The organism is Hoeflea sp. CAU 1731, assembly GCF_039888615.1.
Classification (GTDB): Bacteria; Pseudomonadota; Alphaproteobacteria; order Rhizobiales; family Rhizobiaceae; genus Flavimaribacter.
In genome coordinates, this window is record NZ_JBDQQS010000002.1 from 1 (window position 1) to 114423 (window position 114423).

Sequence of the window (114423 nt, forward strand, 5' to 3'; positions counted from 1 at the left end):
TGCCTCCGTGGCGTGTACGAAGAGCGCCGGCGTGCCTGTGGAGGCGAGCGACGCCGCAGCCTTTGCGCCGATATGGCCGCTCTTGCCGACGCCGGTCACGATCACTCGGCCTCTTTTGGAGGTGACTAGTTCCATAGCCTGCAGGATGGCGTCCCCGAGCGGCCCCTCCAGCATGTCAACGGTGGCCGCGACGCCGTTAAGGGACGTGTGGGCGGCTTTAAGGATTTCAGCCTTGAGATCGGTGCCCGGCGGCATCATGCCCCTTCCTTGGCGAGATCGTCGAACGCCTTAAGGCGCGACAGCATCGCCGGCATTTCTTCAAGTGGAATCATGTTTGGCCCGTCCGAGGGCGCAGTGTCCGGATTATCGTGAGTTTCCATGAAAACCGCCGCGCAGCCGACGGCGAGCGCCGCGCGCGCCAGAACCGGCGCGAACTCGCGCTGGCCGCCTGACGATGAGCCTTTGCCGCCCGGCTGCTGAACCGAGTGGGTGGCGTCGAATACCACCGGATATCCGGTGTCGGCCATTTGAGGCAGTGAACGAAAATCCGTCACCAGCGTGTTGTAGCCGAAGCTTGTTCCGCGTTCGCACAAAAGAATGCGTTCGTTGCCGGTCGAGGCGATCTTCGTCGCGACATTCGCCATGTCCCATGGCGCCAGAAATTGGCCTTTCTTGACGTTGATCGCTTTTCCGGTGGCGCCCGCCGCCAGCAGCAGGTCGGTCTGGCGGCAGAGATAGGCCGGTATCTGCAGGATGTCGACAACCTCGCCGGCGATCGCCGCCTGCGGGCTTTCGTGGATGTCGGTGATGACGGGGCACCCGAAACTGTCGCGAATTTCGGCGAGAATCTTCAGGCCTTCATCGATGCCGACGCCGCGCTCGCCCGACACGGAAGAGCGGTTGGCCTTGTCATATGATGATTTGAAAACCAGCGGTATGTGGAGATCGCTGGCGATCCGGACGACGGCTTCCGCCATCTTCATCGAATGGTCGCGACTTTCGATCTGACACGGCCCGGCAATCAGTACGAAAGGCATGTCATTCGAAAATATGACCTTGCCCACTTCGACGGATTTCGTTTGTGACACCGAAGGACTCTCCAGCAGCAATAAATCCGAGAACACGCAAAATAAGCCCGAGTAGAACACCCGGACTCATATCCTCTCAATTGGGTACCTGTTTACCGACTGGCGGGAGGCGGTCCGTTGTCATCCTGACACCAGCCAATGCAGGTGATTGCGACGATGCCAGCTGCAGCGCCCAAGGCGACCAGTGCGCTTTGGTCGACACCGCCACCATTCGGATTAGCTTGCGAGTGAGTCGATGATTCAGTGCCCAGCGTAGCCGTTTCGAAATTGGCTTCCGTAACTTTAACACAAATCGATCCATCCTTGCCTTCCGGCTGAAGGATGCTGATTTCCGTATTCTGAGCCGCCGCAAGATTGCAGGTCGAGCCGATATGCACGCTGGCCTTGCCATTCGGACCAACGTTGATCTGGGAACCGGACGTGATTTCTGTGCCAGCTTTGCCTTCAATGAAACCGGTGGTACCGGAATACATCACGCTGCCGGACGAATCGGCGATCTTGCCGACGACCGGGTAGGCCTGATTGGAGGCCTGTTTCGTCGTGCAGGTGCAATCCAACTCCTCGGCATTCACGAGGGAAATCCCGCCCAACAAACTACATACTATAGTCGTCGCCAATAAAACTTTCATCGCCAAACTCCATTCTTACGGGAACTTTTATCCCATACTACTTTATCCTGTTGTATTTGCAAGGCGCCATTGCACTGCAATACAAAACCTTCATACTACGTTTCTGATCGCGCGTGAAGGGTCACGCTGGTGTATACCATACCGTTTGTTTGTTTAAAATTTGTCTCCAATCAACATAGTTTGCGATAATGTAATTATTGACGGAAAAGCGTCGTCGTTGAAGACAAAACGGGTATGATGGTGCTACCAAAAGCCTAAATCTGTTGTAAGTTGAGCAAATCGATTATTTGGATTGCAGGATGTTTTTTCAACTCGGGACCGTGAGCGGTTGCAATGCAATCATCAAGCGGTCGGAGGCTATGTCTGCGTCACATTCAGGCTTTCATGATTTTTTTTGTCATGTAGTTCCAGTAGACGTGTGAAAGCCCCTTTTTCAGGAATGCAGCGCACTGAAACACCTGTGGGCGAAGATTGCTAAAACGTCCGCCCACAATGAAAACTGCGTGGAGAGGTTTGGGCCATCTTGCAGCGAGAGCGGAGGGAAGCCTTCTCGGCTCATTCGCCAAAGTGTAGCGTATTGGAGATTTTGGCATGTGCGCTCTGTGCGGCATGCTCCACTGGCGCAACACTTCAGACGCCAGCCAATCCGGCAGGGTTGTCGCTTGATACCTCACGGGTATTTCGAATTCGGCGCCGAGAATTCTGCGAGAGAGCTCGAGCACCGTGCTGACATAGTGTGCGGTCCGCTCATCCTTCATGCAGCGGTCCCAATCAAAATCGCTCGGGAGCGATTCCGCCATCGCCGCAACGTCGCAGAGCCAGATGGGGCGCCAACCGCCGTGTTTGAGAAAATGAAGGCAAATGAGCCGAAGATGTTCTTCTTCTGAAAGTGTGGGTAATTCCAACCCGGATATCCACACTTTCTTGGCCATTTTCAAAGCGCTATCATCCAGTTCATATGCGCTCAAAGTCTTATGAACATCAACGCTTATAAAGGATGACAACCTGTCTCCTCGCATGTGAAGCGTCGTTGTTTTATCGCCAATCCGTAGAATCTTGTTTCCGGTGAGGCGCGCCACCTCGTTGACCGCGTCTTCATATCGCACCTCGCCGCAACAAAGATCAATGTCACCGACCGGCCGCGATTGGGGTGAAGCATAGTAGCTTCCGAGCGCAAGTCCTTTGATGAAAACGTGTGGTATATTGCTCTGCTTAAAGGACCGATTTAGCGTCTGGATAAAAGTTAGCTGTGCGTTGAAACGGATCGCGTTTCTTGCTGCTGCGGCAAAAAAAAGTTGGCCCTGCTTGGTGCGAGAAAATCTTGGGTTTTCATGGAAGTGGTTCCAAATAAGCGAGCCGGCGCCGATGGAAATTAGATCATCAGCGCGATCAAGGAGGGCGATCTTGAAACAGCCCCCCTTGTTTTTCCAGATCTGATACAATGGCGCTTTATCGGTTTGAAGCGACAAAATTTCGTGGCTCTGCGAACTAGAGATCTACACAAATGCACAACCCTGCAACACAGTCGACTATTAGGTTTAGATTTATGTCACAATCATCGCAGCATTGACTAGGATTGGTGCAGAAATTCAACAAATCACCGGGTGGAATACATGACGCCGCCTGTGCGGCGGTTGGCGCTGTTATCGAGGCAATGAGTGGTGCGCCAAAGGCCGATGCGGTGGCCAGTTTCCTTAGAACGTCACGTCTGCTTGTGGTCTGGAAGGTTTCAGATGGAGCTCGGTAAGCAGCCTCCAATAGCTTTGATCGTGACAAACGCTCAAGCGTCAGTTGCACATCCTCGACGCCGATATCATCTAAAGCTGTGGCGATTTCATGAGCGCTTGTTTCGCCATCGCAACGCTCCCAAACTGATGTAGCAGTTTTATTCAAGCAAATCGCCTCATCTCTTGCAGTGTCATAGACGATAGTCTCATCACCCATTTTTTGCAGAATAAGGTTCTTGTCTTTTGCTTTCGGGTTTTCATGCTTGCTCATAGTCGCCTCTTTCGGTTCTGTACTCTAATTTAGACTGCCATTTCGTCTACTAGTTGAAGAATACTGGTAGCTGTAGTTTTTGCGTCACCGCGATTACTGCTGATGGAAGATGCCTGACCTGCAACATTACGCAGCGAACTCAGCACCCGTAGTGGATTGATACGGCCTGCTGGCGTATTGGACAGCATAAGCAGAAGACCTTGACCTGGCGTCAGTTTCTTTGGCTTCCATTTCGCGGTTTCGCGATACCGTGTGCCGACGACCAGACCCACTGGATAGGGTTGTTTGGCGACCTTTTCGCGCATGCTCGACAGAGGCACATCTGTTTGATGGCGCGAACCATTTTCTCGCAATGAAATTGGTTTTTCGAGTGGCTCTACGCGCCCGTCCTGGTCAATAATCGCATATTCATCAGAGAGATACTTTGCGCCGGCATCGACCAGTTCCTTGATCAGGGAACTTTTGCCGCTCATTGAAGGGCCAGGCACAACAATCGCTCTGCCACGCCAAGCAACGGCGCCGGCGTGAACGAACACTCGACTTGGCGACATGGCTGCGATGATAATGTTTAGCTGGAAATCGAACAGGTTGAGTATTTCTTCGATTCGATGCGACCGACCGATTAAAGAATGATTGGAGTAGACCAGATGGAATTTCCGGGTTCTTGATCCAGGTTCGCGTCCACCGCGAATCATGGAAATGACAGTGTCACACTTGTCGCGGTCAACGAGCCTTACATAAGGCGGTAGCCGGTCGATCATGCTTCGCAGAAGATCGTTATCGGAAGCTCGAAGCCCAATATTTGCTCCAAAGGAAGACACACAGCAGGCAGCGGGCCAATCCAACTTGCTCAGTTTATCAAAACATGGGGTTGCCCATCGCTCAGTCAGTTCTACCGGCGCGTTCAATATTTCTACAGGCATCAACTTAAGTTTTTCTCCCGGCATTTCGAATCAGATTGTGTTTTACTTCCATCGTGAAAAATAGTGTTCATGAAGCTGTTGCATATTGTCAAATTAACAGAAAATATACATGTAATTAACATTTTGTATGCCTTCTCTATACTTCGGTAGTTAGCGTTATAGTTGCATTTTATCTGAACTCGTGAATATCCATGAATCGGACGTCATGGATGACAGGTGCATCGGTTGAGGCGAGGCTTGAACCTTGGGCGTCTTCGTTGCGGGAGGTAAAGGCGCGGACGCGACCGCTGTTCACATAGGAGCGTGTTGCGGTTTCAGCCGGACTGATATTGGAACGGCGCTGAATTTGGCGTTGAAGTCTTCTTTGATTTCCTTAATGATACTGTCAGGTACAGGCGATGCGACATATTGAGATGCCTGCAATGCTTCACGACCATTCGGGCGATAAATGACGCTCAAGGCCCTCCTTCTTCATGCCTTCCCCTATCGATACCAACTAATGGTCGTGGCGGCGCTTCTGTTGCTCGTTTCAACAACCACGCTATCTATTCCCTTTCTTGCAGGGAAACTCAGCGGAATGCTCCTGTTGGGCGATGGCGTGGGCGTTACCTGGATCGTTCTTCTCACTATAGCTGTGTTGGCAACGCAATTTGTTCTTCAATTTTTCAGCCGCTATCTGTCGAGCCGGGTGTCCCTTGCGTTGCTCGCTGACTTACGCGTTCGGATTCATGATCATCTGCAAATATTACCCCTATTGTTTCATCAGAGGCATAAGCGGGGAGATCTGCTTGCCCTGCAATCATACGAAGTCAACCAACTGAGTAATTTTCTGACCGGCACCCTAACCGGCATTATCCCCGCGCTGTTGACGGCGTCGGGAGCCGTAGTTTTGATGTACCAGATAGATCAGGTGTTGGCTCTTCTCGTCCCACTGCTTCTTCCAATTTACTACATCGTGATGAAGCTGGTGGGCCGACATATTCGAGGGATTGCAAGACGCGCACAGCAAGCGGAAGCCGACCTTCTGGCAACTGGCGAAGAAAACCTGGAGATGTTGCCCGCAATCAAGTCTTTCACACGCGAAAAGGTGGAATCCGTTCGCTTTCGCGACAAGGCCGACTATGCCATGCGCCTCAATCTGACCATGGATCGAATTAACGCCGCAATTGATCCCGCGGTAAAATTTGTTACCGGTACGGCGGCCATCCTCTTGTTGTGGTTTGCCGGCCAAAAACTCAGTACCGGTTCGCTGACCCCGGCTGAACTTGTCAGCTTCATGTTATATGCTGCGCTCCTGACGAGGCCAGTCGGAACTCTGGCCAATACCTATGGTCAGTTTCAGTATGCACGGGGTACACTGGCGAGGCTGCAATCTGTGATGGAAGAGCAGTCAGAGCCCGGCTATGTTCTGACGAAAGTAATACCGCGCTCACGCGGTGAGATCCGGTTTTGCAACGTCTGGTTTGCCTATCCCGATCGGGGTCAAACGCTCCGCGGCGCGAGTTTGACGATCCGACCGGGCGAGACAATTGCGCTTGTTGGAGCCAATGGCTCAGGCAAGAGTACTCTGGTCGCTTTGCTGATGCGCTTGTTCGAGCCCGACGCCGGGACCGTGTATCTCGATGGTCACGACATCTCGACCTTGAACCTGAAAAATCTGCGACATCAGATTGCCATAGTCCCCCAACGTCCGTTTCTTTTTGACGGCAGTATTCGCGACAATATCGGTTATGGTCGTGCTTCGGCGACGAAACAGGAAATAGAGGATGCCGCCCGCCTGGCGCAGGCGCATGACTTCGTTGTCGAATTCCCGCAGGGCTACGACACCATGATCGGTGACCATGGCGTACGATTGTCGGGTGGGCAATCACAGCGCCTGGCTTTGGCGCGAGCACTGGTAAAGGATCCGCCGATTTTGATCCTCGATGAAGCAACCTCCATGTTCGATCTTGAAGGCGAGGCTTTGTTCGTTGAGCAATCCTGCAGATGGCTCAAGAATCGAACTGTCATCCTGATCACGCATCGACCCGCCAGTCTGGCGCTGGCCGATCGGATCTTGCAGGTCACCTGCGGCAAGGTTCGAGAGGTCGCTTCAAGCGAGGAACTGCTCGGAGCCGATAGATGAGCGGTGTTTGCGGCATACTGGAACGTTTCGGTCGGAACGCCGGTCCGAAGCAGGTGAAGCGAATGACTACCGTGCTGGAACGCCGCGGTCCGGACCGAACAGGCCACTGGTCGGGTGAAAGGGTTTGCCTGGGCCACACTCTGCTTGCGACCACGCCCGAAGCGATTGAGGAGCGTCTGCCGTTCCAGCACCGGGCATCCGGTTGCGTCATCACAGCCGACGTTCGCCTCGACAACCGCGACGATCTGATCGGAGCCCTGGGGCTAGTCGCAGGCATTGCCATCGTTGGCGACGGCGAACTGATACTGCTAGCCTATTTGAAATGGGGCAAGAATTGCCTCGATCATCTGGTCGGCGATTTTGCCTTCGCCATTTGGGATCCCGCCAAGGAACAGATATTTTGTGCACGCGACCACTTCGGAATGCGTCCGCTTGTCTATCTGGAAGATCACCGTGATAGTTTTGCCTTCGCGTCTGAACCGGCATCGATTCTTGCCTTAGATGGCGTGAACCGATCATTAAACGAATCCAAGATCGGTGACTATCTGCTTGATTTGGAAGCATACGACCCGTCCAGTACCTTTTTTTGCGGAATTCGCCGTCTGCCGCCTGCCCATTTTCTGGTCGCTGACGGGTCAACTATCAAAGTGCAATCTTATTGGCGTTTGCAACCAAGACCGATCTTGGCCCTGTCATCCGACCAGGCGTATGCGGAAGCCTTTTATGATGCCCTGGAACGTAGCGTTCGGTGCCGTTTGCGAAGCCCTGATCCGGTGGGTGCGATGCTGAGCGGCGGTATGGATTCAGGCTCCGTTGTGGCGGTCGCAAGCGATATCCTAAGACGAAGCGACCATGCGCCGCTAAAAACCTTCTCGGCCATCAATTCTGCTGCAACGGACTGTATGGAGACGCAATCCATCTTTGCGTCACTGACGATGAAGGGTCTGGATCCATATCTGGTCGATTGCGCGCATCTGGAACCGAATTTGGATGACTTGAAGGAGACACTCCTGAGAATTGAGGAGCCTTGGGATGGAGAGATGACTTTGCCAAGGGCTGTCTATATCGCGGCGCGCAAAGCAGGCGCAAAAACCGTATTGGACGGTGCTGCCGGTGATGTGGTTCTCAATCATGGCAGGCATATCGCGCGTTTGTTCAGGGAAGGGCGGTGGCGCCAGGCCTGGCGCGACGCCATTGGCGAACAACGATTCTGGGGACCTGCCTTTCCGGCATGGAAGACGTTTATCGGCAGTGCGCGAAAGGCGTTTTTGCCCGAATTCCTTCTGAACACGGAGCAGCAATTGCGATGGTATTTCACATCCGGCGCCAGGAAAGAACTGTCCAGCTTGAATCCCGAGTTTGTCAGGCGAAATCGTTTGGACGAACGATTGAGGAACAGCCGGTTGCCCTCTCGCAGAGATTGGAAGTCGCCGAGCGCGGAACTCGCCGACATGATTGTACACCCTAACCTGACGGTTGGCAGGGAGCGCTACGATCGCGTCGCATCCTCACTGGGTATCGAGCCTCGGGATCCGCTCCTCGATCTTCGGCTCGTGGAACTTTGCGTCAGCCTTCCCGGTGACCAGCGCGAGCGCGATGGCTGGCCGAAATATGTGATGCGCAACGCAATGATTGACCACTTGCCGTCATCGGTGGTCTGGCGTCGGGGCAAGGAACACTTGGGCGGAAAATTCACCGAAGCGCTTTGGGCTGAAATGGATGATCTCGATAAATGCGGTGTTGAAAACGCAGGAGCATATCCGTATGCTCATTTTCATTCTTCTACTGCGGCTACAAACCATGGAAATCGGAAATTGGATTTCTTCGCATTGTGGCTAATGAGGATCAAGCAGACAAAGGAGAGTTCAAATGGAAAAACCGAAACAGAAGTATTCGACGCCTAAACTTGTTGTGTATGGAAGCGTGAATTCCCTGACTGCTGCCGGAACGGGTACGCAGAACGAGAATTCGGGCGGCGGCGCGGATCAAACCGATAAGCAGAAGGTATGATGCGGTGTATCGAGGCGGCGCATGGGACGCAAGGTACCCGGCGCGGATGACCTGCGCTAGAGGTAGACTGGTTGCAACATATCTTAAGGGTGCGCGTCTGACGCGTGTCGGAGAGGTTTAGCCGTTCAGTGAAAGGGTCCGTCGCTGCGCGACAATGGACTTTGCGCAACAATGAGCCATTCGGGCTGCTGCGAACAGCCTGTATGGGATTTCTAGCACATACATCAAATAGAATTGGCGCAGAATTTGGTAACCGGTTACAGCCTTTTGAGCTATGGCGGGATGGTAACGAATGCACCGCGCATGGAACCATATGCGAAAGCGCTTGAAAGCCTTGTCACAAGTGAATCGATTGTCCTGGATATCGGCGCCGGGAGCGGCATCTTTTCGCTGCTCGCCTGTCGGTTCGGGGCCAAAGCTGTCGTTGCAATCGAACCACAATCGGCCATTGAAATAGCCAAGACCACGGCGCAAGCAAACGGGTATCTGGATCGCTTCACATTTTACAAGGGGCTTTCAACCGACTTCAAGCCCGAAGCACAAGCCGACATAATCGTCTCAGACATTCGTGGCGTCTTGCCGTTCTTTCAGTCGCACATTTCTTCAATCGTCGATGCAAGAGAAAGACTGTTAAAACCGTCCGGCTGCCTGATCCCGCGCGCAGACACCGTCATGGCTGCGATCGTTGATGCACCTGATACCTTCAAGAAATTCGAGTCACCCTGGATTTCGAACGAGTACGGTCTGGATCTGTCTCCGGGATACAAGTACGTGATCAACAGTTGGATCAGGGTCAATCTAAAGGAGCAAGACCTGCTCTCCCTGCCACAAAGGTTTGCTCGTCTCGATTACCATAAAATTCTCGATCCAAATGTCATGAACCAGCTTTGCCTGAAAGCGGAGCGGGACGGAACAGCACATGGGTTTTGCCTTTGGTTCGACTCGGAGTTGACGGACTCCATTGGCTTTTCCAGCGCTCCGGGCCAGCCGGAACTGATATACGGCCAGGCGTTCTTTCCTTTCGAAGATGCAATTTCGATGCAGAAGGGCGATGAGATCGAGATTTCCATGAAAGCGAACCTGATCGACAATGATTACGTCTATTCATGGAACTGGCAGGTAAGATCCCGCGATGATAAAGCAGCGGCGAGAAGCGGACGGCAATCGACTTTCCTGTCGAATTTGCTGACAAGATCCGCTCTGGAACGGACGTCGGCGGATCACGTTCCGCAACTGGGTGCGAAAGCTGAAATCGATTTGGCCTGCCTCGAACTGGTTGATGGAGTAAACTCAATGGGCGAAATTTCGAAAGCGGTGGCTGCCCGATTTCCCGATCACTTCGGTTCTTGGCAGGAAGTTCTGAAACACCTTTCGACCCTGACAGAACGTTATCGGCAAACGGAATGAAGTTGTTTGGTTGGATCCGATGAAGGATGGACACTGATTTTTGGTCTGGTTGAGGGCTTCTCAATGAGAAACTGTCTTGATTGATGCATGGTTGAACATTCTTCCAGATCCGGCTCTGTTCAGGATGGTATTCTTCTAACCAGAGCTGCGAGTTTGCTGGCTGCTCCCGAGACTTGCAGTCCTGATCGATTTGGTAATTTTCCCGTACTGAGCGAAAAGTTTTCTAATGCCCTGCTTACCTTCGCTATCGAACAGGATATCCTTTGGACATTTCTGGATGCTGATGACCGTTATTTGAAAGCTCATGGTCGAGCAGACACACTGGAAACAAACCAATCTGTGGTTTCGGTTCTGAAGACGCAATCGAAAGACAATGCAGACAAGCTTGCAGAACAACTGAGAAACTGCCTGCGCATTCTTACGACGAGATGCGAACCCTTATTGCTGAAGGGCGCCTGCTTTATCGCGGAAGAAGATTTCAAGCCTCAATATTGGCGCTTCATGTGCGATTTCGACTTTCTTGTAGACGAATGTTTGCTTCGTGGTTGTGTCGATGCCCTTGAGGCGGGCGGGTATCGTAGTCTTCAGTCGGATTACAGCATCTCGATTGACAAGCACTATCCCCTAATGATGAAGGAAGGCTGGCCGACCGGCGTTGAACTTCATACTCGATGTCTGCGCTGGCCTGTCCAGGGATTGCTGGATGCGACAGAGCTGAGAAAAAACGCCACAATCATGGAATCCGAGGTTGGCAGATTTTTGATTCCTTCCTGCAACGACCGGATTATCCATCTCGTTTTGCATGCCCAGCTAGGCTCAAATTTCTATCGGCGGCGTGTCTTCCGCTTGCGCGATGCTGTAGATTTTACAAAGTTATGTACGTCCGGTGAACCGGATTTGGATGTGGTGCATGACCGGTTCATCCGAGCGGAACTTGAGGATCATTTTCTCGCCTTTGTACGTGCGTGCGAGCAGGTGACAGGTTTCTCATGGTATCCGGCCGTCAAATATTCAAAACGGCATTCCCTGTGGGCTGAGACAGCTTTGAAAGGTCTGGAAAAACCAGAGACGCTGAAAGTCTATCACATCGCCGATTGGATGCGTCTGGGACTGTCTGTTTTCGCAAATCCAGGACGCTGGCGTGGTGCAGTGTTTTCAGTGACAAACCGGCAGCGGGTCAAGAGACATCTCGAGAGAATTGTCCGGCAATGGCGGAACCTAAACAGTGGTTAGCCGGTCTCGGTCAAACCGTCGACAATCGAGAGAGAGATGTGTCGAACGGTCGGTAAAACCGGGCTATGTCGGGTCGGTCATTAACCGGTAACTGCTCATACTCCACCCAGGCGTGGGCATCAAGTTGGCCGCTGTCTCGTCTAATGCCGATTTTCAATTCGGTCGGTATTCCCTTGCGGCTCAAAATTCTGCGCAATATCAAAGACCGAACGAGACAACTATCTTCGCCAACCAGAGCGTTGGTGCAAAGGCCGACATATCTTCCCGTATCTACGGCGATCGTTCGCGCGTTATGGATTTTTCGGGTTGTACCCGAACTGCTGAATTTGACCATGCTTTCGAAACCGAGCATTCGCAGCCCGAGTGTGAAGAAGGGGAGATAAATTGCCGTAATCAAAACGACAGACTTTCCGGCTGGAGGCAATCGAAAGAAATTTATAAACTTCATACCAAATCAAGCCGTCTCTCGGACAATCGATGGTTCTACTTAATATAGACCAAGTAATTGCGATGCGATGCCCACGACATGGATGCGACCCAATCATATTCCAGATAGACTAGCCGTTTTTTACACATCGGTGACGATGCTCTTGTCGCACATGTCGCGGATTAGTGAAGCAACATCGGTTCGGACTGTCTCCCCGGTCACGTCGTAGGCTGCTTGGATTTCGTTACAAATTTCGGAGAAAGTCTTACCCTTTTCAACAAGAGACCATATTCTGACGCCGATTTCATCCAGCCCATAGTAAAATCCCTTTTCAGTATCGAGAAGAACGGCCCCGTCCTCCACTTCCTGAATAAGTATTGAACCGGCTGGTTGATAACTCGCGTTATCGTTGTGTGCCATAATGGCTCGCTCTCTTTCCTAGACAGTCCTTCACGGCCTCCCGTACCTGGCTCAGCCGATCGAACTCGTGGGGGTAGTTCAAGAGGTAAACCGGGACAAGTTCCGACAATTTGATGGCAGAATTAAGTGTATGCTCCATCGTAGTCCGGTTTGTCGGATCAAGTTGAAACATGCTTTTCACGAACGTCATGCAAGCCTGTTTCTGACCGATTGATTCGATTGATACATTTGAGCCAGCCGGATTTCGGTTGATCAGAAAACAGCACGCGAGTTCGAACGTTCCATGGACAGTCGGGACATGGCTTTTGCTCGTTAATCGCCTTTTGGTGGAATATTGAGCCATTTGCATTGTTGACGGAGGATTTTCAAAAAGGCCCTGAATGGATGCGGTGCAAAGGCGCAGTGTTGGGTAGGTGGGAATCACCTCTGCACTTGTGCCCGAGCACATTGTAACAAGCGCATCGTCGGTAAGCAGCGTCGCTTCACCTGCAAAGCTTGCGCTCAAAGTAGATTTTCCGGCGCCGGATTCACCCAGAAACGCAACAGACAGGCCGTTCTGCGCTATTGCGCTTGCATGAAGAACAATCTCTCCTGTCTTCGAGAGGAAACGCGGCAATACCTGGTCGAGCAGCAAATGCTCTATCGTTTCGTCCATTGTTTCGTGGGGGCGGTGAATCCTGATAGTCGATTGTTCGAGCAAAAGTTCGAAGCCTGCAAGTTCGTCAAATTGAATGAAGTATGCGCCATCCGACAACCACACTGAAAAGGAAGCGTTGCTGTCAATCCATACAAGCTGACCGCGTGATATTGTGGTAACCGCGTCATGTGAAATTTCGGTGATGAAAATGGTTGAGTAAGAATCCGGCTCGATGGATTCACTTATACTGACGAGCGGACGTTCGGTTTGCAGAATGTGATTTCCAAACCGGTAACGGAATTTTTGTCTTCTCGAAGATTGCAATTTGGACGTCAACTCCTGTCGACGAAGTTCTTCTTCATCTCGCCGACGTACAGATTACGTATTACTTCAGGTTCTAAAACTTGAAAGTACGATATCCCTAGCTTCAAGGATTCGGTCCCTGCATCGACAACCGTTCAGCCTCCGCTCTCTGCGTTTGAGACCGCATATGCCGATTTGCCGTCGCTTTCCCATTCGATGCGCTTGGAATTCGAAGGAACAGGACAACACAAACTTGACGACTATGCAACCGAACACAGCGCAACCAGGTGGGGTCAATGTCGTGGGGACAGCACGATCGACAGGAAATGGCGCAAGATGACGAAGTAAGTCATGGCGCAAATCAGGCACTCGAGATAGTTGGGTTCTTCGGTTTGTCCGCATGACCGACCTGCGGTCAGCTGGAAATTCGAAAGCGCGTCAGAATGGCCTGTTGCCGACAGGGGCCCGAGTTGCCTGCCGCTTCCGCACGCATCCCATCCTGTCTTGCGTGTTTCTTCCCCCAGCAAAGACGCCCAAAGTTCAAGCGTCGCCTCGACCGACGCACCTGTCATCCATGACCTCCGCATGATGGAAGTTCATGGGTTCAGACAACACCAGAAAATGCAACTGTAATGCAAAATTGATGGGATCAGGAGCAGAAATCGCTTTTTGGACCTCTCGCAGGACACGAGACCCTGTTGTTTCGCGGTTTCATGTGAAACATATGGGTGTTTCACGAACTGGCGAAATCCTTGAGAGTATCGTTGCTCTCTCGAATGCGATCACGAACCCATTTGCGGACAAGTTTTACTTCCCTTGTATATCCACCGTGTTTGATCGCGTTCTTGTTGCCTGGTGGCGCTCCGGAACCAACTGATCCTCCATGCATCCGGCAGTGCGTCTTACCAAGTACTGCCGGTGAGCGGCAGGGCGCGCCATTGCGAGTTTTCGCTCCGCAGCGAGGACTTTGTTGCATCGCGGATGTGTTCCGCTTGTGGCTGGTCGTCATCTGAATTGCCTTAGACGCTTTTCAGCGTCAGGTTGAAGAGAATTTTCATTCTCGAGTTGGCTTTTCATATGGTCTTAAAGGGCGGCGTTTCAGGTCATGCTGGAGATGTCGACTATTGCCTATTTCGTTGTTTTTTCGCGCGTGCATATTCGAGCTTCAAAAATTGATCCGAAAGCTTCAATGCTGATAGTAACAAGGTCGTCGTCGTCCCCAAAGGCATTTCAGGACGCATGGCTTTTCGCATCAAATGCTGCGCGACTTCGTCAAAGACAATCTGCTGAACGGCTATCTTGTGTTCTATTGGTGACTGTATCGGAATCTCAGCGAGGTCGTCCACCGCAGCCCAAACCTTATGCTCAACGTTGTCGGGATCTAGGGAGTTGAATAGTTGGCGCAGCTCAGCCAGTTTCATATTCTGGATGTCGGCGTCGTTGCTCCTGGTCGCCTTCCACATCGTGAGAGCGTTTTCAAATTCAACGTCTACGGGCGCAATTGGAGCTTCCGTTGCTTCAGTCCCTTGTTGGGTTTCCTCACCATCAAGATCCAGAACGAAACCTTCGTCGGAACCATGTTTCATTTTTTCCTCCATTTCATGATTGAACTGGAAGGAATATGGGCCTGGCGCTCCCGAGCCGCAAACACCAAAGATAGTATTAACAGCCGCTTTATGGGTGATTATTCGCCTAAAGTTGTATCTTTTTTCTCTCTTGGATTGCGCTTCTTCCATAACTCTTTGGCCAGTGGGACGGGGTCGATTGCCTTGTCAAGCCACCAGCCCTTTTCGTCGCCGTACTGATGGAGTTCCTGATGATGGGTTGAGCACAACGGCACGACAAACTCATCAGAGACCTTGCGTCCCAGAGCGTTGGGCTGTGCAAATGTGAGATGATGCGCCTGTGTGCGGTTTCGCCCGCAGACGATGCATCGATGCGTGGCGACGAATTTCAGGTGATCGGGATCACGAATGCGTTTCGGCTCGCCAAAGGTCAGCGCAGATTTGTCGATCGGACTTTTGGCGCGTGTCAGCGACTTTTGGATGAACCCGTTGTTTTGGGGCCTCTTATAAGACAGCGAAACGTTGGCGCCATTTGTAGGAGTAATAGTCTCGTTGCTTTCTATCGACGTCGAGCCCTGAAGGGCAGGGGCTCCGTTGATTTCAGATTGTTTCCTGTCGGTCTCAACGCCATTTGCCTTTGCCGCGTTGTACAGCGATAAACCAAAAGCGTTCCCAAAGGTCATCAGGGCGCGTTTGGTGGCGTCCGTTTCAGCTGCCTTCAACGCGAATTCATGGGCCTGACCTGGTGTCTGGGCGCTTGCTTCGCCGGTTCCTGATCCCTCCCTGACAATCCTGGCGCCATCGGCATCGACGACAACGCGGACGCGCGTGGTGTAGACCGCGTCGTATCGCGCGCCATTGTGTTTGGTGTAGACACACTGCGCATCAACTGTTTCACGGCTCCATCCATCAAAGCCGAAAATACGGTTTGCCTCGGAAATGACATGCCAACCTTCGACATAATGAAGCGCAACGCCGTTTTCCATACGCGTCTTGATGTTCGCTGGCTTGAGTTTTGCTCTCAACTGGCGAACCTGCTTTGGACCGAATACCATTACTTCTTCCTCACGCCGAGTGAACGGCGGGTATTGGCAAGTTCAGCGCCTGTGATGGCGGTTCCAGCCTTCAGCGTGTCGAGCAGGGCGCGTTTGTCGAGCTTTGCAGGTTGCGGGACCCAGAACCATTCGGGGATAATTGTTTCATCCGTAACCAGAACACTCGGCGGCGCCGTGCGCAGCGACAGCGTGAAATCCGGCTCGAGGATCTTTTCGATGCCGGCTTCTTCCATTGTTGAAAGAGCCAGCTGGCGTTTCTTTTCGATCCGGATCTGGATCCGATCGAGCCTCTCCTTCAGTTCGCTGAGGCGTGCCTTTATCCCCGTTACCAAACACTCGTCGTCCAATGCTGATCGCACAACGGCTGCAATCGCCTCGTTCAAATCGGTTGCGCCTTCCAGCGTATCGAGAAGCGTCGTCTCATCAATTTCTGGATCAGATTCAATTATTTGGCGACGCAGCGCCGTGAATCTGGTAAGTTCAGATTTGATAGGGCTCTTTGGGTCATATGCTCAACCTATTGTGCAAAATAAACGTAATATAGTGCAAAAAGCACTAGAAATATGGCAAAATTGTGATTACGGGAAGTCAGATTCGCGCTGCACGAGGTCTACTCAACTGGAGCGCAGTCGAACTCGCAACTCGAGTCGGCATGTCCAGAAACACAATAAATCGATTAGAAATGAGTGATGGAATCCCACCTAGCCGTTCACAATCTCTGCAAGAGATCAAAACGTTGTTCGAAAAGGCAGGAGTGATTTTCATCTTTGAAGATCAGGCAGGTGGACCCGGAGTAAGGCTGAACTCGAACGACTAATCGGTACTGCTCCTATCTGCCACTGGCAGCGAAAGAAAACATTGGTCAATCTCCCGATGACCGGTCCACCCGAGTCCAAATTACCATTCATGGATTGTCATTTGCCTCTGCCTGAAACGCGGTCGGACGCCGCTGCATGATCTCGCACATCAGAAACAGACAGGACACGACCGAACCCAATTCGGACGCTGAAGGACTACGATCAATGCGGCCGATCAGTCTGCGATTGCCCCAAATTCTCTACTGTGCATGGGGTTGTTTTCAAAAAAGTATCAAACGGCGTAGTGCGCCCGCTTTCCATGTTGCGCAATATGCAGATGATTTGTCCAATTGTTGTGCATAATTTCCCAATGTTGTTTGACTAATACTTAATATAAATGTAGCGAATTAATTAGGGCGTCGTATTGGGAGCGAGGAACTACATGTCTTACGATGTCTCATGGATTTGGGTTGTTATACCCGTCCTCTCCATGTTGGCCGTGCTCTATTTCATTGCATCGCTCTTCTTCTTTTAGTCTTCACCGGAACCAAGACACCTTCCGGTAATATGCGTCAACGCAGGCGATCAGGACCGTCTGTGCGACTCAGCCGGTGTCGGTTGCCAAGGTCATCGATCAGGCTCCACAAGCCGTCGAAACTGTTGTGCGTCGCCCAGTGAATTTATCCTTCCGGCGCCTTTTGAGGCCGCTTTTCCATCGCTTCCACAAGCCGGTCGATATCGCGCAGATGGATATCGCGTTGCGGGAAGGGGATCTCTATGCCGGCTCCGCCCAGCGCCTTGTAGATATCGATCAGAAGCTGTGACTGGGCGTGGGGGATCGTGAAGATCTCGCGCAGGAAAAGGCGTATCTCGAAGTCGAGCGAGCTGTCGCCAAGACCGACGAAGATGACCTGTGGTTCGGGTACGCTGAGCGCATACTGATTCGCCTTGGCCTGTTCCATCAGAATGTCGCGAACCTTCTCAACGTCGCTGCCATAGGCGACCCCCACAGGGACCACCAGCCGGCCGATGCGGCTTGAGTGCGTCATGTTCTTGACCGTGCCGGCGATAAGATCCTGGTTCGGAATGATGACATCGTGCCGGTCGAAGGTCTCGATGCGGGTGGAGCGAACCGAGACCTTTTTGACCAGCCCCATATTGCCGCCGACCTCGATCCAGTCGCCCTCCTTGATCGGCCGTTCGGCCAACAGGATGATGCCGGAGACGAAATTGCCGACGATGGTCTGCAGACCGAAGCCGATGCCAAGCGAAAGCGCGCCGGCGATGAAGGCGAGGCTTGTCAGATTGATGCCGGCCATCGAAACCGCGATCAGCGCCGCGACCGTCAGACCGGCATAGCCGACGACGGTGACGAGCGCCGAGCGCGCGCCCTGATCCATATGCGCCCGCGGCAGCACCGAGACGCGAAGGACGCGCTGGAGCCAGCGCGTGATGAGCACCCCGATGCTGAAGACGACGAGCAGCGTCAGGATCACGTTGATCGAGATGCGCGTATCGCCGATCTGGGCGCCGACGGTCAGATAGCGCCAGGCCTCGGCGATATCGGTTGGCCGCGCGCCCCAGACGAGCGCCAGCAGCGGCAGCAGGCCCGCAGAAATCAGGATGATCAGGCCGATCGGGAACAAAGACAACCGATCCTCGGTCTGTTGATCCCTTCCGATCAGGTCCTCGATCAAGTTGATCAGAAGCGTGTAGACGATAAGTCCGAAGCCCAGCAGAGCGAGCGTCTGGATTACCGGCTCCATGGCGTAGCGGGCAAGATCCACATAGCCGATCAGCACGCAGAGAACCGAAAGCACCGCGGACACCTGCACCACGCGCGCCACGAAGCCCAGGAAGCCGGAGCTCAGTCGTGTCTCGGTCTCCTCGTCATGGTCGGCGTCGGGTCCGGTGTCGCCGCCAATCCGCAACAGGCTTGCAAAGCGCCACAGAAGCAGGCTTCCGGCAATGACGATCGGCGCGGAAAGGACGGCCTTTGTGGCGGGCGTGAAGCCGTATTCGCTCTCCAGGTGCAGGAGCACCAGATCGAAGCACAAGACGACGCCCAGGCCCTGGGCGAGCCGCAGCCCCTGCCAGGCATGGGCGTCGTCCAGGCCGAGTATCCGGAATTCCGGATTGCGCGGAGCAAACAGCGTATGCCCGATCCAGTGCGCGACGATCAGAAAGACGCCGATGACGAAGACGAGCGAGGGAATGTTACTCGCCGAATCCATCTCGATGCCGAGAATGCGCAAAATGACCACGAAGAGCAGGAAGCCGGCCAGCGGCAGCGCGAGCCGCGACAGGTTGGCGATCACGATCAGCGAACTGCGCCGGCGACCTCTGGTCTTTTCGGCGAGACGCTCCATCCGCTGTGCGAAGAAACGCTCCGAAAGCGTCAGCAGCAGGAGCGCGAGAAGGCCGAGGAACAGAATGAGCGGCAGGCTGTTCTGGATGCCTAGCGCATAGTCCGGATCGTCCATGACGTCGCGAAACTGCGCGCGAATTTCAAAGAAGTCGTCGCCAAGCTCCTCGAATGCGGGCGCCCAGTTCTGAACGAGAAGCGGCGAGGGGTAGAGCGTCAGAAGCTGTCGCGTCTGCTGGGCGCGGATCTGCGAGTCGATTTCGCGAATGAGCAATTCCGCCCGGGTGAAGGATTGCTGGGCGGCGAGAATCGGCCGGTTCGCCGCCGCGATCGCCTCACGCAGTCTGGAACGTTCCGTCGCTATCCCTGCGGGCTCCTCCGCGCCCTCGGCCGGGGCGGGGCCGAGCGCATCGAGTTGCGCCTGCAAGGCGCGCACATTGACGCTGCCCGCCTGGGTTCGCTTGAAGGCTTCGTCACGCTGACCGGCGATGGTCGCGCGCAACTGTTCCAGCGTCTGGATGTCTGCGACGCCGTCCTCAAGTATTTCTTCGGCCTCTTTTGCGGTCTCGTCCCATGTTTCGTAGACCGGATCGAGCGCCGCAGCCTGCGGAGTCGCCTCTCTCTCGTCTCCGGCCGGGGGATTTGTCTGCGCCTGAAGATGCGTTGGCGCAAAGCAGATCGCCAGAACGAGGAGGGCGGCGCGCAGCCATTGCGCGTTCAGCCATCGAGATCGGTTGCCGAAAAGGCAGCGCTGAAACATGAAAAACTCCCGGTCCTGGCCAGACCAATACCTAACGCATGCGAAACTGCAAGCAAGGGCAACGATGCGGCCGAATTGGGCCGGGAGCCTGAATCTGCCGGAATCCGGTCAGCCGAGGCAATCAGCCATGGAGTCGGCCAGGTTTCCAATCAGTGAGAAATAGAGGTCCGGACCGTTGGCGAGTTCTGCGCCGAGCGGATCGAGAACCGCCGTTTTTGCATCGGTTCCCTCGATGATCGTGCTGACGATCGAGGATTCGAACTGAGGCTCGGAAAACACGCAAACCGCCTTGAGATCTTCGACCTTCTCACGGATTTCGGAAATGCGGGCGGCGCCCGGAGAGACTTCAGGGCTGATGGTGATGCTGCCTGCGGCGGCAAGTCCGAAGCGATTCTCGAAATAGTGATAGGCGTCGTGAAAGACGATAAAGGGTTTATCTTTCACGGGCTCCACAACCGGCGCGACCCCCTCGGTCAAGGCCGTCAGTCGGGTTTTCACATTGGCCAGATTTTCCGCGTAGAGAACAGCGTTGTCCGGATCGGCCTTCTGCAGGGTCGCGGCGATTGCGTCCGCCATGGCTGCGGCATTTGCGGGATCAAGCCAGATATGCGGATTGAATCCGTGGTCATGATCGCCGTCATGGTCGTCGTGCCCATCATGAGCTTCGTGATCATGATCATCGTGGTCAGCGTGATCATCATGACCTTCATGGTCGTGCTCTTCGAACGTCCCTCCCTCGCGGATATCGAGAAGCGTCAGTCCGGGCGCGTCGTCGAGCGCAACCGACGTCGATCCTCCAGCGATGGTTTCGAGCGGCTTTTCAAGGAACGGTTCGAGCGACGGGCCAACCCAGAAGACAATTTCGGCGTCGGCCAGGCTGCGCGCCTGGGAGGGTTTCAGGCTGTATGTGTGCGGGGAGGCGGCGCCGTCGACCAGAATTTCCGGCGTTCTCGCGCCTTCCATGATCGAAGCGACCAGCGAATGAACCGGCTTTATCGACGCGACGACTTTCACGTCGGCCAGAGCCGTGGTGGACAATAATCCGGCTGCGGCGAGAACAGGAAAGGCAAATCGAGCGCTCATGGTGATCTCCAATATGTTATGTTATTACGTGCGTTGCGTAACGCTATAACGTCTGGCATAGATCAGTGCAAGCGGTGACCAGAATCCAATACTTCATGGTCCATCGTAACGGGTGTGAAGTAGAAAAGAAGCGACAAGAGCACTGGATAATTGCGTGTTGAGTCCATCCGAATCATTGGTTGATCTCAAGAATGCCGGGGTTTATCGGTCCGGCCGGTGGCTCGTTCGAGGCGTTGATCTGAGCGTCTCGCGTGGTGAAATTGTCACGCTTATCGGACCGAACGGATCCGGCAAATCGACAACGGCCAGGATGGCGCTGGGACTTCTCAAACCGGACGAGGGGACATCGACCCAGACCAAATCTTTGAAGATCGCCTATGTGCCGCAAAAGATCGCCGTCGACTGGACCTTGCCTCTGACTGTCGGGCGCTTCATGCGGTTGACCGAGACCCTGGATGATTCCGACATGCGCGCCGCCCTGCAATCCACCGGGGTTCAGCATCTTGAGAAAGCGGAAGTCGGCGATCTGTCCGGCGGCGAGTTTCAACGCGTCATGATGGCGCGCGCGATTGCCCGCAAACCGGATTTTCTCGTTCTCGACGAGCCTGTTCAGGGCGTCGACTATTCCGGTGAAATCGAACTGTACGAACTCATCGGCAAGATACGCGATACCCTCCGATGCGGCATTCTGCTGATTTCCCATGATCTTCACGTGGTCATGGCCGCGACCGATCAGGTCGTCTGCCTCAACGGACATGTTTGCTGCAAGGGAACGCCGCAAATCGTCGCCAAAAGCGACGAGTACCGCAGGCTGTTCGGCGAAAGGGCGTCCGCTCTGGCTCTCTATCAACACGATCACGACCATGAGCACCTGCCGGATGGAACCGTGCGCCATTCGGACGGGAGCGTAACCGACCATTGCCACGCTGACGACGGGCATCACCACGGAAATGAAAGGGAACAGGCGGAGGCGCACAATGCTGGATGATTTCTTCGTTCGCGCGATTGTCGCTGGTGTCGGCGTCGCCATCGTGGCTGCTCCGTTGGGTTGTTTCGTTGTCTGGCGCCGACTCGCCTATTTCGGGGACACCTTGTCCCACGCCGCCCTTCTGGGCGTGGCCCTGGCCCTGTTTTTCCAGATCGACGTGGTGTTCGCAGTTTTCATTGTCTGTGCTCTGGTGGCGCTTGCGCTGGTCGCCTTGCAACAGCGTGCGTCCCTGTCGTCTGATTCATTACTCGGTTTGCTCGCCCATTCATCGCTGGCGCTTGGTCTGGTGGTACTGGCTTTCATGACCTGGGTTCGCGTCGATCTCATGGGCCTGCTGTTCGGCGATATCCTCGCCGTCTCGAAAACTGACATCGCTTTAATCTATGGCGGGGGAGCAGTCGTCCTTGCGATCCTGGCGTGGATTTGGCGGCCTCTGTTTGCATCGACCGTCAACCGGGAACTGGCGGCGGCCGAAGGCATGGCGCCAGAGAAAACCAATATTGTCTTCATGCTCCTCATGGCGATCGTCATCGCGATTGCAATGAAAATCGTCGGCGTCCTGCTCATCACTGCGCTGTTGATCATTCCGGCTGCAACCGCCCGGCGCCTGGCAAACGGCCCGGAAGTCATGGCGGTTTTGGCGGCGCTGTCCGGAATCGCAGCTGTTATCCTCGGACTTTTCGGCTCCCTGCAATGGGACACGCCGTCCGGACCGTCCATCGTGGTCGCCGCCATGCTGCTGTTCATCGTCAGCCTCACGCCGCTGTTTTCCGTTTTCGCCCGCAGGAAGGACATAGTCAAATGACCGCACCCGCCGAAGCACTGAAGCTTACCAAGAACCAGACCCTGGTTTACAGGACGCTGAAATCCGCTGAAGAACCCTTGAGCGCCTACTCGATCCTCGATCAATTGCGGGACGAGGGATTCCGGGCGCCATTGCAGGTCTATCGCGCGCTCGAAAAGCTTATCGAATTCGGATTGATCCATCGTCTGGAAAGCATCAATTCCTTTGTCGCCTGCCGCCATCCGGATTGCGGGACGCACGAAATGGCCGCCTTTGCGATTTGCGAGAGCTGCAACCGCGTCATCGAGATCAACGACGCAGCGATGGCCGGTCATCTCGCCAGTCTTGCAAGAAACAACGGCTTTTCGGTAAGCCATTCGACCATCGAGCTCCGCGGTCTGTGCGATACGTGCAGGGTGCATTGAGGCATGTCCTTGTTCGCCTGATCTGCCGGAAAACCCGACCATTGAACCAAATCTGGATTGTCACGGAACCGATGACCTTGTTCCGGCGTTGATGTTCTCAATCAGTCATTTGGGGGCCCGCAACGTGCAGGAATTCTATTCCAAGATATCGCTTGTCTATTTTGTCGTGGCCACGACGGTGCTCATGGCGCTGGCGTTTTTCCTCCTCGGCACGGCGCTGTGGGAAATGTGGCAGATCACGCAAGGCGCGGACGCCGCCAGCACGGCGCTGTCCAGCATAAGCCTTTTGATCATCGGCTTCGCAGTCATTGAAACCGCCAAATTCATCGCCGAGGAAGAGGTGCTTCGCAGCCGGGAGCTGCGATCGACCCGCGAATCGCGTCGCTCGATCACGAAATTCATTACAATCATCGTGATCGCGGCCAGCCTGGAGGCGCTCGTCATGGTGTTCCAGGCGACGCGCGAAGGTATCCAGTTCGCGATTTACCCGGCCGCGCTGTTTCTCGCCGCGACCATCTCTCTGGTCAGTCTCGGCGTCTATCAATGGCTTTCCAGCCGGATCGTTGACGATCATGATGGGGACTAATCCTTTTTCCCCAGCCGTCAGAACGGCCAGACGATCATGATCATCGGAACGGCGACGGCTATGACGATGATCTCCAGCGGCAGGCCCATGCGCCAGTAATCGCCGAAGGCGTAGCCGCCCGGGCCCAGGATCAGCGTGTTGTTCTTGTGGCCGATCGGGGTGAGGAAGGCGCAAGAGGCGGCCACGGCCACTGCCATCAGGAACGGGTCCGGGCTTGCGCCGAGACTGCCGGCGATGTCGACGGCGACGGGCGCGGCGATGACGGCCGTTGCGGTGTTGTTGAGCACGTCGGACAGGGTCATGGTCACCACCATCAACAGGGTGAGCACCACCCAGGCCGGCGCGCCGGCGGCGACGGCGACCAGTGCGTCGGCGATCAGCACCGTGCCGCCGGAATTTTCCAGCGCCACGCCGAGCGGAATCATTGAGCCCAGAAGCACGACGACCGGCCATTCGATATCGTCATAGACCTCGCGCAGGGGAATGATGTCGGTCAACACATAGATCACGACGACGGCGGCCAGCGCGACCGGCAGATAGACGACGCCGAAGCTCGCGAGCGCCACGGCTGCGGCGAACACGCCTGCCGCCAGGCCTGCGCGCCCGTGCTGGGTGACCTGCAGGCCGCGCTCGGCCAGCGGCAGGGCGCCGATGCGGTTTGCGGCATCCTCGACGCGGCCCGCCGGCCCGATCAACAGTAGAATGTCACCGGCGGCGATCGGCTGTCGGCGCACCCGCTCGCGGAACCTCTTGCCGCGCCGGGATATGCCGAGCAGCGTCACGTTGTAGCGCCGGAGCAGGCGGACATCGTCGGCGGAGCGGCCCTGGATGCGGGAATCGCGCGGCACGACGACCTCGATGACCTTCAGGTCGGAGCCGGCCTCCTCACGGTGCTTCTCCTCGCCGATGAACCCCAGTTTCAGCTGACCGACAAAGGAGTCGATCGCGTCCGGGGTGGCGTCGACGACGATCAGGTCGCCCTGCCTGATTTCCTCGCGCCTTGCAGCGCCTGGCAGCCGCCGGCCGTTGCGGACGAGGCCGAGGACGGCGACCTCCAAGCCGGCGGCGTCCTCGTCGAGATCGGCGACCTTCTTCCCGATCGCCGGCGACTCCTCCTTGACCACCAGTTCCGCCACATAGCCATGCATGTCTTTCAGCTCGGAGGCGGCGTTTCGGTTTTTCACCGATGCCGGCAGCAGGCGCCAGCCGATAGTGGCGACGAAGGCGACCCCGACGACGGCGCAGACAACGCCGACCGGAGCGAAGTCGAACATCTGGAAACTCTCGCCGAATTCGCGTTGCCGGAAGGAGGCGATGATGATGTTGGGCGGGGTGCCGATCAAGGTGATGAGGCCGCCGAGAATGGTCGCGAAGGACAGCGGCATCAGGGTGATCGCCGGGCTGCGATTGGCGCGCGCCGCCGCCTGGATGTCGACGGGCATCAGCAGGGCCAGCGCCGCGACATTGTTCATGAAGGCCGACATGACGGCGCCGATGCCGGCGAGCTTGAGGATGTGGCGACCGACGGACTGGCCGCCATGGGCGAGAAGCCGCATGACGAGATCGATCGCGCCTGAATTGATGAGCCCGCGCGAGACGACGAGGACCAGCGCGACGATGATCGTCGCCGGATGCCCGAAGCCGGAAAAGGCGTCGTCCTTCGTCACAACGCCAAAGACCACGGCGATCAAAAGGGCTGAGAACGCAACAACGTCGTAGCGAAACCGGCCCCAGAGCATCAGGCCGAAGACGGCGACAAAAAGTGAGAACAGGAAGATTTGATCGGCTGTCATTTGGGTGTCGTTTCTATTTGCAAACAAAAGGCATGACAACAGACCGCGCAATACTAGCCGGGCGATGGCCCGGAAAAGCGTTTCTCCTGTGGTAACGCGCTGACTAAGTGCGGGTTCCCGTGTGGGATTGAATCGAGACTTTGGTTCAAGCTATTGTAGCCATTATATAATGTACGAAATTCTGCAGATCTGGCTTCGTTTCGGGAATCTGCTTTTTTCGGCGCTTTGGCAATCTGGCCTTGTTTCGGGAAACCGGGATTCTCCGGTTCGTCGGGCGTGTCCGGCGGCGGGGTTTCGGCTTCAGCAGGACATTTGATCCAGGCGGCGAAGGCTTTCTTGCGCCGGGCGCGGGCCTCGTTGCGGTAGCGTCGAAGCAGGCGGTCGGGATCTTCCATCCGGCGCGCGGCGCGGGGGTCGAGGAGCGCGGTGAACAGGCGCATCACCCTGCGGTCTTCAGACGGCGTGAGGGTTTCGCCGGCAAGCGCGCGCGTCATCAATTCCGCATCGTTGCAGTGGTCCGGATAGGGCGCGGCCATGTTTGCGCCGGCCTCGAAATCGCGCAGCGCGCGTTCGCAGGTCTCGAGCCGGGCCTCGGCTTCGGCGAGCGCCAGCGCGCGGAAGCTGCGCTCGTCGCAGGGGATGAAATCGGCAAGCGTCAGGTTGGGGCGGCCGAGGATGATGCGAAGCCACAGGCCGACGCGCGACCGCTCGGGCCGGGCGGTCGCGCCGTGCCTGCGGGCGTTTCCCGCAGCGGCCGCCTTGCCGGCCGGCGTTCTCGGGCCGGTGCTTTTGCCGGCGTTTGCGCGGTTGCGGCGGACGATGTGATCCGCCGTCACAGCGCGCCGGGATCAGCGTTAAATGCCCAGAGTGAAATGGTCTGATGGCTGGAATTCACGGCGACGCCTTATCGAGATTTTGGGCAGGGAGTATAGCACGGATAGCCTGAAATTGCAAGGAATTGTTCTTATTTTGTTCTGTATTGGCGGAAATAAAGGTCTTCGCCGCAATTGTCGGGTGGAAAGCAACCGGATTGCGGCGATGCGCGCGATGTCGCCATCTGCTCTTCATGAAAGAATGACGGCATTGCCACAGGTTACTGCAGCTAGTGTGGTGGAATTGAATTTCCTTACATTGTAGCAACTGTCTCATACCGGAACTTCAAATCCATAAACCACACTAGAATCATTATCTTGCTAGTGCCCATATCGAATCTGAAGTTCGAGAAATGCGCGCTGCAGGATGTAACGAACTTCAGATTCGGGGCACTAGCGCTGGCTGCGTCGCGTGCTGTGGCTTTCATCCCGATCCGCTCGCCACTTGTGCATCGCGTGAAGCGCCGGCTGCAACGCCATGGCGTCCGGCGTCGCAGAATACTCCACACGGGGCGGCGCCTCCGGATAGACCTTCATTGAGAACAGCCCGTGCTTTTCAGGCACACTAAGCAGACTGGTCAGCGTTGTCTGGGCGACGCCGTCAATCTCTCGACGCAACTCTCCGAATCGTCTTGTTCCCCGAAAGATCAGGATCTGAAGAATCGATAGTTTCCATTTCCCGCCGATCATGTTGAACACAAGCGGTGCGGGAAAGGGGAGGGCAGCGGCTTCGCGACGGTTTCACGCGGCGCTAGTGCGCACCTGGCCGACGAGGTTGGCCCAGTCCATATCCAGCGCGGCATAGACCTCGCCTGCGACATTGCGGGCATTATCGCCCAAAATCTCGACCATCAGGCTGGCGCCGTCGGCGACCACCACGCCTGCCCGGGAAAGCCGCAACAGGCCGGTTTCGCGTTTCGTTGCGTTGAAGGTTCCGGATGCGTCCATCGCCACATATGCATTGTAGCCCCTGCGTTGCGCGGTCATTGCCGGAAAGGCGGCGCAGACTTCAAGCGAGACGCCGGCGAAGACAAGGTTTTTGCGGCCCGTCTCCTCGATTGCGCGAGCGACGCGTGGGTCGTCCCAGGCGTTGACCGAGGTGCGGTCGATTACCGTCTGACCCGGCAGCGCTTCGACCAGTTCCGGAAATGCGGGTCCCCAGAGCGTGCTGGCCGAGGTGGTGGTCGCCACGATGGGCAGGCCGAGCGCCTTCGCAGCCTTGGCCAGCCCCACGACATTGTGCTTGAGCTCCGCTACAGAGTAATCGCGGACGCCGGTCATCAGGCCAACCTGGTGGTCGATCAGAACTAGCGCGGCGTCGTCCTGCGTCATGGGTTCGGGATTGATGATGGTCATTGGACTTTCCTTTCTCGTTTCGTGTGGATTTGAACCTAGAGACAGCGCGATTTCGGGAAAATCCGTTGAAAACGGAACTTTTCGTTCCATAAATGGAACGGCAACTGCAGCAAACGCGGGACGTCATGGATCTCAACCACGCCTTCTACTTTGTGAATGTCGTAGAAAAGAACGGTTTCTCGGCCGCCGCGCGGGCGCTCGGCATTCCCAAATCGCGGATCAGCCGTCATGTCAGGCAACTGGAGGATGCGCTGGAAGCAAAACTGTTGCATCGGGATCCGCGACGCCTGACGCTGACTGAGGCGGGAAGGGCCTACTTTCAGCACGCCAGAGAGGCGCTGGATTGCATAGGCGCGGCCGACGCGGCGGTGCGGCGAAAACAGGATTTTCTTGAGGGATCGGTCACGCTGTCCTGTTCGGTCGGCGTGGCGCAATTCGCCGTAAGCGGCCTTCTGCCCGTGTTCCTCGCCGAAAACCCGCGGGTCGTGGTGCGCCTGCAGGTAACCAATGCGTTCGCTGATCTGATCGAGGAGGGGGTCGATGTTGCGATACGTGGACACGCCAGGCAGTTACCGGATTCACGGCTGGTACAGCGGCGGCTGGCGGTGGCGCCCTGGAGCCTCTTTGCGTCACCGGGCTATCTGGAGACCCGTGCTCCCGAAGCGCCCGCCGACCTCAAGGGGTGTGAAGCCCTGGCGCTGGGATGGCGGCCCGGCGGCGATTGCTGGTTGCTGCAGGACGCCGGGGGGGCGACCGCGACCATTCCCTGCGACGTGCGTCTGCGCAGCGACGATATGGTGACGCTCAAGCGGGCGGCCGCCGAAGGGCTGGGCGTTGTCGCTCTGCCGGACTATGTCTGTCGCGAGGAAGTCGTCGCCGGTCAGTTGCGCCGGGTGTTGCCAGACTGGACCGCAGGCCTGCCGGAACTGAGCCTGCTTACGCCCTCCCGCAAAGGCGCGCCGCCGCAGGTGGAGGCGCTGATCCGGTTTCTGCGCAAGGAATTGCCAAGGGTTGTGCAGGGCGCCTCTGCGGCATAGTGCGGCGCGATTTCTCAAGTTAAAGAATAAGCGCTTGTGCAACGTTTGTTATACATGGTTGCGGAACCGGAACTTGCGCTAAAACGCAGAAAAACCAGTTAAACTTCGTAAAACGACAAAGCCGATCGATAATCGTAATAAATTTGCAAGGTCGCGGTGATTATATGACACATCCGATGCTTTCGGAACTCTTCAACTCGAAGAGATTCTGCTTGCAAACCGTGATGGCGACAACAAACAGACCTGCATATGTCGAGACATCCTGAAGAGCCGGGCGCATCGTCCTCTACCCGTGAGCCATTGTCGCGCCGTCCAAAGGCGCAACCAGCCAAACGGGATCACCGTTCGTAATGATTTTACCGATGAAGGATTTTTCCATGCAAACTACGAAACACCTGAAACGTCGCGCGGGAACGGCGCTCACGGCCGCCGTTACCGCCGCAATGGTGGCGGTGCAGCCCGCAGCCGCCTGCACGAGCTTCCTGCTGCCGACCTCCGACGGTGAAAGCGTCTACGGACGGACGATGGAATTTGGTTTCGAACTGGATTCCGAGATGATGGTCGTGCCGCGCGGATATTCCTTCACCAGCGTCGTGACGGACGGCAAAGGCATTGACTGGACCGGCAAATATGGCGTTGTCGGGCTGAACGCCTTCGACCTTCCGGAGGTGGTTGACGGGGTCAATGAAAAGGGTCTCGCCGGAGGCATCCTCTATTTTCCGGGATACGCCGGTTACGCCGACGCAAAGGATATTGACGCAAAGAGCGGCCTTGCGCCGTGGGAAGTGCTGACCTGGGCTTTGACCCAGTACACGACCGTCGCCGAGGTGAAAGCGGCGATCGCCGACATTTCCGTGGTCGGCGTCGTCGAATCCTCGCTCGGCGCGGTGCCGCCGTTCCACTATGTTTTTCACGACGAGAGCGGCGCGTCGCTGGTGGTCGAGCCGGTCGACGGCAAGCTGAAGATCTACGACAACCCTGTCGGCGTCATGACCAACTCGCCCGGGTTCGACTGGCATCTGACCAACCTCAGCAACTATGTGAAGATATCGCCGGTCAATGTCGACTCGATGGAAATCTTCGGCGACAAGGTCGACAGCTTCGGCCAAGGATCCGGCCTTCTTGGCATTCCTGGCGATCCGACCCCGCCGTCGCGGTTCATCCGCGCACTGGGCTACACGGCGTCGGCCGAGCGCGTGCCTTCCGGCATAGAGAGCGTGCGGCTGGCCGAACACATCATCAACAATTTCGATATCCCGATCGGCTTTGTGAAGCCAAATGACTCCAAGGAGTCGCCCGACTACACGCAGTGGTCGGCCATCGCAGATCTCAAGAACCGGCGCTACTACGTGAAGAGCTACAAGGACCAGGTTCTGCGCAGCGTCGACCTGATGAGTTTCGATCTGGACGCCAAGGACGCGGTCAAGGCGCCGCTGACGCCGATGATGGAACCGCCGGCTTTGGTGTTTCCGAAGTAAGCACAAGAACGGGGAAGGGCGCCTGGGCGGGCGTCCTTTTCCGGTTTTGACGGAATACGGAAAGCCGCTTTACCGGATTGCATGCCGGTCGCATCAAACCACTTCCGCAACTCCTGGCGAAAAGCTATAATTCAACCCTGTCATGTCGCGCATGGTCGCCGCTGTCGCTTTCTGAAGCCGGTGGCGTTAAGCATGGGTTGACCCCATCCTGACCATTACAGCGTGATAGCGGACAGGCCTGCAACGGGAGGTCGGGTCATGGCGAACGGTTGGCGCGTTTTTCTGCATATCGTATCGGCGGCCCTCATGTCCGCGATGGCCGGCGCGCCGGCTTCGGCGGGAGAGTTTCCTGACGGGGAGGCGCTTGAATTCGTGGAAGGCGTGTGCACGGGTTGTCATGGCGCAAGCACGATAACCAGCAGTTCCGGCTACGACGCGCAAGGTTGGCTGGATCTTACGAGCACGATGATCGATCTGTCCGGCGTTCCCGAAGAAAGAGCGCAGGCCATGGAGTACCTGGCCCTGCATTTCCCGCCCAACCGGGATCGGGCTCCGGAATTAAGGCCGGGCGACGCCCTGATCAGGTTCACGGAGTGGGTCACGCCCACACTTGGACAGCGCTCCCGCGACCCGATCGAGGCGGAGGACGGATCCATCTGGTGGGCCGGGCAGTGGGGAAACCTGATCGGGCGCATCAATCCCGAAACCGGCGAGATGACAGAGTATTTTCTGCCTCCTGGCTCCATGCCGCATTCGGTGACGCTCGATGCATCGGGCAATGTCTGGTACACAGGCAACAAGAACGGGACCATCGGCAAATTCGATCCGGCCACGGAAGAGATCACGGTTTTCGAAATGCCGGATCCCGAGGCGCGCGATCCGCACACGGCAATCTTCGACGGGAACGGAATTCTCTGGTTTACGCTTCAGCAGAGCAACATGGTCGGGCGTCTCGATCCGCGATCGGGCGACATCAGGCTCGTCAGGATGAAGACGCCGGGGGCGCGGCCATATGGCGTAAAGATCGACGCCGGGGGGTCTCCCTGGATCGCCTGCAACGGCAGCAATTGCCTGGTCAGGGTCGACCCGGAAACGATGGCGCTGACGGAGGTCAAACTGCCCGACCCGAAGACCAAGGTCCGGCGCCTGGATATCGACGCATACGGCAATATCTGGTTCGTCAATTCGTCTCTTGGACGAATCGGGCGGCTGGAGCCGGAAACCGGCGAGATCACGGAATGGCCTTCGCCGAGCGGGCCGGATTCGCATCCTTACGCGCTGGCGGTGGTCGACGGGATTGTCTGGTACAATGAATCGCGGCGAAGGCCGGACGCGCTCGTCCGGTTCGATCCGGCGACGGAGCAGTTCCAGAGCTGGGCCATTCCATCCGGTGAGGTTTACGCCGGAATCGTGCGACACATGCGGCCGGCCCGGGACGGGGGACTCCTGATCCATCAAAGCAGCACCAATCGCATCATCAAGGTGGATATAGGCCCGGCGGTCGATTGACTGTCGTTTATCGGCTGCGAAGGTTGCCACTCCAGTCGGCGGATGACATTCTGTCTCCGTCCTCCAACCGATGAGTCCCTGAAATGGCAACACTTTTTACCGGTGACTGGGTCGTCGCCAATGACGGCGATCGTCATGTCCTGATTCCCAATGGCGTCGTGGTCGTGGAGGGCGACAGCATCGTCCATGTCGGAACGTCATACGACGGAGCGCCGGAACGGATCATCGGTGGTTCTGGCGCGGCGGTGATCCCCGGTTTCATCGACGTCCACGTTCACGCCGGTTCGCGGGCGCTGCATCGACTCTTTTCCGATAGCGGGCGTCCGGAACTGTTCGGACAGCCCTTTCTGGAAGTGGCGATCGGCAGGCCAGGGGCCGTGTGGTCGGGAGGCAAGACGGTCGACGAGATCAGCGGCATGACGGCTGCCGAACGAACGCAACTGGAGGCGGACTTCACCACGTGTGAACTGATCACCGCAGGCATCACGACTTTCCTTGAGTTCGGCGCGAAGCAGCCGATGCAGGAGGCGCTGGCGCGATCCGTCGCCCGAATGGGTAACCGGGCATACCTTGCGGCGGGCTTCGAGTCGGGAACCTGGAGCTGTAACGACAAGGGCATGCCGAAGTTCCTCTGGGACGAAGCTGCGGGCGACGAGGAACTGGCCAAGGGTCTGAAATTCATCGAGTCCGTGCAGGGGAGCGCCGATGACCGCATTCGCGGCGCCTTGACGCCGCGTTTCAGCGACACCTGCACGCCCGGCGCGTTGCAGCGGGGCCTGGAGATCGCACGCGAAAGAAAGATGCCGGTCGCCATCCACGCTGCTTACAACATTCACGAATTCTACGACATCGCCGTGCGCGAAGGCAAAACGCCGATTGAGTTCCTGGCGGAAATCGGGCTGACCGAGCTGGGGCCGTTGCTCAACTTCGGTCATTGCAATTTTGTCGGGGACCTGGCCCCGCTGCATTATTCGGGCAGCAATGACCTGCATCTGATCGGCAGCCATAGCTGCACCGTCTCGCATTGTCCCGTCAATCTTGCGCGCAGGGCGCGTTACCTCGATAGCTGGAAACGCTACAGCGAATCAGGCGCCAACCTGGCCCTTGGAACCGACACCTATCCGCGCGACATGTTCATGCAAATGCGCATGGCGTCCTACTTCGGAAAAGTAATTTCCCGGGATCTCTATTCGGCGAGTGCCGCAGACGTTTTCGACGCGGCGACAATCGGGCCTGCCCGGTCGCTCGGGCGCGATGACATCGGCCGGCTGGCCGTCGGAGCGAAGGCCGATATCGCCGTTGTGGACATGACCGGAAATCAGGGCCTGCGCGTAGGGCCGGTGCGCGACCCGATACGGGCCATGGTCGAATGCGGAATAGCGGATGACATTTCGACGGTGATGATCAACGGCTCTGTCAGAATGGAAAACCGCGTCGTGGAGGGCGTCGATCTGGCACAGTTGCGCGCTTCGGCCGACAAGATGGCGCAGGGCCTCTGGGCCGGATTGCAGGACTGGGACCCCTTAGGCAGAACGGCTGACGAGATGAACCCCTACAGCTATCCCGTGATGAACGCGTAATCACGTCATTTGGTGAACAAGGCGCCCGTCGACCATGGTGAAGAGGCATTCAAGTTCGGTCAGTTTTTCAGGCGCGAGCGTCACAGGATCCTGAGCCAGAACCGCAAGATCGGCGAGATTGCCCGGCGTCAGGGGGCCTTTTTCCTTTTCATCGCCTGTCAGCATGGCGCCCGCCACAGTCATGAGTCGCAGCGCTTCTTCCGAGGTCACAGCCTGGCCCGGACCGAGAGCCTTTCCGGTGGTGCGCTCTTGGCGCGTGACCATGTTCCACAAGGTGAACGCCGGATCATAGGGAATGTTGTCCGTTCCTGCGGCGACGTACATACCGCTGTCGAGCATCGAGCGTATAGGGACGACCGATTCTCCTCGATCGGCGTCGGCGAAATAGCGGGCGCCGCCCTTCCAGACGAAATAGACCGGAATGGTCGTCACCAGAATATCCATCTGTCTGAGCTTGTCGAGATCTTCCTGACGGCTTCGCGCAATGTGTTCGACCACCCAACGCCTGCCTCTTATGTCAAAGCGTTCGGCGACTTTCTCGAGGATTGGAACAATTCGGTGAAGATTGTCCAATGCGATCGTATGCATGCGGATGTCATTGTCTGCGCAAAGCATACAGTACTCCAGGAAGTCGGATTCGTCATTCGCCTGTTCGACAAAACCGGCCCATCCGGTGTCCGGCAATGACTTTCTCGACAACGCCGCAGACACGGAATTTCCGCCAAAGGCGACATGAAGTCCGCAGGTTCTAAACCAGGAATCGTCATTCGTCTCGCCTCTGGCCTCCGACGCCCAATCGTTCAGCGCGGCGCGCGCTTCCCGGAAACTCTCCCAGGCGGGGCTCAGCACGAATCCAAGCCGTGTCGTGAGCAAATCCTGCCGCCACAGTTCGCGATAGGCGTCGATCGTTCTCTCGGAAAGGCCGTGGCCCTCATAAACGCTGGTCGTTCCAGCCGCGTTGTACAATTGCATGGAGCGAACGAGTGCATCTCTGCGTTGCGAAAAGGTAAAGCGCGGGACAGCCGGCAACAGGTCATTGTCAACCGTCGGCCGTGGATTACCCTCCACGATAACTCCGGTCGGATCGCCGAACCGGTCTCGCATGATCTCGACGCCATCACATGAGGGTTTGGTTTCTCGGTCTATTCCGTTAAGGCGAAGTGCGCGCGAATTGAGGGCCGTGTAGCCGGGAGGCTGTCCCCAATTGGCGAAAACAGCGGAGATGCACACTGGATGGTCGGGAGCCGCAAGATCCAGCTCGTTCCGATCCGGCATGCGTTTTTCGGCGAGTGTGTCAGGTCCGCCGAAGTAGTATGGAGGCTCGCCCACCGGCATGGTGACAATCCATTCTCCCGCAGGCGTGTTTGCGGCCGCTGTCCTGATCCTGTTCAGGACATCGGCGATGGATTTCGCGCCTTTGAGGGTGGGTCTGATCGATTTCAGACCCTCGCGGTCCATGTGGGCGTGCGTGTCGTTGAATCCCGGAATGACGGTGGCGCCATCCAGTTCGATGACCTTCGTGGACGGCCCGACGAGCGCGCGAATATCATCATTGGATCCGACGGCTGCGATACGGTTTCCGGCGACGGCGATCGCTTCAGTGCAGGTTCCCCGCGCATCCAGCGTTCTTACGCGCCCGCCGAGAAAAATAGTGTTCGCGGCGGGCGTATCAGAAGGAGGCATTGAGGTCGTGTCTCGCTATTTGGAGGAATACCAGGGGAATATCCGGCTCTGCAAAAAGGTGAACAGGCGATCCACCATATACCCCAGGAAACCAAGCGTCGCGATGCCGATGAACATGATGTCGACCCTGAACAACTGATGGGACGTCGCCACCATGTAACCGACGCCAGAACTTGCTCCCGCCAATTCGGCGGCCACGAGAACGATCAAGGCGATGCCGATCCCCTGCCGCAAACCGACGAGAATGAAAGGCAGAGAAGCGGGTAGGATCACGTTGAACATCGTCTGGTAAGGCGTCGCGCCAAGGCTCTTGGCGGACCGGACCAGTACTGGAGGCACATCCCGCACGCCGGTAAACGTGTTAAGCCAGATGGGAAAGAACGCCCCCCAGGAGATCAGGGCGACCTTGGAAGCCTCGCCGATGCCGAACCAGAGCAGCGAAAGCGGTACGAGCGCAATGGCGGGTATCGACCGCATTCCGTGCAGGACCGGATCACTCAGGTGCTGCACGAGGGCGATGCGACCGGTAAACAGGCCGGCGACGATGCCGAGTACAGCGGCTAAGGCGAAGCCGAGCAGCACGCGCTGCATGCTTATCGCAATATTCTCGAGAAGCTCGCCCGATTCGACCAGTTCGACCAGGGTGCCGACAACGTCCGACGGGGGCGGGAACAGCAGAATATTCATCCAGGGAATCACGTGCGGCGTCGCTTCCCAGAGCAGAAGAAACAGCACGACCCCAAGAAGATTGAGCGTCAGCTGCGATATGGTCTTCTTGCGTTTCTCCGCATTGAGCTTACGCAGGAACGCCTGCTCCTGTTCCTGCCAATGGAATGGGCTTACCGCCGCTTCCGGGCCGTCACTGTCTTGCTTCGACGTCGTCTGAACGCTCATGTGTGGAATGCCTCGTTTACTTTCGCATAGAGCGCGCCGAACTCCGGAGACGCGCGATCACGCGGGTAGGGAAGGTCGACCGGCACGATCTCCTTGATCCGCCCTGGATGGGGAGACATGATGATGATCTTGCTCGAAAGGAAAACGGCTTCCTCGATATTGTGCGTGATGAACAGGACGCTGAATTTCAGCTTCTCCCAGAGCCGCAGCACCTCTTCCTGAAGACTTGCGCGGGTCATCGCGTCGACGGCGGCGAAGGGCTCGTCCATCAGGAGGAGTTGGGGCTCGTTGACCAGCGCTCTCGCGACGGCGACGCGCTGGCGCATCCCGCCAGACAATTCACCTGGATAGCGGTCCGCGGCGTGGGTCAGGTTGATCATCTCCAGGTATTTGTCTGACATCGCGCGTCGATCCGCTTTAGATACGCCCTTTAGTCGCATGGGAAACTCGATGTTTTCGCGGGAGGTAAGCCATGAAAAGAGAGCGTATTCCTGGAAAACGACGCCTCGGTCGGGGCCGGGTCCCTGGATTGCATTTCCGTTGAGCAGGGCGTCGCCCTCCGTCGGAGAAATGAAGCCGCCGATGATATTGAGAAGCGTCGTCTTGCCACAACCCGAGGGGCCGATCGCGCAGATGAATTCGCCTTGTTCGATGTTCACCGACACGCCTTGCAAGGCCCATGTCGCGCTGTCGTCGGACGTCGCGTAGATTTTCGATACGTTCTTGATTTCTATTAATGCAGTCATGCGTAGCCGCTATTGCTCGTTCCACCATGTAAGACGCCGCCTCGGGAGGCTTCCCGAGACGGCTGCGACAGTATCGGTTTTTCCTACGCGCTCAGTGTTACGCGATCCGGCGCCAGTTCTTCGAGAGCTTCGGTGTAGAAGGTTTCGAGGAAGATATCCTTGAGAGGTTTGTCCGGCGCCTTGATAAGATTTTCGGCGATTGCCCATTCAGCGGCCTTGACCAGATCCTCGAGGAACTTGTCGTCGAAGCGCAGGGCGAACTCGAAATCGACGGTTTCCGAAATGACCGCATCCGGCGTCGTCTTCGTGCGTTCGGCGACGATTTCCGACCATTTCAGGTCTTCTGCTATGAATTTCTCCGCCTCGAGCATGGCCGCGACGCCAGGTTTGAGGATTTCGGGTCTTTCACTGACTATCGACGTGTTCGTGCACATGAGCTGATGGCTCGAGAAATACTCCTCCAGACCATCCTGCGTCATGATGAAGGCGTCGTCCTTGATCGCATCCTGCACCACAAAAGCTGCCCGGCTGGTCCAGGAAATTCCGTCCACGTCGCCCCGCACAACTGCGTTGATTGCATCGCCGGGCGTCATGTTGACGACAGTTACATCGTCCTTGGTGAGCCCCGCCATCTCCAGATAGCGGTGAAGCATGTAATGGCCGCTGGTGCCGATCCGGGTCGCAATGGATTTGCCCTTAAGGGAGGAGGGGTCGTCCTGTACTGCGCCGCGTTCGGTGCGCATGACGATTTTCATGTCCTTGGAATATCGCTGGTAGTTTGCGAATACGATCGGTTTCAGTCCGCGAAGCGCGGCGAACAGGTAGGGCGAATCGGTGGAGGTGCCGAAATCGGAATCCTCGGTGAGAGCAGATTCCAGAGACTCGCGACCGGAGGCGAAGGTCGCTGCGGTCACGTTCAGTCCATGGTTCGCCCAAGCGCCAATTCCGTCAGCGACATAAGGGACAGACCAAGTGTAGCCATCGCTGCCATAGGCGATGGAGACATCATAGGTTTGCGCTGATGCAAAGCGATTTGACATCGCCAATGCGGCCGTGCCGCCAAGCGCCGTTCCGATGAACCGACGGCGGTCTAACTTGAGAACCATTACGAAACACTCCTGCGTTTGAGATTTTTGTTCGCAGGCGTTTCCTACCCATGATGTCAGTCGGCGCTTTTGCCTGTTTTACTTGTTGTCCAACGCCGCTTTCACAACTGTTGGTAACATGCCGGATGTTACCGGTCTTCTGGTTCCTCAAAGCTGGATGAATTTACGCATAAAAACAACATCCAGAACCGGGTGCGATTCGTAGCTTTACTTGACCAATTGGTCAAGTGCAGTTGAGTGTTGTTGGGCTATGTCTGATTTACTTTGTGATCGCCATGAATACCGCATCCGCGTAGCACCATGCGCGTGATCAGCTCCGCAGCGGCGTCATAATCATCGGTTTCGAGATTCTGGCGCCCGAGAACGGATTTAATCTGGACTTCGAAATCCGCATAGGTCTGGGTCGCGGCCCAAATGATTATGAAAAGATGCGCCGCCGAGACGTCGTCCATTTTTCCTTTTTCGGACCATTGCTTGACGATCTGGGTCTTTTCCTCGACCCACTTGCGCAATTCGTTGCGCAGGAAATCCGACAGGACCGGCGCGCCCCTGATCATCTCGTTCGCGAATATTCTCGAAGCCAGGGGGCGCTCACGAGACAACATGACCTTGCGTTTGACATACCCGGTCAGAGCGTCGCCGGGATCATCGTCCACGCTGATGGCCTGAAACGATTCCAGCCATGGCGCCATGATCGATTGCATGAGGGCCAGGTAGATATCGCGCTTGGTCTTGAAATAGTAGTGCACGTTCGACTTCGGGAGCTTTGCAATATCGGCGATCTGTTGAGTCGTCGCGCCGTCGAACCCCTTTTCCGCAAAGACCTTCTCGGCGGCGGAGAGGATCTTCAACGTATTTCGCATTCGGACGCTGCGATTGCCTATCCGATGCGCCGACTTTCTGATCTGCTTCTTCTCAACCATATGGCTCCCATCAAATGCTGCGGATCAAAAAAGCTTTAAAAATAAGTTACCCGGATCGCCATGAAGCATGGCGCGAAGCGTCTGCAGCAATATTCACCGCATGTTTGCGCAGCATTGGAATCGGGACAACCTCGAAAAACACGCCGCGCGTCCAGGCGCCAAGAATATAAAGCCCCTTCACAGGCGATCCGTCTGCAGTTTCGCTTTGTCCCGAAAGATCGACCTTCAATCCCAGGCCAAAAGGGTCAGGTGTAACCAGGCCGTCATCCAGCGCCGAGGACAGGAGCGGTTCATCGCGCGGATCGACGCTCGGGCCGGTCGCGTTGATCACGAGATCGGCCGTCATCTCCCGGTCACCGACACGCAACGCCAGTCCCGACGGCGCTTTGCGAATATTGGAAATGCGTCCTCGACAAAGCATCAACCTGCCGTTGGCGATCAATTGGGCAATCATTCTGTGGGATGGCGGCGGCGTTCGATGGCGGTGATGGAGCCAATGGCGCAAGCCATGGCGCGCAAAAGTGGCGCGGTCGCGGGGAGACCAGCTCTGCCAGAATTCGGCGGTTCGTGTTTTCAACGCCTCGACAACAGCAATCCAGTCGCGTTCCGGATTGCTCCGGATCCCGGCGATGACTGAGCGCCAAAGTCTTGACGGTCGGTCGCATGTCAGATCCGCGACGCCTGGCCAGCTGACGTTGTTGGCGTCGCTCGGCGGCATGAAAGGCCGGTTTGCAGCCAGGGTGAATCTTGCGTTCGGAGAGACATTTGCGACGGAAAGGACCGCGTCGATGGCTGTCAGGCCCGTGCCGGCGATCACCACTTCGTCGGCTCCAACCATGGCGGCTTGCGGAATGTTCCAGGGGTCTTCTGCAAGTCCGGGCATTTCAATGGGCGCAAGGCGGCGAGGCTTCAGGTTTCCCAGCGCCAGCACGACCTGTTCTGCGCGCAATTCGTTACCATTATCGAGCACCACGCGAAAGCCGCCGGGTACAGGCGTGAGCGATCTGGCGCGCGCGACATGGTGCGAAAGGCGGGCGCGGTCGCGGATCGCCGAGACGACTTCGTCCATGTAGTCGCCATAAACCTTGCGCGGAAAATAGGTCTCCCCCGCTGTCATGCCGTGGCGCTCAAGCCAGGGAATGAAGCGTTCAAATCCCTCCAGCGGATGCGCGTCGAGCTTGTCGGCGGTGACATTGAGCAAATGGCCGGGATTTGAGGTTGAGTAGGCAAGCCCCCGACCGAGTGCTTCGCTGGGTTCCACGATCGTGAGATCAAGCGCGCCAATCATGGAGAGCGCAGCGGCCTGCCACACACCTGCGGCCCCTCCGCCGATGATCGCGATCGGCACTTCAGTCTTGTCTGGTTTGGCCATGAGAATCCGTTGATTCACGACGATGCGGGACGCGCGCAGCTTCTGTCGTAGCCGTAACAGCGCAATACGGATGAAATCAAATTCTGACCAACTGGTCAACATGTTGTGCTTCGTTTGCGGATCCTACAATGTTCGGTTTGATTGCCAGCCTGTCGAAGTTCTTTGTTGCCAAAATAGAAAAGTGGGCGCGTTGGATCTGAATTCGCCGGACCGGAATTCCGGTCCGTCAACAAATGGACAACATATTCGCGGCGTCACATGCGAACGTCAGGGCGAGGTCTGGCGGGCTGAGCGGGAACGGTGAGGCTGGCGTACATTCTATGCCCGTGTGTGTCTGATCTTCCAGCTAGACCTTACACTAAAGTTGGTGTTTGATTGGAAACGGGCGCTCTGGACTTTGGAAGATAAAGTCCATATGGAGCCTCAACGACCGAGAAGGGAACTTTGGTCGTGTCATCACCCTATGGGAGGATCTTAATGGAACGACGTACATTTCTTAAAAGCGCAGCGCTTGCGGGCGCCGCTACAACGCTTGCCGCTCCGGCGGTCGCCCAGTCCACCACCGAGATGGTTATCGTCTCGACCTGGCCGCGCGACTTTCCGGGTCTCGGGCTTCCCGCCCAGCGCCTGGCGGCTCGTATCGGCGAACTGACGGACGGCCGTCTCGACGTGCAATATTACGCAGCCGGCGAGCGCGTCGGCGCGTTCGACGCTTTCGACGAAGTCGCGTCAGGCAATGCGCAGGCCTATATCGGCGCCGACTATTACTGGAAGGGCAAGCACCCCGGCTGGGTGCCGTTCACGGCCATTCCATTCGGCATGACCAGCACCGAAATCGACGCCTGGACGAAATTCGGCGGTGGACAGGAACTGTGGGACGAACTCGCGGACCAGTTCGGACTGCAAAACTTCGCAGCCGGCAACACCGGCGTCCAGATGGGCGGCTGGTTCAACAAGGAAATCAATTCGCCTGACGACCTGAAAGGTCTGAAGATGCGCATTCCGGGCCTCGGCGGCGACGTCATGGCCAAGCTCGGCGCGTCTCCGGTGTCTCTGCCCGGCGGCCAGATCTATGAAAACCTGGTGTCCGGCGCGATCGACGCAACGGAGTGGGTTGGCCCGTACAACGACTACTTCATGAAGTTTTATGAAGCGGCCAAGTACTACTACTGGCCGGGCATGCACGAGCCGGGTTCGATGCTGGCCATGGGTCTGAACAAGAGCTGGTACAACAGCCTTCCGAAGACCGAACAGGCAATCATCAAGGCCGCGTGTACGGAAGAAAACAACCTGACGCTTTCCGAAACCAACGCCAATAACGGCGCCTATCTGAACCGTCTGATCAACGATCACGGCGTTGAGCTGCGCGAGTTCAACGACGACGTCTACGACGCGTTCGGTTCGGCGTCGGCGGAAGTCATCGAGGAAGCGCGCGACTACGACGACCTTTCGAAGCGGATCTACGACTCGGTTCTCGAAAAGCGTGACGAGATCGGCGCATGGACGGCTCTGTCGGACATGGCCTACGTGCAGAAGCGTAACCGGGTTATCGGTCGCTGATCGCCATCGATCCACGAAATCGCGGCAAGGCGGTCATTCGCCTTGCCGCAACAGAGCGGTTGTGGAAAGCGGCGGCGACAAGCCTGCGACAAAAGCAGGCGGCGCGAAAAAGCCCCAAACAGCCATAAGCGGGAAGCTCTTCGGGGGAAGACATGTCCAATTGGCAATCGGGCCAACCGACGGCAGCGATGTCGTTTCCGAATGTCGTGCGCTGGTTTGGATGGTCGGTCTTGGCCGTCATGCTGGCGTACCTCGTCAACAATTTCCTGACTTTCGCTGGCGGGTGGCCGGGCGCGAACGCTGTTTTCCATGGCGACGCCGGCGCCACGGGCCTGCTGCAGACGCTACTTTATCCGCTCGGAGTGATCCTTGCGATCTTCTACGTCGCGCGGAGTTCGGCCACCAGCCTGCGACAGGACGCGGCCCGGGTCACGGCCATCAACACCTTTTTCATTCGAGCGGCTTTCTGGAGCGTGCTGATTGTCGGCGTCGCCGACATGACGCTGTCGTTCCTCAGGGTCGAGGGATTGCTTGAGGCCTTCGTGAGCGCGGATGTCGCCCAGGATCTCGGCCGCTCGAAATTCCGCGGGGTGTACGTCCATCTGCCTTTGCTCGGCGTCGGCGTCATCCTGGCGATGTTCACGAGAACCCTCGGCTTTCAGTGGCTGGCGCTGCTGATCGTGGCGGCGGAACTGGCGATCGTGTTACTGCGCTTCATTTTCTCATACGAACAAGCCTTCATGTCCGATCTCGTGCGCTTTTGGTACGGCGCGCTGTTTCTCTTCGCCAGCGCCTATACGCTGCTGGAGGAGGGGCATGTCCGCGTCGACGTGTTCTACGCCGCATTTACCGACAAGACGAAGGCGGTGGTCAACGCCGTCTGCACATTGCTGATGGGGCTGACATTCTGCTGGACCATCCTGATCGTCGGCATGGGGCAGAAGAGCTCCATCATCAACAGTCCGATGCTGAACTTCGAAGTGACCCAGTCCGGTTTCGGCATGTACGTGAAATACATGATGGCTGGTTTCCTCGGCGTCTTCGCCATATCCATGATGATCCAGTTCGTCGCCTATCTGATGGACGCCATCGCCGACTATCGCGGCGAGCCGGGCAAATATCAGCCCGGTGAAAACATGGGGCAGTAGGGGCTGATCATGGAACTCTATTTCCTCTTTCTCCTCGTCGTCCTGATGGCGCTTGCGCTCGGCTCCGGCTATCCGGTCGCCTTCGCGCTTCCCGGGTCCTCGATCATCACGATCCTGATCGCAGCCGGCTGCGGTCTTCTGTTCTTCGGCAATATCGACGCGTTTTTCGGGCAGGGCGGGCCATCGGAATGGCTGAGCGCGGGCGTGACCAACTTGCGCGGGGTCTACTGGGAACCTGAACGCGACACGCTGATAGCGATTCCGCTGTTCATATTCATGGGCATCATGCTGCAGCGCTCGAAGATCGCGGAAGACCTGCTGATCACGATGGCTCAGCTGTTCGGACCGATACCGGGCGGCCTTGGCATTTCCGTGATCTTCGTGGGCGCGCTGCTGGCCGCAACGACCGGCATCGTCGGCGCGACCGTGGTGGCGATGGGGCTGATTTCGCTGCCCGCCATGATGCGCAACAATTATTCCACGCCGCTCGCCACCGGCACGATCGCCGCGTCCGGCACGCTGGGACAGATCATTCCGCCCTCAATCGTGCTGATTATCCTTGCAGACCAGCTGTCGAGCGCCGCCGACCAGGCCGGAACCGCGCGCAAGGCGCTCTACAAGGATTCGACCGGCGAATTGACCATGCCGTCGATCTTCGACGTCGGATCGACCAGCGCCGGAGAAATGTTCCTCGGCGCCGTGCTGCCGGGCCTGGTGCTTGTCGGCCTGTACATGGCGTTCATCCTGATCGTCGCCATGATCCGGCCGAAGCTTGCGCCGCCGGTGCATTACGAGGGCAAGTATGATCTCCGCTTCGCGCTGAAGGTTTTGATGACCCTGACGCCGCCGCTGGCGCTGATCTTCCTGGTGCTCGGATCGATCATCGCCGGCATCGCCACCGTGAACCAGGCCGGCGCGATCGGCGCCGGCGGAGCGCTGATCATGGCCGGCTACCGATTGCGCGACGGCTCACGCGACGCCTACTACCCTGCGATCCTTGCGCTGATCTGTCTCGCGGTTATCGGCTTTGTGCTTGCAAACTTCGACACCAATATCAAAAGCAGCTCGGCGAGCGTTTGGGGCGTTCGCTTCGCCATCGTCGCCGTGGCAGGCCTCATCGTCGCTCTGATATGGAGCGGATGGCGCGCGCTGAAGATCGAAAACACGCTGCAAAGCGTGATGATCGAAACCGCAAAGACGACGTCTCTCGTCTTCATCATTCTGCTGGGCGCCGCGATCCTCACGGCGGCGTTCCGCGCGTTTGGCGGCGAGCACCTCGTCCGTGACTTCCTGGAGGGGCTGCCCGGCGGCTTCTGGACCAAGTTCGTTATCGTCATGGCGGTGATCTTCGTTCTCGGCTTCTTCCTCGACTTCATCGAGATCGCCGTCGTCGTCGTGCCGATCGTAGCGCCGATCCTGCTCGCCGACCCGTCTGCGAACGTCACGGCGGTGTGGCTGGGCGTGATGATCGGCCTCAATATCCAGACCTCCTTCCTGACGCCGCCCTTCGGCTTCGCGCTGTTCTACCTGCGCGGCGTGGCGCCGGCCGCGGTCAAGACGCTGCAGATTTACAAGGGGGTCATTCCGTTCATCTGCATCCAGCTGGTCGCCCTCGTCGTCGTCGGCATGACGCCGCAACTGGTGAACTATCTGCCCGGACGCGTTTCGCTGCTTTCGGAAACCGCGCCGCCGCCGCGCAACCCGCGTCTGACCTATTGCGTGGACAATTACGTCACGGAAGAACTGGCGGGTCGACGCGGCGAAATTCTCGACAGTGTCGAGACGGCGCGCCAACTCGACTGGAGCATTCTGCCGCAGCGCATGGCGAAATCCATCGAGGACAGTTTCGACAAGGTGGAAGTGGCGATCGCTTCGCTGGACGAGGCGAACGAGGCCGCCGCGACTGTCGAGCGGGAAAGCGGCGGCTACAAGCCGCTGCATATCGAGGTGAGGGGCGTCGAGCGCGATATTCGCGGCATTGAAGGCCGCATCGATGACCTGGAAACACAGATCAGGCGGTTGCGCGATCCGAGCCAGGCGGAGCGGAAGGCAAAACTGGAGCGGCGGGTCGAGGTGCTGACGGCAGATCGCGACGCGCTCGAAGGCAAGATTCCGGAGACCTGGGAACCGGCCTTTGACGAGTTCCGGGCTCTGGTGAACGGTGAAACCAAGCTGCGGCGTCAATACCAGCAAGCCTCGCGCCAGGCCTTCGAGCCGGTGGCGATGGCGCTGGCGAGCCTGGACGCCTATGACGCCTTCGTGGCGCTGGAAGACGAGTTGAAGGCCATGCCTCAGCGTATCGCCGACAGCGCGCCGGAAGCGATGGAAGATCCGCTTGGCGAACTGGCGAGCAAGTTCGGCGAGATTGGCGGCGCGGACGACATCCGCTCCGCGGTTTCGGACGCGCGTCGGGCCTTGCGCGGAAACTCGATCGACAAGGCGAAGGCGGCGGAGGAAATCGACGCTGCAGTCGCCGAGTACGATACGCAACTTGCGTGGCGCACGGAGGCGAATACCGCGCTGCGGCCGGGTCTGCAGACCTATGTCGATTCAATCAAGACAACGATCGGCATTCGTCAGCAGGAGGACATGACGCGCGCGCAGGCCCTGTTCGTTGCAGCCTGCCAGGCCGATCACCGCGACATCTCGCTGAATTTCTGAGCTGTGACTATCCCCGTCCGATAAAGGGCATGTTGGTCGCCATGATGGTCATGAACTGAATGTTGGCTTCCAGCGGGAGGCTGGCCATATGGACGACGGCGTCGGCGACCTGCTGCACATCCATCACCGGCTCGACGCGGGTCGAGCCGTCGGCCTGGATGATACCCTTGCGCATGGCGTCGACCATGTCCGTCGAGGCGTTGCCGATGTCGATCTGGCCGCAGGCGATGTTGAAGGGGCGGCCATCCAGGGACAGGGTGCGCGTCAGTCCGGTGATCCCGTGCTTGGTGACGCTGTAGGGAACGGAGCCTGGACGCGGCACATAGGCCGAGATCGATCCGTTATTGATGATCCGCCCGCCCTGCGGCGACTGTCCGCGCATGATTGCGAAGGCCGCGCGGGCGCAGATGACCGACCCGGTGAGATTGACGGCCAGCACTTCATACCAGTCTTCGAGCGGCATGTCGTCGATCAGCCGAGGGGGCTTGCTCATGCCGGCGTTGTTGAACAGGACGTCAAGCCGACCCCATTCCCGTTTGACGCTGGAAAAGGCCGCATCGACCGCCGCCGGATCCGTGACGTCGCATGAGAGCGGCAGCGCGTCCGGGTTTCCCGCCGCGGTCTCTTCAAGCGCTGCAAGGCGCCGGCCGATCAGACCGACGCGATAACCGTTGTCGAGCAAGGCGGTCGCCGCGGCGCGGCCAATCCCCGAGCCGGCTCCTGTAACGATCGCAATCTTGGATTGATTGTTGTGCATTGCATCCCTCCACACCGTTGACTCAGCTGTCCGGATTCATATCTAGAACGCCTGAGCAATTCCAACTCGCCATTTTGAAAAAAATGGCGCATGTTGGTTATTGATGCAGGCGACGGCATTGAAAGTCCAGAGAATGATCTTGCGGCGGCGACACTCGAAACAACTCTATTTAACAGATAAATCTTCTTCTCTTCGGCAGCATCCTGTCGCAAATGTTCCGACCATCGGACTTGTGGCCTTTGAGGCGTGATATGGCTGAAACCGAAGAGCCTCTAGTCCTCTACGCAATCGGCGACATTCACGGCCAGCTTGAAATGCTGCGGGAGCTTCATCAAAAAATCCTGAGATACCACAGGCAATACTACGGCGGATGGCGCGGCGGGCTCGTCTATATCGGCGATTACATCGACCGGGGACCGTCCAGCCGCGGCGTGATCGATTGCGTGCGCGAGGGGTTGCCCGGCTTCAGTTCGGTGTTCCTGAGAGGCAATCACGAGGTGATGATGATGCGTTGCCTTGAGGTGGACGCACGGGAGGCCTGGTTGCAATGGGTCACCAATGGCGGCGAGGAGACGCTCAATTCGTTCGACTATCCGATCGGGCCGAAGGGGATTGACCGTGATTTCCTGCGGCAGTGCGTCGGGGAAGAAAGGATCGACTGGTTGTCGTCGTTGCGCCAGACCTACGTCCACGCCGATTTCCTTTTCGTGCACGCCGGGGTGCGGCCTGGCGTCAAACTGGAAAAACAGCGCGAGCAGGACCTGCTCTGGATCAGGGAGCCCTTTCTCAAGTCCAAGAAGGATTTTGGCCATCTGGTGGTGCACGGACACACGCCGGTCGAGGAGCCTGAAGTGCTTCCCAACCGGATTGCCATCGACACTGGCGCGGGCTTCGGAAGGAAGCTGACGGCGCTGGTGATCGACAGGCCGGCCGACGAATTGCTCGAACATCCGGTCTTCATCTCGGCGAAAGGTTGAGGAGGGCTCTGCGGCTGAAAACCATCGGCTCGATCGACAAGGCCGAAATCATCTCGGGTCACCGGCGCGTTGACATTCCGGAACCGGGCGAAATCCATGTCTGGGTGGCGGCGCTTGACGATGCGGGGTGGACCGATGACCTCGCATTCATCGACATGGAGGAGAAGGCCCGCGCAGAGCGTTTCTATTTTCCGGTCCACGCGCGGCGCTTCAGGCGCGGGCGGATCATGCGCAGGATCATTCTCGGCAATTACCTCGGTATGGATCCCGATAAAATCCGGTTTGAGACGGCCATACACGGGCGCCCCTCGCTTGCGGCGAACGAGATTGGCGGCCAGGCCATCGATTTCAACATGTCGAACAGCGAAGAAATCGTAGTCCTGGCGGTTGCGACCGATCGGCGGATCGGGGTCGACGTCGAACTGGAAAAGCCGATGCGGGACGCCGATTCCATCGCCAGGGGCAGTTTCCACGCCAAGGAGGCCGCCAGCGTCGCCGCAACCGAACCGCCCGGCGACAAGCTGGAAGCCTTCTTCCGCTGCTGGACCCGCAAAGAGGCTGTGGTCAAGGCCGTTGGAAGCGGATTGCAGATGGATCTGAACGGTTTCTTCGTGGGAACGGGGCGCCGCGTCGATCCTTTCCAGCCATTGTACGAACCCCATTTTGAGGGCGCGCGCAGCTGGTGGGTCGCCGATTTCTCGCAAGGGCCGGTCTACGCGGCCCTGGCGATGGACGGTCCGCCCAGGGCGCTGACGATCAGACGCTGGAAGCCCTGATTTACCCTCTCAGTCGGACCCAGCCTGTCTTTTGGCCTGGATCAACTGAACGCTTTTCCGGCAGTCCGGCGACAGCGCATCGAGATTGGTTTCCATGCAGGCGAGAATTCGGCCGCCGCCGGCCTCCACATTGCTGCACAATCGTGTGTAGTCCGGTCGACAGGTCTTCATCATGGCGCGCGCCATTTTGCGTTGTTCCGGGTTCAGGTTTTGCGCTGTCGTCTGTCCTGCGCAAAGCAGTGCAAACGAGAGGACGAGGAGCGATGTTCTGACAAGGCGCATTGAATTCTCCGGCAGATCGTCTTGAGTGGCGGCGTTATTCTCGACATGACAATCTCCTTGATTGCCGATCAGCGCCGGGTTGCGATGATCTGACTTGCAATATCCACCATCATTGTGTTGGGAGTTTCTTTGAACGGAAACGATTATTCTATTAATGTCAGTGGCTTGTAACCATTTGTAACAGCATGGCGGTTGCGCTTGCGGCGTTTCCCGCTTTGTTGCTAACTGGCGTAATGAACGCCGACAGCGCCACGATCCTGCTGGTCGAGGACGATCCGGAAATTCGCCGGCTTGTCAGCACGATGATGCAGCATGAAGGGTATCGCGTTGAGGTCGCCTCCGACGGCCCCAAGATGGACGTCGTCATGCAGGGCGTGCAGCCGGACCTTATAATTCTGGATCTTATGCTGCCGGGGGAGGACGGGCTGTCCATCTGCCGTCGACTGAGGATGACGAACACGGTTCCGATCCTGATGCTAACCGCGAAAAGCGAAGAGGTGGACCGGGTGATCGGGCTGGAGATGGGCGCGGACGACTATCTCAGCAAACCATTCGGCCCGCGTGAGTTGCTGGCGCGCGTCAGGGCGCTGTTGCGCAGGGCGCAGGGCGTGTTGCCGATGGCCGACAACCGCCGCTACGCCTTCGACCGGTTTGTTGTGGATCTGGACGCGCGCCTGCTTCTGCTCTCCAACGACAGGCGCGAGATCGACCTGACCAGCGCCGAGTTCGACATGCTCGCCTGTTTTGTCCTGCGGCCGCGACGGGTGTTGTCGCGCGACCATATTCTCGATCGCCTGCACGGCCGCCAGATCGAACCCTTCGACCGGTCCGTCGACATGCTTGTGTCTCGCCTGCGCAAGAAATTGCGGGCGGCGGCTCCGGGAACCGACCTGATCAGGACGATCCGCAATGGCGGATATCTGCTGACGTCGCCGGTCGCGCGGATTCCGTAATGCGGTGGCCGCGACGCATGGCGAGGCTGACCATCTTCGCCGGGATAAGCCTGATGGCGCTGGCGGTGACCATGGCGGCGGCGATCTATATCCACCAGGGCGACCGGCTGAAGACGGATCTTCCGCCGCCGGAACGCGTTGCGGCGCTCGTCAGGCTCGCCGACGCGGCGCCGCCGGATCAGCGCGAATTGCTGCTGGAGGCTGCTTCCGACGTGATTTTCCGACCGAGCATTGTGAAGGACGGGGATGCGCCGGACGCACAAATCGAACGTCTTGCGGACATTGAAACGCTGGCGCTCTATCAGGCGGCGCTTGGTCCGCGTCCGCTCGAGATCAGGGTTCTGTCCTATTATCCGGTTCGCTCGCTGCTGTTCGGCGACCATCCGTCAACGCGCAGCATGATGGAGTTCAGGATTGGTCTGAGCAACGGCGACACGCTTGTGATCAGGACGCGCAACGTGCTGGCGTTGACGCGGACCGGCCTGCCGGTGGGGCTTGGAGCCGGGCTGCTTGGCACGCTCGCCGCCGTGATCGCGATATTTCTGATGTTTCGGGAGACCAAACCGCTGGCGAAACTCGCCGAGGCGGTCGATCAAATCGATTTTGATTCCGATTATGTGGAATTGCCGGATGTGCGTCGCAACTCTCCGGAAATTCGCGCCGTCGCCGATGCGTTCAATCGTCTCCAGAAACGGCTGTGGAGCATGTTGCGCGCGCGCATGGCCTATGTCGGCGGCATCTCCCATGACGTGCGCACATTTGCCACGCGCCTGAGACTGCGCGTCGAGCTTATTCCGGAAGAGAGCGAGCGAAGCCGCGCCATCGCCGATATCGAGGACATGATCACCATGCTCGACGACGCGTTGCTGTCCGTGCGCGCGGGCGCTGGAGAATTGTCGCAGGAGCTGATCGACATTCACGAGCTGGTTGGCGATGAAATCGCCGATTTGCGCGCAAAGGACATTCCGGTTGTATGGCGACCGCAATCGGATCACGAGGTGCTGGTGCTGGTGGACCGGCTGGCGCTGCGGCGCATTCTCTCCAATCTGGTCGACAATGGCGTGAAATACGGAACTGCGTCCCGGGTCGGCATGACGGTGGACGCGGACACTGTCCATCTTGTCTTCGAGGACGAAGGCGAGGGCATTCCGGAAGAACAGCGCGACGTCATGCTGGAGCCTTTCAGCCGGCTTGAGCAGTCCCGCAGCCGCGACACCGGCGGCGCCGGTCTGGGCCTGTCCGTCGTTCGCACCCTTTGTGAAGCGCAGGGCGGCGGCGTCGCGCTTGATTCCGGCGCGAACGGGTGCGCGCGCGTCACCGTATCACTGCCGGTTTTTTCCGGCGACTGAACAGGTCTGACCGAACGGGCCGTCACGTCATGCAGTTGCGGCACCGCGTGGTGTAGGGAACGGCGTCGAGGCGCTCCTTCGAAATTTCCTCGCCGCACTCCATGCAGACGCCGAACACGCCGTTCTCGATCCGCTGGAGAGCGGCGTCGATCGCCCGAACCTCTTTTTGGTCTTCGTTGCCCTGGGCTTCGAAAACCTCGTCCTGCTCGCGTTCGGTCGCGCGCTCCTCCGTGTCCGGGCTTGGCGTATCGTCGAGCCAATCTTCCAGTCGGTTCATGCGGGCGACCAACTCGGCGCGCCGGGCAGTCAGGCGTTTGCTATAGTGTTCGGTATCGATCATGTCTTCCTCCGTCGCGGCGGGTTGGCCGTTCTTTCAGTATAGTCCTGTTCGACGCTGAAAGCTTGATTTTGATCAACAAATCAGTCTGCGCGTTGGGATACCCTGATTAAGGAAGTTTGGTCTTTGTCGCGTGTGTGAACCAGAGAAAGGACATCATGAAGCCGAAGATAACCTGGATACTGATCGCCAACAGTCGAGAAGGATACATTCTGGAAAACGTCGGGCCCGGTCACGGCTTGCACCGGGTGATGAGCAGGACCTGGTCGTGGGAGCCAGGCCCGGTCTCCTCCCACGAGCCCGGGCGCTCCTTCGACAGTCATGGCGCCGGACGCCACAAGATGGAGCCCCATCATGGCGGTGGCGACGAGGCCGATTTTTCCAGGAAACTGGTCCAGGATCTTTTGGAAGATAGCCGGAAGAAAAAGTTCGACCGGCTCATTCTGTGCGCTCCGCCGTCGATGCTCGGGGCGTTGCGCAGGGAAATTCCGGGCGAACTGACAGCCCTCGTTTCTTCCGAACTGGACAAGGACCTTGTGCCTATTCCGGTCAAGGATCTGCCGGCGCATTTCGAGGATGTGCTGGCGGTCTGACGGCGCCGTTCAGCTGCGGCGCGGGTTTACGCCGCTTTCCAGGCCGCCAAGCTCCTGCCTGATCGCCAGCCAGGACATCAGGTCCGAGAGCGAAATGACGCCGACCAGGCGATTGTCTTCGACGACAAGCATCTTGCGCCGGCCGGTTTGCGTCATGTGCTGGAATAGGTCTTCCATCGCAGCGTCCGGAGACACGGTGTTCTCGTCCGAAACGGGCGCGACGATCGAGATAAGCCTGGTTGTCGCCCATTTCTCGCGGTCGACGCCGTGCACGAGGGCCGTGTCGATGTAGCCGGCAAGCCTGTCGCCCTCGAGAACGGGCACGAAGCTGACCTTTTTGCGCATCATCGTCTCTTCGACCGCGTGCTGGATCGTGTCTTCAAGTTGCGCTGCGATCGCAGGGCTGCTCATCAGGGACCGCACCGTCTTGTCTTTCATGGCCGCCTTGACGACAAGTTGGCGATAACTTCCGCGCGAGGCGCTGATGATAAAGAAGCCGATCAGGATCTGCCACAGGCCGGCCGCCGAACTGGCTGAAAACACGGCCAGAACTCCGGTTGCGATGAGGAAGACGCCGAACCCCGTGCCGAATGCGCTGGCGATGCGCGTCGCCGAAAGCAGATTCTTGCGGTAATGCCAAAGCACGGCGCGCAGCACGCGGCCGCCGTCCAGCGGAAAGGCCGGGGCAAGATTGAAAACAGCCAGTATCAGGTTGATCAGGGCAAGATAGGCGAAAAGCGCGTGAAGCCAGGATGTTGTTTCGCCGCCCGAAACCAAGAGTGACAGGAGAAAGAACAGGCCGGCGAGCGCAAAACTCATGATCGGACCGGCGATTGCGATCCAGAATTCGGATTGCGGGCTCGCCGGCTCCTGTTCCAGTTCTGCAACGCCGCCGAAGACGAAAAGCGTTATGCCGCCGACACTGAGGCCAAAACGCCGGGCGACGACGGAATGCGACAATTCATGGAGGATCAGCGAGGCGAACAGACCGAGCATCGCGATCACCGACAGGACGACATAAGCCGAGCGGGAGTATCCGGGCAGGGCGTCGGGAAAATAGGCCGCCGACAGGCTCCAGACGATCAGCGCCGCGATCAACAGCCAACTGGGATCCACCCTGACTTTGAAACCGAGCACCTCGAACAGATTGACTGCATTCCTGAACATCAATGACCTCACAGGCGTTGCCTTTCGAACATCATTGCATGCGGGAGCCTTTTCTCCCTTGATATTCATCAATCGGAGCGCGTTTTGTATTGGTCGGTTCTTTCATCGATTGATCTAACGCAACGTCAAGGCGCGGGTCTTGGTATAATCTGCGTTCGAGTTCAATCTGTTAGCGAAAGGCTGAACGATGAACGTGACAACCCTGCTTACCATTCACTCGATCGACGAAGCGGCGGACGCCATCCAGCCGTTTGTTGCGCTGGCGGGCGATATCGGCGCACATCTCGATGTTATCGTTCTCGGCGTCGTCAAGTCGATCCCTACGGCGAGCTATCCCGGCCTGCCGGACTATTCGATGGCGGATGAATACAGCCGCATCATAAAGAGCGCCGACGAAAGGGCAAAGGCTCTCGACGCCATGATCGCGCAAAGCGGCGTCTCCGCCTCGGTGACGATCGAGTGCTGCAGCCGCGGCATGGTGGGGCATGCGGTGTCGCGTTACGCGATGACAGCCGACGTCACCGTGCTTGCCAATGGCGGCGTTCCGGAAGACGCGCTGGCGACCGAAGCGTTCAACGGGGTCATCTTCGAGTCCGGCCAGCCGGTGGTGGTGCTGGGCCGCTCGTCGACGCCGTTCACTCATGCCCGTCGCGTGCTCATGGCGTGGAACGGTGAGCCGGAAGCGGCCAGCGCGATCCATCTTGCCTTGCCGATGCTGGAGACGATGGAGGAGGTCCATCTGGTTCTGGTGGATCCGGACGGCGGCGGGACAACGGTCAATCCCGGCGACGCCATGGCGCTTTTTCTTGCAAGGCGCGGGCTCAAGGTGACCGTGGATGTGATCGCCAGCGCGGGAAGGGATGTGTCCGACGTTCTCCTTCAGCACGCGATGGACAAGGAAGCCGACCTGATCGTGATGGGCGCCTATGGCCGCTCGCGTCTGCGCGAATGGCTGCTGGGAGGCACGACGCGGACCATGCTGGAGAAGGCTAAAATCCCGCTTCTCATGGCGCACTGATCCGAATGAAGCTGTTGCTCACAAGCAGTCTGTTTCTATTCAGACCAGGTTGATCCAGGGTGGTCTCCAGGATGAAGTTTTCATCCACCGGTAGTTTTTCGGTAAAGAGATAACCGGCCGGAACCATTTCATGCGGCAAGACTGCTGTCTTGTCCGCAGGCGGTCGAACAGCGGGAGAGGGTCCGGTGACTGTCGGCGAGATCGCAGGCTACGTAGCATCCGTTCTGGTGTTTGCGACCTTCTACATGAAGACCATGATGCCGCTTCGCATTGCGGGCATCCTGAGCAATATCGCGTTCATCACCTATGCCTCGATAGAAGGTCTTCTGCCGATCCTGGTTCTGCACAGCGCGCTCCTGCCGCTCAACCTGGTGCGTCTCAGTCAACTGAGGGCGCGATTGCGCGAAATCGGGGCGGCGGTCGTCGGCGACTTTTCCATCAAGCCAATCCTGCCGCTGATGAAACCGCGCAAGATCACGGCCGGAGAGGTGCTGTTTCGCGCCGGCGATCCGGCGGACAAACTGTATTTCCTGGTGACTGGCGCCGCCCGGTTCGACCGTTTGGGTAAGAGTCGCCAATCAGGGGGAGGTGGTCAATGTCGGTTCGCCCATAATCGAATGGGTGGATTGTGGATCGTTGCTGGTGGACGTGCCGGCTTCCAACGTTTTGGCCGGGCTTCTGGGCGAGGGCATGCCGGCGCAAATTCTCATCGAGGGGGAGAGCAAGATCCACGAAGGCGCCGTCCTGTTCACCCGTGGGCCGGTGCAAAACTGACCGACAGGGAACTGGCCGCCGGGGCGTCGGGGCATGACGAGAAAACGGCCCAGGTCATCGTCAAGTTTTTGCATGACGACGAACGAAAGATATGCCCGGTCGGTCGCGCAGCGTCGGTGACCTTTCCGGAGGTGGACTTGTTTACTCTGGTGAAGGCCCTGTTTCGAATGAACTGATGAGAGCCTTTCCGATCAGAGGCATGGAAGTCAGCAAATCTCTGTGCCGCAGGCCGTGATGGTGAACGCCTCCGCCGGTTCCGTCTTGCTCGCGTCGAACATTCTTCCGTCGGTGCACTGAACGCGCGCCTCGAACGTGGCGTGCGCGCCCAACTGCCCTTCGCGCATGTTTATGAAATAATTGACTTCGCACTGCTGTTCTGCCTGCAGTTGCCAGCGGAGATCGTCGACCCAGGCCGGGTCGGACGACTGCGACAGGGCAGGCGAAATGACCATAACTCCGGCGAAAAGGGCTGCAGACGGAAAAACCGGTTTTGCGGAAACTTTCATGAATACCTCCATATAAAAGTTTGTTCGATATTATGTGGATGCTATCGATTGTGCATTGCGGCAGATCAATTCGGCAATTCCTGCAATCCGCATTTTTGGATGGGAGACAGGAAGGTGTCCGAATTAAAAGTCGCCGCGCTGAACGCTTTGAAACCGGGAGGAATCGCAGAATTAGTGCGCCAGGCAGGCGCGGAACTTTCTACGGGCAACGTCCTGATGATCATGCCGATGTCCAGTCGGCTAATTTCACCGACTGCCCTGACAGGCTACTGGACGCTCGTTTATGTGGGAAACTTCGCAGGATCGGTGCTTCTGGCGATATCGGTCGCCCTGAGCGGCGTCCTGGAAAAAAGCATCCTGCAAGAGTGACTGGTCCGGGCAACAACAGCGCTGTTTTCCGACGTTCGGCCGTCGTTATTTGCCGGTCGACACAATTATGCCGCAGTCATGCGCCGCGATGCTGCTGTTGACGGGAAACGCATCGGGAGGACATTGGAATGTTCCGTTTGATACTGCCACTGGTCGTGGCCGGCGCGTGGGTCACGCCTTCGCTGGCCGACACCACTCAGGCCCGCTGCGACATTTACCCGGCCGGCTCGGATACGGTGGAAGCGACGATTCCCTGTACCTTCAGCCAAAGGCAGGGATACATCACGATCACGCGCGAAGACGGCGTTGTCCACGACCTGGAACCCACCGGCGAAGCGGCTGGCAATTTCCGCGACCAGAACGCCAACGCCGTCTATCGCAACAGCGGCCTTGGAGATCAGGGTTTGATCTTCCGCTTTCCCGAAGAGAGCGTTTTTGTCTATTGGAGCACAGCCGGCCTCAACCCCGCCGATCCCGACAATCCGACTGCGCCATTCACGACGGACGATTATGACGCGACGACAATATTGCGCTGCCGCGCCGTCGGTGAAGCAGAATTCGGCAATTGTCCGGCCGGCGTCCTTCGCATGGAGAACCGGCAGGCGTCGATCGTCGTTCAAAGCCCGGACGGCGAGCAGTTCACGATCAATTTCATGACCGATTACGTCAACGCCACCAATAGAGAGGCGGAAGCGGTCCTCGACGGGGATCTCTGGACAGTGACGATTAACGGGAAGGAAATCTACGAAATCCCGTTGGCTGCGATCGAGGGAGGCTGATTTGGCTGTATTCCGCATTGGCCTGGTGTTGATCGCGCTTGCTGTTCCGCAGGGCATAGCCAACGCAGCGGAGCTTGCCGGCACGTCCTGGCGGCTGGTTGAAATCCAATCGATGAACGATACGGTCGATCGTCCCGAGAACCCGTCGCGCTATACGCTGGAGTTTCAGGCAGACGGCAGGGTCGCCATCGAGGCCGATTGCAACCGTGGCGCCGGCGCGTGGACAGATGATGGCGGCCAACTGGTATTCGGCCCGATCGCCTCGACGAAAGCCATGTGTCCGCCGGGCTCCATCTCGGAAAAATATCTTGCGCAGTTTCAATGGGTGCGCAGCTACGTCATGAAAGACGGCCATCTGTTTCTGGCGACCATGGCCGACGGTTCGATTATCGAGTTCGAGCCGATGGAAGACCCAACGGCAAGGGTGCTCGGTGACGATATCCGCATTGCCGATGCGGGGGAATTGCAGTCGGAGATCCTGACGCGGCTTTTCGACAGCTACGCCACTGAAAATGCGATCGAAGCCACTCCGGATGAAGTCGAATCCTTCGTTGAACAAATGCGTCAGGACATGGCGGAAAAAGGTCTGACGGCTGAGAACGATCTCACGGCGGAGGAAGCCGAACAGGCCGCCGCCATGCGCGAGCAGATGGCGCGCTCGATGATCCGCCAGTGGAAAATCAACAGGGCGCTACATGAAGAATTTGGCGGCCGCATCATCTACCAGCAACTGGGCCCGGAACCGCTGGACGCATATCGGCGGTTTCTCGAAACACGCCAGAGCGCCGGCGATTTCTCTTTTATCGATGAATCGCTCGAAGCAGAGTTCTGGCGCTATTTCAAAGACGATTCCATGCACGACTTCATGGAGCCGGGCAGCCAGGATGAGAAAGATGCGTTTGCAATCCCGCCATGGGAACGCAAAAGCTGATCGAACTGTTGTCACGCGCCGGATCCGTACGGCCAAACGAAGTTGAGGGTCATGAGCGCCACGAACAGAACGACAAAAGTGACAGACGCTGTTCGGCCCTTTGACATGCTTTCGTAAAGCGTCATTTGTCCGAGACCCCACAACTCCACGAAGATGATCACTGCCGCAGAGATCAAATGCGGAATGTCGAATGTCATCTGCAGGAACGCCTGCCGGTTGATGAAAGGATACCCTGCAGTCTCCCGGCGTGCTCAAAACGAGCAAGTGTGCGACCATGGCGCGCCGCCGCGAACGGCAGCTCCAAAACCCTGTGTGGTCAGTGTGATCTTGTCGCAGTCAGCGGGCGTCCTGTCTGATTTCGACAAGCTTCCCGTCTTCCAGGACGTCGCTGGGGTAGAGCACGACCATTTCGCCCGCCTCGAGACCGCCGAGAACCTCGGCCACGGTATCGTTCATGCGACCGAGTTCGACCGTCTCGAGTTTTGCCTGGTCGTCGTCAATCACGAAGACAGACCACGATCCTCCCGAACGGAAAATCGCGGCGATCGGAACTGTGAGAACGTCCTCTCTTTCCCAGACGCGCAAATGGGCGAGAATCCGGTAGCCGTGACCGAGATTTTCCGGAACCGTGTCGATGTCGATGATGATATTGACGCGCTGCTCTTCAATGCCCAGGGACGAAATCTTGGTGAAGGCCGCCGGTTCCACGGTTTTGACCGTTCCCTCGATCGCTTCTTCGCCGCCCCAGTCCGTGATGCGGACGCTGGCTCCGGGCCGGATGCGCGCCGCGTCGCTTGACAGCAGATCGACAACGATCTCGAGGTTTGCGGGATCGCCGATTTCGGCGATCTGTGTGCCCGGAATGACTGCCTGTTCGCTGCGTGTGAGGATCTGCAGCACGACGCCGTCGATGGGAGCGGTGATGTTGACGCAGCAGTTTTCCGGTTCCTCGGCTTCATCGATGTTGCTCGGCTGTTTCAGCCGCGCCAGCGCAGATTCCAGTTCCGCCTTGCGCAACCTGATCGCCGCATCGGAGCTTTCGACCTGCGCCCTTTGCAACTCCATTTCGCTGAAGGAATGTTCCAGCTGGCTGGTTGAAATGGTTTTGCTCTTCGCCAGTTGTTCGGCCCGCCGATAGTTGGACTGCGCGAGATTATAGGCTGTCTCGGCCCGCTTCTTCTCGACTTCAGCAAGGGCGATGGCGGTGCGCGCGGCCTCGGCGGCCGCTCTCAGTTCAGCGCGTGTGCGGTCGTCCAGAAACGGTGGCTCCTGGGGATGGATCGACGCTATCACGGTCGAATCCGCCTCGACCGGTTCGCCTTCGTCGAGCGTGGGGCGGTCGAGATAGCCGGCGATCGGAGAGGAGACCGCATAGACGTCCTTGACGCGGGTCACGCCTTCTTCGACGATTGTGACCTCCATATAGCCGCGCTCGACCATGGCGGCGTCCACGGGAACCGGACGTTCGTGGAAGGCCAGGTAAAAGCCGCCGATGACGGCGATTGCGATCAGTAATATTCCAAGCCGTTTGAACCAAACACGCATGGCGTCACTCTCTGGTTTTCAATACGCGGATGAGGTCGAGATGATCCACCCTCCGCCGGACAATAAGGACAGTGGCCACAGCCGCCGCAATGACGACCAGGCTGGCGGTTGCATAGGTCGACGCATAGATAATCAGCGGCACGCGAAACAGGTCGCTCTGAAGCCCCTGCATTACTGACCACGACAGCCCGTACCCGATCAGCCAGCCGACCGGCTGGGCTGCGAGAACGATCAGCGCGAGTTCGATGATCAGGACGCTGGAGACTTCGGCTTTCGTAAAACCGAAGACCCTGAGACTGGCAAGTTCGCGCGCGCGCTCGGACAGCTGGATACGCGCCGAATTGTAGATCACGCCGAAGGTGATGATCACCGCCAGCATCACATAGATGGTGGACATGGTCGTGATGTTTTCCTCGATCGTTGCGCGAAAACGATCCCGCGAGACGCCTTGCAGCGCAATCGAGGCGATGACAGGCGTGGACTTGATGACGTCGTAGAGCTCGTCAAGCATCGCTTCGTCCACCGATATGCGGGCGCCGGAGATCTGACGCCCGTCCCGCAAGAGACGGTCCAGCGCGTCGAGATGCATATAGGCGTTGAGGCCGATATAGCTTTGCGCCACGCCGACGACGGTGACTTCCTCAAGCCGCTTGTCGCGCTCGAGCAACTCGACCTCCATCGTCATGCCCGGCTCGAGCTTCAGTTTGGAGGCTACCCGTTCTGACAGAATAACGCCGTTTTCCGGTGTCGCGATTGGATGCAGATCAAGATCCAGAACTCTCGACAGGTCGCTGTCCGGCGTAACTCCGGTGAGCGACATGCGCAATTCGCGATGACCATGCCTGAGATTGACTGGCGTCATGCGGTAGGGTTCGGCGCGCATGACGCCCGGCATCGCCGCTGCGGCGATCAGAGCCTGCGGACCCCGGTCGACTGAAAAGGTTATCGTCGCGTCCTGCCTGTCGGCGCGAAAGAAAATCGCGTCGATCATGTAGTCGATGGAATCGTAAGAGAAGAGAGACGTGATCAGCAGGGCGACGGACATCGACGTGCCGAGCATGGTCAGGAACGAACGCACGGGCCAGCGCAGCAGGTGTCTGAACGCCATGATCGACAGTTGAGAAAAAACGCCAAGCCGCTGCAAGGCGCCGACAAATGTGTTGCGATAGGTGGTTGGCGCGGGCGGACGCATGGCCACCGCCGGCGGCAGGGCGACGCTGCTCCAGATGGATTTCGCCGCTCCGGCGACGGCCGCGGCGATCGATACGCCGCCGGCGAGAATGTAGAGATCGACGCTCTGGCGGAAAATCAGGAACGGGAACGAATAGAACTGGGCGTAGAGCCGGGTGAGCCCGCGGCCCAGCCACCATCCGGTTACCGAACCTATGAGGACGCCTGCCAGCGAAATCAGGATTACAAGCTTGGCGTAGTGCATTCCGACTGTCAGATTGCGGTAGCCGAGCGCCTTCAAGAGGCCGATCTGCTCGCGGTCGAGCGCGATCAGACGGGACAGTATCATGTTGACGAGAAACGCAGCGACCGCCAGGAAAATCGGCGGAATGACGGTCGCCATGGCATTGAGCTGGTCCAGTTCAGCGTCGAGGAAGGCGTGCGAAATCTGGTCCTCGCGGTCATAGGCGCCGCCGCCGCCATAGGGTTTGAGGACCTCGTCGAGACGGTCGATGATCACGCGCGTATCGGCGTCGCGCGCCGTGGTGAGCACGACGTCGTTAAAGGCGCCTTCCATGTCGAACAGGCCGGACATAACCTTTTCCGGCATGAAGAATATCCCGAAGCGGCGCGGATCCGGAACCATGTCTCCTGGACCGATTGCATAGATGTATTCGGGCGACAGGACGACGCCGACGATGTCCAGCCGCTGCTTGCGCCCGTTAAAGATGGCTTCGAAACTGTCGCCGGGCTCAAAGCCGTGCGCATCGGCGAATGTCTCTACAATAGCGACCTCGTTGCTGCGTTCGGGCTCCGGCAGCCGGCCGCGGCGCAGATAAACCCGGTTGACCGCCGGATCCCTGAACTCGGGCAGGGAAATCGCCATGCCCGAGGCGGGCTCTCGCATACCCTCGACATCGATGAGCACCGGTTCGGCGATCCGCAACTCGCTCGACAGGACACCGGGCATGCCGGCGATGCGCGACTTGAGGTGACGCGGCGCCCGCACAGCCGAGGCGAAGACGGTGGCGAAGCGGTATCGGTCATAGAAGGTGGCGCGGGTTTCTTCGAGCGAGCGATAGGCGCCGACCGACAGGATGAGCGTCGCGACGCCGCAGGCGAGCACCATGGCGATGGCGAGCGACTGCGCCCAAAGGCGGCCGAAATCTCTCACGAGTTTGCGGTCGAGCATATTCATAATCACCACACGACTTCGGAGGGCTCGATGCGCTGGTCATTGACCTGAACCTCGGCGATCTTGCCGTCGATGAAGGAGAACACCCGGTGCGCGATGTTTCGGATCGCCGCATTGTGGGTGATGATCGCCGTTGTCGTGCCGAGCTCCCGGTTGATGCGGGTCAACGCCTCCAGAACGATGACGCCGGTCTTGGAATCCAGTGCGCCGGTCGGTTCGTCGCACAGTAGCACTTCCGGGCGCTTGGCGATTGCGCGGGCAATCGCCACGCGCTGCTGCTCGCCGCCCGAAAGCTGGGCGGGAAAATGGGTCATGCGCTTTTCCATATCGACCATGGCGAGGGCCTCTTCCGGCGGCATGGGATTGTCGGCGACTTCCGTGACAAGGGCGACGTTCTCCCAGGCTGTCAGGCTGGGGATGAGATTGTAGAACTGGAACACGAAGCCGACATGGTTGCGGCGGTAGAGCGTCAGCTTTCCATCGGAGAGTGTCGCCAGGTCCTGATCCCTGAAGGTCACCTGACCGGACGTTGGCCGGTCAAGACCGCCGACAATGTTGAGGTATGTCGACTTGCCGCTTCCGGACGGTCCAAGCAGAACTGCGAGCTCACCGCCGTACAGTTCCGAATCGACGCCGTTCAGAGCGCGGACCTCGACATCCCCGGTGCGATATATCTTCGTCAGGTTTCTGGTTCTGAAAACGGCTTCGTTCATCTGTGTGGACCCTGATCCCAACTACGGATAGAGCGGTGGCCGTTGTTGCGCATTGACGCCGATCAAACGGCATTTATGCTGTCCTGCACCATAAAATTCAGTGACTTAAATCAGGCGCTCGATTGACAGCCATTTGGGTAAACCATTAACTTCAGTCATTATTTTGGAATCATCTTATACCTGAAATCGTTCGATTGAAATTACACTGTCACCTGAAGGGGGCAGTCTGCAGTATCCCGGAGTGAACTCCGGAAGGCCTTAGGCGGCGCAAGTGAAGCATTGTCGGCATTGTATTTCAGCCAGCAGGCGTCGTTTTGTAACCGAGTATGTGTTGAAGCGTTGGATTTCCGATTGAAAACCTGCACTTGGGAGAAAGGGTTTAACCATGGAATCTGAAGTTGGCGCCGGAATGGGCGTATTGATGGCCCTCATCATATGGATCATCATTGGCGGTATCGCAGGCTGGCTTGCCGGTCTGATCGTCAAGGGATCCGGTTTCGGGCTGGTAGGCGATGTGATCATCGGAATTGTCGGGGCCGTGATCGCCGGTTGGCTCTTCCCCGCTCTCGGACTGTCGCTTGGCGGCGGTATCATCGGGGCGATTATCGCCGCGGTCATCGGGGCGGTCATCCTGCTCCTGATCATACGGCTCATACGGCGCGTCGCCTGATCGCAAGCATGCATGAAGGGGGAGATTGTCGTCTCCCCCTAATTGTCGTTTCTCCCGCCATCCGACGCCTTGTCATTGCACCTCTGAGATGTATACATGCACGCGTTCCGGGCCGGTCGCGCCGCACGGGACGCATACATCCCCGCTGCGCGCGCCAAGGCGCACACTTGCCCGACAGAGGTTTTCATGGATTCCAAGCGCTTTATCCTCGCAGCCCAGTGCGTCAACCGTCCCGGCATCGTTTCGGCCGTGTCCACCGCGATATTCGAGCTCGGTTGCAACATCCTCGATTCCCAGCAATTCGACGATACAGAGAGCGGTCGTTTTTTCGTGCGCATGGTGTTCAACCACGACACGGTTACGCTGGACGAGGTGAGAACGGTTCTGGAGCCGGTGATGAGCGAACTCGACATGGAGTGGACGCTTCGGGACCGCGAACACCGCCGCAAGGTGCTGCTGCTGGCGTCGCGTTTCGACCATTGTCTGGGCGATCTTCTCTATCGCTGGCGTAGCGGCGACCTCGAAATGGACGTGGTCGGCATCATTTCGAACTATCCGCGAGACACCTACAAGCAGATCACGATGGGAGACATTCCGTTCCATCACCTGCCGATCACCAAGGAAACCAAGCCGCAGCAGGAGCAGCAGATCACCGATCTGATCGAGGAAACCGGCGCAGAACTGGTGGTGCTTGCCCGCTACATGCAGATATTGTCGGACCAGATGTCGCGCAGCCTGTCGGGCAGATGCATCAATATCCACCACTCGTTTTTGCCGGGTTTCAAGGGCGCGCGGCCCTATCACCAGGCGCATGAGCGCGGCGTGAAACTGATTGGCGCAACGGCGCATTTCGTCACCGGAGATCTCGACGAGGGACCGATCATCGAACAGGACGTCGAGCGGATCAGTCACCGCGACACGCCCGAGGGCCTGGTTCGCAAGGGGCGGGACATCGAAAGGCGGGTGCTTGCGCGCGCGGTGCGATACTATCTGCAGGACCGGGTTTTCATGAACGGCGCGAAGACAGTGGTCTTTCCGGAATAGAAAGGCGCTGAATTCCGGCCCGATAACCGCCACGTTGTTTACACGGCTCAGGAAATCGGGTCAGTATCGCTGACATGTACGCTTCGCACGGATTTCTTCGCTCCGACATCGGCGATGTCGATATCGTCTGCCATGAGGGCGTCTATCACCTCTTTCATCTCGTCCTGCCCAATCACGACTTCATCGCCCATGCGGTCAGCAAGGACGGGATGGCGTGGAACCGGGTTCGCAACGCCCTGTTCGTCGGCGAGCCCGGCGAATGGGACGACGATATGTTGTGGACGATGCATGTCTCTCCCGATCCGGAAAAACCGGGGTCCTGGCGGATGTTCTATACCGGCCTTTCCCGCGCGGAATTTGGCCGGGTGCAGCGCGTGGGGCTCGCGCGATCGGACGATCTCTATCACTGGAAGCGCTGCAACAACGGCAATTATCCGCTGGAGATCGACGGCCGGCACTACGAATCCAGCGCGGATGAAGGCCGCAAATGGGTGAGTTTCCGGGACCCGTTCTTTTATCGCGACGAGGAAAGCGGCGAACGGTTGCTGTTGTCGTCGGCGCGGATCAACGAGGGGCCGATCATCCGACGCGGTTGCGTGGGGCTTGCGCGGGAGGTCGAGCCTGACGTGTTCGTGTTCGACAAGCCGTTGCATCGGCCGGGTCTCTACGACGACATCGAAGTGCCCAACCTCATCCGCATCAAGGACCGCTACTTCCTGCTTGGATCCATACGCGAAGACACGAAGGTTCATTACTGGTGGTCGGACCAGATCGAGGGGCCTTACGAGAACTTCTACGACAATGTGTTGCTGCCGGAAGGCAACTACGCCGCAAGGATCTGCTGCTACGAGGGCAAATACCTGCTCTTCAATTTCTTCTCGCGGCAGGAAACGCTCTACGGCCGCGAAATCATCACGAGGCTGCTGCCGCCGCCGAAGGAGATCGTTTCAGGCAAGGACGGCAGGCTGCATCTGAAATCCTTCAGTGGATTTGATGCTCTGGTCTGCGATTGCAGAACGATCAGCGATCCCGGCCAGATCTCCATGCTTTTCGACAATCCGCACGCCTGCGTTGAGGAACTGGACGACGGCATGCACATTCTTTGTCCGAGCGGCTACGAGGCGTTTCTTCTGCCTGGCCTGCGGCAGGACTTTCGCCTGCGCGCCCGCATCGAACTGGCGGGGCTCGGCAAATGCGGCATGGTGATACGCGTTTCGGAAGAGGGCGACGGCTATTACCTGTCGCTCGACCTCGTCAAGGGTATTGCGCAGATCAGGCACTGGGGCGCCAATCCGACGCCGGAGTTCGAGCACGCCTTCACCTACCAGACGCTGCAGACCGGATACTTCCTTTCGAATATCATGCAGGGCGGCTGGGAAATCGAAATCGTCTGCCATGGCATGTATCTCGAATTGTCGATCAACGGCCAGGTGACGCTGAGCCTCGTCGATGACGGTTTCCACGAGGGGCATGTCGGCTTCTATACGGAATCGGCCAATCTCAAACTTGGCGACGTCGTCATGCAGTCGCTCAGTCGACCGACCACCGAGCAGGACAGCGTGTATACAGCCACGCGTCCCATCGACGCGGAGATCATTGGACCGGGTCCGGCCAGCGAGATATGACGCGCGCGCCCTTTCTGGTCGTCAGCGACATTGACGACACGCTGACCGGAGACGCGCAGGCGCTTCGTGATTTGACGGACATACTCGCCGCGCACCGCGACACCGTGCGTTTCGCGCTCAATTCCAGCCGACCCTCGGCGAGCGTCGACAGAACCATCGAAACCGAATTTCCGCCGGGCTTTGAAGCGGACGCCTGCATCACCGCGATGGGAACCGAAATCCGCGTTGACGGGGAATTGCTTGGCGATTGGGACGCGCGGTTCAGCGGCTGGCCGCGCGACGAGATCTTTCGCATTGTGGAGGCAGAAGGACATCGGCCGCATGCGCCGGAATTCCAGACGCGCTACAAGGTGAGCTTTGCCGTGCCGCGCGGAGAGCCGCAAAACCAGGTGCGGGAAATTCTTGCAAAAACCGGCGCGGATTGCCGGTTCATCGCCTCCGGCGCTGACGATTTCGATATCATCCCGTCGCTTGCCGGCAAGGACAATGCGGCGATTTTTCTCGCCGGTTTTCTTGGAATTTCCACCCAGCGTCTTATTGTTGCAGGTGACTCTCGGAACGATCTGGCCATGTTCCAGGTCGCATCCGGGGCCATTGCAGTGGGCAACGCCCGCAGGGAACTTCTCGACGCGATGCCCGTTAACACCAGTTACCGCGCGACCCGAAACCACGCCGCGGGAGTACTCGAAGGCCTCAGGCATTTCGGTGTGATTTCAGCTTAAAAGGGCCGCGCTTTCACTTGATCGAAAGGACCCTTCATGCCCGAAAACACTCTTGGCTCACTGATGATGATTTCACTGCACGGTTACGTGGCGGGCTCTCCCGAACTCGGCAAGCCGGACACGGGAGGCCAGGTCGTTTTCGTGCTCGAACTGGCCAAGCGATTTGCGCGGCTCGGCTACCGGGTCGACGTCGTCACCCGTCAATTCGAGGACCAGCCGGCCGAGGATCGCATCAACGACAATTTGCGTATCTGGCGCATTCCGTTCGGCGGGTCGGACTTTATCCGCAAGGAGGACATGCACGACTGGTACGGCGATTTCGTAAGCAATCTTCTGGCGGCGGTGCGGGCGCGCAAACTGCATTACGACATCGTCAACAGCCACTATTGGGACGCCGGCGTGTCAGGTCAGAAAATCGCCGAGGAACTGCAGATCCCGCATATCCACACGCCCCATTCGCTTGGCTGGTGGAAGGCGAAGACGATGAAGGGCGCCAATGAGGCCGACTTCGCCGATTACCGCTTCGACGAACGGATCCAGAAGGAATTCGTACTCTACCGCAATTGCGATCACATCATTGCGACGAGCGAACATCAGGTCCAGCTCATCGAGAAACAGTACGACATGCCGCGGGAGAACATCACGATGATTCCTCCGGGCATTGACGAGCAGCGGTTCACGCCGGTTCCGCCGCAGAAGCTCAAGGAAATCCGCCTGAAACACGACCTGAAACCGACCGACGTCTATGTCGTCGGGCGGGCGGCGACCAACAAGGGATATGACCTGATCATCGACGCGCTGCCGACCTTGAAGGAACTGCAGCCGAAAGCGCGCCTCGTGCTCGCCGCCGGCGCCAATTCGGCCGCGGACAAGAAGCTTTTGACCCGCTGGATGAAAAAGGCCGAGGAGATCGGCGTGGCCGACAGTGTGGACTGGCGCGGTTACGTGGAGGACGACGACCTGGCGGACTATTATCGCGCGGCCGGCGTCTTCGCCCTTCCGTCGCGCTACGAACCCTTCGGCATGACGGCGGTGGAGGCGATGGCCTGCGGCACGCCGACGGTGCTGACGACGCGCGGGGGCCTTTTCGACCAGATCGAATTCGGCAGGCACGCGCTTGTCGCCGACCCGACGCGTCCCGCCGAATTCGCGACCATGATCAATATGGCCTTGCAGTATCCCTGGCTTCGCGACACGCTCGTCGTCGAAGGCGCGCGCTTCGCCCGCCGTCACTTCGGCTGGACGGGTATCGCGAGGCGCACCATCGGCATATTCGAGCGTTTCAAGGGTCGCTACGAGCCGGAGCTGGATGAAACGGCGTGAGGTTGAAATTCCGGATGGTTGGGCTTTGACTTTGAATCGGCGGATGCATCGCAAACTTGATGGGATCCCGAGAACTCTTGTATTCGGGATGTTATGACACTTGATATGCAAACCGCGCTGTTGACGACTGTAAACGCTTCATATCAGGATCAGCTGGATGCAGGCGGGCTTGCCGTTGCGCTGAAAAGCGAGAATGCAGCTCTCGGTCAGGTGTCGTCGTTCTTTATGAAAATCGATGGTGAAACGCAGAAAGCGTTTGCGTTGGAGCACGGCATTTCAAACGATGCTCTGGCGCATGTTGCCAGCGTATTCCAGGATTGGTCCGGCCAATCGGTCGCCTTGGCGACTTGAGCCTGTATACGCGCCCTTTCCAATGGGGATGAGGGAAGTTGGGAAGGCGGGGAGGACCTGAGCACGTCTTCAGAGAGGCGCATGGGAACCCCGCGCCGGGGCGCGGGGCTGGGTCGGTGGGAAATTGGCGTCGTTACCGTGCGAGGCCCTGTGCCTGCAGGAAGGCGACGGAATCCGGTATTTTCGACTTGTCGCGGATCTCGATGATCAGGCGCGGATTGGAGTCCAGGAGCCCGAGGGCCGCGAAGACGGATTTCCAGCAGATTGTTCCTTCGCCCAGGCTCCAGTGGCGATCGGCGTAGCCGTCGGCGTCCTGCAGGTGGATGTGGTTGAGCAGGTTTCCGGCCGCATGAACGTAGTAGTCGACGGGCGGCGCGCCGGTTGAGCCGTGCGCGTAGAAGGCGTGTCCGGTGTCGATCGAGACCCTGACGCTGTCGGAATCGAAGCTGCGGCACAATTCGACGCGGGCGTGCGGATCCTTGTCCTCGATGTTCTCGATGACAAGCACGCAACCAATGTCTTCAGCGCGCTTGACGACGTCCCTGAGGGTTTCGTGACACCGCTCGACGAGCTGCGCGCGCCCTTCGGCGTAGTTGTCGAGATTGTTGTAGTCCCATGTCGTATAGGGCGAGTGAATGACCATCTGGTTTGCGCCAATGGTCTCGCAGACGTCGAGACCCTGCATGAAGCGCTTCCGGACGACAGCCCGTATGTCCTGATCCTGCGACGCAATGGTAAAGCCCCAGAAGGGACCGTGAATTCCGATCCGTCCTTCATGGCTGTCCAGAAGCCGCTTCGCGCGCGCCGCGGCGGCTTGCCAGTCTCCCTCAAGAAGATCGGCGGAGAAGAAATCCTGGATTTCGAGGTCGCGGGGAAGCTCCCGCATCAGGTCGCGATGTATTTCGTAGTAGTCGAGCGTCATGGCCGCGCCGACAATCGGTAATTCACTCATCAGATATCCTCGTAACGGGAAGGGGCGGCCGGAGAAACGACCGCGATACAGACAATGCGCCTGAAGAGGCGCATCCATCACATGATCACAATGCGATGACAGACGGATTGCAGTTTGATTTCAGAATTATGATCCGGTGGGCGGCGACCTGTGGATCCGGGACGGTGGAAATCAGCCGGTATAAATACTGTCACAAACTGCGCCTAGGCTCTTGCTGTCATTCTGCATAGCAATTTTACACACGGCGATCATGAGCATACAGGCGCGCAAGGCGGTAATTTGTGTTTTCGACGGCCTGCGGCCTGATATGGTCAGCAAGGAGCTGACGCCAAACCTCTGGCGATTTGCGGCCGACGGCGCCTGGTTGAGACAGGCCAGGTCGGTGTTTCCGTCAATGACGCGCGTCGCCACGACGAGCTTCGCCACCGGGTCGAAGCCGCAGACGCACGGCGTCGTCAACAACGCGTTTTTTCATCGCTGTGTGATCGCCGATACGGCGCTGGACACTTCAAGAGCCGATCATCTGGCGCTTGCAGAGAAGTTTCATGAGGGGCGGTTCGTGGAGTCAGCCGGTCTCGGATGCGCGCTCGCCAAAGCCGGAAAGAGCTATTGTGTCGTCCATTCCGGTTCCGCCGGCTCGGCCTATCTGGTCAACCACCGGGCGTCCCACAACGGTCAGTGGACCTTTTCCATACATGGCCGTGAATTCACCAGCACGCCGGGCGCCGTGGACGAGGTTGTCGAAAGGTTCGGACCGCCGCCGCGCAGCAATGGCGCGCCGAAATTCCTGGAGGCCGACTACACGACCCGCGTGCTGACGGACCATGTGCTTGCGCGCCTGCAGCCCGACGTCGCGGTGATCTGGTTCTCGGAGCCGGACACATCCTACCATTACCGGCAGATCGGCTCCCGGGATTCACTCGACGTAACGCGCAAAATCGACGCCTGCTTCGGTTCCATTCTCGACGCCATCTACAGTGGTCCGGACGCTGCCGACACGCTGGTCGTCGCCATGAGCGATCACGGCCAGATCAGCATGACGGGCGAATTCGACCTGATCGGCGCGCTGAAGGAACGCGGGTTCAAGGCGCGCGACCGTATGGAGGAGGGCGCGGAAGTGCTTGCGACCCACGGATCGGTGTCTGGATTGAGCCTCGTCAACCCCGACGCCAGGCGGCTGCAGGATTTGGCGGCCACGCTGATGCACATGCCGCAAACCGGGATGGTGTTTTCGCGCGACGGCGAGAACGGGGACGCAGCCATCGCCGGGACGCTGGCCTATTCCCTGATCGGGATCGATCATCCCCGCGCGCCCGATCTTTTCTGGATCGCCCGATCCTCCGCGGCGCCGGACCTTTCCGGGGCGCCTGGAACCGGCCTGTTTACCGGCGGCGTGGGCGTTCCGGTCGGCGGCGGCATGCATGGAGGGCTCAATCCGTACGAACTCAACACCATGCTGGCGTTCGGGGGCGCCGGGATCGAGCGTTGCGGACAGATCGACGACGCCACGGACCTGACCGCGATTGCGCCAACGGTTCTCGCCATGATGGGCGTGGCGGCGCCTGACACGATGACCGGCAAACCGATCGCCGCCGCGACCGGGCAGGCGCGTCCTGAAAGCATCCGAAAACGCGTCGAAGCGGAGTTTAACGGTTTTCGCCAGTCGCTCGACATTGTGGAACTTGAAAGTTCGAACATCGTGCTCGGCGGTGGAAGAGAAGTCTGAAAGTCGATGGCGTTCCGATAGTTATCGGTATTGAACAGTTTAACAAAACTGTCACCGCACCGAAAAGATCGGGTCACATTGGTTAGCTATTGTTGGTTTGACGCAACTTTCCTCCCACGCGTCAAAGTTTAATTCATCACATCACTTACGAGGGCAACTCAATGAGCTACCTGCGCAAGCATGCTGCGCTAATTCTTGGCGCAACTTTTCTCGCTACGACCTGTTTTACTTCGCCGTCGCTTTCGGACGAACGTCCGGACGTAACCGTCGCCGTGCAGCAGATCGTCAACGCCGGCGCGCTAGACGTGCTGCGCGAGCAGTCGAATGTGGGCGCCCGCGTCTTCTATTCGATCTTCGAAACCCTGATCGACTACGACCGCCAGCAGCCGGACCTGCCGCAGAAGCCGGGTCTCGCCACCGAATGGAAGCGCATCGACGACAAGACCGTCGAGCTGAAGCTGCGTCCCGGCGTCAAGTTCCACAATGGCGACGTCATGACCGCAGACGACGTTGTCTTTACCTTCTCCAAGGAGCGTTTCGGCCAGCTCGACGAGCAGGAAGCCGCCCGCAAGGAAGGCAACACGCTGTTCACGAACACCGCCAGCTCCAATTCGGTCGGCAAGGTTCCGCCGGCGGAAGTCGCGGCCGTCGCAAATCGCGCATGGCCCAATCTCGACCGCGTCGAGAAAGTCGACGACATGACCGTGCGTTTCGTTTCCACGGTTCCGGATCCGACGCTTGAAGGCCGCATCTCCCGCTACGGCGCGGAAATCCTTTCCAAGCGCGCCTATCAGGAAGCCGACAGCTGGCTGGACTTCGCCCGCAAGCCTGTCGGCACCGGCCCGTACAAGGTCGTCGACTTCAAGCCGGACAATGTTCTGGTTCTCGAAGCCCATGACGAATACTGGGGTGGCGAGCCGCCGATCAAGACGCTTCGCTTCGTTGTGGTTCCGGAAGTCGCCAGCCGCGTCAACGGTCTGCTTTCCGGCGAGTACCAGTTCATCACCGACGTGCCTCCGGACCAGATCAAGACCATTGAGGACGACGCCAAGTTCGAAGTCGTCGGCGGCCCGATCACCAATCACCGCCTGATGGTGTTCGACAAGAACAACGGCCCGATGCAGAACCCGAAAATCCGTCAGGCCATGACGCACGCAATCGACCGCGACACCATCGTCAGCGCCCTGTGGGGCGACCGCACGGCGGTTCCGGCCGGACTGCAGTGGGAATATTACGGCGACATGTTCCTGTCGGACTGGACCGTTCCTGAATACGACCCGGAACTTGCAAAGAAGCTGGTTCAGGAGTCCGGCTATAACGGCGAACCGATCATCATGCGGGTTCTGAACAACTACTACACCAACCAGGTGTCGACGGCGCAGATCAACGCCGAAGCTTTCCGCCAGATCGGCCTGAATATCCAGATGGAAATGAAGGAAAACTGGCAGCAGATCTTCGACACCGGTTCCGGTCCGCGCATGGTTCGCGACTGGTCAAACTCGGCTCCGTTCCCGGATCCGGTCTCCTCGATCGTCAACCAGCATTGCCAGAACGGCCAGCAGCAGCAGGTCGGCGAGTGGACGAACGAGGAGTTCAACGAACTCTGCATCAAGCTTGAGACCTCGACGGATCTGGAGGAGCGCCGCGCGGCTTTCCAGCGGATGCTCGAGATCGCCGAGCGTGAAGATCCCGCCTACACGGTTCTGCATCAGAGCGCGATCTTCTACGGCAAGCCGAAGAATATCGACTGGAGCTGGTCCGGCTTGCAGTCGATGGACTTCCGCGGCGACAACTTCAAGGTCAACAATCTGGCGAACTGACCTTTCCGCAAACGGGCCGGGACGTAATCGTTCCGGCCCGGTTCTTTTGGGGGAGGTGAGGAGAGTCAGGGTTGAATTGAATGGACGCGATAGTCTCGATACGCAACATGACGGTGGACTTTGATCAGGGCCACCGTTTCGTCCGTGCGCTGCACGGCATTTCACTGGACGTTGGACGCGGCGAAACCGTCGGGATCGTCGGGGAATCAGGATGCGGCAAGTCAATCACCTGGCTTGCGGCGCTCGGGCTTCTCGGAAAGCGCGCGCGCGTCGGCGGTCGGGTCATGATGGGCAGCAAGTCTCTCCTTGATCTGGACGAAAACGGCCTTGCCGATATTCGCGGCGGCAAGATCGCGATGATCTTCCAGGATCCGTCGAGTTCGCTCAATCCGGTGCACCGGATCGGTCGCCAGATCGGCGAGGCGCTGCGTCTGCATCGCGGCCTGCGCGGCGGCGCGGCAAAGGCGGAGGCCAAGCGCTTGCTTGACCGCGTCGGCATATCCAACGCCGCCCAGCGGCTGAACGAATATCCGCACGAACTCTCCGGCGGCATGAACCAGCGCGTTATGATCGCGATGGCGCTCGCGGGCGAGCCGGAAGTCCTGATCGCCGACGAGCCGACGACGGCGCTCGACGTGACGATCCAGGCGCAGATCCTCGATCTGTTGCGTGAACTGAGCGCAGACAACGAAATGGCGCTGGTTTTGATTTCGCACGATCTCGGCGTCGTCGCCGACATGACGGAACGGGTGGCGGTGATGTATTGCGGCCGGATCATCGAGCAGGCTGCGACCGACGCCCTGTTTTCGCGGCCGGTCCATCCCTATACGCGCGGCCTGATCGCGGCGCTGCCGGATATCGTCGGACCGAAACGGCGCCTGGCGTCGATCCCCGGAACGGTGCCGCCGCCGGACAGGCTTCCGCCCGGCTGCAGTTTCGCGCCACGGTGCGCCAGAGCCGACCAGGCTTGCAGGGACAGTCAGCCCGAACTCGCAGGAATCGGAGGCCAAGGTCACGACGTTTCCTGCCTGCACGCTACCGAGCTGGCGATGACCGCCATGCGCGAGGCAGCCAGCAATGAAATGGAACGGGCATGAACGCTGCAGACAAACCGCTGCTTTCTGTGACCAACCTCAAGCGGCACTATGATGTGCGACTGCCCGGAGGATTGTTCGGAACGCCGGCCACGCTGAAGGCGGTGGACGGGATTTCGTTCGAAATCATGAAAGGCAAGACGCTTGGCCTTGTGGGGGAATCCGGTTGCGGCAAGTCGACGACCGCAAAGCTGGTGCTCGGACATATCCCCGTCACCGCCGGAGAGATACGCTTCGACGGCGAAACGGTGACGGCGAACCACAATGCGCAATGGCGCGCAATGCGGCGGCGCATGCAGATGATCTATCAGGATCCGCTGGGCGCGCTCGACCGCCGGCTGAGCGTCGCCGACCAGATCGGCGAGCCCATCCAGATCCACGCGCCGGAAACGCCGAAGGCCGAGAGGGACGAACGGGTCGCCTCTCTGATGGCCAACGTCGGATTGCGCCGCGACATGGCGGACCGGTTTCCGCACGAATTGTCGGGCGGGCAGCGCCAGCGTGTGGTCATTGCAAGGGCGCTTTCCCTGAAACCCGATCTGCTGGTGGGCGACGAGCCGGTGTCCGCCCTGGATGTCTCCATCCAGGCGCAGGTCCTGAACCTGCTCGACGATCTTCGACAGAGCACCGGTTTTACCGCGCTGTTCATCAGCCACGACCTGAAGGTGGTGCGGCAGATGTCGGACCGCGTCGCCGTGATGTATCTCGGCCGGATCGTGGAATCGGGCGCTCCGGAAGAAGTCTTTCGCAGGCCGCAGCACCCCTACACGCAAGCGCTGGTGTCGGCGATCCCGACAATCCGGCGCAGCGCTGTCTCAAACCGCATCGTGCTCAAGGGCGATCCGCCGAATCCGGTCAACGCGCCATCGGGATGTCCCTTCCATACGCGGTGTCCCGCCGCCATTGCGCAATGCAAATCGGAGGTTCCGGCGCTGCTTGAGACCGCCGGGCACAAGGTCGCCTGTCATCTTGTCAACAACGCGCCGGCCGGCGCCGGCATTGCGGCGGAGTAGTCATGCTGCGTTACACATTCCTGCGCATCTTTCGCGCGCTCATCACCGTTACCCTGATCGTTTCGCTCGCCTTTGTCATCCTGCGGATGTCCGGCGATCCGGCGATCATCATTCTCGGACCGGAAGCGCCGCCAGAAGCCTATGCGGCGTTTCGCTCCAACTGGGGGCTCGATCAGCCGATCTGGATCCAGTACCTGAAATTTTTCGGCGCGGTGTCGCAGGGTGATCTCGGCAATTCGATGCGTGACGGCCGCTCCGCCCTGCAGGTGGTTGGCGAACGGGTGCCGCTGACCCTGGCGATCACCATTCCCGCGCTTTTCCTGAAGATCCTCATCGGACTACCCGCCGGCATTTGCGCGGCGCTCTATCGCAACACCTATATCGACCGGTTGATCATGACCGTGTCCGTGATGGGCTTTACCGTGCCGAGCTTCGTTCTCGGACTGGTGCTGGCCCTGATTTTCGCGGTGAAACTGGGCTGGCTGCCGTCCGGCGGGTCCGGCACCTGGCAGCACGCCATTCTGCCCATCCTGACCATGGGTCTGATCGGCGCCGCCGTTATCGCGCGCTTCACGCGTTCGGCCATGCTGGAAGTGCTCGGGCAACCCTATATCCGCGCCGCTTCGGCAAAGGGACTGGTCTGGCGCGACGTCGTGACGTCGCACGCCTTGCCGAACGCCGCCATTCCGACGCTGACCATCGTCGGTTTCATGGTCGGCTCGCTCGTCGCCGGCGCCGTCGTCGTCGAAAGCGTGTTTTCCTGGCCCGGTGTTGGACGATTGCTGGTGACGGCCGTCGCCAATCGCGACCTGGCGGTCGTGCAGGTGATTCTGCTCTTTATCGGCTTCACCATGGTGTTCGCCAATCTCACGGTCGATCTCCTTTATGGCTGGGTCGACCCGAGGCTCAGAACGAAACAGCTTCAGGCGGGGAGCTAGGCGCAATGACACTCGAACTCAACGATCCCAAGAGCCTCGCCGAGGACAGCGGCTCGGGCAGCGTATTCACCGCCAAGGACAGGCTGACCGCGTTTTTCGAAACCTGGCCGCCGCTGGTGCTTTTCGCGCTGTTCTGGATTGCGCTCTGCGCCGTCGTCGTGGCGTTTGCGCCGCTGATCGCGCCGTACGACTTCATGGCGATGGATCTGCCGTCGCGCCTGACCCCGCCGGTTTTCTTCGGCGGCGTGTGGACGCACCCGCTTGGAACGGACGAACTGGGTCGCGACGTGCTTTCGCGGTTGATCATCTCGATCCGCATTTCCGTCGTGATCGCGTTTCTTTCCACCCTGATCGCGGCGACGCTTGGCGTGACGCTTGGCTTTCTCGCCGCCTATTTCCGGGGCAGGGTGGAGCAACTGATCCTGATCCTCATCGACGCACAGGCTTCGATGCCGTTCATGATCATCGCGCTCGCCGTGCTCGCCTTTCTCGGCAACTCGCTGACCCTTTTCGTGATCCTGATGGGTTTCTACGGATGGGAGAGGATCGCCCGCATTGCGCGCGGGCTCGCTATTTCTGCAAACGAGCAAGGGTATGCGACGGCCGTGCGCGACCTCGGCGCCTCGCCCTGGCGCATCTATTCGCGTCATATCCTGCCGAATATAGCCTCGACGCTGATCGTCTCCATGACGCTGAATTTTCCAGAGGTCATTCTGCTGGAATCCGGATTGTCCTTTCTGGGACTTGGCATCCAGCCGCCGATGACATCGCTCGGCAACATGGTCGGCTATGGACGCGACTACATCCAGTCGGCCCCGTGGATCATGCTCGCGCCGAGTGTTGCTATCGTGCTGACGACGCTTTCCATTTCGATCGTCGGCGACTGGATGCGCGACCTGTTCGACCCGACCCTCAAATAGGTCGAGGCCCCTCGACGAACTTGACGGGCGCAAATTTTAGGAAAGGGCTCGAATATCGCGGCAATCCTCTCTAAAAGGATGGCCGAGTTCATTCGCGATCAGCCGCATTTCGGGCGGCTGGCGGCAGCGGATGTTGTCGATTGTGAACATCGTTCGAGCTTGAAGGGAATACATATGGCACTGGTGCAAATCGTCGTCGGAAGCGTCAGGGAAAAACGCATAGGCCGGAAGGTTGCCGACTGGTTCATGGAAACCGGAGCCGGCAGGGATGACTTCGAGCTCGAACTGGTCGATCTCAAGGAGGTCAATCTCCCGCTGTTCGACGAACCGAACCACCCGCGATTCGCCAATTATGTACATGATCACACGAAAGCCTGGAGCGAGACCGTCGCGCGGGCAGACGGCTTTGTATTCGTGACGCCCGAATACAATCACAGCTTTCCACCGGCGCTGAAAAACGCAATCGACTATCTCAGCCAGGAATGGAAATTCAAACCGGCGGGTTTCGTGAGCTACGGCGGCGTCGCCGCGGGCACGCGCGCCGTCCAGGCGTTGAAGCCGGTTCTCGCCTGTTTCCAGATGCCGTTGGTGCTGGAAAATGTGCATATTCCATTCGTCGGCTCGCTCTTCAACCAGGACGGCGCCTTCGTTCCGCCGGACGGTCTGGATGACGCCGCGCGCCTGCTGCACGATCGCATGGCGTTCTGGATCGAGCAGCAGGCCGGGTTGCGGGAGTCTTAAGGCTCAGAACTTGACGAAGGCGCCGGAGATGATCGCGAGGCCGTCGCGATAGGAGGCGTCCGTCGCCTCGTAGCGATAGCTGCGGACGCCGATATAGAATTTCGTCTCCCAATCCTTCACGTCCTGGACGAATTGAAATCCCCAGGATCGGCTGACGTCGTCGTCGGAATTGATCGAATCTCCGAGATAGGCGTCGACGGAGAAGGCTGTCTTTCCAAATTCGAACCAGTCGACCTGATAGCCGAGCTTGCCGTAGGCGTAGCGGCTGGTCTGCCCGGATTCCTGGCGCTCTGCGGCTGCGAGGGTCAGGCTTAATCCGCTTGGATCGTGGAGCGCGGACACCGAGCCGTCGATGATCGTCTCGTCGCCCGCAAAGGTTTGCGACCAGGCGACCGCCCCCGATAGTCTGACCTGGCCAAGCTTCTGCGCATAACGCAACGAAACGTCCCAGCCGAGATTGTCCTTTCGATCCGGTACGATCGTTTCTCCGATGGATCCCGACAGGATAAAGCCGTTCCAGCTTGGCGTGTCGTAGCGAAAGCGCAACCGCCGCCCGAAACCGTCCATGTTCTCGAAGGTGTTTCTCACCTCGATGTCGGACAATGACCCGTCGGCGAGCCGGTATAATTGTCCGCCGGCGATCCTTTCCACCCGCGACTGGCCCGCCAATGCGGTGTTGGAGAGGTCGACTTCGGCCGATCCATCCGACGCCATGCTTCCCTGACCGAGCCAGACGGTTCCGTAGGTTTCGCTGACCACATAAAACTCCGCCTTGCGGAGATTGGTTTCCCAATCGATCGGATTGTCATTCTGATTGACCACCTTGGTGGAATAAGGCGCCCATCCAAACTCGACTTTGCCGGTCCACTGCCAATCGTCGTACTGCGGCGATTTCAACTGGAAGCCGAACCGCGATTCCGATCCCCAATTGTCGACCGGAAAATAGGAGCGGGTCGACGCGCCGTCGTCGTAAGAAAGCAACGCCTTGTTCAAATGTCCGTAGAAGCGCAGCGAGAAACCGGCTTCCTGCAACAATCGACGCGGTCTGGCGCCCTGTGTGACGACGGCTTCGTCGTCGACCAGATCCTCGGTCGAGAGCGTCACGGGATCGTCTGCGTGCGCTACGCCATGCCAGACGCTGGCGGCGGCAAGAGCCAGCAGAGCCGATCTGTGAGCGGATCTCTTCATGGCAAGGGTTTCCGCGGCCTCACTGGTTCAGCAGCAATGGGCCCTGACCAAGCAGTATGATGGGTGCGCTGGCCAGATCCGTTGCAAGCCGCTTGAAGGTTAGGTCGTTGTCGGCGTCGTTGGCGATGCTTCCCTGTGATTCCAGCCGCCTTCCGATCAGTTGAACGACTTCCGGCGCATCGGCGAATTTGGTGTGGTGCAGACTGGTTTTGTCATCGATCTGCGACAGGTCGACAACCGCGACCCCAAGCTCCGCGAGCCTCTGGGAATCGGCGTTGCCGACGCGGTTGATCCCGCCTGCGATTCTCTGGGATACGGACAGGGCGCGGTCATTTTCCGATATCATGACCCAGAACTGCCGCCTGTCTGCCGGCAAGTCGTCAAGCTGGGTCGTAAACAGATCCATATCGATATCCGGCGACGCCAGGATGATGTTCTTTACACGGCCCGATGTGTCGTACCTGCCCTGAAGATGGGCTTGCCGTATCGCTTCGACGGTCAAGAGGTTGCCCATGGAGTGCGCCATGATATCGAACTCGACTGGACCTGCCTGGGCGAGAAGCGTTGCGCCTTCGATCAGCCTGTCGCGGGCCGAGAGAGCGCTGTTCATATCGTAGACGTAGTTCCATGTCTTGCCGCGGGAGGCCCAACTGAACACAACCGGGATTCCTTGGAAATTCATGTCGTTGGCCAATTGCGCCGTGCGCAAAATAGCCGCGGTCATCGTGGTGTTGTAACCATGGACGAAGAGCAGGATGCGTTTGTCAGAATTCGGCAGTTCGGCGAGTTCGCCGCCGATGCTTGCCTGAAACTGTTTTGCGTCGTTGAAGATGACCGGATCGATGATGGTGAAGTTCTTACGCGGATCCGGCGGGCCTTTGTCAGACCTTTCGATTTCGCCCGTCTGGTGATCAGGCGGGATGGTGACGGTGACGCGGGCAAGGCCAAGGCCCTCGCTGCGTTCTCCCGAATACATCAAGGAGGGATCATCCGACGCCGCGCGTGTCGTCATCACATAGACGTCGCGCTTCTTGACGCCGTAGGCGTTGACTGCCTGAGCCGGCGCGGCAAGACCAATGATATTGTCCGGAGGTCCGGAGCAGCCGTTCAACACGATGCCGAGAACGAGCGCCGGAAGCAGTATTTGCAGCAGTTTCATATGTTTCATGGCAGCCAGATCAACCGGCCTTAATGTGACTGGCCGCAGAAGAATTTTACGCTAGACAAGAAACCGGGCGGACCTTCAGGCCCGCCCGGCGGAGGGTCAGTTCGAACTCTCGCTCGAAGAAGAACCGTCACTGCTGTCTTCGGCCGCCGGTTCACTATCCGATGCTCCGTCCGTGGCGGCCGCTTCCGGTTCGGCGGGCGCATCCGCTGCGGGTTCGTCTGCGGCAGGAACTGCCTCCTCAGAGGAGCCGTCCGCAGCATCCGCCGGCGCGCTTTGCGTTTCCTGACCGGTGGTCGCGGGTTCCGCAGCGGGCGCGGGAGGCTGTTCGGGCGCAAGCGTCGCCGTGTATTCGGCGGCGATCGCATTGGCCGTTTCAGTATCCACGACGCCCGTGACGGGCAGTCCGTACCAGTCCTGGAAGGCGCGCACGGCGTCGTCGGTTCCCTTGCCGAAGACACCGTCTGCGCCGCCGCCAACACTGAAGCCTATTGCAATCAGCGCATTCTGCAGCGTGCGAACCCGATCGCCCCTGATGTAGGGCGACTGAAGGCTGAGCTCGATATCGCTGTCGTTGCTCGCCTGGGTGCTGGGCTTCGGCGTGTCCTCGTCGGACGAAACGATCTCGTAGACCTGTTCGTCCTGGTAGTAGGTCGGCCGATAGATGACGCCGTTGCATGCGTACACCGTATCACCCTGGTCGACATACTCCTGGCAATCGCTTCCGTTGTCCGGCAGCGCCGATACGAAGGCCAGCGTCGCGCCGGCGACAATCGCCGTATTGTACCAGCCCCAACCGGGGTTCCAGTAGTAGTTGCCCCAGCGATAGTGCGGCGGGCGAACATAAGGCGGGCGATAATAGGGCGGGCGCCAGTTGGGCGGCCGGTAACCGGGCGGACGATAGCCGGGCGGACGTCCGGCGATGGGCGGCCGGCCATGCGGCGGGCGAGCCCCCGGCGGCCTGGTTCCTGGCGGCCGCGTGGACGGCGGACGACCCGGTCCTGCGCCTGGGCGACCGCCCGGAGGCCGCGCGCCGGGAGGCCGTGATCCTGGCGGACGTGTGGACGGCGGTCTCGACGGCCTGTTCTGACTTGCCGATGGGCGGCTGGACGGCCGTGACGCCGGCTTGGATGATGGCCGAGACGCCGGTCTTGAAGACGGCCTGGAAGCAGGTCTCGACGATGGACGCGCTGAAGGCCTGGAAGATGGGCGGGACGACGGCCGGTTGGCGCTAGGGGTCCTAGGCCGCGCAGAATGTCCGCGCGAGACGCCAGCCCCACGCGGACGCGCCTTTGGAGCACCGTGGAATCCGCCGCCATGACCGCCGGGACGGGCCTGAGCCTGATCCGGCGTGTAATCGTTCGGAACGAACAGCTTTTCCGGCGGATTGCCGAGCGCGAAAGCAGCCAGGGCTGATACTAGAAGGAACTTTCTCATAGTCTTTGCTCCTTACTGATCCGACGAGGATTTGGTCATGGCCGAAAGCTGCGGAAAATACAGCCGCAATGCGCCTTCGTCCGGTTCGAATTTGAACTGCGCCGGATCGGTGTCCGGTTCGGTGTCCCAGTCGGACATGAACACCCGGTACTGCGGGTCTTCCGGATCGTTGCGACGCGTGCCGAACAGCATCAGGGGCCAAGGCGATTCTTCGTCGGCGGAGATCCAAACCTGCCAGTCCTCCTCGGCTTCCCGGAAGACGATATGATGCGCTTCCTGGCCGGCGATCAGGGTGGTTCCGAGATAGGCCGCCGCCTCGACATCGCTCAAAAGATCGTCGGGAAAGCTCTCGCTGAGGATCGACCACATGGGCAACACGGTGCCGGTCTTTTCCCGCACCGCCTCGACCAGATCGTCAAAACTGCCGGAGAATTCGGTGCTGACGTAGAAGTCTTCATTGGGAGAAAAGATCGTGAGTTCCGATCCATCCCAATAGTAGTCACGCAACGTGTCTTCACGTTCGGTCCGGGAGTAAAAACCGGAGTCTCGAACCATCAGCGTATCGCCGCTGCGTATGTAGGTGATTTTCTGATCATCCGTCACTTCATCGAATGTGACAAACCAGGAAAATGAAAATGCCGGTTGAGAGGCGATAAATTTCGCGCTGTTGAGGACAATTTCCGTAGCCTGGGTTTCAATGTCGGTGGACTGAGCGAATATCGGTGTCGCGGAGCCAAGACTGGCGGCGAACACCGCTGCAACGAGCGATTTCATCGGGAATATACTCCTCCCTGCATGAGGTACATTGCTGAGTTATCCAAAACCGGTTTACAATCACCGATTGCAAAAGTGTTTCCGATCCTAGCACTGAGTATTTATCCGACCTTTGGATGTAAAAAGCAAGACAAGTAACGTTACTGAATTTATCTCCGAATCCACGCAGAAATTTCAATTTTCGCTTCATGGAAAAGAAACTTGTGCTACTAGTTCGGTTACGGAATAGCAGGAATAAGTTCTGGCCGAAGGCAGGGTTCCTTATCGAAACGCGTCGATTTTCCCGGTTATAGCACCGAGTTGAAACTGGAATGGCGAAAATAGGCGATTTGCCGCGTTGAGGAATAGAATTTCTGCAGCTTAGTTCTTTACGGCGCGCTCGACGGACAGCGTCGAACGGGCGGGGAGCGCCGGCCGAACGGGATGCGGAGGCCAACAGGCAGACGCGGCTTATCAACACCGGCTTCTGAGGGAAGCATCAGGGTCTCTATCGTGGGAAGGAAAAAAACGATGCGCAAACTGGTCTTTACAGCGATGACCCTGGCCATGGGCGTGAGCAGCCAGGCGTTTTCCGCAGACATGGTCTACGAACCTGCGCCAGTTGCGCCGCCGCCTGTCGAAACCAAGGAATGGACCTTCACCATCGCTCCCTACATCTGGGGCGCCGGTCTGACCGGCGATGTCGGCGTCTTCGGGCTGGATCCGACCGAAGTCGACCTGACCTTTGGCGAAGTGCTTGATAATCTTGATATGACCGGGATGATCGTTGGCGAGCTCCACAACGGTCAGTGGGGCGTGCTGGCTGACCTGGTCTATGTGCAACTGTCAACGAGCGAAAGAGTTACGGGCACAGTGCAGAACACGCCGGCTGAACTCAGGCTCGGTCTCGAAGCGACCACGTTCACAGCCACCGTGATGGGCGAGTATCGCGTTGTCTCGCAGCCCAACTACATCGTGGATCTGATGGCCGGCGCCCGCGTCTGGAGCGTCAACAACGATATCAGCGCAACTCTTGCAGCAGGCGGAGCACCCATTGGCGGCCTCAGCGGGAGCGACGGCGCAACATGGGTCGACCCGATGATCGGCGTCAGGGGACGCATCGATCTCACTCCAAAATGGAATCTCAGCGGATGGGGCATGATCGGCGGCTTCGGCGCCGGATCGGAAATCACCTGGGACCTGCTCGGCGCCGTCGGTTACAAATGGACGGACATGTTCTCCACGCGGGTCGGCTATCGCGCGCTGGGTGTCGATTATTCGGATGACGGTTTCGTCTACGACACCATCCAGCACGGACCGGTGATCGGATTTCTGTTCTCGTTCTGAATTTCGCTGACTATTGAAGTCTTTGCCGCAATTGCATGATCAACTGCTGAATTTGCGGGTCGTTCGGCTGTAGACGGTCAAGAGTTTCCAACCGGGCCAGCGCTGATCGCAGATTGCCGGCCTGGAGTTCGTAGCTGATCAGAGCCTCGAGAATCGCCTGATCATACGGATGGCGCTGCAGCGCTCTCGTCAACTGCGCGATCGCGCCCTGCGCATTGCCGGTGTCATGAAGCGCGACGGCGTAGACATAGGCGTAGCGGGGATTGTCGACCGCGCCTTCGGCTGCTTGACGCAACCATGACATGGCTTCCGGAATATTTCGTTGGCGCACCAGCACCAGCCCGAGCGCATGCGCGAGATCGGCCGAATTCGCATTGGCCTCGAGCATGTCGCGCAACAGGGTTTCCGCCGCCTGCTCGTCACCGCGGGCGCGGTAGAGCTCCACAAGGCCGATGGCGGCCGGGGCGAAGGTGGGATCCCGCTTCAAGGCGGTCTCATAGTAGCGTTCCGCCTCGGCGAGGTTGCCTTGTTCCATGTTTAGGAGGGCGAGATTGGCGTTCGCTTCCGGGCGTTCGGCGTTGAAGAGCTGTCCGTCGACATATTCGGCGAGGGCGCTTTCGAACTTTTCGCGCGTCGCCTCACTCATCATCGCCTCGGACTCGCCCACCATAGCGCGGGCGGCGTCCATGCGCACCAGCATGCTTTCATCGTCGAGCAGTGGCGTCAGAGTGTTGAGCGCGGTCATCGTATCGGCCCGACTGACCGTCGGAATTGCGGCGGAACGCACGAGGGGATCGCTGTCGGAGAGTTTTTCGCGGGCCAGGCGCACCGCATCGGGCGTCGGGTCGGCCGCGATGCGGGCGAGCGCGCTGGCGGTCACGATCGGCGGTTTTTCGGCTTCGTCGAGCCAGGCGATCAGCGCTTCGCGGGAGCCAGGCGCGCCGCGGTCGCTTGCGTGAAACAACTCTGCGAAATCCTGGTGTCCTCTGGCCGGTTCGCCGAACCACTCGACCAGCCGATCCACCGCCCATTGCGCGTTCTGCGTTTCGTGGCAGCGGTTGCAGGCATTGGGAACCCCTGTGCTGATCGTGAGGTCGGGTCGGGGAATACGCAGCGAATGATCGTGACGGGCGTCAACGATCATGTAGTTGGTGGTCGGCATATGGCATGACGCGCATTGCGCCGCTTCGGTTTCGGACGCGTGGTGATGATGTTCGGCCGTGTCGAAGACTTCCGGCTCGTGACATTGACCGCACAAGGCATTGCCCTCGAGAAGGACCTTGCCGGAATGGGGTTCATGGCAGTCCGAACAGGTGACGCCTTCGGCGTGCATCTTCGACTGCAGGAAGGAGCCGTATTTGTAGACCTCGTCGAGTTGCTGGCCGTCGGAGTGGTAAAGGCCGGGGGACAAAAGAGACGGTCGGAAGGCCGAGAGAAATTCGGCGGCGTGATGCGGATCGTCCGAGAACTGGCCCCGCCGCGCATGGCAACCGGCGCACAGATTGATCTCTTTCATGGTCGTGCGCGGAGTCGATCGGAGGGCTGTCCCCGCGTCGCCCGGTTCCCAGAACACGTCCTCCCGCTCATCGAACCGCAGCGCGAAACCGGCGCCTTGCGACATGGGTGGACGGTCGTCTTCGGCCGTTTCCAACCACAGGAGGTGGTTTTTGCCCGGTCCGTGGCAGGCCTCGCAGCCGATATTGATTTCGGACCACGTCGTCGAAAACAGATCCGTTTCGGGATCGTAGTTCTTTTCAAGATTCGTAGAGTGGCACCAGGCGCACTGATAGTTCCAGTTCTGGTCGATCCCCGTCCAGTGAATCGGATTGCCCGCCGCGACCTTCATATCCGGGTAAAGATGGAACCACCGCTGTCCGCCTTCCGCTTCGGGTCTGGAATCCCAGGCTATTCCCAGCGCCTGATAGCGGCCCCTGGGCAGCGCGATCAGATATTGCTGCAGCGGCGTGACGCCGAAAGTGTAGTCGATCTCGAAATCCTGCAGATCGCCGTCGGGGCCGTCCGTGTTGATGAAATACTTGCCGTCGCGTTGGAAGAAGGTGGTCGTGACGCCGTCTTTCGAGAATGTCTCCCCGTCAAAGGGCGCAAGCACACTATCGCTGTCGGCTTCCAGCATGGCGTGCGCATGGTGCGACCCGCGCCAGAGCTCCGCTTCGCCATGGTGGCAATCGGAGCAGACCTCGCTGCCGACGAACCCGGCATCGTCCTGCGCCGGAGCGGAGATGGCGCTGGCCAGAACCGCGGGCAGGGCGATTGCGAGTGCTGTTGTGAGTGATTTGAAAGCTGCAAACAAAGGCTTTTTCCGGGTGGCTGCGGGCTGCGCTGGCTGAATCAGGAAGTCCAAGTCTATCCTAAAAGGGGGCGGATTGTCAGGAGGGGCCATGGTCGACGACGGGATTGAGTGGCGGCAGCGCGATGGCTTTATCCTTCTGCAGAGCCTCGCGCCGAACTACCTCGAAAACGGAGCGTAATCGCCGCCATGCGGCGGCGTCCGGCGTTGATGGAGACGCGCCGAAACGCGCGGCACCGATAGCCGTCAATGCGTTGCGAAGGCGTGGATCGAGCCGCGGATCGGCGCCGGCGATCTTCTCGGCCCAGAGATCGAGCGATGACAGAAGGCGCGAGAGGTCCCGGTCGCGCGCCGCCTTTTCAACTATTTTGAAGGCGTGTTGTTCGGATTCCAGCAGGCGCCGGCGGCGATCGCGGAGAATATCGACAGTCAACGGGATCAGCCATCGCAGCAGCAACGTCAGAACCGCTATCGTCACGACGCCCGCAAGAGCCAGAGCCGCGATCGCGCGCCAGTCGCGCTTTGCGGCAGACGAGGGCGGCGGACCGTCGACATGGATGGAGAAACCGTCAACCGTCGCGGTTTCGACGCGACGCGACGACAGATTGTACCAGTCGATCGAGACCGACGGCCATTCGCCGGTCGCGCCGCCCTCTGCCAGCAGGGTTGCGCGCTCCGTCCGGCTTCCGCTGTAGACGCCGCGGTCCTGCTTTTCGTCTACGGCCGGTTCGTCTTCGTATATCGCGATGCCCGCAATTGTGTGATCCGGCAATAGGCTTGGCAGGAACATCGGTGAATTGCCGGTGATCCCGGCTTTCATCGTGACGACGACGCCGTCGCCGGGTTTCATGGTTCCCGGATCGCCTTCGACGATCGCCTCAAGCTTCAGATTTTCGGCGGAAATGAATGGATCGAGGCTTTCCGCGCCTTCCGGAATGACGCCGGTCAGGGTTATCGTCGGCGTATCGAGCCTGACTTGCGTCGCCTCCCTCGTGTCCGGATCGGAATAGGTCACCAGGATCGGTTGCGGCGGTATGGTGAACCGCCCGGCGATCATGGGGGAAATACGCCAGGTTCTCGTCAGTCCCGACCAGGTTTCTCCGTTGATCCGGTCGCTTGTCGGGTTGGTCGAGCGTTCGGTCAGCCGCACGAGCAGATTCGGCATATCAAGGCTCGGCCATACGGGCGGTTTCGGCATGAATGTCGGCACCATGACCGTCATGCGCAGGATCAACATCTCGCCGGGCACGGCTTCGGTATCGTCGAACTGGACTTCGAGAAACGGCTTGTCGTCAGCGCCTTGCTGCTGGGCGGTCGCCTGTATAAGCGCGGCGAAAAGGAAGAGGAGGGCGATGAGTAATCTCACTGGCTCGCCTCCGGTTTGCCGGATCTCGCCGCTTCGATTGCAAATCTCTGACGCAGGAAGTCGCCGGTTCGCGTGTCGACGGTGTTCATCCACTGATCGGCGGTCATCAAGCCGACGCCGTCTTCGCGAGGCGCTTCCATTCTGGTCTCGACGCCACGATTGCCTTCATTGTCGAAGACGACCTCGTCGGCGCCGATGCCGCCGCTTTCGCCGGTGTCGGACTGCTCGCGAACCCTTTCCACGTAGTCGACGATCTCGCGCGCCGTTTCGAGATTTTCCTCGGCGTGGGGATAGTCCGGATCCCGTTGCAGAGCGGTTTCGAAGGCGCGCACGCCGTTGCGGTAGGAGCGGGACTTGATATGCGCCATTCCCTGGATAAACGCCGCTTCGGCGGTGTCGACGCGGTCGAGCGTTATGACCGATTCCTCGTACTGGCCGCTGCGATATTGCGCATAGCCACGCCACAGGGGATCGGCGAAGAGGTCTGCCGCCTTGTCGAAGTTCCTGTTTTGAAAGGCGATGCGTCCCTGCTGATCCGGCGTCAGAAACCAGTCGGCGACGCCATCGGCGCGCGCCGGGGCAGAATGAAAAAGACCCGGTATCGCAATGGCGGCGATGACGGCCCAGCGCATTGTCCAGCCCTGACGGAACCAGAACAGGATCAGGAAGGCAACCGGCCATGCCAGCCAGTACCCCCGGTCTTCCCAGGGCTGTTCGGTGTTTTCCAGCAGCGCCTGACGGTAGGCGGCGTTGAGAAGCCGGTCCAGCCTGTCGATATCGGCGGCGTCGGGCGTGACGCTGACGACCGGAACGGTGAGCTGGTCCAGGCCGCGATCCCTGCGGTCCTCACGAAGCATCGCCAGGAAGACGACCGGTTGACCGGCGTCGTTGATGGCGGCGGCGTCGGCGGGATCGAGGCCGTCGGCGACGAAGAGGATGCCTCCGGGCGTCTCTTCGCTCGCCAGCAGGTCGAGGCCAAGCTGCAGGGCGAACCCCACGCGTTCGCCCTCCTGGGGCATGATCTGCGGATCGAGCCCTTCGAGATAAGGCGTCATGACCGACGGATCTTCAGTCATCGGAACGACCAGATGGGCGCTGCCCGCATAGGCGACGAGCGCAGTCCTGGCGCCGGCGCGCAGTTTCAGCAGATCGCGGATCTTCTGTTTGCCTCTTTCGAGGCGCGACGGGGCGATGTCCTTGTCCTCCATCGACGGCGTGACCTTGAGGGCCACGACCACGGGCGCCGATTGCGCGACGAAGGGGTCGGGCGTGCGCGACCAGGTCGGCCCCGCGGCGCCGATCGCAAGCAGGATGAGCGCGGCGGCGACCCCGTCGATCGGCTGCAGGCGCCGCCGCTCATCTGCGCCGAGAACCAGCGCCGCGCGCAGATGCGGCGCAAGTCCGTCCGCGGGTATGTCCCGGCTGTAGGCGGAACGACGCACCGGCCACCAGATCACGATCACCACCGGGATCAATATAAGCAGGAGCGGTCTGATGAAATGAAATGCTTCAAGCAATACGAGGAAGGCGTTCATGCGGCCGCCCTTTGACGGGAGCCGGCATGCAGCAGGACAACCGTTCCAAGACCGATGAGCGCCGCAAGCGCGAGCGGGATATAAGCGAGCGGCTGACGCGGTCGGTAAGACAGCACCTCAACCTGGCGCGGCGCCAGCTCATCGATGCGGTCGTAGACGGCGTTCAGGTCCGTTTCGTCTTCCGCGAAGAAGAACTCGCCGCCTGTTCGCGAAGCGATGTTTTGCAGCGCGTCGAGATCCACCCGGGCTTCACCCGTCGCATTGGGGTCGCCGACGCCGACGGTGTAGATTTCGACCCCGTGACCGGCGGCGATTTCCGCAGCGTTGATCGGGCTCATTGAGCTCGAGGTGTCGCTGCCGTCCGACAGCAGGATCAAGAGACGCTGTTCGATGTCGCTGGCCTCGAATGTTCTGATCGAGAGGCCTATGGAGTCGCCGAGCGCCGTATGAGGGCCGGCCATGCCGACCTCGGTGATGTCGAGCAGACTGGTCACCGTGTCCAGATCTTCGGTGAGCGGAGCCTGAACATAGGCTTTCGAGCCGAAGACGATCAGCGCCATGCGGTCGCCCTCGCGGCGCTCCACGAAACTGCGCACTACGTCGCGCACCGCCTCGAGACGCTGTTTGCGCGCGCCGTCGGGCGCAATGAAGTCGCGCGTGTCCATCGAACCGGAAATATCGATGGCAAGCACGACGTCGCGGGCGGACTTGGTGATCTCGATCGGTTCGCCGACCCGTTCCGGCCGCGCCATCGCCAGAACGACGAGACACCAGCAGACGATTGCCGCGAGCATTTGCAGTCTGCTTCGCGTCAGCACGATGGCGCCCGAACGCGGCGCAACGCCTATCGTCTCGACGATCTTGCGAAAGAAAGGAAATCGCAGGGCAGGGACCTGTTTGCGATGCGGCGGCGCGAAGCGCCAGACGAACCACGGCAGCGGCAGCAGGAGAAACGCCCAGGCGAAACCGAGGGAGATCATGCCGCTGTCTCCACCGGACGGACCTTGTGCGTGCGGATCCAGCGTGCGACGGCCTGGCGAAACTCGGGCGGCGAGGCTGTGATATCCTGCCGGTATGGTGCAAGCAGCATGTCCCGGCAAGCCTCGCTCGCGAATTGCCCGTTCCCTCCGGTTTCGTCAAGGAAGCCGATCCAGTCGGCGCCGACGAGACCCGCCACCTGTTCGCGCGGCCAGGCGACGAGCGCGCACCGCCTCAAGACGGCGGCGATGGCGGCGGCGTCGCCCCCCGCCGCATCGAGTTCGGCCAGCGCGGCCCTGCGATAGGCGTTGGCGCGCCATTTTCGCCAGCTCGCGAAAGCAAGCCAGGTCAAAAGGCCCAGAACCACGATTACGAGCACCACCCATCCAAATGTCTGCGGAAGCATCGACACCGCCGGCGGCTCTCCCGGTTCGGCGAGTTTGCCGATCAGGTCGACCAGGTTTTCGGTCGTTTCAGGATTGGCGTCTTCGTTCATGACGGCGCCAGCCCCATCAGGCGACGCAATTGCGGAAGCGTCTCTTCGGCTGCGCTGACGGGCAGGACCGGCATGCCATAGCGGCGCTGCCAGTCGAGCACTTCCGCCAGGCGCCCGTGCGCCAGCTCGCGCAGGCTTTTGTGCTGTGTCCGGTCAACCGTATTGACCTCCGCCTGCAGCACGCCGTCGGAGACGACGAGGCGCTGGTTCGGCGGCATGTTGTCTGCGAAGGGATCCGTGACGAGGCCGATGATCAGATCGTTGCGGCGCGCAATGCCCGAGATCAGGCGGGAGGTTTCATCGTCGATCTCGTCGAAATCGCTCAAAATGATCACGAGATGATTGCGTGGCGCAATCCGTGCGACGGAACGCAGCACCTGATTTATCGGGATCGGCGCCACATTCGCGGCGTCCGCCCGCAGCAATCCGTTGAGGTCTGCGAGCGCGGTGAGGAACCGGTTCAACGCCCTGCGGCTGCGTTCGGGACGGATTTCCGCAATCCGTTCGTCGCCGAACACGATGCCGCCCAGGCGGTCGTCCTGCCCGAGGATGCGGTAGGCGATGAGCGCGGCCGTTTCGGCGGCGGTCACCGCCTTCATGTTAAGGACGGAGCCAAAGAACATCGACATGCGTTGATCGACGACGAGCAGGGTGGGCCGGTCGCGTTCTTCCGTGTAGACGCGGACATGCGGCGTTCCCGTGCGGGCGGTCACTTTCCAGTCGATCGAGCGAATATCGTCGCCCGGCAGATAATCGCGCAGCTCCTCGAAATTCAGCCCGCGCCCGCGAAGCCGCGAGGCGTGCCGGCCATTGAGAACGGAGCGCGCGGGCTGACGCGGCAGGAAGCTGAGGCTGCGCGCCTTGCTTTCGAAGGACCTGAGATGCGGGAGCGTGACGTGGATCCTCGTATCGCCTTCATCCACGGCCCGGGGTTTCGGGTTCGTCCCAGTTCTGATCCTTGCAGCCGTGTCGCGCATGGTCCTGCCCCCGGCTACGGCAACGCCACTTGCCTGATGATTTCGGCGACCACTGCGTCGGGAGTTACGCCTTCGCCTTGTGCTTCGTAGCTGAGCCCAAGCCGATGTCGCAGAACGTCCGGGGCAATCATGCGGACGTCTTCCGGATCGACATAGTCGCGGCCATTGAGCCAGGCGTGGGTGCGTCCGCATTTGTCGAGGCCAAGGCTTGCCCTCGGGCTTGCGCCGATTTCGATCCAGCGGGGCAGGTCGGCGCCGAAGGACTCCGGATGGCGCGTGGCATTGACGAGATCCGCCATATACCGCTCCATGGCTTCAGAAACGTGGATCTTTCCGATCTCCCTGCGCGCCTGGAAAATCGTGTCCTGGGATATCGGACTTTTATCGTTCCGCTTCGGCTTGTCGGATTTGTCCGCTGACGCCGCGATCTCTTCGCCGCGCACCAACCGGATGACCTCGACTTCGTCTTCGACCGGGGGATAGGTGATGTTCACATGCATGAGAAACCGGTCAAGCTGGGCCTCGGGCAGGGGATAGGTGCCTTCCTGCTCGATCGGATTCTGGGTCGCCATGACCATGAACAGCGGCTCCATGGCGTGGGTCCTGCCAGCGACGGTGACCTGCCGTTCCTCCATCGCTTCCAGCAACGCCGCCTGGACCTTTGCCGGCGCCCGATTGATTTCGTCGGCCAGAACGATATTGGCGAAGATCGGTCCCGGTTCGAAACGGAATTCGCCGCCGGTTTCTGCCTGGTAGTAGACTTCCGTTCCCGTGACGTCGGAGGGGAGCAGGTCCGGCGTGAACTGTATTCTGCTGAAATCGCATTCGAGGTTCTTCGCCAGCGCCTTGATGGCGCGTGTCTTTGCAAGTCCCGGAAGGCCCTCAATGAGCAGATTGCCGTTCGCGAGCAGGCCGATCAGCAGCCTGTCGATAACGTCGCGTTGTCCGATGATCGCCTCGCCCATGCGATCCCGCAAGGTCGATACGAGTGTTCTGGTGTCGTCCGTTTCCGGGGAGTCGACGGAAGGTGCTGATGCCTGATCAATGGCCATGCCGATCGTTGACCTCCCGGTCTTTTCTCTTCGGAAGTATAATGAAAAAAGGGGCCGCGGCAATTCGCGGCCCCTTGTTTCGCGGTATTCGGATCAGTTGCTTCCAACGCCTTCGGAAAGCTTCTTCTCGATGGCGCTCAGGTTGAACGAACCCGGCGTCTGGCTTGGCGGATAGTCCTGCATGGTCTGCAGGAACTGGGCCGCAAGTCGTTGGATCGGCACGAGCACGAATGCGCGGTCGAGGAACCAGTCATCGTAGGTGTTCGAATTGTGCTGGGCTTTTTCAAACGGGTCACGGCGGAGATGGAACAACAACGGCGTGCGAAGCTCGACAAAAGGTTCGCGCCAAACGCCAAAGGCTTGGCCCCGGTTTTCCAGGAAGACGACTTTCCAGTCGTCGTAGCGTGCTGCGACCACCTGACCGTCGTCGTTGACGTACCAGAACTCGTGACGAGGCGACTCTTCCGTTTCCCCCGTTACGTAAGGCACCATATTGTAGCCGTCTATATAGTTGCGATAGGTGCGGCCGATCAGTTCGGTTCCGTCACGCAATTGCTCCTTGATATCCGGATTTCCTGCGGCCGCGGCGAACGTCGGCAGCCAGTCCTCATGGGCGACGATACCGTTCAGGATCTCGCCTTCGGGAACTTTTCCAGGCCAGCGCAGATAGGCCGGCACGCGATAGGCGCCTTCCCAGTTGGAGTTCTTTTCGCTGCGGAACGGCGTTGTTCCGGCGTCAGGCCAGGTGTTGTAGTGCGGACCGTTGTCGGTCGAGTAGATGACCATCGTGTCGTCGGCGATGCCCAACTCGTCAAGCAGATCGAGAAGCTGGCCGACATGCATGTCGTGTTCGACCATGCCGTCGTGATATTCATCGCCGCTCGGTCCTGATATCCCTGTCAGTTCATCCTTGACGTGGGTGCGGAAGTGCATGCGCGTTCCGTTCCACCAGGTAAACCACGGCACGCCTTCCTCTTCCTTGCGCTTGATGAAGTCGATGGCTGCGGCGAGGGTTTCCTCGTCGACCGTTTCCATGCGCTTCTTGGTCAGCGGTCCGGTGTCCTCGATATCGCCGTCGGCGTAAGACTTGATCACGCCGCGCGGACCGAAGGTCTCGCGGAAAGTGGTTCCGTCAGCCAGCACCATGTCTCCCGGATAGTCGCGGTTTTCGGGCTCTTCTTCGGCGTTGAGATGGTAGAGGTTGCCGTAGAATTCGTCGAAGCCGTGATTGGTGGGCAGATGCTCGTCGCGGTCGCCCTGGTGGTTCTTGCCGAACTGGCCGGTGGCGTAACCCTGACCTTTGAGAACCGCGGCGATGGTGGCGTCTGTCTCCTGCCAACCCTGTTCGGCGCCCGGCAGTCCAACCTTGGTCATGCCGGTGCGAACAGGAACATTGCCGCCGAGGAAGGCGGCGCGTCCGGCGGTGCAGCTCTGCTGACCGTAGTAGTCGGTAAAGTGGACGCCTTCCTTGGCGATGCGGTCGATGTTGGGCGTCTCGTATCCCATCATGCCCATGTTCTTGTGGCTGATGTTCCAGGTTCCGATATCGTCGCCCCAGATCACAAGAATGTTCGGCTTGTCGGCGTCTTGCGCGAACGCGGGCGCGCCGATCATAGTTAGCGACAGCGCAAGACCTGTCGCCGTCAAAATACCACGCATGGTTACTTCTCCCAGTGTTGCCATCGTTGTTTGCGACAATGACCTGTTTGGCGGTCCCGGCCAATGTTCGTACTGTTCGCACTCCGTCTTGTCGTGTCGCCAACCCCTTTCCACCTCTAGGCTCCGGGTTCGCTCCATCCGGCATTGCGCATGCCCGCAACAATCGCTGCTACGATTTCTTCCGTTGCCTGATGCCCGCGGTAGACTTCTGCGGGATCGCTGCCGAGTCGCGGCGATATTACTTTCATTGTATCCAGAGCTTCCCTTGCCGCCGCCATGTTGCCGAGCGCGCCTTGCGCGATGGCCACCAGGGACCAGCTGATGCCGGACTCATGTCCGACGCCGTATTTGGCGGCGGCGAGCATTTCGGCGTACCGGCCGTTCATGTAGTGGTCGATCGCAATGAGATGGTAATACCAGCCCGGCGGGTTGACCGTGCGGGCGATCGCTTTCTCGACATAGGGAATGCCTTCGTCGAACTCTCCCCGGATCGCGAGCCTCCACCCCAGTTGAACCAGGGTGTCCGGATCGTTCGGATTGTTTGCGAGCGCTTGACGCTGGTAGCGCTCGCTTTCCTCGTAATTCCCCATGTAGTGATGAATCGAGCCCAGCGCCTTCAGCGCCATTATGTTGTTGACGTCCAGCAAATGCGCGTGTTCGGAGGATGCGAGCGCTTTGGTGAAAGCGCTTTCAATATTTTCCTGTGACGTCCAGCCGAAACGCGCCGTATCCATATAGAGCCAACCAAGCAACGCCCTGGCCTCCGCATATTTCGGATCGCGTGCTACAGCTTTTTGAAGACAATCAAGCGTCGGCGCGTGAAGGGCCTTCGCAAAGGAACGGCGGTATGAATAGGCGCGCAAGACACACTCGTAACTCGGCATGCTGGCGCTGAAATCATCCGGCAGACCGGTGGCGACTTCCGTCATGATGACGCCGTAGGGCTGGCCGAGCGCTGTCGCGATATCCGAGGCAATCTCGTTTTGAAGTCGCAGCAGTGAGCCGGGCTCCAGCTGATTGCTGTAATCTTCCGCCCAGATGATGCGGCCGGAAGAGACTTCGATCAGACTGGCGCCGATCTTGACGTCCTGACTGTCCGAAGCGACGCTTCCCTTGACGATGTAGGAGAGACCGTCCCGGCTTCCCTGCTCCAGGAGCTCCGTTCCCGACGAAGCCGTATATCCGGACGGCATATAGAGCCTGAATTCCGAAAAACGGCTCAAGTCCGTCATGATCTGTTCCGCAATGCCGTCTGCGAGGAACGTGGTGTGTTCGTCTACGCCCAGAGACCTGAATGGCAGGATGGCGACGGCCGGACCTTCAGCTATGGCCAGGGCGCTGTCGTGTCCCCTGGACTGCCATAACCAGGATGCGATCGCTGCGAGCAGCACGGCGATGGCTGCGGATCCTGAAATCCACCGAATGTGCGATCCGGCGATTTTCCTTTCTTTCGTTTGGTCCAAGGATCGTTCGTTTGACGACGTGTCTGGCCGCTGTTCAGTTTCTTCTTGTGAAACTGATTCATGAACACCCGATAAAGTGCGGGAATTGCAGCTTATTTCAGGAATGTAGTGCCCTTTGGGGATGCTGATGCGAAGCGGATTGTCGCGGCCGGCGGAGACATAGTAGCTGTCGAGATCCCGACGAAGCCTGCGGGCTTCAAGTCGAACCACCGGATCGGCCTGCGGATCGAAATCGTCGCCGCGGCCGAAAACGGCCACCCCGATGGTGTAGCCTTTCAGCGTGCGGGCGCGCCCGGCCAGTGCTTCTTCCACGAGATATCGAAGCATTTCGCGACGTCTGGGCGTCGCCCTGAAATCGCTGCTCTCCAGAACTCTTTGCAGTTCCAGGCGAACATCTTCCGGCGGCAACTTGTTCAAGGGTTCCGATAGTTCCAGTTCCATCTTGGGAATCGGGGCCATGGCACTTTCCACGATAGACTGGTTACGGGTACACAATATTTAGTACCAAACCCATGAATTACATCAAATCATATTATATTGAAAGCTTTGTAACGGTCCGTTTATTCTGCAACGCAGCAAGAATAAATTTCCCGCCGTACAGGTTCGAACCTGTTCGCACCTGCCCTTGCATGCGTTTGCGAGCGTACAAACGCTGCGCAATCAGGATTCGGACTTTGCTGCATGGCTGATGCGGCTACTGTCATACGCCGCTTTGCGGCGCACGAGTTCTCGGTTCGGCGGTTTTACGCCACCGATCCGGAGTTCCGGATACTTTGCGACGATTACACAGATGCGGTCCACGCAAGCATGGTCTGGCGTCACGATACTCGAAAAGTCGAAGACTATCGGCGCTTGATTGATGAACTTGAAGACGAGATACTGGAATTTCTGGTATCACACAGACCGACAACCCGATAAATATTTGACGAGGCCGCGCGCGCGGTCATGGAGGCAGGAATGCGATTACCCGAAACATTTACAATGCTTGCGACGTGCGCTGGCCTGGCGTTTGCAACGCTTCCGTCGCACGCTCAGGAAGAAAAGAAGCCGAACATCCTTCTGATCGTATCCGACGACACCGGATGGGGCGATCTCGGTCCCTATCTCGGCGGCGAAGCGCGCGGCATGCCGACGCCTAACTTCGACAAGATTGCGAATGAAGGCATGGTCTTCACCAACTTCTACGGCCAGCCAAGTTGCACCCCGGGTCGTGCGGCGATCCAGACAGGTCGCATTCCAAATCGAAGCGGCATGACCACCGTCGCCTTCCAGGGACAGGGCGGGGGATTGCCGGAAGCGGAATGGACGCTCGCCTCCGTTCTCAAGACCGCCGGCTATAAAACCTATTTCACCGGCAAGTGGCACCTGGGAGAGTCGGACTACGCGCTTCCGAACGCCCAGGGCTACGACGTGATGAAGCACGCCTTCCTCTATCACCTCAACGCTTATACCTATCCCGATCCGAAATGGTTCCCCGAAATGTCGAGCGAACTGCGCGAGATGTTCGAAAAGGTGACCACCGGATCGCTGTCGGGCAACGCCGGGCAAAAGCCCACCGAAGACTGGAAGGTCAATGGAGAATATGTCGATACGCCGGACAAGGGCGTGGTCGGCATTCCCTATCTCGACGCCTATGTGGAGAAGGCCGGGATCGAATTCCTGGAAGACGCCGCAAAGGACAAGGACACGCCGTTCTTCATCAACATCAACTTCATGAAGAACCACCAGCCGAACCTGCCTGCGCCGGAATTCGAGGGCAAGTCCATCTCGAAATCGAAATATGCAGACTCGGTCGTTGAGCTGGATACGCGCGTCGGCAATGTGCTCAAGAAGCTCGACGAACTGGGCCTGGCCGACAACACGCTTGTCTTCTACACCGTCGACAACGGCGCCTGGCAGGACGTCTATCCGGACGCCGGCTATACGCCCTTCCGCGGCACAAAGGGAACCGTTCGCGAGGGCGGCAACCGGGTTCCGACGATGGCGCTGTGGCCGGGCAAGATCCCGGCCGGTTCTAAGACCGACGACATCACCGGCGGTCTGGATCTGATGGCGACTTTCGCGTCCGTCGCCGGGGTCGACCTGCCGACGGAAGACCGTGCTGGCGAGCCGATCATCTTCGACAGCCACGACATGACCCCGATCATGACGGGAACGGGCGATTCTGATCGCAAGGCCTGGTTCTATTTCACGGAAAACGAACTGTCTCCGGGCGCCGTCCGGGTCGGCAACTTCAAGTATGTCTTCAACCTGCGCGGCGATGACGGCGCTTCGACCGGCGGCCTTGCAGTCGACACCAACCTCGGCTGGAAGGGCGCCGACAGCTATGTCGCCACGGTGCCCCAGGTGTTCGATATTCTCGCCGATCCGCAGGAGCGATACGACATCTTCATGACGACCTTCAAGGAAAGCACCTGGGCGATGGTTCCGGCCAACGAGTCGGTGTCGAAACTGATGAAGACCTACATCAAGTATCCGCCGCGCAAATTGCAGAGCGAAACCTATACGGGTCCCATCACCATCACGAATTACCAGCGTTTCAAATATGTTCAGGACGCGCTGGCCAAGGATGGTTTCCAACTCGGTTTGCCTACGGGCAACTGAGGCGCGACAATACCTCGCCCCGTCTTCGGACGGGGCGAACCATTATTCGAGAAATATGCGGCTCGGGAGGCGGCGACATGCTGAAAAACACACAACTTCTTTCATCGATTGTGAGCGGCTTGTTCGCAGCCGCGCTGTTTGCAACAGGGGCATCGGCTCAGGAGGATCCGCTGCCGTCGTGGAACGACGGACCCAACAAGCAGGCTATCGTCGCATTCGTTGCAGCCGTGACGGAAGAAGGCGGACCGGACTACGTGGAGCCGGGCGCACGGATCGCCACATTCGACAATGACGGCACGCTGTGGACCGAGCACCCGATTTACACGCAGCTTGCCTTCGCGCTGGATCAGGTCAAGGTCATGGCTCCCGACCATCCGGAATGGAAGGATGAAGAACCCTTCAAGTCCATTCTGGCTGAAGACATGAAGGGTGTCGCTGCGTCCGGCAAGAAAGGCCTGACGGACATCCTGGCCGTCACCCATGCTGGCATGTCTACTGCCGAATTCGAATCCACTGTGACGAACTGGTTTGCAACAGCCAAACATCCCCGTTTCGACAGACCCTATACCGAACTGGCCTACCAGCCGATGCTGGATGTGCTGAACTATCTGCGCGCGAACGGTTTCAAGACCTTCATCGTATCGGGCGGCGGCATCGAGTTCATGCGGCCAATGACCGATGAAGTCTACGGGATTCCGGCCGAGCAGGTGGTCGGTTCGTCCATCAAGACAAAATTCGAGATGCAGGACGGCAAGCCGGTCATCATGCGCCTGGCGGAGGTCAATTTCATCGACGACAAGGACGGAAAACCGATTGGCATCAACCAGTACATCGGCAAGCGGCCGATTGCTTCCTTCGGAAATTCGGGCGGCGATCGCGAGATGCTGGAATGGACAGGCGCAGGCGACGGCAAGCGACTGATGATGCTTGTTTTCCATGACGACGCGGAGCGCGAATACGCCTATGGCCCGGCCGACGGATTGCCTGACACCCATTTCGGCGCATTCCCGCAGTCGCTGATGGACGAGGCCAATGCGAGAGACAACTGGCATGTGATCAGCATGAAGGATGACTGGAGTCAGATTTTCCCGTCCGAGTAATTCTGTTGTGATGTGTCCGGCGCCTGCTTTTAAGCAGAGCGGCGGTTGGCGCGCTCGCCGATCATATCTGGTCGTTCGCCGGCAAGGACGACTCCGCTGACATCAGCTCAACATTCCTGCAGCCGTTCCTTTCCTACACGATGCCCTACGCCTGGAGTTTCACCGTCAATATGGAATCGACCTACAATTGGGAAACGGACCGGAAGGGTGGGGCGCCCGCGCGTCCGTGACATTTCTGTTTCCGGCGGGTCGGTGATCTTCAGTTCAGTAGTCCGCTATTGTCCCTTGAGAGGCCGTAATGCAACAATTGTGATATGGCGTTATTCGGCCTGCAATCACGTTCGTGCAGCCGCAGTCGATAGGCGCTTGGTTACATACCGCTATCGGACCGGGCGGGATATTCACCGATAACCGCTGCAGACGACGGCGCCAGGACGGATAAGCTCACAGCTACGCCACGGGCTGCGGATAAAAGCTATGTATTCAAGCAATTTGTCTTCTTCTGGCCTCACTTCGTCAGGGAACGTGTGCGGAAACAGACTTCAACATCGCGATCACCAATTGATCGAGTTCGTCATTGACCGGAAGCGGCTCTGACGATTGACGGACAATCACTGTTTGTGAGTCGCGGTCGATCCACAGGTCCTGACCATGGATGCCAACGCCGGCAAGCGCGCCGGCTCCGGTGTCGTACCAGTAGTTGTGGTAGCTGCCGCCCGGAAAGAGCGATCCCTGTTCACCCGAGGCCCAGATATTGCGATCGCCGCCGCCCCACAATTTTTCGATGAATGGCGCGGGAACGATGGATGCGCCGCCAAGACGCACGAGTTCTCCCAGGCGCGCAAGATCGCGCGCAGTCATGGAAATGCCCCCTGAAGAGCGTGGATTGCCGGCGCGGTCGACTGTGATGAAGGCGTCGGTAAAGGCGCCCATCGGCTTCCACAGCTCTTTCGACAGAAAGTCTGCGTAGCGTTCGCCGGCAGCCGCTTCCACGACAAGTCCAGCCATATCGGCGTTTGGAGAACGATAGGCGTGACGCTCGCCGTGGGGATGGCCGGCGCGCGGCAGCGAACTGAGCAGTTCGCGAAGGGTCAATGTTGGATCATCCGGATTTTCCGGGTTCCAGAGCATCGCGCGGCGATAGCGGTCGTAGTCGCTGGTCTTGTCGAGGTAGAGTTCTTCGAAATCGACCGCGACCGTCATGTTGAAAAGGTCCTGAAGCAGAAGATCGCCATAGGCCGATCCTTCCGCGTCGGGAATGTATTTCACCACCGGATCGCTGAAGGACAGCAATCCCCGGCTTTCGAGAATGCCGGCTAGCAGTCCGGTGACCGATTTCGAAATCGAGAAGATGATATGCGGACGGGCCGGGTCGCAATGACCGGCGCACCATTCCGCAATGATGTGGCCGCCGCGCAGGACGACCAGTGCGTCGCTGTGACTTTGCTCCAGAAACAGGGGTAGGGCCACGGTTTCGCCGGCCGGGCCATCAACAACGATATCCGCGAAACTTCCAAGTTCGCACGGCGGCGTCTCCTCGCGACGGGCGCTGGCGATCACCGCCGAGGGCACAAGTTCCGACACGTTCTGGAAAGACCATTTCGAAAAGGGGCGGTTGCGCCAGTTTGAAAGGGTGACGTCAGCGCGTTCGAACGTTTCGGAGTGCATGAATTCCTTTCCGCCTATAAATCCGGCGCCCGGGTTGGCGCGCGCAAAAGGATTTTGGCAGCCCATGTTGAAGCGAAGCTAATAAGCGATCGCAGATTGCGCAATCATTTGGCGAATTTCGTTTTCTTATTTACTCCGGGCTATTGCCCGAGCTTGGCCGCAGCGGCGTCCAGCGCCCGGCTCAATCTTTCGCAGGCCAGGTCCACATGCTCTCGGCTCCAGATCAGGGGAGGCGAGAAAATCATCGTGTCGCCGACGCAGCGCACCATCAGGCCATTGGCGACGGCGTGGTCGCGGACGATGTCGCCGGCGGCGGCGGCCGGTTCGAATCGCTCGCGGGAGCCGTTCCCGCGGGCCAGTTCGACCGCGCCCATGAGCCCTACCGATCGGGTTTCGCCGACAATGTCGTGTTTTCCGATCGTTTCGGCGAGCACCTTCGAGAAGTAGGGGCCGGTGTCGTTGGCGACGCGCTCGACGAGACCTTCCCGCTCGATGATGTCGAGGTTGGCCAGCGCCACGGCGCAACACACCGGATGACCGGAATAGGTGTAACCGTGATAGAACTCGCCGCCCTTTTCGACCAGGGTCGAGGAAACGCGCTCGCCGACCATCAGCGCCGACAGCGGCTGATAGCCGGAGGTCAGCGCCTTGGCGGTTGTAATCATATCGGCCTCAATACCGTAAGTCTCGCAGGCGAACCATGCGCCGGTGCGTCCATAGCCTGTGATCACTTCGTCGATCATCAGCAGCACGTCGTATTTGCGGCAGATGCGCTGGATTTCCGGCCAGTAGCTCGCCGGCGGAATCTTGACGCCGCCGGCGCCCATGACCGGTTCTCCGATGAAAGCCGCGACCTTGTCCGCTCCGGCTTCCAGGATTGCCTCTTCCACCGCGCGGGCGGCCCGTATTCCGAAGTCGTGGTCGCTTTCGCCAGCTTGCGCGAATTCATAGGAATAGGGCGGCATGACATGGACGATGTTCGGCACAGCGCCATGAAGCTGGCCGTGCATGCCGGCCATGCCGCCGAGCGAGGCGCCGGTGATGGAGGAGCCGTGGTAGGCGGTGTTTCGCGAGATGATGATGTTCTTTTCGGGCTTGCCTTCAAGCGACCAGAAATGGCGCACCAGCCGCACAGCCGTGTCGTTGGCTTCCGAACCCGAAGAACCGTAGAAGACCTGATCCAGGCCCGTTGGCGCGAGTTTCGCCAGTTTCGCCGCCAGAAGAACCGGCGTCGGCGTCGTGCAGCGAAAGAAGGAATTGTAATAGGGAAGTTCCTTCATTTGCTCATAGGCGGCTTTCGCGAGTTCGTCGCGACCGTAGCCGATGTTCACGCACCACAGGCCCGCCATGCCGTCGAGGATTTCATTGCCCGCGCTGTCGTAAACAAACGGGCCGTCGGCCCTGACGATCATGCGCGCGCCATCGCCGCGCAGATGTTTGTGATCGGTGAAGGGGTGCAGGTGATGAGCGTTGTCGAGCGCCTGAAGCTGCTCGGTCGTAAAGTTCTGATAAGTCATGTCAATAACCTGTCCTCATGTCTCTTTCCGCTGTGGTTCGGAAAGAGCGGTTGGGAATAGCCGACGCGCGCGCACAGGCGCAGCAATTCGGTGTAGCGTGTCCGAGGTGAAGGCGACACTGTCCAGGGCAAAGGGCCAGACAGCCGGTTTCGCACGGCATCATACATGGGGTTTGCCATGGCGCCAGTACCCAATCATGGTCAGGTGTTTCCGGTCGGGCCGCAATTCCTTGAGGAAATGTTTTCGAATTTGGCTGACGGCGGCGGTCTCTCCCGCGACCCGGCCGTAGAATAGGTCGCCAGACGCGCTTGCGCGGTCCCACAGGGTGTCGCGATCGACATCCAGACTGTCGATGTCTGCGCAACCGGAATCGGCGTCGCCGCCCGCGACGGCTGTTTCCGGAATTGCAGCCGATTGCGCCCACCGGATCATCCCGGCGCCATAGCCGTCCGCGCGGCCATTTCTTGCAAGCCAGTTGACTTCCAGACCCTGCCAAACGGGCAATTGCCGCCGATCGTCCTTGCTCGGCATCTCGATAAAGGCGAGTGCGGTAACAGGGCCAATGCCGGGAATCGTCATCAGACGATTGCAAACCATATCGTTCCTGACAATGGCCAGAACCTTGTGGTGCAGACAGGTAAACTCTTCACGGATTTTCCGCCTGGTGTGGTGGGTTTGAAGTTCCTTACAATGTAGCAGCTGCCTCATTCAGGAACTTTAAATCCGTAAACCACACCAGAATCATAATCTTGCTAATGCCTATATCGAATCTGAAGTTCGAGAAAAACGTGCTGCAGGATGTAACGAAGTTCAGATTCGAGGCGCTAGAAGTCGTCGCGCACGTGGGGCCAGAAGTTGACCGACAGGTTTTTGGTTTCATTGGCGCAAAGCTGTCGTTTAGGTCCGGTGCAGTCAATTCCAGCGCCAACTCGATCCTAATGCATACAAAGGAGGTGGATGCAGGTGTCCTTTGGGTATTCCGGATGATCACCGACTGCGAGTTCGATGGATGCAGAATCACAGAAATAGGCCGAGTACGAATGGAACGAGAACGCTCGTCACCAAAGCGTTCAGGGCCATGCCGATACCGGCGAAAGCGCCCGCGACCTCGTTGACCTGAAAGGCGCGCGCAGTGCCAATTCCGTGAGCGGCTACACCGACTGCAAAGCCGCGCGCACGCCAATCCCGTATCCGGAGGCCGTTCATCAAAGGCGTGACGATCACCGCGCCTATGATGCCTGTAAGGATCACAAGCACTGCGGTCAGCGAGGTTAGGCCGCCAAGTGCGTCCGAGATGCCGATCGCCACAGGCGCGGTCGTCGATTTGGGGCTGATAGAGACAACGACCTGCTCCGGAAGGCCGAAGGCAACAGAGAGCCCTACCGCCGAGACTGCCGCAGCCACGGATCCTGCGACGAGTGCGGCCACCATCGGCAAAACGAGCCTGCGGATCGTCGAGCGGTTGGAATAAAGCGGTATCGCCAGCGCCACTGTTGCCGGCCCAAGCAGGAAATGGATGAACTGGGCGCCCTCGAAATATCGCCAGTAAGGAGTCTCGGTCATCCACAGGACCACGGCCATCACGCAAACTGCCATCAGAACCGGGTTCGCCAAGGCGTGGCGCCCGACCCGCTTCGACACCTGGTCGGCTGCGAGATAGATTACGATCGTGCAACTCAGCCACCAGAGCGGCTCGGTTGTCAGGTAGCTCCAGATTTTGGCGGGATCACCCATCCTGCGTGCCCTCCGGCGCACGAGCGAGGCGTTCCACGAAGAGGAATGTGTAGACGCTGACCAGCATGGCGAAGACCGTGCTTAGCACCAGCACTGCCGTTATTGGCAGCCAGTTGTCCGCAAGGACGTCGATGTTCGCAACAACGCCGACGCCCGCAGGGACAAAGAGGAGCGACAAGTGCGCCAGGATCGTCCGAGCCGTACCCTCGATCTTCAGCAAGACATCCGGCCTGACCGTCAACAGGGATGCCAGCAGGGCGAACCCGATCACCGGGCCGGGGACGGGCAGGCCCATGCTACGAGCGCTGACCTCTCCGACAAGCTGAAGAACGAATAACAGGGCGATCGCATTCAGCATGGGGGGCCTTGTTTGAAGCGCGTCAGAGCGTTTCGGGCTCTGGGCGTTTGTAGGTTTCAAGCGCATGCTTCAACTCGCCGCGAGCTTCAGCGTGGGTTTCGACAGGGATGCCATCCCGTGCGGCCTCTGCGGCCTGGCGCAATGCTATCACGCCGGCCGCGGATCCGTCCGGATGTCCCTGGATCCCTCCTCCGGCGCAGAAGATGAAGTCGTCGTTGCCAAGAACGTCCCGCGCCGGGGCGACCTGCCACGCGGTCTGGGCCGAGGAATAGACCGGCACAGCGGCGTAGTCCGGTCCGCCATCTTCGAACACTGGCGCCTGTACCGACCGCGCGGACTGCGCGACCACACTGTCGGCCTCGGTGAACTTGCTGCCCAGCCCGTTGACATGGAGGTGATCCGCTCCGGCCAATCGCCAGAGCTTCTGCCAGACAGGGAAACCGATGCCGATATCGGGCGAGCGGGAAAATAGTCCCCAGCCGGCGCGATGGCCGTGGAGGATGTGGGGACTGCGTTCGCGTACGGCTCGAAGGCCGCTCATCCCGACCGAGCTCACGCAAACCATGGCGCAATTAGCACCGTGCTCGGTCAGCAGGTCGAGATTGCGCCACATAGTGTCGATCTCGTCGGTAATGTTGAAGGCGTACATGACGCGCTTACCGGTACGCTCCTCGTAGTCCTTCAACACGCGCATGACGGCGGCCACGCGCTGGTCCAGCGGGCAGTGCGGACCGTTGGCCTGAAGCTCGTCATCCTTGATGAAATCGATTCCGGCCTCGGCCAGCGTCTTCACAAGCGCTGCAGTCTCCTCTGGCCCCAGACCCACACAGGGCTTGATGATTGTGCCGATCATCGGTCCCTCGCTGCCTATGAGGGCGGCGCGGGTGCCGGGAGCGCCGAACTGGGGTCCCGGGTTGGTCGCTGCGAATTCGGACGGCAGTCCGATCTCTGTCAGGCGAATGGCGGAGAGTTCCGCCAGTTCGAAAAGGTTGCCGGCAAGGGTGGACAGCAGTGTGGTCAGCGAGGCGCCGAAGTTTTCCATCGGCCAGCTGATGCGGGCAGTTCCGCGCTCGTAGCTGGCTGCGTCGATTCGACAGGGTAGCGACGGGGTGGGCGAAGTGCTTGTCACCTCCAGGCTCTCGATCCGCGCACCGTTGCGGACACGGATCTCATTGGTGTCGTGGGCGATCTTGCCGAATGAGCCGGTCGACTGTTCACTCGCCAGAACTTCCGCCCCCCTGGCAATTCCGAGGGGCGATTCCAACTCGTAGGTCGCGGTTATGCGGGTCATCTTGGTCCTCCCCCATCGCGGACCCAGCCGAAGTAATCAGGGCTACCCATCTGTCCGCCTTTCAATGCAAGTTCGAGTCCGTCCATTGCGCCATCTGCGTGCGCCTTGAAAATCGAGGCTCCGGGAATTGTCGGGGCTAGGACCGACAAGGCGTAAACACCAAGTTGCCGGGTCGCATGTCCCGAAGTGTCCCCGCCCGAGATGACCGCACGGCGGGTGTCAGTCCGGGTCAGCACGTTGCGCAGGACTTGTCCGAGAGCCTCACCAATGCGCTGGTTCACTTCGCCCAGGTCGATGCCAACTCCCCGGATGGCGTTGCGCAATCGCTCAACTGTGGGGTCGTCGGGGCCTTCGGCGGTATGGATCAACGGATCACGTCCATCGTTCAGCGCGGCTACAGCCATCTCCGAAACGCGTACTATCTCTTGCTTCAGCGTCGCTGCGCTGCTGCAGGCGGCGAAAACGTCAAAGGCGATGGAGGCAAATCCGTTGTCCTTGGACCAAGCAATCTGTTCGGCGGTTGTCGGCGAAACTGAACCGGAAACGGAGACCATTCTCTTCGCGCGGCCAATGCCGATCGGATCTACTGCGGAAGGAAGCGCGCCAATGTTTCGCCAATGTCTGACCAGCGCAAATTCGATTCCCTGAGAACCGACCACGAAGGGGCTGGCCTCCCGCCCGTCCCAGATAATTCGTCCGGCCTCAGCCTCCGAGGCGGCATCGAGACAGTCAAGACTGACGACGGCAATGCGCCCGGTATCGGCTGAAGCGAAAGTTCCCAGCGAAGTGATCTTGGGCAAGTCCTCAAGGGTCAGCACTGCACCGTCGATCCACTCCGATTGCCGCGCGATGTGCACAGCCACATCCGCTTCGGACATCGGCGTGACGGGGTGCCTGGACATCACAGGGTGTCGGTCCAGTCGATAAACGCCACGTCCGTGGCCCGCGAAGAGTTGCCCGAAGGCCTGGTAGCGTCTCATTTGCGGGGCGGCGATCAGCACAGGGACGGTTCGCGTCCCGGTCAAGGCGGCGCCGATCTCCGTCGCGCAACCGATGGAACCGATCTCGGGTGAAGAATCCAGTGTCGAACAGGCCTTGTAGTGCAAGATGGCCGGGTTCAACTCGGCCAGTCGTGTGAACGCTTTCGGCAGTTCCTCCCTCATCCAGGTCGGAGACGCAGTCCGCGCCGTCGATGCAACGCCTATCCCGCGCAGGTCCGGATAGCGGGCGAGTTGCTCCTCCGTCGGAGGTTCCAGGAACAGCATCGACTGCAGTCCTGCGAAGGCGAGCACCTCCATAGTGGCGGCGGCGCCTGTGAAATCATCCCCATACCAGGCCACCAGCAGTCCCTTAGGGAGGGACTCTGCCGGCTGCGGTGTTGGCTCAGAAAACAGTGAATATGATACGGGGCTTGACATAATGAGTATGTTAGTATCTGATCATACCAGTTGTCAAGCGCATCGGCGCATCGGCGCATCGGCGCATCGCAGATCCAGATCTTTAAGGAGGAAACAGCATGAAGTTGGCGTTGTTTGGTGCAGGTGGAAAGATGGGGATGCGGCTCTCAGCGAATCTTCTTAAATCCGAAGCATTCGAGACATCGCATATCGAGGTGTCCGAGGAAGGCCGTGCTCGACTTGCCTCGGAACTCGGCGTGATCGCCGTGAACGCGGCCGACGTAGCGCCGGATGCCGATATCATCGTCCTTGCCGTGCCTGACACGGTGATTGGCAAAGTTGCCACCGGTATCATCGACCGGGTGAAATCCGGCGCGATGATTTTCTGTCTCGATGGCGCTGCGCCATTTGCCGGGCGCCTGCCTGAGCGCGCAGACGTCACTTACTTCATGTCCCATCCCTGCCATCCGCCGATCTGGAACGACGAAACCGACCCCAACGCCAATAAGGACTACTTTGGCGGCATCGCGGCCAAACAGGGCATCGTCAATGTCTTGATTCAAGGGCCGGAGGAAGACTACGAGCTCGGCGAGCGCGTCGGTAAGGCGATCTACGCGCCTGTCGTCCGTTCGCACCGTGTGACGCTGAAGCAATTCGCTCTGCTGGAACCGGGCCTGTCGGAAACCGTCAACGGCTCGCTCATGCTGGTGCTGCGTCAGGCGATGGATGAGGTGGTCAAGAAAGGCGTCAGCTACGATTGCGCCAAGGACTTCCTGCTGGGCCACATGAACATCATGGGCGCCGTCATGTTCGATGAACACAAGGGAGTGTTCTCGGACGCAGCGAACAAGGCTATCGAATTCGGCCTTCCCGTCCTGATGAAGGACGACTGGAAGCGCTGCTTCGACGATGATGAAATCGCCGCAAGCGTCGAACGGATCACCTGACCGACAGCCGCAGAATTCCCAAGTTCAACCAGGGCAATTGCCCAAATTCAACCCAACGCATTGGAGGAATGCTTATGCGCTTTTTAAATTCGACCCTGGCCATCCTGGCCCTAGCCGGCGGACTGGCCGCCTCGGCGGTTTCAGCAAAGGACATGAACCTGGCCTTCACGCCGCCGCTCAACTCTCACTATGGCGATGCGGGCAAAGCATTTGCTGCAAAAATCGAGGAGCTGTCCGGCGGTGACATCACTATCAATCTCAAACCCGCGGGCGCCCTGGGTGGCGAGCGCGATGTGTTGGAGGGGCTGCAAATCGGCTCGATCGAGCTGACCATCTCATCAACCGGCCCGGTCGGCAACTTCGTGCCTGCCGTGTACGCACTGGACTTCCCGTTCCTGTTCGAAAGCTACGACCACGCCCGCAGCGTGCTGGACGGTGAGATCGGGCAGGAACTGCTGGCGGAATTCGAGCGTCACGACATGGTGGGCCTGGCCTGGGCCGAGAACGGTTTTCGCCATATCACCAACTCGGTTCATCCCATCGAGACGCCTGAGGACCTGTCGGGGCTGAAGCTGCGCACCATGGAGAACCAGGTGCATATCGCGGCGTTTCAGGCGGCAGGCGCCTCGCCCACGCCGATGAGCTGGACCGAGGTGCTGACTTCGCTGCAGCAGGGCACCATCGACGGTCAGGAGAATCCGATCCCGGTGCTAACCGCCAATAACATGTGGGAAATCCAGAAGTACCTGACCCTATCGGGCCATGTGTATTCCCCCGCCGTGGTGGTGATGTCGAAGATCCACTGGGACGGACTGAGCGAGGAAGAGAAAGGCTGGATGCGCGATGCCGCGAAAGCCGCCGCCGAAGCCGCCCGTGCCACTGTCAGCGCCAATGAAGAGTCCGGCGTAGCCTTGCTGCGTGAAAACGGCATGGAAGTGATAACGGATGTGGACAAGGCCGCTTTCGCCGCCGCGGTCCAGCCGGCCTATGGGCAGTTTGCCGAGCAATACGGCGCCGACCTGATCGAGCGGATCCGCGCCGCTAAGTAAGGCCAGACTGCGCCGCCCGACAACTCTCGGGCGGCGCGCTCAACCGGGAGGAGGACCCATGAATACTTTGGAACGCTTTGCCGGCAGACTTGTTTCCGTGATTCACAATTTTGCGGCGCTTCTGCTCGCCTTGGCTTCGGCCCTGGTCTTCTATCAGGTGGTGACCCGTTTCGTGATCGGCCATTCGGCTACCTGGACCGAGGTCCTGGCCCGCGCGGTGATCATTTGGATGGTCTTTCTGGTCTCCGGTCCGGCGCTCTACCTGGGCCGGATGATCCCGATCGACGTGATCCGCGAGGTGATGCCGAAGCGCGTCCAGCTTTGGTTGATCCGTTTCGTTACAGCTGCCATTGCAACTGTGCTGCTGGTGCTGATCTGGTATGGCTACAAGATGACACTGAGAGTCATGGATCAGCAAGTCGCGATGATCGGAATCTCCGTTGCCTGGTTCTACGCCGCAGTACCCATCGGTTCCGCCCTGGCGCTCTTCGGGCTCTTTCTGTCGCATCTTGACGCAGAGCGCGGCCACATTGGCCAGCTTGACGAGGGCGATCATGGGGAGACGATCAAATGAACGCCGCTCTTGCACTTTCGCTGATACTGTTCTTCGCCCTTTCCGTGCCGGTCGCCATCGCCATCGCACTGGCCTCGATCTTCGGGATCACATTCTTCTCGAACCTGCCGCTTCTCGTTGTGCCACAGAAAATGTTTACGGGGCTCGACAGCTTTCCCTTGATGGCGGTGCCTTTTTTCATTCTTGCCGGCAACCTGATGACACGCGGCGGCATTTCCCACCGGCTGGTTGATTTTGCGAAGTCAGTGGTGGGCGGGATGCAAGGCGGGTTGGCTTCGACCACGATCTTGGCCTGCATGATATTCGCTGCGATTTCGGGTTCATCGGTCGCGACGACCTTCGCCATCGGTTCGATCCTTATTCCGGCGATGGTCCGGCATGGCTATCCGGCGCCCATGGCCGCCTCATTGCAGGCCTCCTCCGCGGAACTAGGCGTCATCATCCCGCCGTCGGTGCCACTGATCCTCTTTGCCGTGTCCACCGAAACCTCGATCACACAGCTCTTCATCGCCGGGCTCGGGCCGGGGCTTTTGGTCGCCGGCGCGCTGCTCGTCATGGTGCAAGTCTGGTGTCGTGTGAAAGGTTACGGTCAGGACGACGGAGACGATCGCAAGCCCATCTTAGGCTCCTTCCTTCACGCCTTCTGGGCTCTGCTTATGCCCGTTATCATTATTGGCGGCATCTACGGAGGTATTTTTACCCCCACCGAGGCTGCGGCGGTCTCAGTTGTTTACGCGCTGGTTCTTGGCCTCTTCGTGTACCGGGAGATGTCTGTCGCCGACCTCCCGGAACTCTTCCGAGGCGCGGCAGTCACCTCGGGAGCGGTCATGCTCATCATTTCTGCGGCTGCACTCTTCAGCTTCCTGATCTCTCTATCGGGGATGCCGAACGCTATCGGGGACTGGGCGAAGGAAACATTTTCTTCGCCATTGACATTCCTGCTGGCAATCAACGTCCTGCTGTTTTTCATCGGCATGTTTATTGAGACGGCGGCAGCGATCCTGGTGCTCGCGCCGATCCTGACGCCGGTGGCCATCTCTTTCGGGGTTGATCCGGTGCATTTCGGCGTGGTTGTAGTGGTCAATCTGGCCCTCGGCATGTTCACCCCACCACTCGGGGTCAATCTGTTCGCAGCGGCGCAGGTTGCGGATTTGCCGGTACAGCGAATGTTCAAGACGCTCATTATTCCGGTCCTGACCATGATAACCGCGCTCATGCTGATCACTTATGTACCGCAGATATCGCTGTTCATGCGGGATCTTTTAACTTGAAAAAGCAAGGGACCTTTCTAATTGAAGGGGCGGCACAAATGCCAAAAAGGTGCTCACCATCCGCACTGCCTCATTCAATGCCGCACCTGCCTCAGTTTATTCAATCTCTGCGGCAACTGCCCAAGCCTTTTTACCTCCATCGAAAATATCGTTGCCAAGTCGGACCGCCCGGAAACGCTCCGTCCCCTCAATCATTGATGTCGTTGTGACCCGCGACCCCGCCAGAATGTTGCCGGGCGTCGATAGCCGCACACTCAAGATCACCAAAGGCGACAGGCCGGTATAGGTCGGCGATGTCGATCAAGAGCATGGAGATGCGCTGACCCATTACCTGCCGGGGAATTCACGAAGGTCTTGATGCAGTGACGTAGGCAGCAACGGTGAGGTGACTGCCTTGTACCGAATCTTGCGCCGTTTGTGCACCGAGAGATCAAAAGTGATACTAATCTGTGCAATTTGGTTTACAAACCACTGCGCACGATTTCGATTGGCTCCATGAAAACACAGGAATAATGCAATATTATCGATCGCGTATATTCGCCATTGCGCCCATGATGGATTGGACGGACAGGCACTGTCGTTTTCTGCATCGGCAAATGACCCGGCATGCGCTTCTTTACACCGAGATGGTGACCGCCGACGCGGTGATCCATGGCGATCGCGAGCGACTGATCGGGTACGACCCGGCCGAGCATCCGGTCGCCTTGCAACTCGGCGGGTCGGAGCCTTCAAAGATGGCCGAGGCGGCGCGCATCGCCGCCGATATGGGTTACGATGAAATCAACATGAATGTCGGTTGTCCGTCAGACAGGGTTCAATCCGGTCGGTTCGGCGCCTGCCTGATGCAGGAGCCAGACCTTGTGGCGGAATGCGTGTCGGCGATGAAACAGGCCGTTTCACCTCCCGTCACCGTCAAATGCCGCCTCGGCGTGGATGATCAGGACATCGAAACCGCTCTCGACACGATGGCCGACGCCACATTCGCTGCCGGCGGCGACGCGCTGTGGGTGCATGCGCGCAAGGCCTGGCTTGAGGGGCTAAGTCCGAAGGAAAATAGGGATATTCCGCCGCTTGATTACGATCGGGTGTTTCGTCTGAAACAGCGATTGCCGAGTCGATTCATAGGGATAAACGGCGGCATTGAGAATCTGAATCAGGCGTTGGAGCTGTTGGTTCATACCGACGGCGTCATGCTTGGACGCGCCGCCTACCACAATGCCGGCCTTCTGGTTGATGTCGATCGGCGGTTTTTCGGCGATGGCTCTCCGCCTGTCGACTGGATGACGGTCCGTGACGCCATGATGGATCACGCCGCCCGGCATATCGCCGGCGGCGGGCGGATGGTTCACATCACCCGCCACATGGTGGGACTGTTCCACGGCATGCCGGGCGCGAAGCGCTATCGTCAGATCCTGTCGGTGAAGGGTCCCGCCGCCGACGCCGGTCCGGAAGTGATTGCCGAGGCTTTCGACGCTGTTCGCTTTGGCGAGCAGCTTGTCGCCTGACTATTCTTCGGTTTCGTCGTCCGGTTGGCGTTTTTTGCTGGCGGCGGAGAATGGGAACATCAGGTCGACATAGCGTTCCGCCGTTGGCTGCGGTTCGTGGTTGGCGAGCCCCGGTCTTTCGTTGGCTTCAATGAAAACGTAGTCGGGTTCGCGCGGGCTGCGCACCATCAGGTCGATGCCGGTCACCGGAATCTGTATCGCTCGCGCGGCGGCGACGGCCGCTTCGATAAGGGCAGGGTGGGTCTCGGCGGTCACGTCCTCGATCGTGCCGCCGGTGTGCAGGTTGGCGGTCTTGCGGACCAGGATCTCGCGTCCCTGGTCCGGAACGTCCTCCCAGCCCAACTCGGCGTTGGCAAGGCAGCGTTCGGTTTCCGCGTCCGTCGGGATGGTGCTTTCGCCGCCGGTCGCGCTTGACCGCCTGCGGCTTTGCACCTCGATGAGCTTTCGCACATCGCTCACGCCGTCACCAACAATGCGGGCCGGTTTTCGGATTGCGGCGGCGACAACCTTGTAATCTATGACGACCAGCCTGAGGTCGCTGCCTTCGAAACACTGTTCGATGACGATGTCGGGGCAGAGGGATTTTGCGTATTCGACGGCGGCTTCCATCTCCTCCGCGTCCGTCAGGCCGACGGCGACGCCCATGCCCTGTTCGCCGCGCGCCGGCTTGACCACCACGCTGCCATGTGCAGCCAGGAATTCCGCCCGCGCGTTGGCGTTGTCGTCAGTCAGTTGCGCCGGCACCTTGACGCCGGCCTTCTCCACAATGCGTCGGGTCACCCGCTTGTCGTCGCAGATCGACATGGCGACAGCCGTCGTCAGTTCGCTCAGCGCCTCGCGGCACAGGATCGAGCGGCCTCCGTGAGAGAGCCGGAAGAAGCCGCCTTCTGCATCGACGATTTCGACCGCAATGCCGCGGCGGCGCGCTTCGTTGACGACGATCTTCGCATAGGGATTGAGATCCGCGTCGGGCTGCTGGCCGACGAACAGCTTTTCGTTGATAGGGTTCTTGCGTTTGACCGCGAACACCGGCACGCGGCGAAACCCGAGTTTCTCGTACAGGCCGATGGCCGGCGCGTTGTCGTGCAAAACCGACAGATCCATATAGGCCGCCTCGCGCGCCTGGAAGTGTTCCGCCAGGCGCCGCACCAACGACTCGCCAATGCCGGCGTAGGGCGCCTTTGGCGACACTGCCAGGCACCAGAGCGACGAGCCGCGCTCGGGGTCGTCGAACGCGCGGGTGTGATCGACGCCCATGACCGAGCCGATGATCGCGCCGGATTCGGTATCCTCGGCCACCAGGACCGTCAGTTTTCGCGCGTCGCGATGTTCCCAGAAAAAGTCCAGTGGCACCTGGACCATGCCAAGCTCGGAATAGATGACATTCACCGACTCCGCGTCGCTCACCGTTGTCAGGCGACGTATGAAGAATGCGTGTTTCCTGCGGCGGGCAGGGCGGTAGCTGGTCAGGTCGAGGCGATAGGTGAGGGATGGGTCGAGAAACAACTCCTGCGGCGCAAGCGCCACGGCGACCTGCGGTTCCTGGACATAGAAGGCGATATCGCGCCGGTCTGGACGCTCGCGGCGAAGGGCCGCGGTTATCGATTCGGTGTCGAGGAACGTGTTGGCGAAGATCAGCCTTCCCCAGCCGCAATCAACGATCGACTGCGGCGTGCGTTGGGACGAGCCCGCGCTCTGCGGACGCAAATTCGCCTCCCGCATGCGTTTGAGACGATGGTCCGTGGCGCCGCGCGGGCGGGGCTTTTCCTTGGCTGTCACTGTGCTCAGATTCCTTGTTCCTGAAGCCACATCTCAAGCAGCGACACCTGCCAGAGTTCGGACCCTCTCAAAGGCGTGATGTGCTCGGCCGGGGCGTCGAACAGGGCATCGAGATAGTCCTGTCGGAAGAGGCCTCGATCCCGCGCGCTCTGCGAGCCGAGCGCGTCTCGCACCATTTCGAGATAGGGGCCGTCAATGTATTTGAGCGCCGGCACCGGAAAATAACCTTTCGGCCGGTCGATGACTTCGCTCGGGATGATCCTGCGCGCGACATCCTTGAGAACGCCTTTGCCGCCCTGCGCCAGCTTGAGCCCGGACGGCGCCCGGTTGGCCAGCTCCACAAGTTCGTGATCGAGGAAAGGCACGCGAGCTTCCAGCCCCCAGGACATCGTCATGTTGTCGACTCGCTTCACCGGATCGTCGACCAGCATGACATTCGTGTCGAGGCGCAATGCCTTGTCGACAGGATCGTCGGCGCCCGGGCGGGCGAAATGTTCGCGAACAAACGCGATGCATTCATCCGTATCGGCCATATAGTCCTGAGAGAGATGCTCGCCGAGTTTCTTATAGCTGCGGTCAAAAAACGCCGCGGCGTAGTCGCTTACAGGATCGTTGGAGTTGGCGAGCGGCGGATACCAGTGATAGCCGGCGAAAACCTCGTCGGCGCCCTGTCCGGACTGGACGACCTTGATCGACTTGGCGACCTCGCGGCTCAGCAGGAAAAATCCGACATTATCGTAAGAGACCATCGGTTCCGACATCGCCCGGATCGTCGCCGGCAGGTTGGCGCGCATTTCCTCTGAAGGGATGAAGATCTTGTGGTGGTTGGTGTCGTAGTGGTGGGCGATCAGGTCCGAATATTTGAACTCATCACCCCTTTCGCCATGGGCTTCCTCGAAGCCGATGGAATAGGTCGCCAGATGTTCCTGGCCCTGTTCGGCGAGCAGGCCGACGATCAGTGAACTGTCGACGCCGCCCGACAGAAGCACGCCGACCGGCACGTCCGCCACCATGCGGCGACGAACGGCGGTGCGCAGCGCCTCCAGCAGCATGTCGGTCCACTCTTCCGGATCGCGGCGCACGTCTTCCGCCGAGCGCGTAAAGTCCGGTTTCCAGTACACCGTGTCCTCGAAAGTCCCGTCAGGCTCGATGACGCGTATGGTCGCCGGCGGCAATTTGCGCACGCCGGCCAGGATTGTTCTTGGCGCCGGAACCACGGCGTGCCAGCTCATATAGTGCTGCAGGGCGATCCGGTCGATGGACGTGTCCAGACCGCCGCTTTTGACAAGCGCGGGCAGGGTGGAAGCGAAACGCAGCGCGCCCCGGGTTTCGGCGAGGTAAAGCGGCTTGATGCCGAAGCGGTCGCGCACAAGGATGACCCTGTCGGTTTCGCGCTCGTGGATTGCGAAGGCGAACATGCCCTGCAGCTTGCCGACAGCCTCCGGCCCC

Annotated in this window: 108 protein-coding genes and 3 pseudogenes (1 of these 111 only partly in view); 52 read left to right on the plus strand and 59 right to left on the minus strand. The window is 59.0% G+C overall.

What is annotated here, in order from left to right; genetic code table 11:
- The 7 genes and pseudogenes from AAFN47_RS04090 to AAFN47_RS04120 all read right to left on the minus strand — a co-directional run.
- Positions 1-258: pseudogene (locus AAFN47_RS04090) on the minus strand (KpsF/GutQ family sugar-phosphate isomerase); the annotation flags it as partial.
- Positions 255-1088: a 3-deoxy-8-phosphooctulonate synthase gene (gene kdsA, locus AAFN47_RS04095; RefSeq protein WP_499807948.1), complete on the minus strand. Its 834-nt coding sequence runs from the start codon at positions 1086-1088 to the stop codon at positions 255-257. The gene kdsA and the pseudogene AAFN47_RS04090, both read right to left, overlap by 4 nt.
- Positions 1089-1180: 92 nt before the next feature.
- Positions 1181-1717: a hypothetical protein gene (locus tag AAFN47_RS04100; RefSeq protein WP_499807949.1), complete on the minus strand. Its 537-nt coding sequence runs from the start codon at positions 1715-1717 to the stop codon at positions 1181-1183.
- Positions 1718-2091: 374 nt separating this feature from the next.
- Positions 2092-3159 carry a nucleotidyltransferase family protein gene (locus tag AAFN47_RS04105; protein WP_499807950.1) on the minus strand — a complete coding sequence of 356 codons (1068 nt, stop codon included), beginning with the start codon at positions 3157-3159 and terminating at the stop codon, positions 2092-2094.
- A 46-nt stretch (positions 3160-3205) separates the two neighbouring features.
- Entirely contained in the window at positions 3206-3715 is a 510-nt protein-coding gene (locus AAFN47_RS04110) for a PqqD family protein (protein ID WP_499807951.1), read from the minus strand.
- A 29-nt stretch (positions 3716-3744) separates the two neighbouring features.
- On the minus strand, positions 3745-4638 hold the full coding sequence (locus AAFN47_RS04115) for a hypothetical protein (RefSeq protein ID WP_499807952.1): 894 nt from the start codon (positions 4636-4638) through the stop codon (positions 3745-3747).
- A 291-nt stretch (positions 4639-4929) separates the two neighbouring features.
- A complete protein-coding gene (locus AAFN47_RS04120; protein WP_499807953.1) occupies positions 4930-5097 on the minus strand; it encodes a hypothetical protein in 168 nt (55 codons plus the stop codon).
- Between AAFN47_RS04120 and AAFN47_RS04125 the strand changes: the two genes are divergently transcribed.
- From AAFN47_RS04125 to AAFN47_RS04140, 4 genes are all read left to right on the plus strand, one after another.
- Positions 5087-6763: an ABC transporter ATP-binding protein gene (locus AAFN47_RS04125; RefSeq protein WP_499807954.1), complete on the plus strand. Its 1677-nt coding sequence runs from the start codon at positions 5087-5089 to the stop codon at positions 6761-6763. The genes AAFN47_RS04120 and AAFN47_RS04125 overlap by 11 nt on opposite strands.
- Complete coding sequence (locus AAFN47_RS04130) at positions 6760-8667, plus strand: asparagine synthase-related protein (protein ID WP_499807955.1); 1908 nt, start codon at positions 6760-6762, stop codon at positions 8665-8667. The genes AAFN47_RS04125 and AAFN47_RS04130 overlap by 4 nt, the downstream gene beginning before the upstream one ends.
- 340 nt (positions 8668-9007) lie before the next feature.
- The gene (locus AAFN47_RS04135) at positions 9008-10180 is read left to right on the plus strand and encodes a 50S ribosomal protein L11 methyltransferase (RefSeq protein WP_499807956.1); all 1173 of its coding nucleotides are present in this window, start codon (positions 9008-9010) and stop codon (positions 10178-10180) included.
- A gap of 87 nt (positions 10181-10267) precedes the next feature.
- On the plus strand, positions 10268-11413 hold the full coding sequence (locus AAFN47_RS04140; protein WP_499807957.1) for a nucleotidyltransferase family protein: 1146 nt from the start codon (positions 10268-10270) through the stop codon (positions 11411-11413).
- A 10-nt stretch (positions 11414-11423) separates the two neighbouring features.
- Here AAFN47_RS04140 and AAFN47_RS04145 read toward each other — a convergent pair whose 3' ends face one another.
- The 8 genes and pseudogenes from AAFN47_RS04145 to AAFN47_RS04180 form a co-directional block, all read right to left on the minus strand.
- On the minus strand, positions 11424-11861 hold the full coding sequence (locus AAFN47_RS04145) for a lasso peptide biosynthesis B2 protein (protein ID WP_499807958.1): 438 nt from the start codon (positions 11859-11861) through the stop codon (positions 11424-11426).
- Between the two features lie 120 nt (positions 11862-11981).
- Entirely contained in the window at positions 11982-12260 is a 279-nt protein-coding gene (locus tag AAFN47_RS04150) for a PqqD family protein (RefSeq protein WP_499807959.1), read from the minus strand.
- Positions 12244-13221 carry a hypothetical protein gene (locus AAFN47_RS04155; RefSeq protein ID WP_499807960.1) on the minus strand — a complete coding sequence of 326 codons (978 nt, stop codon included), beginning with the start codon at positions 13219-13221 and terminating at the stop codon, positions 12244-12246. Before AAFN47_RS04155 ends, AAFN47_RS04150 begins: the two co-directional genes overlap by 17 nt.
- Positions 13222-13627: 406 nt before the next feature.
- Positions 13628-13772, minus strand: a pseudogene (locus AAFN47_RS04160) (IS701 family transposase); the annotation flags it as partial.
- Positions 13773-13933: 161 nt separating this feature from the next.
- Positions 13934-14209: an HGGxSTG domain-containing protein gene (locus AAFN47_RS04165; protein WP_499807961.1), complete on the minus strand. Its 276-nt coding sequence runs from the start codon at positions 14207-14209 to the stop codon at positions 13934-13936.
- Positions 14210-14321: 112 nt separating this feature from the next.
- On the minus strand, positions 14322-14936 hold the full coding sequence (locus AAFN47_RS04170) for a hypothetical protein (RefSeq protein ID WP_499808390.1): 615 nt from the start codon (positions 14934-14936) through the stop codon (positions 14322-14324).
- Positions 14885-15820, minus strand: coding sequence for a Rad52/Rad22 family DNA repair protein (locus tag AAFN47_RS04175; RefSeq protein WP_499807962.1), 936 nt, complete (start codon positions 15818-15820; stop codon positions 14885-14887). The genes AAFN47_RS04170 and AAFN47_RS04175 overlap by 52 nt, the downstream gene beginning before the upstream one ends.
- Positions 15820-16311: a siphovirus Gp157 family protein gene (locus AAFN47_RS04180; protein WP_499808363.1), complete on the minus strand. Its 492-nt coding sequence runs from the start codon at positions 16309-16311 to the stop codon at positions 15820-15822. Before AAFN47_RS04180 ends, AAFN47_RS04175 begins: the two co-directional genes overlap by 1 nt.
- An 83-nt stretch (positions 16312-16394) precedes the next feature.
- On the opposite strand from AAFN47_RS04180, the gene AAFN47_RS04185 reads away from it, so the two are divergent.
- The gene (locus AAFN47_RS04185) at positions 16395-16637 is read left to right on the plus strand and encodes a helix-turn-helix domain-containing protein (protein WP_499807963.1); all 243 of its coding nucleotides are present in this window, start codon (positions 16395-16397) and stop codon (positions 16635-16637) included.
- A gap of 660 nt (positions 16638-17297) precedes the next feature.
- On the opposite strand, the gene AAFN47_RS04190 is transcribed toward AAFN47_RS04185, so the two are convergent.
- Together AAFN47_RS04190 and znuA are read right to left on the minus strand one after the other, a co-directional pair.
- Positions 17298-19742: a DUF3772 domain-containing protein gene (locus AAFN47_RS04190; protein WP_499807964.1), complete on the minus strand. Its 2445-nt coding sequence runs from the start codon at positions 19740-19742 to the stop codon at positions 17298-17300.
- 108 nt (positions 19743-19850) lie between these two features.
- Positions 19851-20825 carry a zinc ABC transporter substrate-binding protein ZnuA gene (gene znuA, locus AAFN47_RS04195; protein WP_499807965.1) on the minus strand — a complete coding sequence of 325 codons (975 nt, stop codon included), beginning with the start codon at positions 20823-20825 and terminating at the stop codon, positions 19851-19853.
- A 154-nt stretch (positions 20826-20979) separates the two neighbouring features.
- On the opposite strand from znuA, the gene AAFN47_RS04200 reads away from it, so the two are divergent.
- From AAFN47_RS04200 to AAFN47_RS04215, 4 genes are all read left to right on the plus strand, one after another.
- Complete coding sequence (locus AAFN47_RS04200; RefSeq protein WP_499807966.1) at positions 20980-21813, plus strand: ATP-binding cassette domain-containing protein; 834 nt, start codon at positions 20980-20982, stop codon at positions 21811-21813.
- Entirely contained in the window at positions 21803-22618 is an 816-nt protein-coding gene (locus AAFN47_RS04205; RefSeq protein ID WP_499807967.1) for a metal ABC transporter permease, read from the plus strand. The genes AAFN47_RS04200 and AAFN47_RS04205 overlap by 11 nt, the downstream gene beginning before the upstream one ends.
- A complete protein-coding gene (locus tag AAFN47_RS04210; protein WP_499807968.1) occupies positions 22615-23022 on the plus strand; it encodes a Fur family transcriptional regulator in 408 nt (135 codons plus the stop codon). Before AAFN47_RS04205 ends, AAFN47_RS04210 begins: the two co-directional genes overlap by 4 nt.
- 124 nt (positions 23023-23146) lie before the next feature.
- Complete coding sequence (locus AAFN47_RS04215) at positions 23147-23608, plus strand: GNAT family acetyltransferase (protein ID WP_499807969.1); 462 nt, start codon at positions 23147-23149, stop codon at positions 23606-23608.
- Positions 23609-23625: 17 nt separating this feature from the next.
- Here the strand turns inward: AAFN47_RS04215 and AAFN47_RS04220 are convergent, their stop codons facing one another.
- Both AAFN47_RS04220 and AAFN47_RS04225 read right to left on the minus strand, forming a co-directional pair.
- Complete coding sequence (locus AAFN47_RS04220; protein ID WP_499807970.1) at positions 23626-25401, minus strand: SLC13 family permease; 1776 nt, start codon at positions 25399-25401, stop codon at positions 23626-23628.
- 53 nt (positions 25402-25454) lie between these two features.
- Positions 25455-26237 carry a hypothetical protein gene (locus AAFN47_RS04225; protein WP_499807971.1) on the minus strand — a complete coding sequence of 261 codons (783 nt, stop codon included), beginning with the start codon at positions 26235-26237 and terminating at the stop codon, positions 25455-25457.
- Positions 26238-26259: 22 nt separating this feature from the next.
- Here AAFN47_RS04225 and AAFN47_RS04230 point away from each other — a divergent pair, with 22 nt between their 5' ends.
- Positions 26260-26538: a hypothetical protein gene (locus AAFN47_RS04230; RefSeq protein ID WP_499807972.1), complete on the plus strand. Its 279-nt coding sequence runs from the start codon at positions 26260-26262 to the stop codon at positions 26536-26538.
- A gap of 128 nt (positions 26539-26666) precedes the next feature.
- On the opposite strand, the gene AAFN47_RS04235 is transcribed toward AAFN47_RS04230, so the two are convergent.
- Positions 26667-26963, minus strand: coding sequence for a winged helix-turn-helix transcriptional regulator (locus AAFN47_RS04235; RefSeq protein WP_499807973.1), 297 nt, complete (start codon positions 26961-26963; stop codon positions 26667-26669).
- A 51-nt stretch (positions 26964-27014) separates the two neighbouring features.
- On the minus strand, positions 27015-27629 hold the full coding sequence (locus AAFN47_RS04240; RefSeq protein WP_499807974.1) for an isochorismatase family protein: 615 nt from the start codon (positions 27627-27629) through the stop codon (positions 27015-27017).
- A gap of 92 nt (positions 27630-27721) precedes the next feature.
- On the opposite strand from AAFN47_RS04240, the gene AAFN47_RS04245 reads away from it, so the two are divergent.
- The 4 genes from AAFN47_RS04245 (at position 27722) to AAFN47_RS04260 (ending at position 33233) form a co-directional block, all read left to right on the plus strand.
- On the plus strand, positions 27722-28666 hold the full coding sequence (locus AAFN47_RS04245) for a LysR substrate-binding domain-containing protein (protein WP_499807975.1): 945 nt from the start codon (positions 27722-27724) through the stop codon (positions 28664-28666).
- Between the two features lie 377 nt (positions 28667-29043).
- Entirely contained in the window at positions 29044-30144 is a 1101-nt protein-coding gene (locus AAFN47_RS04250) for a linear amide C-N hydrolase (RefSeq protein WP_499807976.1), read from the plus strand.
- A gap of 258 nt (positions 30145-30402) precedes the next feature.
- The gene (locus AAFN47_RS04255) at positions 30403-31653 is read left to right on the plus strand and encodes a Vgb family protein (protein ID WP_499807977.1); all 1251 of its coding nucleotides are present in this window, start codon (positions 30403-30405) and stop codon (positions 31651-31653) included.
- Positions 31654-31736: 83 nt separating this feature from the next.
- The gene (locus AAFN47_RS04260) at positions 31737-33233 is read left to right on the plus strand and encodes a chlorohydrolase family protein (RefSeq protein ID WP_499807978.1); all 1497 of its coding nucleotides are present in this window, start codon (positions 31737-31739) and stop codon (positions 33231-33233) included.
- Here the strand turns inward: AAFN47_RS04260 and AAFN47_RS04265 are convergent, their stop codons facing one another.
- The 6 genes from AAFN47_RS04265 to AAFN47_RS04290 all read right to left on the minus strand — a co-directional run bounded on the left by AAFN47_RS04265 (position 33234) and on the right by AAFN47_RS04290 (position 39957).
- Complete coding sequence (locus AAFN47_RS04265; protein WP_499807979.1) at positions 33234-34916, minus strand: amidohydrolase; 1683 nt, start codon at positions 34914-34916, stop codon at positions 33234-33236.
- A 15-nt stretch (positions 34917-34931) separates the two neighbouring features.
- A complete protein-coding gene (locus AAFN47_RS04270; protein WP_499807980.1) occupies positions 34932-35810 on the minus strand; it encodes an ABC transporter permease in 879 nt (292 codons plus the stop codon).
- Positions 35807-36556: an ABC transporter ATP-binding protein gene (locus AAFN47_RS04275; protein WP_499807981.1), complete on the minus strand. Its 750-nt coding sequence runs from the start codon at positions 36554-36556 to the stop codon at positions 35807-35809. Before AAFN47_RS04275 ends, AAFN47_RS04270 begins: the two co-directional genes overlap by 4 nt.
- A gap of 83 nt (positions 36557-36639) precedes the next feature.
- The gene (locus tag AAFN47_RS04280) at positions 36640-37662 is read right to left on the minus strand and encodes an ABC transporter substrate-binding protein (protein WP_499807982.1); all 1023 of its coding nucleotides are present in this window, start codon (positions 37660-37662) and stop codon (positions 36640-36642) included.
- Between the two features lie 248 nt (positions 37663-37910).
- Positions 37911-38525: a TetR/AcrR family transcriptional regulator gene (locus AAFN47_RS04285; RefSeq protein WP_499807983.1), complete on the minus strand. Its 615-nt coding sequence runs from the start codon at positions 38523-38525 to the stop codon at positions 37911-37913.
- 106 nt (positions 38526-38631) lie between these two features.
- Positions 38632-39957, minus strand: a complete 1326-nt coding sequence (locus tag AAFN47_RS04290; RefSeq protein ID WP_499807984.1) for an FAD/NAD(P)-binding protein — start codon at positions 39955-39957, stop codon at positions 38632-38634.
- 477 nt (positions 39958-40434) lie between these two features.
- Here AAFN47_RS04290 and AAFN47_RS04295 point away from each other — a divergent pair, with 477 nt between their 5' ends.
- From AAFN47_RS04295 to AAFN47_RS04305, 3 genes are all read left to right on the plus strand, one after another.
- The gene (locus AAFN47_RS04295; RefSeq protein WP_499807985.1) at positions 40435-41517 is read left to right on the plus strand and encodes a TRAP transporter substrate-binding protein; all 1083 of its coding nucleotides are present in this window, start codon (positions 40435-40437) and stop codon (positions 41515-41517) included.
- Between the two features lie 152 nt (positions 41518-41669).
- Entirely contained in the window at positions 41670-42665 is a 996-nt protein-coding gene (locus tag AAFN47_RS04300) for a TRAP transporter small permease subunit (protein ID WP_499807986.1), read from the plus strand.
- Between the two features lie 9 nt (positions 42666-42674).
- Positions 42675-45326, plus strand: coding sequence for a TRAP transporter large permease (locus tag AAFN47_RS04305; RefSeq protein WP_499807987.1), 2652 nt, complete (start codon positions 42675-42677; stop codon positions 45324-45326).
- A 7-nt stretch (positions 45327-45333) separates the two neighbouring features.
- On the opposite strand, the gene AAFN47_RS04310 is transcribed toward AAFN47_RS04305, so the two are convergent.
- Positions 45334-46083, minus strand: coding sequence for an SDR family oxidoreductase (locus tag AAFN47_RS04310; protein WP_499807988.1), 750 nt, complete (start codon positions 46081-46083; stop codon positions 45334-45336).
- Between the two features lie 251 nt (positions 46084-46334).
- Between AAFN47_RS04310 and AAFN47_RS04315 the strand changes: the two genes are divergently transcribed.
- Together AAFN47_RS04315 and AAFN47_RS04320 are read left to right on the plus strand one after the other, a co-directional pair.
- On the plus strand, positions 46335-47060 hold the full coding sequence (locus AAFN47_RS04315; protein WP_499807989.1) for a metallophosphoesterase family protein: 726 nt from the start codon (positions 46335-46337) through the stop codon (positions 47058-47060).
- Positions 47057-47836: a 4'-phosphopantetheinyl transferase family protein gene (locus AAFN47_RS04320; protein ID WP_499807990.1), complete on the plus strand. Its 780-nt coding sequence runs from the start codon at positions 47057-47059 to the stop codon at positions 47834-47836. Before AAFN47_RS04315 ends, AAFN47_RS04320 begins: the two co-directional genes overlap by 4 nt.
- 9 nt (positions 47837-47845) lie before the next feature.
- Here the strand turns inward: AAFN47_RS04320 and AAFN47_RS04325 are convergent, their stop codons facing one another.
- On the minus strand, positions 47846-48118 hold the full coding sequence (locus AAFN47_RS04325) for a cysteine rich repeat-containing protein (RefSeq protein ID WP_499807991.1): 273 nt from the start codon (positions 48116-48118) through the stop codon (positions 47846-47848).
- A gap of 233 nt (positions 48119-48351) precedes the next feature.
- Between AAFN47_RS04325 and AAFN47_RS04330 the strand changes: the two genes are divergently transcribed.
- The gene (locus tag AAFN47_RS04330) at positions 48352-49071 is read left to right on the plus strand and encodes a response regulator (RefSeq protein ID WP_499808364.1); all 720 of its coding nucleotides are present in this window, start codon (positions 48352-48354) and stop codon (positions 49069-49071) included.
- A 17-nt stretch (positions 49072-49088) separates the two neighbouring features.
- A complete protein-coding gene (locus AAFN47_RS04335; protein WP_499807992.1) occupies positions 49089-50420 on the plus strand; it encodes a sensor histidine kinase in 1332 nt (443 codons plus the stop codon).
- Between the two features lie 22 nt (positions 50421-50442).
- Here the strand turns inward: AAFN47_RS04335 and AAFN47_RS04340 are convergent, their stop codons facing one another.
- The gene (locus AAFN47_RS04340) at positions 50443-50760 is read right to left on the minus strand and encodes a TraR/DksA family transcriptional regulator (protein ID WP_499807993.1); all 318 of its coding nucleotides are present in this window, start codon (positions 50758-50760) and stop codon (positions 50443-50445) included.
- A gap of 155 nt (positions 50761-50915) precedes the next feature.
- Here AAFN47_RS04340 and AAFN47_RS04345 point away from each other — a divergent pair, with 155 nt between their 5' ends.
- On the plus strand, positions 50916-51350 hold the full coding sequence (locus AAFN47_RS04345; RefSeq protein WP_499807994.1) for a host attachment protein: 435 nt from the start codon (positions 50916-50918) through the stop codon (positions 51348-51350).
- Positions 51351-51359: 9 nt separating this feature from the next.
- Here the strand turns inward: AAFN47_RS04345 and AAFN47_RS04350 are convergent, their stop codons facing one another.
- Positions 51360-52517, minus strand: a complete 1158-nt coding sequence (locus tag AAFN47_RS04350; protein ID WP_499807995.1) for a site-2 protease family protein — start codon at positions 52515-52517, stop codon at positions 51360-51362.
- Positions 52518-52704: 187 nt separating this feature from the next.
- On the opposite strand from AAFN47_RS04350, the gene AAFN47_RS04355 reads away from it, so the two are divergent.
- Positions 52705-53535, plus strand: a complete 831-nt coding sequence (locus tag AAFN47_RS04355; protein WP_499807996.1) for a universal stress protein — start codon at positions 52705-52707, stop codon at positions 53533-53535.
- A 185-nt stretch (positions 53536-53720) separates the two neighbouring features.
- Positions 53721-54485 carry a cyclic nucleotide-binding domain-containing protein gene (locus AAFN47_RS04360; RefSeq protein WP_499807997.1) on the plus strand — a complete coding sequence of 255 codons (765 nt, stop codon included), beginning with the start codon at positions 53721-53723 and terminating at the stop codon, positions 54483-54485.
- A 30-nt stretch (positions 54486-54515) separates the two neighbouring features.
- On the opposite strand, the gene AAFN47_RS04365 is transcribed toward AAFN47_RS04360, so the two are convergent.
- Positions 54516-54815 carry a hypothetical protein gene (locus tag AAFN47_RS04365; protein ID WP_499807998.1) on the minus strand — a complete coding sequence of 100 codons (300 nt, stop codon included), beginning with the start codon at positions 54813-54815 and terminating at the stop codon, positions 54516-54518.
- A 114-nt stretch (positions 54816-54929) separates the two neighbouring features.
- On the opposite strand from AAFN47_RS04365, the gene AAFN47_RS04370 reads away from it, so the two are divergent.
- The 3 genes from AAFN47_RS04370 (at position 54930) to AAFN47_RS04380 (ending at position 56894) form a co-directional block, all read left to right on the plus strand.
- Positions 54930-55184: a formate/nitrite transporter family protein gene (locus tag AAFN47_RS04370; protein ID WP_499807999.1), complete on the plus strand. Its 255-nt coding sequence runs from the start codon at positions 54930-54932 to the stop codon at positions 55182-55184.
- A gap of 128 nt (positions 55185-55312) precedes the next feature.
- The gene (locus tag AAFN47_RS04375) at positions 55313-55963 is read left to right on the plus strand and encodes a hypothetical protein (protein ID WP_499808000.1); all 651 of its coding nucleotides are present in this window, start codon (positions 55313-55315) and stop codon (positions 55961-55963) included.
- Between the two features lies 1 nt (position 55964).
- Positions 55965-56894, plus strand: coding sequence for an META domain-containing protein (locus AAFN47_RS04380; protein ID WP_499808001.1), 930 nt, complete (start codon positions 55965-55967; stop codon positions 56892-56894).
- An 11-nt stretch (positions 56895-56905) separates the two neighbouring features.
- On the opposite strand, the gene AAFN47_RS04385 is transcribed toward AAFN47_RS04380, so the two are convergent.
- The 4 genes from AAFN47_RS04385 to AAFN47_RS04400 form a co-directional block, all read right to left on the minus strand.
- Positions 56906-57091 (minus strand): hypothetical protein, encoded by a 186-nt coding sequence (locus AAFN47_RS04385; RefSeq protein WP_499808002.1) that lies wholly within the window; start codon positions 57089-57091, stop codon positions 56906-56908.
- A 139-nt stretch (positions 57092-57230) separates the two neighbouring features.
- Entirely contained in the window at positions 57231-58439 is a 1209-nt protein-coding gene (locus AAFN47_RS04390; protein WP_499808003.1) for an efflux RND transporter periplasmic adaptor subunit, read from the minus strand.
- A 4-nt stretch (positions 58440-58443) separates the two neighbouring features.
- A complete protein-coding gene (locus AAFN47_RS04395; RefSeq protein WP_499808004.1) occupies positions 58444-60801 on the minus strand; it encodes an ABC transporter permease in 2358 nt (785 codons plus the stop codon).
- An 8-nt stretch (positions 60802-60809) separates the two neighbouring features.
- Positions 60810-61517, minus strand: a complete 708-nt coding sequence (locus tag AAFN47_RS04400) for an ABC transporter ATP-binding protein (RefSeq protein WP_499808005.1) — start codon at positions 61515-61517, stop codon at positions 60810-60812.
- A gap of 409 nt (positions 61518-61926) precedes the next feature.
- On the opposite strand from AAFN47_RS04400, the gene AAFN47_RS04405 reads away from it, so the two are divergent.
- The 6 genes from AAFN47_RS04405 to AAFN47_RS04430 all read left to right on the plus strand — a co-directional run bounded on the left by AAFN47_RS04405 (position 61927) and on the right by AAFN47_RS04430 (position 67252).
- Positions 61927-62187 (plus strand): GlsB/YeaQ/YmgE family stress response membrane protein, encoded by a 261-nt coding sequence (locus tag AAFN47_RS04405; protein WP_499808365.1) that lies wholly within the window; start codon positions 61927-61929, stop codon positions 62185-62187.
- A 186-nt stretch (positions 62188-62373) separates the two neighbouring features.
- Complete coding sequence (gene purU / locus AAFN47_RS04410; protein ID WP_499808006.1) at positions 62374-63231, plus strand: formyltetrahydrofolate deformylase; 858 nt, start codon at positions 62374-62376, stop codon at positions 63229-63231.
- A 74-nt stretch (positions 63232-63305) separates the two neighbouring features.
- Positions 63306-64856: a glycosyl hydrolase gene (locus AAFN47_RS04415; protein WP_499808007.1), complete on the plus strand. Its 1551-nt coding sequence runs from the start codon at positions 63306-63308 to the stop codon at positions 64854-64856.
- Positions 64853-65578 (plus strand): HAD-IIB family hydrolase, encoded by a 726-nt coding sequence (locus AAFN47_RS04420; RefSeq protein ID WP_499808008.1) that lies wholly within the window; start codon positions 64853-64855, stop codon positions 65576-65578. The genes AAFN47_RS04415 and AAFN47_RS04420 overlap by 4 nt, the downstream gene beginning before the upstream one ends.
- Positions 65579-65614: 36 nt before the next feature.
- A complete protein-coding gene (locus tag AAFN47_RS04425) occupies positions 65615-66901 on the plus strand; it encodes a glycosyltransferase (protein WP_499808009.1) in 1287 nt (428 codons plus the stop codon).
- A 93-nt stretch (positions 66902-66994) separates the two neighbouring features.
- Positions 66995-67252, plus strand: a complete 258-nt coding sequence (locus AAFN47_RS04430; RefSeq protein WP_499808010.1) for a hypothetical protein — start codon at positions 66995-66997, stop codon at positions 67250-67252.
- 133 nt (positions 67253-67385) lie between these two features.
- Here the strand turns inward: AAFN47_RS04430 and AAFN47_RS04435 are convergent, their stop codons facing one another.
- Positions 67386-68204, minus strand: coding sequence for a sugar phosphate isomerase/epimerase family protein (locus AAFN47_RS04435; RefSeq protein ID WP_499808011.1), 819 nt, complete (start codon positions 68202-68204; stop codon positions 67386-67388).
- A 250-nt stretch (positions 68205-68454) separates the two neighbouring features.
- Here AAFN47_RS04435 and AAFN47_RS04440 point away from each other — a divergent pair, with 250 nt between their 5' ends.
- From AAFN47_RS04440 to AAFN47_RS04470, 7 genes are all read left to right on the plus strand, one after another.
- Positions 68455-69930: an alkaline phosphatase family protein gene (locus AAFN47_RS04440; RefSeq protein ID WP_499808012.1), complete on the plus strand. Its 1476-nt coding sequence runs from the start codon at positions 68455-68457 to the stop codon at positions 69928-69930.
- Between the two features lie 161 nt (positions 69931-70091).
- Entirely contained in the window at positions 70092-71750 is a 1659-nt protein-coding gene (locus AAFN47_RS04445) for an ABC transporter substrate-binding protein (protein WP_499808013.1), read from the plus strand.
- Between the two features lie 80 nt (positions 71751-71830).
- Positions 71831-72847, plus strand: coding sequence for an ABC transporter ATP-binding protein (locus AAFN47_RS04450; protein ID WP_499808014.1), 1017 nt, complete (start codon positions 71831-71833; stop codon positions 72845-72847).
- A complete protein-coding gene (locus AAFN47_RS04455) occupies positions 72844-73857 on the plus strand; it encodes an ABC transporter ATP-binding protein (protein WP_499808015.1) in 1014 nt (337 codons plus the stop codon). Before AAFN47_RS04450 ends, AAFN47_RS04455 begins: the two co-directional genes overlap by 4 nt.
- 2 nt (positions 73858-73859) lie before the next feature.
- Positions 73860-74795, plus strand: a complete 936-nt coding sequence (locus AAFN47_RS04460; RefSeq protein ID WP_499808016.1) for an ABC transporter permease — start codon at positions 73860-73862, stop codon at positions 74793-74795.
- Positions 74796-74800: 5 nt separating this feature from the next.
- Positions 74801-75715, plus strand: a complete 915-nt coding sequence (locus AAFN47_RS04465) for an ABC transporter permease (protein ID WP_499808017.1) — start codon at positions 74801-74803, stop codon at positions 75713-75715.
- A 174-nt stretch (positions 75716-75889) separates the two neighbouring features.
- On the plus strand, positions 75890-76456 hold the full coding sequence (locus tag AAFN47_RS04470) for an NADPH-dependent FMN reductase (RefSeq protein ID WP_499808018.1): 567 nt from the start codon (positions 75890-75892) through the stop codon (positions 76454-76456).
- 3 nt (positions 76457-76459) lie between these two features.
- Here the strand turns inward: AAFN47_RS04470 and AAFN47_RS04475 are convergent, their stop codons facing one another.
- From AAFN47_RS04475 to AAFN47_RS04485, 3 genes are all read right to left on the minus strand, one after another.
- Positions 76460-77644 carry a porin gene (locus tag AAFN47_RS04475; RefSeq protein ID WP_499808019.1) on the minus strand — a complete coding sequence of 395 codons (1185 nt, stop codon included), beginning with the start codon at positions 77642-77644 and terminating at the stop codon, positions 76460-76462.
- 19 nt (positions 77645-77663) lie between these two features.
- Positions 77664-78803 (minus strand): alpha/beta hydrolase, encoded by a 1140-nt coding sequence (locus AAFN47_RS04480; protein WP_499808020.1) that lies wholly within the window; start codon positions 78801-78803, stop codon positions 77664-77666.
- Between the two features lie 105 nt (positions 78804-78908).
- Positions 78909-79496 carry a peptidoglycan-binding domain-containing protein gene (locus tag AAFN47_RS04485; RefSeq protein WP_499808021.1) on the minus strand — a complete coding sequence of 196 codons (588 nt, stop codon included), beginning with the start codon at positions 79494-79496 and terminating at the stop codon, positions 78909-78911.
- Between the two features lie 356 nt (positions 79497-79852).
- Between AAFN47_RS04485 and AAFN47_RS04490 the strand changes: the two genes are divergently transcribed.
- Together AAFN47_RS04490 and AAFN47_RS04495 are read left to right on the plus strand one after the other, a co-directional pair.
- Entirely contained in the window at positions 79853-80044 is a 192-nt protein-coding gene (locus AAFN47_RS04490; RefSeq protein WP_499808022.1) for a hypothetical protein, read from the plus strand.
- A gap of 19 nt (positions 80045-80063) precedes the next feature.
- Entirely contained in the window at positions 80064-80225 is a 162-nt protein-coding gene (locus tag AAFN47_RS04495) for a hypothetical protein (protein WP_499808023.1), read from the plus strand.
- Between the two features lie 33 nt (positions 80226-80258).
- On the opposite strand, the gene AAFN47_RS04500 is transcribed toward AAFN47_RS04495, so the two are convergent.
- On the minus strand, positions 80259-81020 hold the full coding sequence (locus tag AAFN47_RS04500; protein WP_499808024.1) for a DUF2092 domain-containing protein: 762 nt from the start codon (positions 81018-81020) through the stop codon (positions 80259-80261).
- A 510-nt stretch (positions 81021-81530) separates the two neighbouring features.
- Here AAFN47_RS04500 and AAFN47_RS04505 point away from each other — a divergent pair.
- Positions 81531-82346, plus strand: a complete 816-nt coding sequence (locus AAFN47_RS04505) for a hypothetical protein (RefSeq protein WP_499808025.1) — start codon at positions 81531-81533, stop codon at positions 82344-82346.
- Between the two features lie 10 nt (positions 82347-82356).
- On the opposite strand, the gene AAFN47_RS04510 is transcribed toward AAFN47_RS04505, so the two are convergent.
- From AAFN47_RS04510 to AAFN47_RS04550, 9 genes are all read right to left on the minus strand, one after another.
- Positions 82357-84657, minus strand: a complete 2301-nt coding sequence (locus AAFN47_RS04510; RefSeq protein ID WP_499808026.1) for a tetratricopeptide repeat protein — start codon at positions 84655-84657, stop codon at positions 82357-82359.
- A gap of 76 nt (positions 84658-84733) precedes the next feature.
- Positions 84734-86020 carry a hypothetical protein gene (locus AAFN47_RS04515; protein WP_499808027.1) on the minus strand — a complete coding sequence of 429 codons (1287 nt, stop codon included), beginning with the start codon at positions 86018-86020 and terminating at the stop codon, positions 84734-84736.
- Positions 86017-87555 carry a VWA domain-containing protein gene (locus AAFN47_RS04520; RefSeq protein ID WP_499808028.1) on the minus strand — a complete coding sequence of 513 codons (1539 nt, stop codon included), beginning with the start codon at positions 87553-87555 and terminating at the stop codon, positions 86017-86019. Before AAFN47_RS04520 ends, AAFN47_RS04515 begins: the two co-directional genes overlap by 4 nt.
- Positions 87552-88535 (minus strand): vWA domain-containing protein, encoded by a 984-nt coding sequence (locus AAFN47_RS04525; protein WP_499808029.1) that lies wholly within the window; start codon positions 88533-88535, stop codon positions 87552-87554. The genes AAFN47_RS04520 and AAFN47_RS04525 overlap by 4 nt, the downstream gene beginning before the upstream one ends.
- Entirely contained in the window at positions 88532-89029 is a 498-nt protein-coding gene (locus tag AAFN47_RS04530) for a DUF4381 domain-containing protein (RefSeq protein ID WP_499808030.1), read from the minus strand. Before AAFN47_RS04530 ends, AAFN47_RS04525 begins: the two co-directional genes overlap by 4 nt.
- Positions 89026-90006, minus strand: coding sequence for a DUF58 domain-containing protein (locus AAFN47_RS04535; protein ID WP_499808031.1), 981 nt, complete (start codon positions 90004-90006; stop codon positions 89026-89028). The genes AAFN47_RS04530 and AAFN47_RS04535 overlap by 4 nt, the downstream gene beginning before the upstream one ends.
- A gap of 14 nt (positions 90007-90020) precedes the next feature.
- Positions 90021-90971, minus strand: coding sequence for an AAA family ATPase (locus tag AAFN47_RS04540; RefSeq protein WP_499808366.1), 951 nt, complete (start codon positions 90969-90971; stop codon positions 90021-90023).
- 180 nt (positions 90972-91151) lie between these two features.
- Complete coding sequence (locus AAFN47_RS04545) at positions 91152-92717, minus strand: arylsulfatase (protein WP_499808032.1); 1566 nt, start codon at positions 92715-92717, stop codon at positions 91152-91154.
- 116 nt (positions 92718-92833) lie between these two features.
- On the minus strand, positions 92834-94639 hold the full coding sequence (locus AAFN47_RS04550; RefSeq protein ID WP_499808033.1) for a tetratricopeptide repeat protein: 1806 nt from the start codon (positions 94637-94639) through the stop codon (positions 92834-92836).
- Positions 94640-94861: 222 nt separating this feature from the next.
- Here AAFN47_RS04550 and AAFN47_RS04555 point away from each other — a divergent pair, with 222 nt between their 5' ends.
- From AAFN47_RS04555 to AAFN47_RS04570, 4 genes and pseudogenes are all read left to right on the plus strand, one after another.
- Positions 94862-95098: a hypothetical protein gene (locus AAFN47_RS04555; RefSeq protein ID WP_499808034.1), complete on the plus strand. Its 237-nt coding sequence runs from the start codon at positions 94862-94864 to the stop codon at positions 95096-95098.
- Between the two features lie 63 nt (positions 95099-95161).
- Complete coding sequence (locus tag AAFN47_RS04560) at positions 95162-96784, plus strand: arylsulfatase (RefSeq protein ID WP_499808367.1); 1623 nt, start codon at positions 95162-95164, stop codon at positions 96782-96784.
- 77 nt (positions 96785-96861) lie between these two features.
- Complete coding sequence (locus tag AAFN47_RS04565; RefSeq protein WP_499808035.1) at positions 96862-97884, plus strand: HAD family hydrolase; 1023 nt, start codon at positions 96862-96864, stop codon at positions 97882-97884.
- Between the two features lie 47 nt (positions 97885-97931).
- Positions 97932-98084 (plus strand): annotated as a pseudogene (locus tag AAFN47_RS04570) (transporter); the annotation flags it as partial.
- A gap of 316 nt (positions 98085-98400) precedes the next feature.
- Here the strand turns inward: AAFN47_RS04570 and AAFN47_RS04575 are convergent.
- The 7 genes from AAFN47_RS04575 to AAFN47_RS04605 all read right to left on the minus strand — a co-directional run bounded on the left by AAFN47_RS04575 (position 98401) and on the right by AAFN47_RS04605 (position 105792).
- Entirely contained in the window at positions 98401-99552 is a 1152-nt protein-coding gene (locus AAFN47_RS04575; protein WP_499808036.1) for a serine hydrolase domain-containing protein, read from the minus strand.
- Between the two features lie 140 nt (positions 99553-99692).
- Positions 99693-101069, minus strand: a complete 1377-nt coding sequence (locus tag AAFN47_RS04580; protein WP_499808037.1) for an aminotransferase — start codon at positions 101067-101069, stop codon at positions 99693-99695.
- A 159-nt stretch (positions 101070-101228) separates the two neighbouring features.
- Positions 101229-101666, minus strand: coding sequence for an SIP domain-containing protein (locus AAFN47_RS04585; RefSeq protein WP_499808038.1), 438 nt, complete (start codon positions 101664-101666; stop codon positions 101229-101231).
- 420 nt (positions 101667-102086) lie between these two features.
- Positions 102087-102803, minus strand: coding sequence for an LrgB family protein (locus AAFN47_RS04590; RefSeq protein ID WP_499808039.1), 717 nt, complete (start codon positions 102801-102803; stop codon positions 102087-102089).
- The gene (locus tag AAFN47_RS04595) at positions 102796-103227 is read right to left on the minus strand and encodes a CidA/LrgA family protein (protein WP_499808040.1); all 432 of its coding nucleotides are present in this window, start codon (positions 103225-103227) and stop codon (positions 102796-102798) included. The genes AAFN47_RS04590 and AAFN47_RS04595 overlap by 8 nt, the downstream gene beginning before the upstream one ends.
- Positions 103184-104452 (minus strand): ribulose-bisphosphate carboxylase large subunit family protein, encoded by a 1269-nt coding sequence (locus AAFN47_RS04600; protein ID WP_499808041.1) that lies wholly within the window; start codon positions 104450-104452, stop codon positions 103184-103186. The genes AAFN47_RS04595 and AAFN47_RS04600 overlap by 44 nt, the downstream gene beginning before the upstream one ends.
- Positions 104449-105792, minus strand: a complete 1344-nt coding sequence (locus AAFN47_RS04605) for a four-carbon acid sugar kinase family protein (RefSeq protein ID WP_499808042.1) — start codon at positions 105790-105792, stop codon at positions 104449-104451. The genes AAFN47_RS04600 and AAFN47_RS04605 overlap by 4 nt, the downstream gene beginning before the upstream one ends.
- 176 nt (positions 105793-105968) lie before the next feature.
- Between AAFN47_RS04605 and AAFN47_RS04610 the strand changes: the two genes are divergently transcribed.
- From AAFN47_RS04610 to dusA, 5 genes are all read left to right on the plus strand, one after another.
- Positions 105969-106796, plus strand: coding sequence for a phosphogluconate dehydrogenase C-terminal domain-containing protein (locus AAFN47_RS04610; RefSeq protein ID WP_499808043.1), 828 nt, complete (start codon positions 105969-105971; stop codon positions 106794-106796).
- Between the two features lie 74 nt (positions 106797-106870).
- Entirely contained in the window at positions 106871-107845 is a 975-nt protein-coding gene (locus AAFN47_RS04615; protein WP_499808044.1) for a TRAP transporter substrate-binding protein, read from the plus strand.
- A 58-nt stretch (positions 107846-107903) separates the two neighbouring features.
- Positions 107904-108419 (plus strand): TRAP transporter small permease, encoded by a 516-nt coding sequence (locus tag AAFN47_RS04620; protein WP_499808045.1) that lies wholly within the window; start codon positions 107904-107906, stop codon positions 108417-108419.
- On the plus strand, positions 108416-109690 hold the full coding sequence (locus tag AAFN47_RS04625) for a TRAP transporter large permease (protein WP_499808046.1): 1275 nt from the start codon (positions 108416-108418) through the stop codon (positions 109688-109690). The genes AAFN47_RS04620 and AAFN47_RS04625 overlap by 4 nt, the downstream gene beginning before the upstream one ends.
- 512 nt (positions 109691-110202) lie before the next feature.
- The gene (dusA, locus tag AAFN47_RS04630; RefSeq protein WP_499808047.1) at positions 110203-111195 is read left to right on the plus strand and encodes a tRNA dihydrouridine(20/20a) synthase DusA; all 993 of its coding nucleotides are present in this window, start codon (positions 110203-110205) and stop codon (positions 111193-111195) included.
- Here the strand turns inward: dusA and ngg are convergent, their stop codons facing one another.
- Together ngg and AAFN47_RS04640 are read right to left on the minus strand one after the other, a co-directional pair.
- Complete coding sequence (gene ngg / locus AAFN47_RS04635) at positions 111196-112974, minus strand: N-acetylglutaminylglutamine synthetase (protein ID WP_499808048.1); 1779 nt, start codon at positions 112972-112974, stop codon at positions 111196-111198.
- A gap of 5 nt (positions 112975-112979) precedes the next feature.
- Positions 112980-114423: the 3' portion of an N-acetylglutaminylglutamine amidotransferase gene (locus AAFN47_RS04640; protein WP_499808049.1), read on the minus strand. The gene runs 332 nt beyond the window's last position; the window shows 1444 of its 1776 coding nt (coding positions 333-1776); its start codon lies off the right edge, out of view — the gene reads right to left on this strand; the stop codon is at positions 112980-112982.

Coding starts and splice junctions, on each gene's coding strand:
- AAFN47_RS04100 (WP_499807949.1), bottom strand. CDS start 1,717: ATGAAAGTTTTATTGGCGACGACTATAGTATGTAGTTTGTTGGGCGGG.
- AAFN47_RS04110 (WP_499807951.1), bottom strand. CDS start 3,715: ATGAGCAAGCATGAAAACCCGAAAGCAAAAGACAAGAACCTTATTCTG.
- AAFN47_RS04115 (WP_499807952.1), bottom strand. CDS start 4,638: ATGCCTGTAGAAATATTGAACGCGCCGGTAGAACTGACTGAGCGATGG.
- AAFN47_RS04125 (WP_499807954.1), top strand. CDS start 5,087: ATGACGCTCAAGGCCCTCCTTCTTCATGCCTTCCCCTATCGATACCAA.
- AAFN47_RS04130 (WP_499807955.1), top strand. CDS start 6,760: ATGAGCGGTGTTTGCGGCATACTGGAACGTTTCGGTCGGAACGCCGGT.
- AAFN47_RS04140 (WP_499807957.1), top strand. CDS start 10,268: ATGGTTGAACATTCTTCCAGATCCGGCTCTGTTCAGGATGGTATTCTT.
- AAFN47_RS04145 (WP_499807958.1), bottom strand. CDS start 11,861: ATGAAGTTTATAAATTTCTTTCGATTGCCTCCAGCCGGAAAGTCTGTC.
- AAFN47_RS04150 (WP_499807959.1), bottom strand. CDS start 12,260: ATGGCACACAACGATAACGCGAGTTATCAACCAGCCGGTTCAATACTT.
- AAFN47_RS04165 (WP_499807961.1), bottom strand. CDS start 14,209: ATGACGACCAGCCACAAGCGGAACACATCCGCGATGCAACAAAGTCCT.
- AAFN47_RS04170 (WP_499808390.1), bottom strand. CDS start 14,936: ATGGAAGAAGCGCAATCCAAGAGAGAAAAAAGATACAACTTTAGGCGA.
- AAFN47_RS04175 (WP_499807962.1), bottom strand. CDS start 15,820: ATGGTATTCGGTCCAAAGCAGGTTCGCCAGTTGAGAGCAAAACTCAAG.
- AAFN47_RS04190 (WP_499807964.1), bottom strand. CDS start 19,742: ATGTTTCAGCGCTGCCTTTTCGGCAACCGATCTCGATGGCTGAACGCG.
- znuA (WP_499807965.1), bottom strand. CDS start 20,825: ATGAGCGCTCGATTTGCCTTTCCTGTTCTCGCCGCAGCCGGATTATTG.
- AAFN47_RS04205 (WP_499807967.1), top strand. CDS start 21,803: ATGCTGGATGATTTCTTCGTTCGCGCGATTGTCGCTGGTGTCGGCGTC.
- AAFN47_RS04210 (WP_499807968.1), top strand. CDS start 22,615: ATGACCGCACCCGCCGAAGCACTGAAGCTTACCAAGAACCAGACCCTG.
- AAFN47_RS04220 (WP_499807970.1), bottom strand. CDS start 25,401: ATGACAGCCGATCAAATCTTCCTGTTCTCACTTTTTGTCGCCGTCTTC.
- AAFN47_RS04230 (WP_499807972.1), top strand. CDS start 26,260: ATGCCCAGAGTGAAATGGTCTGATGGCTGGAATTCACGGCGACGCCTT.
- AAFN47_RS04235 (WP_499807973.1), bottom strand. CDS start 26,963: ATGATCGGCGGGAAATGGAAACTATCGATTCTTCAGATCCTGATCTTT.
- AAFN47_RS04240 (WP_499807974.1), bottom strand. CDS start 27,629: ATGACCATCATCAATCCCGAACCCATGACGCAGGACGACGCCGCGCTA.
- AAFN47_RS04245 (WP_499807975.1), top strand. CDS start 27,722: ATGGAACGGCAACTGCAGCAAACGCGGGACGTCATGGATCTCAACCAC.
- AAFN47_RS04250 (WP_499807976.1), top strand. CDS start 29,044: ATGCAAACTACGAAACACCTGAAACGTCGCGCGGGAACGGCGCTCACG.
- AAFN47_RS04255 (WP_499807977.1), top strand. CDS start 30,403: ATGGCGAACGGTTGGCGCGTTTTTCTGCATATCGTATCGGCGGCCCTC.
- AAFN47_RS04260 (WP_499807978.1), top strand. CDS start 31,737: ATGGCAACACTTTTTACCGGTGACTGGGTCGTCGCCAATGACGGCGAT.
- AAFN47_RS04265 (WP_499807979.1), bottom strand. CDS start 34,916: ATGCCTCCTTCTGATACGCCCGCCGCGAACACTATTTTTCTCGGCGGG.
- AAFN47_RS04270 (WP_499807980.1), bottom strand. CDS start 35,810: ATGAGCGTTCAGACGACGTCGAAGCAAGACAGTGACGGCCCGGAAGCG.
- AAFN47_RS04275 (WP_499807981.1), bottom strand. CDS start 36,556: ATGACTGCATTAATAGAAATCAAGAACGTATCGAAAATCTACGCGACG.
- AAFN47_RS04280 (WP_499807982.1), bottom strand. CDS start 37,662: ATGGTTCTCAAGTTAGACCGCCGTCGGTTCATCGGAACGGCGCTTGGC.
- AAFN47_RS04285 (WP_499807983.1), bottom strand. CDS start 38,525: ATGCGAAATACGTTGAAGATCCTCTCCGCCGCCGAGAAGGTCTTTGCG.
- AAFN47_RS04290 (WP_499807984.1), bottom strand. CDS start 39,957: ATGGCCAAACCAGACAAGACTGAAGTGCCGATCGCGATCATCGGCGGA.
- AAFN47_RS04295 (WP_499807985.1), top strand. CDS start 40,435: ATGGAACGACGTACATTTCTTAAAAGCGCAGCGCTTGCGGGCGCCGCT.
- AAFN47_RS04300 (WP_499807986.1), top strand. CDS start 41,670: ATGTCCAATTGGCAATCGGGCCAACCGACGGCAGCGATGTCGTTTCCG.
- AAFN47_RS04305 (WP_499807987.1), top strand. CDS start 42,675: ATGGAACTCTATTTCCTCTTTCTCCTCGTCGTCCTGATGGCGCTTGCG.
- AAFN47_RS04310 (WP_499807988.1), bottom strand. CDS start 46,083: ATGCACAACAATCAATCCAAGATTGCGATCGTTACAGGAGCCGGCTCG.
- AAFN47_RS04315 (WP_499807989.1), top strand. CDS start 46,335: ATGGCTGAAACCGAAGAGCCTCTAGTCCTCTACGCAATCGGCGACATT.
- AAFN47_RS04325 (WP_499807991.1), bottom strand. CDS start 48,118: ATGCGCCTTGTCAGAACATCGCTCCTCGTCCTCTCGTTTGCACTGCTT.
- AAFN47_RS04330 (WP_499808364.1), top strand. CDS start 48,352: ATGAACGCCGACAGCGCCACGATCCTGCTGGTCGAGGACGATCCGGAA.
- AAFN47_RS04335 (WP_499807992.1), top strand. CDS start 49,089: ATGGCGAGGCTGACCATCTTCGCCGGGATAAGCCTGATGGCGCTGGCG.
- AAFN47_RS04340 (WP_499807993.1), bottom strand. CDS start 50,760: ATGATCGATACCGAACACTATAGCAAACGCCTGACTGCCCGGCGCGCC.
- AAFN47_RS04345 (WP_499807994.1), top strand. CDS start 50,916: ATGAAGCCGAAGATAACCTGGATACTGATCGCCAACAGTCGAGAAGGA.
- AAFN47_RS04350 (WP_499807995.1), bottom strand. CDS start 52,517: ATGTTCAGGAATGCAGTCAATCTGTTCGAGGTGCTCGGTTTCAAAGTC.
- AAFN47_RS04355 (WP_499807996.1), top strand. CDS start 52,705: ATGAACGTGACAACCCTGCTTACCATTCACTCGATCGACGAAGCGGCG.
- AAFN47_RS04365 (WP_499807998.1), bottom strand. CDS start 54,815: ATGAAAGTTTCCGCAAAACCGGTTTTTCCGTCTGCAGCCCTTTTCGCC.
- AAFN47_RS04375 (WP_499808000.1), top strand. CDS start 55,313: ATGTTCCGTTTGATACTGCCACTGGTCGTGGCCGGCGCGTGGGTCACG.
- AAFN47_RS04385 (WP_499808002.1), bottom strand. CDS start 57,091: ATGACATTCGACATTCCGCATTTGATCTCTGCGGCAGTGATCATCTTC.
- AAFN47_RS04390 (WP_499808003.1), bottom strand. CDS start 58,439: ATGCGTGTTTGGTTCAAACGGCTTGGAATATTACTGATCGCAATCGCC.
- AAFN47_RS04395 (WP_499808004.1), bottom strand. CDS start 60,801: ATGCTCGACCGCAAACTCGTGAGAGATTTCGGCCGCCTTTGGGCGCAG.
- AAFN47_RS04400 (WP_499808005.1), bottom strand. CDS start 61,517: ATGAACGAAGCCGTTTTCAGAACCAGAAACCTGACGAAGATATATCGC.
- AAFN47_RS04405 (WP_499808365.1), top strand. CDS start 61,927: ATGGGCGTATTGATGGCCCTCATCATATGGATCATCATTGGCGGTATC.
- purU (WP_499808006.1), top strand. CDS start 62,374: ATGGATTCCAAGCGCTTTATCCTCGCAGCCCAGTGCGTCAACCGTCCC.
- AAFN47_RS04415 (WP_499808007.1), top strand. CDS start 63,306: ATGTACGCTTCGCACGGATTTCTTCGCTCCGACATCGGCGATGTCGAT.
- AAFN47_RS04420 (WP_499808008.1), top strand. CDS start 64,853: ATGACGCGCGCGCCCTTTCTGGTCGTCAGCGACATTGACGACACGCTG.
- AAFN47_RS04425 (WP_499808009.1), top strand. CDS start 65,615: ATGCCCGAAAACACTCTTGGCTCACTGATGATGATTTCACTGCACGGT.
- AAFN47_RS04430 (WP_499808010.1), top strand. CDS start 66,995: ATGACACTTGATATGCAAACCGCGCTGTTGACGACTGTAAACGCTTCA.
- AAFN47_RS04435 (WP_499808011.1), bottom strand. CDS start 68,204: ATGAGTGAATTACCGATTGTCGGCGCGGCCATGACGCTCGACTACTAC.
- AAFN47_RS04440 (WP_499808012.1), top strand. CDS start 68,455: ATGAGCATACAGGCGCGCAAGGCGGTAATTTGTGTTTTCGACGGCCTG.
- AAFN47_RS04445 (WP_499808013.1), top strand. CDS start 70,092: ATGAGCTACCTGCGCAAGCATGCTGCGCTAATTCTTGGCGCAACTTTT.
- AAFN47_RS04450 (WP_499808014.1), top strand. CDS start 71,831: ATGGACGCGATAGTCTCGATACGCAACATGACGGTGGACTTTGATCAG.
- AAFN47_RS04455 (WP_499808015.1), top strand. CDS start 72,844: ATGAACGCTGCAGACAAACCGCTGCTTTCTGTGACCAACCTCAAGCGG.
- AAFN47_RS04460 (WP_499808016.1), top strand. CDS start 73,860: ATGCTGCGTTACACATTCCTGCGCATCTTTCGCGCGCTCATCACCGTT.
- AAFN47_RS04465 (WP_499808017.1), top strand. CDS start 74,801: ATGACACTCGAACTCAACGATCCCAAGAGCCTCGCCGAGGACAGCGGC.
- AAFN47_RS04470 (WP_499808018.1), top strand. CDS start 75,890: ATGGCACTGGTGCAAATCGTCGTCGGAAGCGTCAGGGAAAAACGCATA.
- AAFN47_RS04475 (WP_499808019.1), bottom strand. CDS start 77,644: ATGAAGAGATCCGCTCACAGATCGGCTCTGCTGGCTCTTGCCGCCGCC.
- AAFN47_RS04480 (WP_499808020.1), bottom strand. CDS start 78,803: ATGAAACTGCTGCAAATACTGCTTCCGGCGCTCGTTCTCGGCATCGTG.
- AAFN47_RS04495 (WP_499808023.1), top strand. CDS start 80,064: ATGTCCGCGCGAGACGCCAGCCCCACGCGGACGCGCCTTTGGAGCACC.
- AAFN47_RS04500 (WP_499808024.1), bottom strand. CDS start 81,020: ATGAAATCGCTCGTTGCAGCGGTGTTCGCCGCCAGTCTTGGCTCCGCG.
- AAFN47_RS04505 (WP_499808025.1), top strand. CDS start 81,531: ATGCGCAAACTGGTCTTTACAGCGATGACCCTGGCCATGGGCGTGAGC.
- AAFN47_RS04520 (WP_499808028.1), bottom strand. CDS start 87,555: ATGAACGCCTTCCTCGTATTGCTTGAAGCATTTCATTTCATCAGACCG.
- AAFN47_RS04525 (WP_499808029.1), bottom strand. CDS start 88,535: ATGATCTCCCTCGGTTTCGCCTGGGCGTTTCTCCTGCTGCCGCTGCCG.
- AAFN47_RS04530 (WP_499808030.1), bottom strand. CDS start 89,029: ATGAACGAAGACGCCAATCCTGAAACGACCGAAAACCTGGTCGACCTG.
- AAFN47_RS04535 (WP_499808031.1), bottom strand. CDS start 90,006: ATGCGCGACACGGCTGCAAGGATCAGAACTGGGACGAACCCGAAACCC.
- AAFN47_RS04540 (WP_499808366.1), bottom strand. CDS start 90,971: ATGGGCGAGGCGATCATCGGACAACGCGACGTTATCGACAGGCTGCTG.
- AAFN47_RS04545 (WP_499808032.1), bottom strand. CDS start 92,717: ATGCGTGGTATTTTGACGGCGACAGGTCTTGCGCTGTCGCTAACTATG.
- AAFN47_RS04550 (WP_499808033.1), bottom strand. CDS start 94,639: ATGGCCCCGATTCCCAAGATGGAACTGGAACTATCGGAACCCTTGAAC.
- AAFN47_RS04555 (WP_499808034.1), top strand. CDS start 94,862: ATGGCTGATGCGGCTACTGTCATACGCCGCTTTGCGGCGCACGAGTTC.
- AAFN47_RS04560 (WP_499808367.1), top strand. CDS start 95,162: ATGCTTGCGACGTGCGCTGGCCTGGCGTTTGCAACGCTTCCGTCGCAC.
- AAFN47_RS04565 (WP_499808035.1), top strand. CDS start 96,862: ATGCTGAAAAACACACAACTTCTTTCATCGATTGTGAGCGGCTTGTTC.
- AAFN47_RS04575 (WP_499808036.1), bottom strand. CDS start 99,552: ATGCACTCCGAAACGTTCGAACGCGCTGACGTCACCCTTTCAAACTGG.
- AAFN47_RS04580 (WP_499808037.1), bottom strand. CDS start 101,069: ATGACTTATCAGAACTTTACGACCGAGCAGCTTCAGGCGCTCGACAAC.
- AAFN47_RS04585 (WP_499808038.1), bottom strand. CDS start 101,666: ATGGTTTGCAATCGTCTGATGACGATTCCCGGCATTGGCCCTGTTACC.
- AAFN47_RS04590 (WP_499808039.1), bottom strand. CDS start 102,803: ATGGGTGATCCCGCCAAAATCTGGAGCTACCTGACAACCGAGCCGCTC.
- AAFN47_RS04595 (WP_499808040.1), bottom strand. CDS start 103,227: ATGCGCTTGAAACCTACAAACGCCCAGAGCCCGAAACGCTCTGACGCG.
- AAFN47_RS04600 (WP_499808041.1), bottom strand. CDS start 104,452: ATGACCCGCATAACCGCGACCTACGAGTTGGAATCGCCCCTCGGAATT.
- AAFN47_RS04610 (WP_499808043.1), top strand. CDS start 105,969: ATGAAGTTGGCGTTGTTTGGTGCAGGTGGAAAGATGGGGATGCGGCTC.
- AAFN47_RS04615 (WP_499808044.1), top strand. CDS start 106,871: ATGCGCTTTTTAAATTCGACCCTGGCCATCCTGGCCCTAGCCGGCGGA.
- AAFN47_RS04620 (WP_499808045.1), top strand. CDS start 107,904: ATGAATACTTTGGAACGCTTTGCCGGCAGACTTGTTTCCGTGATTCAC.
- AAFN47_RS04625 (WP_499808046.1), top strand. CDS start 108,416: ATGAACGCCGCTCTTGCACTTTCGCTGATACTGTTCTTCGCCCTTTCC.
- dusA (WP_499808047.1), top strand. CDS start 110,203: ATGCAATATTATCGATCGCGTATATTCGCCATTGCGCCCATGATGGAT.